The sequence below is a fragment of the Pseudoalteromonas sp. 31A1 genome (genome assembly GCF_011378815.1).
Taxonomy (GTDB): Bacteria; Pseudomonadota; Gammaproteobacteria; order Enterobacterales; family Alteromonadaceae; genus Pseudoalteromonas; species Pseudoalteromonas arctica.
Genome location: NZ_WTKY01000003.1, coordinates 115,344 through 230,686 on the forward strand (window position 1 = coordinate 115,344; position 115,343 = coordinate 230,686).

A 115,343-nucleotide genomic window follows, 5' to 3' on the forward strand; every position below is an offset into this window, starting at 1 on the left:
CCCGACTTAGAAAGTGTATTTTTAACACCCGCAGAGCGAAATTCATTTATTTCATCAACACTCGTTAAAGAAGTAGCTCGCCACAATGGTGATGTAAGCGAGTTTGTAGACCCTGTAATTGTTAAAGCGCTAAAAACTAAATTGGGTTGTGGTAGCAGTTAATAATAAATAAGGCCTGTTAGCACTGAAATCCATTACTAATAGGCCCTTTTATTAAACACTTTATTTAGCTTTCCTTCTAACCAAGTAAGTTTTAAAACATCTTTACCTATAAAGAAAACTAAAACCATGGTCAAATCTGTAAAATTTATACCTACTATGTACACCCACCAGAACCACCAAAAATCATAATGGTGCATAACATCATTATCTATATACATTGCAAAAAATAGTAAGGTGTTTATACCTAAACCAAATAATAAATAAATGTATATGCTGCTAATCTTTATAAAAAAACCAGATAAAATAATAACAAATAGAGTAATAATATCGAATAAGAAAAAATCGAAGTAAGTTATTGCGTCCATATCAATAAACATACTAGAAGAGTAAGAAAGTGCCATGATGAAAGATAGCCAAACAATGCTTTTATCTGCGCTATTTATAGAGCTTACTAAAGAATATAAAAAAGCCATCAAAAAGCCCCACTGTACAAAAACACCTATATAAAACGAGATATTTGTATTTAAAAGTAGCTCAACCATTTTACTCCAACACTAGATAAAAAATTATTATACCGCTTTACATATTACGGCAACATCAAATAAAGGCACAAAATCACTCTTCTTTTAAGTTGAGCTTTACCGCCTCAGCGATCTAAACTTAACTTTCTAACACATCTTAAAAGCTTGTTTAAGCCTAAAAAATCCTTATTGATGATTAATACCAATGCCATGGTAAAATCGACAAAATACATCCCGAATGTGTAAATGGTCCAAAACCACCAATAGTAAAGAGTGCCAACGATTACAATGTCGTAATGCATACCCAGGAACAGACACGCATTAATAAATAGACCAACAATTACATAGACAAAAGCAATGGGGACAGGATTTTTACATACAGCTCGCCAAAGTAATAAAGTACCTATGGTAGCAAAATCAAAATAAAAGTAATTTAAGTGAGAAGTCGAAGTTCGAGGATCCATAAAAAGACTTGAAGTATAAGAAACCAGCATAATGAATGATAACTGTAGCAGGCTTTTATCTGCCTTATTTATACTTGCTGATAGATTATATAAAAATGAAATTAAAAAGAACCAAGTAAATAATAGCCCTATATTATCGCCTAAATCGACAAGACTCCAGAGTAGGTCAGCCATCAACTGTCCTTTTCAAACTAGTAATCAAACCATTTCTAAATTTCATCAAGTATAAAAAATCTTTGTTTATAAAAAATATAGCTACCATTATAAAATCAGCAGCGTTGACCCCTATCGCGTAAGCATTCCAAAGCCACCAGTAGCTTGTATTATTTGATATATAGATGTCGTAATGCATGAGAAAATGCAGGGTTGAGTTTATAGCTAAACCAGTAATAATATATAGATAGGTAATACCATCATGCCAGAGCCGTCTAAGGAAAATAATAACTAGAAGAGTTAAAATATCAGAAAACAAAAAATCTAGATAAGTTACCGTATCCATATTTGTAAATATACTAAATGAATATGAAACACTCATAACCAAAGACAAATACACTCTTTCTTTATTAGGCTTATTAATCGAATGAGCAAGGGAGTACAAAAAGGCCATAAGGAATCCCCATTGTACAAATGCACCTATATACAAAGAAACTGTTGGACTAACTATGAGTTCACTCATTATTAAGCTTTTTTGGATTTAAGGTAAAAACTTTTAATGGCAATATTTGTATAAGGCTTTTATTGAATATCAGCGAGAGGATCATAAGAATATCTATAGCATTTACCCCTATTGAATAAACACTCCAATACCACCAGGGCTCATAGTTATATAAAACATATAGGTCATAGTGCAGTATCAAGGTAAGTACTGCATTTATCGTTAATGAAATTATGATGAAGTAAAAAGCTGAAGAGCGCTGGAGTACTTTAAAATACTGTAAAATAAACAGAGCTAAAATTGTAATAAAATCGTAGAGCGCCCAGTTTAAATATAAGCTTTCAATTAAGTTTATATAGCCACTAGAAACATATGAGCAGAGCATAAGCGCAGATAAATAAACCGAGGATTTATTTTCTTTATTTATACTAGAGGCTAAACAGTACAAGAACGCCATTAAAAAGCCCCATTGAGAAAAAGCTTCTACATAATCCATTAGGGATTCAGTAACGTACATTTTAAGCTAAGTTGCTTTGTGGGTATCGTTTGATTTGAAGTAGTTTAGGATTTTGTTCTTTAATTTATGAAGACCGAGAAAGTCTCTATCGACGATAAGAGCTACAACCATTGTTAAATCAATAATGAAAACAGATATTGTATAAATATCCCAAAATATCCACGGTTCTTGATTGCCATAAATAAACATATCAATATGCATTGATAAGGTTAAAAGTAAGTTTACGCTCAGACCTATTATTAAATATAAAAAAGAATCTGAAGTTTTTCTAATGAAGGCAAAGGCTATAAATAAACATATAATTGTAGCCAAATCGTAAATAACCCAATCTAAATAAGTAATGTTATATATTGACAACCAAGTAAGAAAATAATCAGATGATGAGTATGAAGCCATCATAATGAATGAACTGAGCAATAAAGTCGTGCCTCTTTTAACATCTAAGCTGTAAACAAAAATATTAAAAAAGAAGGCCATTAGAAAAGCCCACATTATCAAAGCTGAAAGCGAGAAAAAACCAAATAACTCAGTTAAAAACATTAAAAACCTTAAAATTACTTAGGGCGGAGACCACCTGGCAATATGATAGAACCGCGCTGTAAGCTATCACTGCTTGCTGCAGAGATAGCCTCTTGAGAGATGCTTACTGTATCAGATTGCAGGGTTTTAGGGCTAGCAGTTTGTTCCATTGCAGGCTTTAATTGTTGTGTTTTGTTGTATGCTTGCATTTGTAATTGGCTATTAGCTGAAACTTGCATGTGATTGATCCTTGTAAAAGTTTTAATTATATTTGGTGCAACTTTTAACCACATTATTATGTAGATAAATGCATCACCTGTTTAAAGTAGTGATAGCTATTTTACTATTTTCTTTACCATCTACTTTGTTGTCTACTTTAACAAAGCAACCAATGTGCCAACTTTTTTTGACACCTTAAAACTCACTCAAAACATACTTATATAACCAACCCAAACAGATCCGACCAGTTTACAGTAAACATAAAAAAACGCACAGGGGTAACCGTACGTTTTTTATATCCAGGGATTTTAAGCTACGTATTTACACGGGATCTCCGCACGTGTACTTAACTTCAAAATATATTCCATTGCTACTTCGTCACAATTTTCTTTACGAAGGCAAAGTTCACAATCTTTCATTACTTTTTCAGGCAAAGAGTCTTTGCTACAAAAAGTAAAACGTTGTTGTTCAAAAAAATCTGGTACGCGTGTTAATACAATAACTCGGTTAAGTGCCAATTTTTTGGCTTTAGTAAGTAGATGATCTACAAGCTGTCTACCCTGCCCCGACACTTTACTTTTTGGGTCTATACCCAATGAGCGTATTTCAGCAAGGCCGGTATCGTAAATGTATAACGACGCACAGCCCGACACTTTTCCATTTATTTCTGTTACTGCAAACTCGTTAATAGAGTGCACCATATCGCTTTTTGCACGAGGCAGGTTTTCACCTACCGTTGCCCAATGCTGTATAAGCGTGGCAATTGCTTCTACATCATCTAAATTTGCATCACGTACCGTTATTTGCTGTTTTTTTTTGGCTTCTTTAACAGCATTCGTTACTTGTTCAATAGACGTCCCACCAAGGGCTTTACGTGCTTTTATACATGCATCAATTTCAAGTACTGGGTAAACATCGTCTTCAAATACAGTGTTTACTGATTTGTACTGCTCAAGCGATAGCTCTTCAAGCGTTTTACCTTCGCTAATCGCAAGCTGTACAAGTACACCTACAATGTGATGCCCTTCTCTAAATGGCACACCTTTAGCAACTAAGTAATCAGCAAGTTCGGTTGCATTTGCATGCCCTCCTTTTGCTGCAGCAAGTGTCTTATCGCCGTTTACTTTAACGCCTTTAATACATGCTTGCGCCATATGAATACATGCAAGCCATGTTGGCATAGCGTCGAATAGCCCTTCTTTATCCTCTTGCATATCTTTATTGTATGCAAGTGGCAGCGCCTTTAACGTCATCATCATCGCGCTAAACGCACCAAACACACGTCCGGTTTTACCGCGAATAAGCTCGAGTGCATCAGGATTTTTTTTCTGAGGCATGAGCGATGAGCCTGATGTTACGTTATCAGCAAGCTCTATAAATCCGGCTTCACCCGAATTATAAAAAATCAAATCCTCTGACATACGAGATAAGTGAATCATCGAAATAGACGCACAACTTAAAAGATCTAAAACAAAATCACGATCAGATACGCCATCAAGGCTGTTTTTTGTAGCCGCTGTAAAACCTAGCCCATGCGCTAATGCTTGGCGATCAATCGGATAAGCTGTACCTGCTAATGCACCACTGCCTAATGGGCAAAAATTCATGCGCGCTTTAGCATCTTGCAAGCGGCTTTCATCACGCTCTAGCATCTCTACATACGCCATACACCAGTGGCTAAATAATACTGGTTGTGCGCGCTGTAAGTGCGTGTAACCTGGTAATATTGTGCCAAGCTCTCGCTCTGCAAGCGCTACAAACTCGCCTTTAAGCTGTGCAATAGCATCTAGTAAATGGTCAGCCGTATCACGGCACCATAATCTAAAGTCGGTGGCAACTTGGTCATTACGGCTTCGGCCTGTATGTAATTTTTTAGCTAAATCACCTACTTTTTCAATTAGAGCTGCTTCAACATGTGAATGAATATCCTCTGCACCTGAAGTAGCTACCGCTTGTGGATCTGCTTTAACTTCTTCAAGCAGCTCATTTAATGCAGCCACTAATCTTGTGTGCTCGTCACTTGAAAGTACACTTACCTGTTCAAGTGCACCAGCCCATGCCACAGAGCCAATAATATCTTGCTCTGCTAACTGGTAGTCAAAGGGAAGAGAGTCGTTAAATTGCTTAAACGCCTCATCTGGACCCGTAGAAAAACGTCCGCCCCATAATGCCATGAAATCTCTCCAAACCCTGTAGTGCCCCTTTTATGAGGGGCGTAATAAATTACTTTTTAGCGAGTGCTGAAATTCTGCTTGAAAGCGAGAATAAACGAATAAAGCCTTCAGCGTGTGATTGGTCGTACACATCATCTTCGCCAAATGTAGCAAATGCTTCGCTGTATAAGCTATTTGGTGACTGCTTTTGAACTGCAGTTACTTGGCCTTTGTATAGCTTAAGTACCACTTCACCTGTTGCCACTTTAGAAAGTGCTTCAGCACCGGCTAAAATAGAATCTTTAAGAGGCGTAAACCAACGGCCGTCGTATACTAAATGTGAAAACTCACCACCGAGTACTTCTTTCCACTTACGGCTTGCTTTATCAAGCACTAGCTCGTCAATGGCTTGAAGCGCTGCCATAATGACTGTGCCGCCTGGCGTTTCATAACAACCGCGTGACTTCATGCCAACTAAACGGTTTTCTACAATATCAACACGTCCAACACCATGAGGCGATGCAATATCGTTTAATTTAACTAAACAATCGTAAGGTTTAAGCTCTACGCCATTTACAGCAACCACTTCGCCTTCAACAACTTTTAATGTTACTAGTTCTGATTTATCTGGTGCTTGCTCTGGAGAGTTAGTCCAAGTCCATACTTGTTCAGTTGGTTGACACCATGGGTCTTCAAGCTCACCACCTTCGTGCGAAATATGCCATGCGTTAGCATCACGGCTATAAATTTTTGTAGCAGATGCTGAACACGGAATGTCACGCTCTGCTAAGTAATCAAGTAATGATTCACGGCTCGATAAGTCCCACTCACGCCATGGCGCAATTACTTTTAAATCAGGGGCTAGTGCTGCAAAACATGATTCAAAACGAACTTGGTCATTACCTTTACCAGTACAACCATGAGAAAGTGCATCAGCACCTACTTTACGTGCAATTTCAACTTGTGCTTTAGCAATAATTGGGCGCGCCATAGAAGTACCTAATAAATAAGTACCTTCGTAAATTGAGCCCGTTTTAAGCGTTGGGTAAATGTAATCACTTACCATTTCATCTTTTAAGTCAACTACGTAACATTCAGATGCACCAGAGGCAATTGCTTTAGCTTCTACGCCTTCAAGTTCTTCAGCGCCTTGACCTACATCGGCAACAAACGCGATTACTTCACAGCCGTAGTTTTCTTTTAACCATGGCACGATAGCCGACGTATCAAGACCACCAGAATAGGCTAAAACGACTTTTTTAATTGAACTCATAGGTGTTCCTTAACAAAATTTGGATTTAGTAATGTAACTAGCAGAGCATTTTGCGCATGCATGCGATTCTCTGCTTGTTGAATGATTTTTGATGCTGGACCATCCATTACCTCAGAGGTAATTTCAAATTCACGGTGTGCCGGTTGGCAATGTAATACCGTAGTCGCACCTGTTTGATCTAGCAATGCCTGGTTTAATTGATAAGGCATGTATTTTTCTTTTACTTGCTCAAGCGGCGTTGTATCACCCATTGATACCCATGTATCTGCGTATACAACGTTTGCACCAACCGCAGCTTCAACTCTATCGCTCACCATGACTGATGCGCCATTCATTGCTGCAATTTGCTCTGCTTTTTTAAGTATTTGTGAATCTGGCGAACACCCTTTTGGTGTTACAGCAACAAAGTCAGTACCTAGCGTTGCGGCAAGTAACATCAATGAATGAGTCACGTTATTGCCCTCACCTAAGTAAGCTACTTTAAGCTGACTCACATCGCCATGTACTTCTTGAAGTGTTAAAAAATCAGCAAGTGCTTGGCAAGGGTGGTACAAGTCACACAAGCTATTAACTACCGGTACCGATGAATATTCACCTAACGTAGTTAATGTGCTGTGCTGATTCACACGCGCCACAATACCATCAGCCCAAGTAGAAATATTAAGTGCAAAATCTTTAATTGATTCACGTGCACCCATAGCGCCATTTTGCTGATCTAAATAAACAGCATGACCACCAAGGCGATTAATACCTATATCAAACGATAAACGTGTACGTAAACTTTGCTTTTCAAACAATGTTACGATTGATTTACCCGATAATACTTGGCTGTATTTTTCTGGCTTTGCTTTTATATCTTGCGCTAACTTTAATAAATTAAGTGCGCCTTTTTGGTCTAATTCTAAACCTGTTAAAAAATTCTCAAACATAATAAACCTATGGTGTAATCTTTGTTCCGACATGCTCACCTTGCAGCAGAGCAGTTAAATTTTCTGGCTTTTGCCAGCTGGAAATATACACACCGCGTCGTAAATGTTGGGCAGCGTGAAGGCTGGTCTTAACTTTGACCTCCATCCCGCCCACAATTACTCCATCTGTAATTAAAGTATCAATGTGTTTTGTGTCAAGTTGATGTAACGGTTGTTTATTTGCGTCAAGTACCGCTTCTACATCCGTCATAAAAATTAGTTCTGCATTTAAATTACTGGCAATAGCCGCTGCAGCTTCATCTGCATTTACGTTGTACCACAAGCCTTGTTCATCAAAGCCGATAGAGCTAACAATAGGTAAACGAGAAATTCTAAGTAAATCATTGATGATAGAATCGTCGTTACTTGTGCATTTACCCACTAAGCAAAGCGCTTTTAATTTTTGGGTTGCAGTCACACCCGCCTCAAAAAGACTTAAGCCGACAGGCTTATGCCCTGCGCTTATAGCTTGAGTCATTAATTGTTTATTAGCGCAACCTGCAAGCGCACCTACTATATAAGGCATTTGCTCTGCTGGACTAATACGTAAACCTTGGTGTTTAGCACTAGCAAAACCCGCTTGCTTTAGCCATGTATCTACTAAAGAGCCACCGCCATGAACAATGACAAACTCATCATTTTTTTGCTCGCTTAGCACATCAAATAACGCTTTTGCTGCATTTTCTGTATTAAGTACTGCACCACCGAGTTTAATAACCCACGTTTTTTTACTCATTTAAAACGCTCCTTTTAAGCCCGTAGTGTGATCTAAATTCATAGAAATATTAATACACTGCAAAGCTTGTCCAGCAGCGCCTTTTAATAAGTTATCAATGGCAGACATTACAATTAACTGCGTGCCTTGTTGCTGCCAACCAATATCAACAAATGGTTGCTTAGCAACACCTTTAATTGAAGGTATTTTATCGCCTAACAAACGAATTAATGGTTCGTTAGCAAGCACTTGATAAGCCGATGCAACGTTTTCCTTGGTAACGCCAGGCTTAAGTTGTACATAAATAGTTTCTAAAATACCGCGCGCAAAGCTACCTAGATGCGGTGTAAATAATACTTTGTGGCCAAGGTGTTGTTCAATTTCAGGACCGTGGCGATGGTTAAACAAACCATAAGGTGCAAGCGATACCTCACAAAAATGTGTTCCTACACTCGCTTTACGCCCGGCACCCGTAACACCCGAAACGGCATTAATAATAATACTTTCGCTGCTCAATAAGCCTGCTTGTTTAAGCGGTTTAAGTGCATTGAGCGCCGCTGTTGGGTAACAGCCTGCAACAGCAATTAGCTTTGCGTTAGCGATAGCATCATGGTTCCACTCTGCTAAACCGTAAGCCGCTTCATTTAAAAGCTCTGGGTGTTGATGCTCAAAACCATAGTAAGTAACGTAATCATCATTATTTGCTAGGCGATAGCCACCAGATAAATCAAATACTTTTTTACCCATAGCTAAAAATTGAGGCGCTAAATCAACACTTACTTTGTGATCGGTACATAAGCATACATAATCAGCATCACTTTGAATGTCATCAAAAGCTGATGCACTAAGAGGAAGTAAAGGACAATCTAGTAAGCCAAGGTGCTCTGGGTATAAATCACTTAGTAATTTATTTTTATCTAAGCTACCCTCAGATACATAACAGCCTGTTAAGGTAAGGTTTGGATGATTAGCAACTAAGCTTGCTAACTCTGCGCCGCTATAACCGCTTGCGCCAATAATAACTACATTCATTGATTACTCGTTATTTTTAAATTTACTGCTAAATATATATGTTGTTCGCTTAAACTAGCTAAGACGCTAAATTAAGACTTAATTTAATGAATTTGTAGATTATCGTCGCATTATTTTCATAGCTTTACTTTAATATATTTATGCTTAAAAAGTGAATTGATATTCATCATAAATACTTTTATATTGTTATGCAATTAAATTGAATAATAATTTTGGATTTTTTTATGCCTTTGCCTTCGTTTATTTCTATGTATCAACAATTGATTGCAGCCCCTTCTATTAGTGCAATTGAAGACAACCTGTGTATGAGCAATAAAAACGTAATTGAACTCCTTGCTAGGTGGTGCGAAACACTCGGTTTTACGTGTGAAATTATTGAATTAGAAGGAGGTAAAGGCCGCTTTAATTTATTAGCAAAGCGTGGAAAAGGCGATGGCGGGTTAATGCTTGCGGGCCACACAGATACAGTGCCTTTTGATGACAGCTGCTGGAACCACAATCCGTTTAAACTTACCGAACTAGACAATAAATTGTATGGGCTGGGAAGCATTGATATGAAAGGATTTTTTGCTTTTGTATTACAAGCGATTAGTGAACTTGATGAAAAGCAGCAAACTCAACCTATTTTAATACTCGCCACTGCCGATGAAGAAACAACTATGGCAGGTGCACAGCAAATATGTAAGCACCCTAATTTAAAACCTGCACGCTGTATAATTGGCGAACCTACTGATATGACGCCAGTATTTATGCACAAGGGCCATATGAGTACAGCAATAAGAGTGGTTGGTCGCTCTGGGCATAGCTCAGATCCCGAACGTGGCCTTAACGCCATTGAAGTAATGCATAAAGTGATTACAAAATTGATGATCTTAAAAGAGCAATTAAAGCATAAGTATTCAATAAATCACTTTGAAATTCCTTATCCAACATTAAACTTAGGTAATATTCATGGTGGCGATAATGCGAATAGAATTTGTGGTTGCTGTGAAATGCATATAGATATGCGCCCATTACCAGGTTTAAGTGTACAAGAACTACAAGCATTAGTGCTTGATGCAACAAAAGAGATAAATCAGCAATACCCAAATGCGGTGAGCGTTATTGATTTACATGAACCAATCCCGGCATTTAGTGGTAGCACCGACAGTGCTTTAGTTAAAATGGCTGAAAAAATAGCGGGGCAGAAAGCGGTCGCGGTAAATTATTGCACTGAAGCGCCGTTTATCCAACAACTCGGTTGTGAAACAATCGTAATGGGCCCTGGCTCAATTAACCAAGCGCATCAACCTGACGAGTTTTTAGCAATGGAAAAAATAAAACCATCACAACAAATAATCACCGATATTATTAAAGCCAATTGCTTTAGCTATCAGAGTTATTAACTGCTTATAACAACACAAAATAATAAAGGCGCCAATTGGCGCCTTTATTAATACAAAACTAAGGCTTAATCACCTTTAACTTCTAAGTTAATAAACTTAACTAGCTCTTCAGGTTGCCCTACTAGCATCATAACTTGTTGGTTAATTTCCATCATAGTTTTGCCTTCAGGCAGCTTTGCAGACACACTGAATGAATTTAAACCTTTAGCAAAGCTAGTTAAAGCCTCTGCAATATTTTCAGTTACAGGAGCCTGTTGTAACTGCTGCTCTAACATCATTTCCATTTGCTCTAGCGTCATGCCTTGCTTTTCAAGCTCACTTGATAGTAAGTCTTTTAACTTACCTTGGTTATTTAAGGCAAAGCTAACATTGCGCGGCTCTAACTTACTCATTGCTTGCATAACAAGTGTTTGCTGCTGTAACTCTTGCTCATAAGTAAGTGGCTGGTTACCCGCTTCTTGCTGCGCTTTACTAATCGCTAATGAAGCATCCATTAATGCTTTTGAATTAGCCAAGCCCATATCCATATTAAAACTAACAATGTCTTTTGCATCAAGCTTAACTACTACATCACTATTGCCAGACTCTTCATCGTAATCAAGTGATGAATGTAAGTCGTAACTTGCCGACGCGAGCATTTCATTTGTATCAGCAGGTAATTTTGAAACAAAGTCTTTATCAAACTGAAAGCTTTTTACATCAAATGATGTATGAGGTGATATTTTATCTGGCTCGTAACCTGTTATTTCAATGCTTTGAATATTAGCAACATTGTCGCCCTCTGGGCTTATTACTTCCATGTTTGTTATTTCTACGCTTTTTGAAATAACACTTGCCGATAAACCAGCGTATTTAAATGTAGCGCCAGTTTGCTCGCTTACTAAAGCAAGTTGCTTATCTACTTCTGCACGCACTTCTTGTGTAGCTACATAATTTGCATAGCTCACGCCACCAACGCCCGCAGCTACAATCGCTGCAACTATTACTAACTTTTTCATGTTATTTCCTTATTCTATTCTTTGTGTAAACCGAGTTTTATTAAGAGTAACATTACACATTAACACCCGTAAGTATTAATTAATTAAACTAAGCAACTCATGTACTGTTTTAACTGGGGTAATTTTAGCGCCCAGCCCTTCCATCGACTTATGGTAATTACGAAATGGAATATATATTTCTGTAAAACCATGTTGTGCTGCTTCTTTAACACGTGGCACACCACTATCAATTGGGCGTACATCGCCGTTTAAGCTGAGTTCGCCCATAATACACGTGGTACGTGGCACAACAAATTCATTTAAGCTGCTAAGTAACGCGGTTACTAATGCTAAATCAATACAAGTTTCCGTTTCATCAATTCTTAGGCCACCCACAATATTAAAAAACGTATCGTGGAATATTTTGGTTTTAGTGTGTTTTCGTAATATGCCAGTCAGCATTTTTATGCGGTTCATGTTTAAACCTACGCACACACGCTGCGGAAATTCCGCCTCGGTTTCGGTCGTTAAACACTGAATTTCCAGCAATAAATTACGATTGCCTTTACGAATACAGGTAATTGTAGAGCCTGGCGAGTCAGTGGTTGAACCCGACAAGAAAATTTCGCTCGGGTTATCAACGCTTAACATCCCACGTTCGCACATTTTAAAAATGCCAACGGTATCTATATCACCAAAGCGGTTTTTATTTGCCCTAAGGGTTCGAATTTGCCCATCGTTGGTGTCTATGTGTAAAAGCGCATCGACAATATGTACAAGTGTTTGAGGACCTGCTATTTCGTTATTTTTATTTACATGAGCAATAATAAACATGGTTACATCATTTTGCTTACAGTATTGAGTCAATGCTTGGGCGGCACTTTTTACTTGCGAAGGCGAACCTGGGCTACCATTTGCCGTTTCGGTTACAACCGCTTGAATAGAGTCAATAACAGCAAACTTAATTTTATTTTTCTCGAGCTCTTCAATGATGGTTTCAACACTGGTTTCTGAAAGTAAATAAAGCTCGTCAGGGTTATAGTTTAACTTTAAACGATTTACCCTGTTTTTAAACTGCGATAATGACTCCTCGGCCGTACAGTAAAGTGACGGCATACGTTGTGACATTCTCGCCACTAGATCAGATAGCAAGGTTGTTTTACCAGCACCTGGATCACCCGAAATTATATTAACAGAGCCGGTAGTTACACCACCGCTTAGCACACGATCGAGCTCGCCTATTTCAGTTAGCTGTTTTTCTGCCTCTGACGTAGCAATATCATTAATTTTTTTAGAGCCGCCACCAGCACCGCCAGCATAACCACCTACATTTGCTCGAACTGACGCTTTTTTACTCTGCCCTGCTGAAGGTTTAAATTCTGCTAATGTGTTCCACGCACCGCAGCGGCATTGACCCTGCCAACGTGGGTAGTTCATGCCACACTCTGTACACACAAACTCTATTTTTGCCGCTTTAGTCATTTATAACCTTATCTACGATTCTCTAATTTTAAAAACATTTACTTCTAATAACTTATTTTGCCACTTCAAGCATTTACTTAGCAACAAACTCTTGCCTGCGTAAAAATCTAGCGTCACAATCATTAAATACACATGGTGTTTCTTTTTAGCTATAATTTAGGGCATACTTTTTGCTTTGAAATAGTTTAAAGTAACTTGCCAACAAAATGGCATATAACACATAATAACAAGAGCTAAACAGTAGTAACTAAAATAATTGTACCTATATTAATAACATAGCGCGATTTAACGTTTATTGAACTTCTAATAAATGGACTTAACAGTATACCTACTTTTTCAATTAGACGGTGATGGTTTTATAAATGGCTGATGACATAATGCTCAAACACGAAGACCTCGTGAATGAGTTAAAAACATATTTAGGCAATGCTAAATTTGACCTAATTTTCAAATCAAAAACCGCTGGGTTAACCAAACCTGAGCAATTTTTGATGAAAATGGAAATGTCACGCTTATCTCAGCCAGTGGCACGCTTTGTTGATCTTCGTGGATTAGTGACGGGCCAAGTAAAACCGTATGAGCATAACGGCAAACAGCACTTTATGGATGACACAGCCATTGAAGTGTTTGAAAAAGCACTTAAACAGCATGGTGAATATACCCTAGCCGTTTACGAAGCCGTAATGAATACAGAAAATAACCACCGCGTATTACAAAAACAAGCCGCCGAAAAATCAGAACTACAAGAATCAGAAAGTAACTTAAGCACTGAAGTCATTAAGTTTGCCTCTTACGAGAGCCGCCGTGAAGAACGGATGAATTACTCAATAAAAGTAACTATTGATTACAAAGATAAAAAGAACATTGCTGCTAGCACCTCAGATATATCTTTAAGCGGTTGTAAAGTTAAGCTTGCAACGCGCTACTCTATAAAAAAAGGTGAACTAATAGCAATGCGCTTGGTAGGCCTTGAACAAGACTTTGAACTTGGCCTAAAAAACGGTATTCAATACGAGGTTGTTGCCGTTGAAAATATCTCTCGTGAATACAACCACATTCGCTTAAAACGCACTTATATCGAAAATAACGACGCCTTTAATGACTTTTTAGAAAGCTTTATTCACGGTAATAAACGTCGTTATAAAGTAAATTTAGATAACACGCTCGATGCTGTAGTATCAAAGGGGTATGAGCAATACTACATCCCTCGTGTAACGTCTTTATATGTATTTTTAAGCAAAAAAGATGAACAGTATTACCCAAGCCTTAGCCTTACTACTGAAAATAATATTTTTATCCAGCGCTATTTTACCGATGAAAGAAAAACACCGTGTTTGTACAATATACTCAATCATCAGCGCATTACACAATTACTAACCCAAATTACCGCGGTCAAAGAAGATTACCTCTATACATTTACACATATATCATCGGGTAAAATTTACTATTACTCTGCGACACGAACTGAGCTAAATAATAACCCTAAATTACGTGATCTATTTTTAGGTTTTGGTAGCCAAAAAGAAAGTTGGCAGTGCTTTAAAATACAAATAATGCCAAGTCATCCAGATGATTCTTTTATACCGCTTTCATTACCTAATAGTGCTGGCGCTAATATTGAAAAACTCAACAAGCCGCCTTCCCCTCGAGTTAAAGGCCTTATAAAAGACGTTAAATATATTGTTGTACTTACAAGTATTGGCAATAAAACAGAGCAAGCAGATTATAAACAACTTACTTTTGATAAAGCGTTAGTAAATCAGCTTAAACATTTTGGCCACGCAAAACATAAAACGCCACCTTATTTAGATATTGTGCCACTTGAATACGTAAATTTACGCTCGCATAAGCGCTACCTTTATAAAACACCGGTTAGCGTCACTATTAATGATGAAGTATTTAACGGTTATACACGTGACTTTTCTGTAATGGGTTTGCAATTAGAGTGCGAGCAACCAGTCACATTTAAAAAAGGTGATATAGTACTTTTAACATTTCCTGAGCTTCAAAAAATAACTAAAAAGCATAAGCTTAGCGAACTAAAGTACGAAATAATGGCTATAAGTAAGTCATTCACTACTATCAACCTAAAAGCGAATCGTATTGCTGATTTACCCCATGCTGGCGTGACCTTTTTCACTCAGTTAATAGAAGGGAATAAAGACAAACTTAAAGTATCTGAAGAAGCGCCAAAAGTAGAAGGCTTATCTACCGCACTTAGAAATATGGTCACAAAAAGTGTATGCCAATTTCCGCTGTATTTACACAAAGAAGCTGCACACTTTAAAACAGGTGCAATTGGTTATGGCTTATACGCCAGTCCTATGCATGTTATTTTGCAAAACTTTGGCTTATTAGGTAGCAAAACTGACTTTTCGAGTATTCTTACCGAAGAGCAAATTATTAATGTAATAACGCCTAATATTAAAGATCGCAGTCGCCAAGATGCACCGCTCGCTTTTACACTCGCTATTAATTTCGACCCTCGTAAGGGCAAAATTGAAGAGGCTATTGTTAGCCAATGCGCTTTAGGTGAAGACTATTCCAGCTTTTATAAACAAATTAGTAAAGGCATTACATCACAACTTATATTTGTGATGCGTTTGTATATTTCGCGCACAGGTCGCCCCGATACTGACTATCTATCAAACGAGCTTAAATACGTAAGCCAATATGCAATGCATAAAGCAAAAGATTTAGAAGAAGCATTATGGGCTGTTGCAGGCGTGGGGGACGTAGTAGATATAACTGAAGAAGCTCTAAGCCATTTAGAGCTTAAAAAAGAGCAAGTTGAACAAATGGGCCGCCGTAAACTAATTTGGTTAAACCGCTTACGCTAAGCGGTTTAACTTAAACAACTTTAAAGAGCGGGCTCTTTATCTAACGGAATGGCCAACATATACAACAATTGTAATAATGACCCTTCACAAATAGCCGCTTGTGCTTGCTCAACTACTTTAGGTTTGCCATGCACTGCTACACCTAGGCCAGCTTTTGCCATCATGACTAAATCGTTTGCGCCATCGCCAATAGCAACTGTTTGCGACTTCTCAAGCCCTAGTTTATGTTGTAACGACTCTAGAATAATTGCTTTTTGTTGTGCATCTACAATTGTACCCAGTACTTTACCTGTTAGTTTATCGTCTTTAAATTCGAGTACATTAGCGTGCACTTCATCTAAATTAATAAGCTCTTGAACGCGCTCTGCAAACGGTACAAAACCACCTGATGCAATTGCTAAATACCAGTCATGCTGTTTTAGAATTTGACACAGCACTTTAATGCCCGGCATGAGTGGCAATGCACTTTTTAGCTCTTCAATTAAGCTTTTTTCAATACCAGCCAGTTTAGCTACGCGCTGATTTAAACTCTCGCTAAAATCAAGTTTACCCGCCATTGCAAGTGCGGTTACAGAGGCAACTTCGTCGTAAACATCCGCAAGGCGTGCTATTTCGTCTATGCACTCAATAGTTATTGCAGTTGAATCCATATCCATAACCAATAAACCAGGCTCATATAAATTAGGCGCAGTAGCAACTTGCACTAATTGACAATCTAGAGTGCTTGAAAACTCTTGTAGTACTAACGGGTTTATAGCTTGATCGGAGTTTTTCGCGTAAAAACACAGTGCTGGAGCTAACCCTAAATCTGGTTGATATTGACATATAGCACTGACTGTTTGGTTATGCGTAGCTAAAAAATCAATAATGCTAACAATGTGTTTTTCTTCAAAATCACCCGCAAATGCGATGCTAAATAACCCTAATGCTTTGTTTGGTATATAATCAAGAGGTGTAAATGCACCACCACTATAGCTAAACCATTTATTTAGAGTTAAGTGTTGTAATGGTTGCTCAGCAGCTTGCTGTGCCATGTTGATTTGCGACATGGGATCTCCGTGTTTATTTTTATTTTCCTGATAATTGGCATATCATAACTGGTATTCTCAACACTAAATTCGCCATCAGGTGGGGTTTAAGGTTATAGTTAGTGTAGTTGTAACATCAAATCAAAATGCTGTCAGTAGCATAAACGGTGACTATGAAAAATAACCATATTAAAAACCCTATTACTGCTTCTCAAAGAAAACGACTTGTTCGCTTAATACTAGCGGCTGGTTGTTTTGTATTACTAAGCTGGGTAGGTGTTAATAGTAGTTTTCAGAGTCATCAGTTACTTTATGATAGTGCCGATAGCACGGCAAAAAGCCTCACTCAGTTTATGGCTTTAAATGTTAAAACACCGCTTATTGAAAAAAACAAACCACAGCTCAACGCCATTTGTAACGATATAAGTAAAGATGAATTTGTACTTTCTGCGACTATTTATGATCAACAAGGCATTTTAATTGCTAGCAGTGACAATTGGCAGTCACATCATATTTATGGACAACTCCCTGACTCTACACCGGGTATTAGTAAACTAAAAACACCTTTTATGGAACCCGTGATAAGCGATGATGACCGCCCTATAGGCTTTGTGTCTGTTACTTATTTAACTCGCGCCGCAATATCCGACAGCCATAATCATTTTCATGACTTAGGTCGACAGGTACTATTAATGCTAGTGATTGCATGTATTTTTACGTGGCAGTTAGGGCGTGGATTAAAACGTTGGCAGGTAAATCGCTATATGCAAAAAACATCTGAACAAGAATCGTAAAGCTGCTTTGCAAGCGTCCCTCTTTCACTATGTGGCTTTAAATCACATAACGCGTTAAATACATCAGGTATATGCAGTGGCGTGTTAACTTCACCTTGATGACCGCTTAACGGCATTGAAGGTGAGTCGGTTTCAAGTACTAAGTGCTCTGGCTCAATAGCAGCAATAACAGCGCGTGTTTTAACTGCGCGATCATAGGTAATAACACCGCCTATGCCAAGCTTAAAACCCTGCTTAATATAGTACTGCGCTTGTTGAAGTGAGCCCGAAAAGGCATGAATCACTCCCCCGTTTTTTGGCTTACACCGCTTAAACGATTGCGCAATTAAATCATGGCTTTGCCTATGATGCACAATGAGCGGTAAGTTAAGCTCATTAGAAAGCCCTATTTGCTGCTCAAATAAATAAGTTTGTTTAGGAAGGTTTTCAATACTTCGATCAAGCCCGCACTCCCCAATAGCAACCAGCTGATGTTTATTTGTAGTCGCGAATTCAAATAACGCTTCTATGTGCGATTCTTTATGTTGCTCTAAAAAGTAAGGATGTAGCCCTGCGGCTATTTTTATACTTGGGTTAGTTGCTTTGAATTTTATGAGAGCATGCGATTGAGCAAGCGTAATACCCGGTACAACAAACTGATTAACTCCCTTTGCTACACACTCGTTTATGAGCGATTCACGATTCGAATCAAACTCGCTAAAGTCGAGGTGGCAATGAGAGTCAATAAATTGCACGGTTACTTACTCATCTATTTATTAAGGGTTTAAGCGTGTAATTTGCCAGCTGTTATCTGCTTGGCGCTGATACATAAAGCGATCATGCAAACGATGCGCTCCACCTTGCCAAAACTCAATTTTAGTGGGTACTACACAATATCCGCCCCAAAAATCAGGGAGTGGAATTTCACCTTTAGCAAACTTACTTTTCATGTTGGCGAAGGTTTCCATGAGTACTTTACGTGATGACACCGGACGGCTTTGCGCTGACGCCCACGCCGCTAATTGGCTTTCTTTAGGGCGTGATAAAAAGTACTTTGCCACAGCAGAGGTAGGTAATGGTTTAGCCTCGCCATATACAATAACTTGGCGTTCCATGTGGTGCCACGGAAAGTGCAAGGAAATTTTATTATTACCTTTAAGCTCTTGCGCTTTACGCGAACCTGTATTGGTAAAAAATACAAAACCGTTATCATCCAGATGCTTTAAAAGCACAATGCGCTGTGAAGGTTGACCGGTTTCATCAACAGTTGCTACAACCATCGCAGTTGGATCGGGTAACTGGCTTGCCACTGCATGCTCAAGCCATGTTTCAAACTGCTTGAATGGATCATCTTGCAAGTTATCTTCGCTTAACGCGTCTTGCAGGTATTCACGGCGGATATCTTCGAGTTTCATAACAAGTCCTTTAAATAAAGCCTTAGAAAAGAGCTTAGAGTAGCGAGCTTAAAACAATGGATGTTGAGTAGTAACAAATATTAAGATTCAGGTGCATGCGATAGCAATAAACACAGAGCCTCAGGTGCATTCGATAGCAATAAACATAGAGTCTCAGGCGTATCGTTGGGTTTCGTTTCACTCAACCCAACCTACAACGTAAACTACACAACTCAGATATCTGCAAGTGTAGAAGTGCACGACAACACAGTCAAAGCGAACTACACGCAGCAGACGGTTCACCTAAGTAGTTTAGCCTAAGACAAGGCGTCCAACCTGACTTATCCCTATGAGCATACGGTTTGTATGTGATTAGGGTAAGTCGGATTGGATAACGCAGTATTAGGTTAAAATACGACGGTGATTACATTTGCTCCATAACTTCAATGCCTAGCAAATCTAATCCCGTTTCTAGTGTTTTAGAAACCAAATTACACAGCACTAAGCGGCTATCGCGCACGCTTGGCTCTACGCCCTCTTTAAGTACTGGGCAGGCTTCGTAAAATGTCATGTATAAGCTTGCTAGCTCATATAAGTAACCACATAGTACGTGCGGTGTTGCTTCGCTGATCATTAAATCAAGTACTTCTTCAAGCTGTAGTAGCTTAAGTGCTAGTGCTTTTTCTTGAGGCTCAATAATTGCAACATCTGAATTTAATGTAGCTGCATCAACGCCTGACTTACGGAAAATACTGCGTATACGTGTATAAGCATATTGTAAATAAGGAGCGGTTGCGCCTTCAAAGCTTAGCATGCTGTCCCAGTTAAAAATGTAATCGCTGGTACGGTGCTTAGAAAGGTCGGCGTATTTAACTGCGCCAATACCTACTTTACGTGCAATCTCGCTGCGATCGCTATCACTTAAATCCGATTCACGTTCAGCTAGTTTTGCAGCTGCACGGTTAATTGATTCTTCTAATAAGTCAGCAAGTTTTACTGTGCCGCCAGTACGTGTTTTAAATGGTTTGTTATCGGCGCCCATCATGGTGCCAAACGGGCAAAACTCGTAACTTGTTTCGTCTCGTAATAAACCGGCTTTACGCGCTGTAAGCTCTACTTGATTAAAGTGTAGATTTTGACGTGCATCTACAAAAATTAAGATACGATCAGCACCTAATTTATTTGAACGGTAATCACATGCCGCTAAATCTGTTGTTGCATATAAAAAACCACCGCCAGATTTTTGTACGATAAACGCAGATGGTTCACCATCTTTGTTGGCAAGTTCATCTAAAAACACAACTTGCGCGCCTTGCGACTCTACTGCAATATTTTTATCTTTAAGTAGGCTAATAATATCGTTAAGTTCTGCGTTGTATGCGCTTTCAGCCATAATATCAGCTTGAGTAAGTGTTACATTTAAACGCTTGTATACTTCTTCAGAGTGCTTAACTGAGGTAGCTATAAACAGTTTCCAAAGTTTTTCACAGTGCGCATCGCCGCCTTGTAATTTAACAACGTAATTACGTGCTTTATCAGCAAAGCCTTCTTCGTCGTCAAAGCGTTTTTTAGCATCGCGGTAAAAGGTTTCTAAATCAGCAAGCGCTACAGAATCTAAATCAACACCTTGGCTAATTTGATCTTCTAAATGCGCGATTAACATACCAAATTGCGTGCCCCAATCACCCATGTGATTTTGACGTACAACCGTATCACCTCTAAATTCAAGCGCACGTACAATTGAGTCACCAATAATGGTTGAACGTAAATGGCCTACGTGCATTTCTTTAGCAAGGTTTGGTGATGAATAGTCAACAACCACTTTTTGCGGGTTAGCATGCTCGTTTACAGCAAGCTTTGCATCACTGTTAGCGGCTTGTACGCTTTGAGCTAAAAACTCAGGCTTTAAATGAATATTAATAAAACCTGGGCCAGCAATTTCAGTCTTTTGAGCAATATCGCTTACATCAAGATTATCTATAATTTTTTGCGCAAGCTCACGTGGATTGCTTTTCATTTTTTTAGCCGCGCCCATTGCTGCATTAATTTGGTAATCACCAAATTGTGGACGTGTGCTTTGTGTTACTGCTGGGTTTGTATCTTCAGGTAAGCCTGCGCCCGCCATAGCGGCAATGGCTTTTTCGATTAAAATAGTACGAATATTCATATTTTTTACCTTTGTAAGCCCGCCAAAGCAGGCTTTCAGTTAACTGTAGTCAGTCGATTCTAGTTTTCGCGAGTGTGGTTAAATGTCACTTCTGGGTAACGCTCTACCGATAAGTTAAGATTTACACGGCTCGGCGCAATGTAAGTTAAGTTATCGCCACCATCGAGTGCTAAATTACTTTCGCACTTGCGCTTAAAGTCTTCAAACTTTTTAACATCGTCGCTGCTTACCCAACGCGCTGTATTTACGTTTACACCTTCGTAAATAGCATCTACGTTATATTCGGCTTTTAAGCGCGCTACAACTACATCAAACTGAAGTACACCTACCGCGCCCACAATTAAATCGTTGTTTATAAGCGGTCTAAATACCTGCACAGCACCTTCTTCAGAAAGCTGTACTAAGCCTTTTAATAATTGCTTTTGCTTAAGCGGATCGCGAAGACGAATACGGCGGAATAATTCAGGCGCAAAGTTAGGGATACCACTAAATTTAAGCTTTTCGCCTTGTGTGAACGTATCACCAATTTGAATGGTACCGTGGTTATGCAAACCAATAATATCGCCCGCGTAAGCGTCAGCTGCGCGCTCACGATCGCCCGCCATAAAGGTTACCGCATCAGAAATGCTCACTTGCTTGCCAATTCGCACGTGATTCATTTTCATGCCTTGGCTATACTTACCCGATACAATACGCATAAATGCAATACGGTCACGGTGTTTAGGGTCCATGTTGGCCTGAATTTTAAATACAAAACCAGTAAAGTTTTCTTCAGTTGCAACAATAAGTCTGTCTTCGGTTTCACGAGGCAGTGGCGTTGGTGCCCATTTAGTTAAACCATCTAAAACGTGGTCAACACCAAAGTTACCAAGTGCGGTACCGTAATAAACTGGCGAAAGCTCACCTGCTAAAAACAGATCTAAATCAAATTCGTTTGATGCGCCAATAACAAGCTCAAGCTCATCGCGTAATTGCGCAGCTAAATCTTCACCAATGGCAATATCAAGTTCTGGGTTATCAAGACCTTTAATGGTACGAACTTCTTGAATTTTATGACCCTGACCTGTTTTGTATAAAACAGCTTCGTCATTATGAATGTGATAAACACCTTTGAACTCTTTACCACAGCCAATTGGCCAAGTAATGGGTGCACAGGCAATATTTAGCTCTGTTTCAACTTCGTCAAGCACTTCCATTGGGTCGCGAATTTCACGGTCACATTTATTCATAAACGTAACAATTGGCGTTGTACGCAGGCGTGTAACTTCCATTAGCTTACGGGTACGATCTTCTACACCCTTTGCCGCATCAATAACCATTAAACACGAATCTACCGCAGTTAATGTGCGGTAAGTATCTTCCGAGAAATCTTCATGTCCTGGAGTATCAAGTAAATTAACAAGTGCGTTGTTATATGGAAACTGCATTACAGAGGTAGTAACAGATATACCACGCTCTTTTTCCATTTCCATCCAGTCAGACTTTGCATGCTGGTTAGAGCCACGGCCTTTTACAGTGCCGGCTCGTTGAATAGCTTGTCCGAATAACAATACTTTTTCGGTAATGGTTGTTTTACCAGCATCTGGGTGAGAGATGATAGCAAAGGTTCGTCGTTTATTAATTTCGCTAAGGAGATTTTGATCTGCCATTAAAAAAGTTCTTTTAGTTTGTATACGGATATTATCCACTTTAAGTATGCTGAGCTTTCAAGGCTTAAATAATACCAATTGCATTAAATTAGCGTTCTATTATAGCGATAATAAAATAGCGCAATAACAAGGCGAAATTATCACATAGAGTTATTCTCTATGAATAATTTTTAACGTAGTTAGTGAGTTATTTAATACGCTAGAACGATCTTGTTTTTAATAAAATTGGTATAGAGCAACCTCGAAAGCTCAACACACCATCAGAAAAGCCCTAAATTGGCCCTTCACATGCGATCCGTTATGTTAATCGTAATTGAAGACTATTTTCGCTGATCTTGGCCTTATAAACAATCAATGGTTGGTTATTAGCTGATCTTTTTTATTAATATGGATTTTGGGAAGCCTAACTGCAAATGAGGTACAAAAAAATCAGTAATAAGCCAAATAAATAGGATCAGCACACAATACACCAAGCCTCTGCACACCATTAGAATTTTTAAGCCTTGCTTGAGAATATAACCTAGTGGCCCGGCTAACAGCCCTGCGTTAACCCACTGGTATTTATAACTAAGAGTAAATTAGAAAATTTAATTTTAAGTGATAGCATTTATCTTTAAAAAAATGACTTTAAAAGATGTAAATTTATGTAAACTTTTTTGAACAATAAAATAACAGTTATAAGCATGTAACTTATTAAATTAAAATAACTTAATAAAATAAAAAAACACCAATACAGAGCTAAATACCATGTAACTACTGATTGTAATTTAGCCACCAAGACCGCCACAAGCTTGTGTAATAAAGTCGTAACGCATATTATTGATAGATTGCATGGAGGATAAGTCGTTTGGTCATGAAAACCAGTAAGTTAAGTATTAGATTATTATGGTATATAACACCCCTTGTTATTCTACCGCTGCTATTTTTAGGTGGCTTTACGCTCACTAATGTAACTAATTCAACACAAAAACAAGCTGATTTAATAATGAGCCGTTTTGTTGAGCAACAACAGCAAAAAATATTTAATTATATCGACTCTTTTCACTCTACAGCAAAACTACTTTCAACCTCGCCAGTACTTAGTGATTTTTTAGCAAACGACATTCGTGCCAACGGTAATTACACCCGAAAACTTGGCGCGCTTATGGATGTATTTGCCAGTTACAGTGAGGCTTATCCCGATATAATTAGCATTAATTTAGTTTCAGCCAGTGGTAAAAGCGATGCCTACTACTCTAACAACCTAACAACAGCGCCTAAAAGCTACCCATTTTTTAATCAAGTATTGCAAAGTAATTTAAGTAAACAGCAATTTATGATTCAAAAGGATGATGGCACCACTAGTTTGTATTTTATTCAACGAATTTATAGTGTTGATTACTATTTAAAACGACCACAGCAGCTTGGTTTTATTGTAATACATATAGAACCTTCAATACTAAACTCTAGTATTTTAGAAGCGCCATATAACAACACGCTTAATTTAATGTTGACTAAAGACGGGAAAATTTTATTTAGCTCCGATTATAATATGCGTGGCCAATACATAAGCGAGTACGAACTTAATCAAGTGCACGACCTCGCTGATATCGGCATGCTTTCAACTATTGAACTCTCAAGCATAGACAAAATAGAGCGAATGATTTTTGCAGTGCAAATGCCCGGCGGATATTATTACGTATCGACCATTCCCAAAGGGGTGCTTTATCAATCAGGTAAAGCCATAAGTTTAATAACAGGCTTAATTGTTATTATTTCGGTGATCACCCTGCCAATATTAATTTTTGTAGTGGTCCGCAATTTATTACTTAACCCAATTGAGTTACTCGGGGCTGCGAGTCATCGTGTTGGTGATGGCGATTTGTCGGTGCACTTACCAGCTCATACAAATGATGAAGTAGGTGTTTTATTTAACGACTTTAACCACATGGTTAATCAAATAAGGCACTACCAACAACAGCTTGAAGAATACAAACACCACCTTGAAGATAAAGTGGAAAGTCGTACCCAAGCACTTGAAGCTATGAACAGCCAACTTGAGTTAGCTATTGGCCAAGCTGAGCAAGCTAATCAACTTAAGAGTCGTTTTTTAGCTAACATGAGTCACGAAATACGCACGCCGCTCACGGCCATTATGGGCTTTACAGAGCAGTTACTACACAACGATAAAGTAGCGAATGACAAACAACACCTAAGCACTATTTTACGTAATTCAAAACACTTACTAGAGTTAATAAATAACATACTCGATTTATCTAAAATTGAAGCTGAAAAGCTGGCTGTTGATTTGTCAGCGTTAAATGTAGTGCAGCTTGTGCACGACATTGAATCAATTATTCAACCACTGGCACAAGAAAAACAATTAACCCTTAATATCGACTATCAACTGCCGCTACCTCGCACCATTTATAGTGATGTGACCCGCTTAAAACAAATACTTATAAACATTGCTAATAACGCTGTTAAATTTACCGAAAATGGCAGCGTGTCTATTTGTGTGCATTATTTACAAGCAAGTCAAAAGCTAGAGTTTGTAATTAAAGATACTGGTATTGGTATGTCTGAGCATCAAATAGAACGTGTATTTAAGCCGTTTGAACAAGCCGATGCCACAACTACACGTCGTTTTGGTGGTACAGGTCTTGGGTTGTGTATTTCTAAAAACTTAGCACTGTTACTTGGTGGCGATGTAAACCTTGAAAGTGAAGTGGGTGTAGGTAGCCGAGTTACAATTAGGGTGGCATGTCAGCTATCTGATGATCAACCCATGCTTGAATTTTTAACGCAAGACAGCCAGTTAATACCAGAGAAAGACCCTCTCTTATCGTTTGCAACCAATAGCTTCGACGCCAATATATTAGTGGCTGAGGATAACCCAGATAACCAACTATTAATTAAATTATTACTGCAAACCTGGGGTCTTGAACCCGATATTGCCAGTAATGGCGCACAAGCTGTAGAAATGGCGCTCGTAAACGACTACCAACTTATTATTATGGATATGCAAATGCCTGTAATGGGCGGATTAGAAGCGACTAAAATGCTTCGTCATGCAGCGTATGATGGCCCTATCATTGCCCTTACTGCCAATGTAATGAACCATGATATAGGCACTTATCTAGAAGCTGGTTGCGACAAAGCACTGGCTAAACCCATTGATAAAGATGCTCTTGAAAATGTACTCGTAAGCTACCTGCATCTTGAAAAAGATAATCAAAATAAATGGGATAGCCTATTAAAGAGCGAAAAGTTTCAGCAAATTGCCGATAATTACTTAGCTAACTTACCTACATATTTAGAAGAAGTTAAAGCTTTGCAGCATTGTGATGATTGGGAAGCATTAAGAGGTATAGCGCACAGTGTTAAAGGCAGTTCTGGATGCTTTAACTTTGATGAAATTTACCATAGCGCTGCGGCACTTGAAGAGAACTTAAAAAGTAACAATAAAGTACCAAGAGACGAGCTGGTAAATGATTTAATAGCAGCCATTGAGCAAGCAATTAGCGACAAAGTAACCTAAAAAGTAAACTTACAAAACGGTACAAATGCAGTACTTTAGCGGCTCTATATTTTAAATGCTAATTACCGACTTTAATTATGAAAAGTTTAAACCTAGCGCCATACCCATTAAAATAGCGTCTTCAAAGCCATTTTTAGCAGGGTTATCGCTTGGGTAGTAGTTTTTACGCACTGACATCTCAGCAAAGCCTGCGCGCTCGTACAGCGCAATAGCACGCGTATTTGATTCGCGTACTTCTAAAAAGAGGTTTTCAGCATTTTGCTGCTCACCATATTCAATAAACTGCGCTAACAACTGCCTTGCAATACCCTTACTCTGGTGACTTGGTGTTACACAAATATCCATAAGTGTAAAATCAGGCCCTGCTTTTTCACCAATATAAAAACCAATCATGCTCGCCTCATCAAATGCGGCAACATTAAAATAGCGCCCGCCTATACATGAACCCATTGTATTTAAAGTCCACGGATGGCTATGACACGCTGTTTCGATGGCCATTAATTGAGGTATTGCAGTTTCATCTACTGATTTAAAGTTTATCAAGGTGTTCACTCATTAAAGCCCATAAAGCACGCTTCTCAGAGGCGTTGAGCTGTGGGGTTGGCAATGTAAGCTTATTGTCGTTTAATTGAATCTCACTGCCCTGTACAACGCTATTTATAATAATAGGTTCTGCACTGAGTTTAATGTCTGCAAGTAGTTGCTCATTTAGCGTTAAAGAACTAGCTATCGCGCTTTGCGATAAAGTATTAGCTTGATCATTTGCTTGAGGACAATAATGTTGATTGAGTTCAAGATTTTCTATATCAAAAATAGCTGCGTAACGTGGATGCATAACAACTCAGTAGATTAGACATTTGAACAATATAAGAAGTAATAAAAACGATGTAAAGAAGAAATGGCAGGGGCGGAGAGATTCGAACTCCCAACCATCGGTTTTGGAGACCGCTGTTCTACCAATTGGAACTACGCCCCTGCAATGACGACGAATTATAGAGAAGTTTCGCCAAAGGTAAAGAGAAAAATCACTCTTTTAGTTTAACTGCTTTTTAAATAAACAAAACGGCGAATTAGCATGCTAATTCGCCGTTTTTTAATCACTTAAAATTAGTTAATTAAAACTAAAATTAATTATTCCCATTCGATAGTTGCAGGTGGTTTACCTGAAATATCGTAAACAACACGAGAAATACCGTCTATTTCATTAATGATACGGTTTGATACCACACCTAAAAACTCATAAGGTAAATGTGACCAGCGCGCTGTCATAAAGTCGATTGTTTCCACACAACGAAGTGATACAACCCAATCGTACTTACGTGCATCGCCCATAACCCCTACCGATTTAACAGGTAAGAATACAGTAAACGCTTGGCTTACTTTATGGTAAAGCTCAGCTTTGTGAAGCTCTTCGATGAAAATCGCATCAGCGCGGCGTAATAAATCACAGTATTCTTTTTTGATTTCGCCAAGTACACGAACACCTAAACCAGGTCCAGGGAAAGGATGACGATAAAGCATGTCGTACGGTAAACCTAGCTCTAGGCCAATTTTACGTACTTCGTCTTTAAATAACTCACGTAATGGCTCAACAAGACCCATTTTCATGTCATCTGGTAACCCGCCCACATTGTGGTGAGATTTAATAACATGCGCTTTACCAGTTGCAGATGCCGCTGATTCAATTACGTCTGGGTAGATTGTACCTTGCGCTAACCATTTTGCATTTTTAAGCTTTTTAGCTTGTTCATCAAATACATTAATAAACGTGTGGCCAATGGCTTTACGCTTATCTTCTGGGTCTGACTTACCTGCAAGGTCATTTAAAAACTGCTCTTCAGCTTCAACTTTAACAATGTTTAAACCAAATTTATTACCAAACATGTCCATTACTTGCTGGCCTTCGTTTAAACGAAGTAAACCATTATCAACAAATACACATGTTAGCCTTTCGCCAATTGCACGGTGAATAAGCATAGCCACTACCGATGAATCAACACCGCCAGAAAGACCTAAAATAACTTCGTCATCGCCAACGGTTTCTTTAATACGCTCGATAGCATCATCGATAATTTTTGCTGCAGTCCACAATTTTTCACAGCCACAAATATCAATAGCAAAACGCTCTAATAAGCGCTGACCTTGATGCGTGTGCGTTACTTCCGGGTGAAACTGTACGCCATAAAAACGTTTTTCTTCGTTAGACATTGCAGCATGTGGACAAGTAGATGTTTTAGCTGTTGTTGCAAAACCAGCTGGAATATCCATTACTTTGTCGCCATGACTCATCCATACGTCGAGTATGCCGTTGCCACCATCGGTAATATGATCTTCAATTGCATCAAACAATGCACAATTACCTACTTTTTCAACTTGTGCGTAACCAAACTCTTTTTTATCAGAGCTGTGTACACTACCACCTAGTTGAGCAGCCATTGTTTGCATGCCATAACAAATGCCTAACACAGGCACGCCTGCATTAAATACGTACTCTGGAGCGCGCGGGCTGTTTTCAAGTGTTGTTGATTCTGGGCCACCAGAAAGAATAATACCTTGTGGGTTGAACTCGCGGATTTGCTCTTCAGTCACATCCCATGCCCATAGCTCACAGTAAACACCAATTTCGCGGATACGGCGCGCGATTAATTGCGTGTATTGTGAACCAAAGTCTAAAATGAGAATTCGTGAATCGTGAATATCTTTGCTCATGGAGTATCTCGTAAAGTCTGATGCTAAATGTCATTTGTTAATGTAAACGACTAAAAAGAGGGCTTGCAAAGCAAGCCCAGTATATTAAATTAATTACGCTGCTTAACCTAAGCGGTAATTTGGTGCTTCTTTAGTGATTTGCACATCGTGTACGTGCGATTCACCCATACCCGCTGAAGTAACGCGTACAAACTGTGGTTTTGTATTAAGCTCTTCAATTGTTGCACAACCCGTTAAACCCATAGCACTACGTAAGCCACCTACTTGCTGATGAATAATCGTTGCAATTGGACCTTTGTAAGCTACGCGACCTTCAATACCTTCAGGTACTAACTTGTCTGCTTCGTTTGATTTTTGGAAGTAACGATCTGATGAACCTTCTTTTTGATCCATCGCGCCCAATGAGCCCATACCACGGTAAGACTTGTAGTAACGACCTTGGTATAATTCAACTTCACCTGGTGCTTCTTCTGTACCAGCGAGAAGAGAACCCACCATTACACACGATGCACCAGCAACAAGTGCCTTAACAATATCGCCAGAAAAACGAATGCCGCCATCAGCAATTACAGGAATGTCGCGACCTTTTAAGCCTTCAACAGCATCTGAAATAGCTGTAATTTGTGGAACGCCACAACCGGTAACAATACGTGTAGTACAGATAGAACCTGGGCCTATACCTACTTTAACTGCGTCGGCGCCAGCGTCTGCAAGTGCAATCGCACCTTCTGCTGTAGCTATGTTACCGGCAATAATTTGTAAGTCTGGGTACTCTTTGCGAGTTTTAGTAACACGGTCAATAACACCTTGAGAATGACCATGCGATGTATCGATAAGTAAAACATCAATACCCGCTTCTACTAATGCAGCAATACGCTCATCAGTACCAGCACCAACACTTACAGCAGCACCTACACGTAAACGACCTTGGTCGTCTTTACATGCGTCTGGTTTGTCTTGGGCTTTTTGGTAATCTTTTACTGTTATCATGCCTTTAAGTTTAAAAGCGTCATCAACAACAAGGATTTTTTCAATGCGGTGTTCGTGCATTAAGCCTAAAATTTCTTCGCGAGCTGCGCCTTCTTTAACGGTAACAAGCTTTTCTTTTTTAGTCATAACGGTAGAAACAGGCTGTTCAAGCTTAGTTTCAAAACGCATGTCACGGCTAGTTACAATACCAACAAGTACATTGTCGCTATCGGTAACTGGAAAGCCTGAAAAACCTTTTTCGTGTGAAAGCTCAATAGCGTCTGCTATTGTTAAATCGGCAGTCACCGTTACAGGGTATGAAACAATACCTGCTTCGTAGGTTTTAACTTTACGTACGTTTTTCGCTTGTTCTTCAATAGTCATGTTTTTATGAATAAAACCAAGACCACCTTCTTGCGCAAGGGCAATAGCTAAACGAGCTTCTGTAACAGTATCCATAGATGCTGAAATAAGCGGCAAGTTAAGTTTGATACCACGCGTTAAGCGAGTTGAAATATTTGCCGTGTGTGGCAAAACAGTAGAATGACCAGGTACTAAAAGTACGTCATCAAAGGTAAGAGCTTCTTTAGCGATTCTAAGCATTTTGGCAACTTCTCACATGTGGATCTAAGATAAGGAATTGCGGCCAAATTTTAACAGCGTTGTTGCCATGAGTAAATAATATTTAGCAAATATTTATGATAAAGTAGTGCAATAAATAGTTTTAGGTTGTTTTTTATGTTTTCGAAGCCTTCGCAGGCGGTTTACACCGTTTCACGCCTTAATAGAGAAATTCGCACAATCCTTGAGCAAGGTTTTGCATCTTTAGTGCTCACGGGCGAAATTTCTAACTTTATTACCCCTGCATCTGGACATTGGTACTTTTCGTTAAAAGACGATAAAGCACAAATTAAAGCCGCAATGTGGCGAGGCAATAATCGCAACCAAAGCTACCGCCCTGTAAATGGCGCACAAGTTACAGTAAAAGCGCGTGTATCGCTTTATGAACCTCGCGGTGACTACCAGCTTATTGTCGAGCATATGGAACCCGCAGGCGAAGGTCAGCTAAAACAAGAATTTGATGCGCTTAAAATGCGTTTAGCCGCCGAAGGATTATTTAGCTCTGCTCACAAACAGCCATTACCCCAAAATATTAATCGCATTGGTGTTATTACCTCAGCAACCGGCGCTGCTATAAAAGATATTTTAACGGTACTCAAACGCCGTGCACCGCAGCTAGAAGTCATCATTTACCCTGCTATGGTACAAGGCAAAGAAGCGCACGTGCATTTAATTAACCAAATTGAATTAGCCAACACACGTGATGAAGTAGACGTACTTATTTTAGGGCGAGGCGGCGGATCACTTGAAGATTTATGGTGTTTTAATCACGAACAGCTCGCCCGCGCTATTTTCAAAAGTGAATTACCGATAGTAAGTGCGGTAGGCCACGAAATAGATACCACTATTAGCGATTACGTTGCTGATGTTCGTGCAGCGACTCCATCAGCCGCAGCTGAGCTTGTAAGCCCTAATACGCAAGAGTTACACAACAAAGTAACGCAATTAGTTAATCGTTTATCTAACGCGTTTAAGCACGGCATTGCCGACAAGCGCGCACTAGCAACGCAGTTACAACACCGCCTTAATTTATGTCATCCGCGTAATCAGCTTAATCAAAAATCACAACGTTTGGATGAGCTAAGCATTGCGCTGCAACAGGCGATGCGTAATCGTTTATACCAACAAGAACGCACACTCAATAACTTAACGCCGCGTTTAATGCGCCAATCACCCGATAAAAAACTCGCTACAGCAAGCCATCAACTTTCGCAATTACAAGCTAGGCTAAACCAAGCTATACAACATCAGTTACAGCAAGCGAATAATAGCTTAGCACTGCAAGCAAGCAGGTTAGATTCAGTAAGTCCGCTTAATGTTTTAGCGCGCGGCTATAGCATCACTAAAACACAACAAGGCAAAGTGGTTAAATCTGTGGGGCAAATTAAAACAGGCGATGTTTTGATTACAGAGCTCGTTGATGGCTCTATAGAATCACAGGTTATACCTGTTACATAAAGTTGGTATTACTTAAAACTCTGTACTTAGCAACAATTTAAGCTCGCTATCGCTTGATGTGGAGGTAGTGCTTTTAAATTGTTGCCAAAACTCTTGCTTCATCAACTTGTCGTTTAGCTCTCGCCATTGAGAATTATCAAATGTGTCGTTATCCGCGGGTGCGGCAAGTTCAAATTCACATATCGTCGTTTTACATTTTGCGCTAACAACATCGGGTATAATCGCTAAATCAGCTGTTAATAAAAAATCTTGTAATGCCATTTCAGTACGATAAGCCCATTCTTCGTCACGCGTTTGCTTTTCAAATTTATCACGTAAAATCTTCTCAAAATCTGAAGGACCTCTCATTTGCTTTAAAATGCTTTTAACTGTCGCTTTCTGCTCAGCAAGTTGCTGCTTAAGCTGAGTTACTTGCTCTTCTAAAGGTAGCTCATCAAGCATTTGGGTTTCTGAATAGGTTGGAGGCGTCTCTTCAGCGGGCTCTATACTAGCGACTTGCTCAGGTACTGCAGAGTCTGCATTACTTAATACCTCATTACTTTGTTGTCCAGTATGAAGCTTTTGCTGTTTTTCATAACTTGGCTGCGACTTAACAGATTCTGGATGACTTGAAGCTGCATTAAAGTAGCTCCAAGTTAAACCTACACCCGCAATAAACCCAATCCCTAGAGCCAATAAACTATTCTTGTTCATGTTAATTCCTTTTAAGTTTTATTATTTTTAATTACTTATAGCATTGCACTCGTGTGCGATTCGTTTTCAGGCTCAGGATTTGCTAAAAAGTTTTGGTTCATACTTTGCGCCGGACACTCACAATCCGGTCGACCAATAATTTTAGCGGGCACGCCAACAGCGGTTGTGTGTGGTGGAACATTGCTAAGTACAACTGAGCCCGCACCAATTCGTGCGCCCTCACCTACTTCAATATTACCAAGTACTTTAGCGCCGGCGCCAATTAATACGCCCGCTCTAATTTTGGGATGACGATCACCCTGCTCATTGCCTGTACCGCCAAGCGTTACAGATTGCAAAATTGATACATTATCTTCAATTACCGCTGTTTCACCAATAACAATACCGGTTGCGTGGTCAAACATAATGCCTTTACCCACTTTACATGCTGGGTGAATATCGACCCCAAACACTTCAGAGTTACGGCTTTGAATAAAGCGCGCTAGCTCTTTGCGGTTTTGTTGCCACAAGCAATTAGCCAAACGGTGCGCCTGAATAGCATGAAAACCTTTTAGATTTAATATAACCGTAAGATAGGTTTCTGATGCAGGGTCGCGGTCTTTTACCGCTTTAATATCCTCAGCAACAAAAGATAGCATACGGTCACATTTTACAAATGCTTGATCGAACAGCTCTCGGATAGTGAATGCCGATACCACCGCATCAGCCAACTTATTAGCAACAATAAAGCTCAATGCCGAACCTAAACAATCATGATTCAAAATGCATGAATAAACATGACTTGCTAATAATGGTTCACGTGTTACTACATCGTTAGCTTCTTCGCGAAGCTGTTGCCAAATTGCATGACGCATAATACTGCACTGCCTTAAGTTGATATAAAATAGCCTTTTCCCAAGTCTAACGGATTTAAAGCCTAAGGTGTTAATCCCTTAGTTATTTGTTCTGGTTATTAGATATAACTAGCACCCAGAAATGATATTTTAAATACGTACCCACTTTTTAGATTAAGCTATACGACAGTTGCTAAAATTTCCAATACATACTTAAAATATAATAAATTAATAAAAATCAAAAGCTAACAACATATGACAGTTCACCTGTCATATGCCAAAATACATACTGGCGTACAGCTGACGGCGTAAATAACAAAAACAAACGCTAAATTAGCATCATCAACTCAACAAGGATAACGATGATGAAAAACGATGTATTAAATACAAGAAAATTAGGTTACAAATTTTACTTTCAAGATGGCGATAATCAAATAGCGTGTTTTGGTAGCTACTTTACAGGGAAAGAAGAAGTATACGTAAATGATGAACTTATAAGTAATAAGCGTAACCAAAGGATTCACAGTGGCCATCAATTTAATATTGGTGACAATGATTTTAAAGTAATGTTTGAAATGCGTAATATTTTAACTGGCAGGTTAGAGTGCTCACTTTATAAAAATGGCCAATTTATAAAAAGTTATGAACAATCATCATTATTAAATAACCCAAAAACTTCGTTAAAAGTGCTTTTTGGCTGCTTTTTTGGAGGCCTAGTTGGTGGCTACTTGCTAATTATAATTTTAGAATTCTTGATTGGGAAATTTTAAAATGCAACTTAATCCTAAAACAATAAAAGAACTTAGGCAGCAATTTAATTGGACGCAACAGCAACTTGCCGATGCCTGCGATGTAAGCTTGAGAACAATCCAACGGGTAGAAAAAGAAGGCGCGGCATCAAAAGAAACCACAATGGCTTTATGCGCGGTTTTAGAAGTACGCCAGGGTAAATTAATTAAGCTTGATGAAGATACAACACCTCTCGGTGGTGCAACAACTTTAAACAAGCACACTATAACCACGGTGTTAGCATTGTCATCAGTAGTCAGCTTCATATTAGGCATGATAACTGTTTTTTTTATTATGAAATAAGGAGCTGCAGCAATGTCAAAATATGAGTCGAAAGAGCTACGTGGCCACATCACTTTAGTTGTAATAATAAGTGCAATGATACTTTTTGGGTTAGGTGTAAAAATTGGTTCAATACTATATCCAATACCATAAAAAATGCCCCAATATATGGGGCATTTTAATTATCTTAACTTATATAACTATTTAAACCTTCATTGAAATACTTTATCAACTTTCATCACTTCAATATTTTTTGCAGGAATTGCTAATTTGTAATCAGCAATTACTTTATCTTCAGCCACTAATTCGGCAGGTTTATCGGTATTGTAAACCATTGGTGATGTTTGCTCAGACGCTAAACGTTTTTGCATATCAGCGCCGTCTGCGGTTATAAACACATATTGAACGTTGTCTGTTTGTAGGTTTTCTTTAATAACGCGATTTACATCAGCAACGCTTAGCGTTTTAAGTTTGTTAGTGACGTAACTTACAAAGCTATCTGTGTTGTAAAATTCGCTATCAAGTGCGTAACCTAATTGGCGGTTTTGACTTGCAACCATTTGCGGTACAAAGTTAATTAAAAAGTTACGCGTGGCTTCAAAGTCATCTTCGCTCATACCATTTTTAATTAGCTTATCTAGCTCAAATAAAGCCGTACGAGTTGCAAAGTGCGCATCGTTATTAGAGCGAAGTGGGCGTAACCACACTTGAAATATTTGCTCAGAGCGCCCTAGGTTTGCATCAGGCTTGGTTTGAAACATACCACGTGGAAAGTATTCAATGTATGCGTAATCGCCGTAGTTCATGCCGCGGGTTTCACGAATGCGCTCATACAAAAAGCTGTTAGAACTACGGTGCTCACCAAAGTACGAACGCACAAGCCAAAGTGCTGTCCAGTCTTCGCTACTTCTTATTGTATCAATAGGAAAACCAAACGATACCGCAGTCGATTGCGCCGACTTTTCTACAATAGTTGCATGATGACCTTTAAGCGCTGGTGCATCAGGAATACTTAAACGGCTTTGATCACCTTTTGGTAGCGTTGCAAAATCGCTCATCATTTTAGCTTTAAGTTTTGCAGGCACAGCCCCAATTAAGCCAACCGTGAGTTTAGATTGCGTAAGCTCGCTGTTATAAAATGCTTTAACGTCATCCAGCGTCAACGCTTCTAAATCAGAAATATCACCGTAGTTGTAGCTTTCATAAGGATGATTTTTGTAAAGCGCGCTGTATAGCACTTCTTTGCCTAGCTCTTCATCGTTAGATGCTTTTAAGCCTGACTTAATACCGTCGATCATTTCTTTTTTGAGGCGTTTAAAGTCATCCTCTCTAAAGCCTGGGTTTAGTAATTGATCGCTCACAAGTGTATACCACTGCGACGCGTTATCTTTATGAATACGTCCTTGAAACGACAGCATTTCTTTATCTATTTGATAACCAAAGCTACCCGCAAGCGGATAAAGTGCTTTTTGAATATCTTTATAGCTTGTCGCCTCTGAGCCACCTTGTGCAAGCATAGCCGCAGTTAACGCAGCAACGCCTTTTTTGCCTTGAGGGTCGGCAGCCGCACCGGTATTGAATAAAAAGTTAACATCAATTAATGGCGAGCTATTGGTTTTATCAAGTACTTTAAATACAGGAGCCGCAGGTGCTTGTTTAAGCTTTGCAGTAAGCGCATTTAAATCAACTTCTTGCTCAAAACTTGGCGCTTCATCAAGTGCCGACATTGTTAATGTGGTACGTGCGTTATCAGTAAAGTATTTATTAGCAACGGCTTTAATATCTGCGCTGGTGATGTTATCTGCCGATTTATACAGCTGGTTTATAACCTCAGGATCGCGCTCAAAATGCATGTAGCTGGCAAGGGTTGATGCAATCGCTTGCGACGAATCTAAACCATTAATAAAGCTGTATTTAAGGTTCGATTTTAAATCACTCAGCTTTTGCTCATCAACAAGCTCAGTGCGTGCTTTTGCATAAGTTCGGTTAATGGCATCGCGTGCAGTGGCTAAATCGTCTGCGTTTTCTACTTTAACAAATACGTGTAATAAACCCGGATCTTTAGTCTCTGGGTTATAGGTAAACATTTGGCTGGCAATTTGTTTGTCGACCACTAGCTCTTGATATAAATCTGAATTACTTGAAAAATAAAGCTGTGAGATTAAATCAAGCGCCGCTCTGTCTTTTTTAGCAGGCTCCCACGCAGCGCCTTTGTACGATACAAGTAACCAATGCCCTGGTAGCGCTTCATCTTGCTGGTGCAAATATTTTGGTGCTTGTTGCACAGGCTCTGCCTTAATGTCAGCAACGTAGTTACCTTTTTTCCAGCTGCCCCAATGCTTTTTAACCATAGCCATTGTTGCTTGTGGCTCTACATCGCCCACAATTACAATCGATACATACTCAGGCTTATAAAATTTAGCAAAAAACTCTTTACCGTACGCCATTTGATCGGGCATCGCTTCTATGTCTTTAAAAAAGCCCATAGTGGTGTGTTTATACGTGTGCTTATCAAACGCTTCTTCGCGTACAGCGCTTAATAATTTACGAACTGGGCTCGCGTTGTTTTTTAAGTACTCACCTTTTACCGTTTGTGCTTCGGTTCTAAATTGCTCTTCGGTGTAGGTTAAGTTTTGAAAAATATCAGCTTCAAGCTCAAGTACTTTATCAAGATGCTGCTTTGAAAAGTTTAAATGGTAGTTGGTGTAATCGTTTGTTGTATACGCGCGGTTATCAACACCTGAATTTTTTAATATGTCTGAATACACATCTTCAGGGTATTTTTGTGAGCCTTTAAACATCATGTGTTCAAAAAAGTGAGCAAAGCCTGTTTTGCCCTCTTCAACTTCGTTACGCGACCCAACCGATACCGGAATTTGCAGCGACACTACATCAGGGTAATCAGTTTTAACAACCATGACACGTAAGCCGTTTTCTAGCTCTTCAATTAAATAATCTTGCGAAAAAACACGATCATCAGCTTTATTTACTTGTTCTTGTTGTGCTGTTGTTTGCGTGCTTTGGTTTTGTTGCATGGCGCAACCTGTTAACGCCAGCGATACCGCTAAGCTGGTTGCTAATAATTTAAATTTCATTGTTGTCCCTTTTTAAATTGAGCAAATTTGTTGTCAGATTTAACTCTTTAATTATGCCCCAAAGCCAATAAATATAAGAGCCCCAAGGGAATTTATTATGTAAACAACTGTGTCAATTATAAATAATGGGAACAAGCACTATGAATAAACATCATGTTAGTTGAAAAACTTTCACTAAACAAATCTATCTAGACGTCTAAATGGCTGCTATATTAAATCCATCAAAACAAACTTAGCTGGAATGAGGATTATGGCTTTATCACTAAAAGAGAAGATAGTGGACACCAACCAAGGTGTTTATCTTATTGGTACTACCCCGCCTAAAATTGGCACCGATAAAGCGCAATTAAAAACCATTGCAGAAAAGCTATTAGGTCGCTTACACGAAATTGAATACGACGGCGTAATAATTTACGACATTCAAGACGAAAGCAGCCGAACCAATCAAGACCGCCCATTTGCGTTTAAACAAACCGTTGATCCGCGTGAATACAGCCATTTACTTCGTAATTTATCTGCACAAGATGTGATTACTTATAAAAGTGTGGCGCAGCGTGGCGTAGGCGAATTTAAAGATTGGCTAAGTGAAACTAAAAACGACTACGATTTACAAAATGTTGTTTTAGTAGGTAGCCCATCATCGATAGGCGATATAAAGCTAAGCCTGCCAGATGCGTATAAAGCGATGGCTGAGCAATCAGATGATTTCTTTTTAGGTGGCGTTACGATTGCCGAGCGCCATTCAAGTAAACGAAATGAGCACGAACGATTAATAGAAAAAACAGCACAAGGTTGTCAATTTTTTATATCGCAAGCTGTTTACGACGCACAAGCTACTATAGAGCTAATTACTAGCTACGCACGTACGTGTAAAGCACAGGGTATTACACCTCAACGTATTATATTAACGTTTACCCCGTGCGGCGGCGAAAAAACCTTAGACTTTATGCAATGGTTGGGTATCTCAGTGCCAGAGGCAACTAAATGGCGCATGCTTGATGCAGACAATACATTAAGCGAATCAGTCCGTATTTGCCGTGAAAACCTCGACTTAATACTTAAAAGCTGTGCGCATTTAGATGTACCGCTGGGCCTAAATATTGAAAGCTTAACAAACCGTAAAGAAGAAATTGACGCGTCAATTAACTTATACCGTTTATTAAAAGCCATTATGGAATTGAACCTTGCGGAAAAGCTAATAGCTTAAAGGCTAGGTAAGAGCTAATTAACACCCTTCTTGGCAAGCCTCATGGCTTGCTTTTTTATGTCCGTACTTTGAAAAATGAATTAATAAATACAAGTAAAAATTTGCAGCTTAAGCTATTTATTGAAGCTGTTTTTGGTTATTACTCTCAAGCCTTTTTAAGGCAAACCCCATAGAGGAGCACATAACACCAAAAACTATTCCCTCATTAGATATAAATCTAATGCTAGTAAACGTTTCAAATAAGCTTATTATTGCTAAGGAAAAAATAAAACCTATCGCAGAAAAAACCAGCCAAGTTTGTGTGGCATGAGTCATGACGAACCTCCTTTTACTATTGTGCCTTTTTAGCGAGCTTATACGCTTGTTTATTTTTATACATTGCGTGGTCTGCATCATTTAATAGCGCTTCAAAGGGCTGCTTTTGTTTATTAGTAAAACTATAACCAATACTAAGCGATAAATCGCAAACGTCTTCTTTGAGTAAGGCTTTTGAATACTCAGTCGAAATTTTATCCATGATGTAGTTAATCTTGCTTTTATCGCTTACTTGCATTACTGCAACAAACTCATCGCCACCTAAGCGCCCTACTATATCAGCATCTCTTAAATGCGTTTTTAGCGTATCCGCCAATATAATTAAGGCTTTGTCGCCCACTTCATGTCCGTAGGTGTCGTTTAATTTTTTAAAGTCGTTTATATCGATAAACAAACAACACACGTCAAAGCCTAAACGTAGCGCTAAGTTAAGTTTTTGCTGGGCTAATAAGTTAAGTGCTCGGCGATTATAAATATTCGTTAATGAGTCTAACATGGCTATTTCGCGCATTTGCTCATAGCTATACACAAGCGCTAGGTCGTCTTCAATCAAATCACGTAGTTGTTCTATGAGTTCAAAATATTCATCGGTATAGCTTGTTTTCTGAGTGTCTTTTAAGCATAGCGTGCCAAATACTTCGCCTTCAGGCCAATGAATAGGTAAACCTAGGTAGGATTCAACACCATCTTCAACTACTTCTGGTAGGGTGTTCCATGCATCGTTATTACTTGCATCATTAACATATAAAATATTTTTAGTTTCAGCAACGTACCGACAAAACAGAGGTGTTTGAGGAGGAAGTATAGGATTGGTCTCAAAGTTAGAGCCACCTTCGTTACTTCTAATAACAACGCGATAGCCTTTGCTTGTTGCCTGAACTATATAACCAGACGGGGCTGAAAAAAGCCCCGTTATAAGGTCGATTGTTTTTTGCCATTTATGCAAAGATATTTGGCCATCAATACCAGAAAATGCCCATTGATCAATTTCAAACATTGCTTTACCTCGGCTATTTAGTAGCTCCAGTATAGGCAAAAAAGCAAAGTAAAAGCTATTATTTGCGACGTCTACTTGGCTCTCTTTTACCAGTGATGCGTTTTTTATCGCGATCTTTTCGCGACTTGTTAGTATTTTTACGATTATCTTTTGGTTTTTTATTAGGATCTGGCTCGTAACCTTCTAACCACTGCGGCGTTAAACGCGTATCGAGTAGTACTTCAATTTCTTCTAGCAGCCATTGCTCATCAAGACTTACCAGCGACATAGCAAGTCCTTGTTCACCAGCACGACCTGTACGGCCAATACGGTGCACGTAATCCTCGGCAATGTAAGGTAGTTCAAAGTTAATTACGTATCTAAGTGTAGAAATATCTAAACCACGCGCAGCTACATCGGTTGCAACAAGTACGCGTGTAATACCTTCTTTAAAGTTTTGCAATGCACGGTCGCGTGCGCCTTGCGATTTGTCGCCATGGATTGATTCGGTTTTTAAACCGTCTTTACACATTTCTTTAGCAAGCTGATCAGCCATTTGTTTTGTGCGAGTAAAAATAAGCACTTGGCGCCAGTTTTTCATGCCAATCATGTGCGATACAAGTTCGCGCTTACGATCCTCATCTACAGCGTAAATAACTTGCTCTACTTCAACCGCGGCTGAGTTACGTTTATCAACTTCAATTAGTTCTGGGTTTTTAAGTAACTTTTTACTGAGTTCAAACACGCTGTCATCAAACGTAGCTGAAAATAGTAAAGTTTGGCGATCGCCCGGGATATGTCGCAATATACGTCTAATTTCATCAATAAAGCCCATATCAAGCATGCGGTCAGCTTCGTCAAACACTAAGGAGTCTACACTTGAAAGTACCACACTGCCTTTAACTATATGATCAAGCAAACGCCCAGGTGTTGCCACTATAACTTGCGCTGTTTTAAGTGCTTTTATTTGAGGGCCAATACTTGCGCCACCATAGGCTAAAGCGCCATTGATATTAGTGCCTTGTGCGTACTTTTCAAAGCTTGCAAATACTTGCTGAGCAAGCTCACGGGTTGGCGTTAAAATGACTACACGTGCAAGGCCTTGCTCATCTTTTTTAGGGGTATTTAAAAGCTTATGTAATAAAGGTAAAACAAAGGCGGCAGTTTTACCCGTACCTGTTTGCGCGCTGCCCATTACATCACTTCCGGCTAAAATAGGCGGAATAGTTTTAATCTGAATTGCGGTTGGTTGAGTGTAATTATTTTGCTCAATCGCTGTTAATAATAACGGGTCGAGATTAAGTGATGAGAACGTAGTGGCAGACATAGGCTTAGCTTTAAAATAACAAAGAGCGCTATTGTACGCATATTACTGTACTGCGTAAATTAACCAGTCCAGAAAAGTATTTAATCGTGGTTGCTCACTTTCACTTTAGCGCTAAAACAATAAAAAAGGCGCTAAATAACAGCTGTATTTAGCGCCTTTTATAATTTGCTGTAGCTTTAAGCTGGCTTTAGTGTCGCTTTACGCTCGTTGTAAAACGCTATTAAATCGTCAACTGTTGCTTGGCAGTATTCGCGTATACCCGAAACTACCATATGCTTTTCACCACTACCCACTTTAACGCCGTTTTCTAACAGGTTAAAACGTAGTGTAATTTTTCCACGCTTACCGGCGTACTCAAAACTAGGCTCTGCAAACTCAAGTTCTGGTGCTGTAATATCAAGATTATCAAGGTTGATAAGCATTGATTCGTAAATAATCATTGGGCGAGCAGGGTTTATCATTACCTCTTGCTTGCCCATTAATGGAATAATTACATGCGGAAAAGTAGTACCAGAAAACTCAACATAATTTTTTATTAGGCTATTAGTCAGTGCTGGGCATTGGCTGGTTTTACCTTTGCGCTTTACCTTTAAAATAACTTTTTCGCCATTGGTTACATCAAACTCATCAGCCCCTTCAGGGAAGTTAAGTTTGGTGTTTTCATCAACCATACCGGCAAAAGTAAATTCCATTTGTTCACTAATACCGTAGCGGTCTAGTACCAATGAAAAAAGTAAGTCTCCTGGCGCGCAAAACTTTTTGGCATCTTTGTCGTGAAGTGGATTGTAATCGTCAGCAACGCATTTAGCGAATCGACAACCTTGCTCACGAGAGATAGAAACATAATCAGCATGCTGCTGAAAAAAAGGACTTAACATAGTTTGTTCACTGCTTAAACTGCTTATAACCTATCTATATTACCAGAAAAAAAATACTGAGAGGTCGAATCTGTTAGATTAGTTGCTAAATAAAACAGAGCAATAAAAAACAATGACCTTTTATTTATTAGCGCTATCAATTATATGTGTTTTTCCGTACTGCAAAATATCAATAATGCGGCAACCCCTTTGGCACTACTTACTAGCTTTAAGTGTTGTAAGTGCATATTTTCAAGGTTATATAAATTTATATGCCCTGCTGTTAACCGGGCTTTACGTTGTTTTATACTACTGTGCGCTAAATACAAAGCAGGCAATAATACGCGCTACTTTAAGTACTGTTTTTATAGTTTCCTCATTGGCATTAGCACTTCATTGGATGCCTGGTTTTAATAACCTCCCTATTGTTATAAACGAGCGTATTACAAGCGATGCGATTGCATTTACCCTTTATGCTAATTTTGATAAAGCTATGGCGGGTTTATTTCTTTGTGCTTACTTTTATTCGAATAAAAAAGCTTTAAAAGCAGACTCTAATAAAGCGGGCCCATTAAACGTTAAACAACCCATTTTAATAGTTATTGCTACTGTTTTAGCTACGCTCACTGCGGCTTTAATGCTTGGACTTGTAAGCTTCAACCCTAAGGTTCCTGGCTTTTGGTTAGCCTTTATTGCTATTAATCTTTTATTTACCTGTGTTGCCGAGGAAGCTTTATTTCGAGGTTTACTACAAACTAAGCTTAGCAAAATAATTACACCTACCCGTTTAGCAATACTTGCCCCTGTAATTACTGCAGGTATTTTTGCTTTGGCACATTTTGCTGGAGGAATTAACTATGTATTGGTTTCATTTATTGCCGGCTTGGGGTATGGCTATGTTTTTTATAAAACGCAGCGCTTAGAGTGGGCTATTTTATGCCATTGGTTGGTTAATGTTTGCCACTTCTTTTTGTTTACTTACCCGATGCTCAATAAAATCTAAATACATTTACAAATGCTAACAATTTACTTAGTAGTAAACATTGCCCGCATTTGATTTTGTTAGTAATTTACTATTTCAAATAATAAATTAAGGGACTAATAAATATGCTACGTTTTATAACGGCAATAACAGTGCTCGCCACAATAACGGGTTGTTCAAGCATGACTTATCATACAGATATAGACAACGGCGTTTTATCTCAAGAAATTGGCACCTACGTTAATAAAAGAGATTTACAGCAATTTTATAGCGACCAAGAAGCACACGAAAGTGGCGCTACACTCCTAAGGTGAAAGCTGTGATGGCGACGGTATGGGTAACAATAATGTAAGCTATAACCGCTCTAAATCAAACGCAATTGATTTACTTAAAGCTGATGCCATGCGCAGAGGCGGAAATGCTTTTACTATTAATTCTTGTAGTGAAACGTCTGTATCGTATTGCGACCTATCTGTTTTATGCACCGGACAGGCCTACGACTATTAATAAGTAAAAGTGCAAATTATATATTAAGCGCAAAGCTAAGTAGTACGCGCTTTCCAGACTCTATTTTAGATACGCTGTGTTCGTACTTATCGGGTCTGAATAAATACACGCGATTAAATAAATTTATAATGCATTTTGAGCATTTAAATACCCCACCCGCTTTAGGTTTTTCTAATACAAAGTTGAGCTTGTAATAGCGCCCTTGCTGCACAGGGTCAATATGGTTCATTACGCTGTGATTAGTTGGGTAAGTAACAAGGTTTATCGAAAATGTATTGCTGCTAAAAATAGCTTTGTTTTTAACGGTTGCAATCATACTGCCTCCTATGAGTTTATATGCCGTATTGTAGCATTGGACTAAGTCTCATTATGGTTTTAAACGAGACTAAAACACCATGACATATAGCCAATAAAACTAATATAAAATGATTAAACACAAAAAAGCCGAGCTTAATAAAGCTCGGCTTTTAAAAGTACGTTTAATAATTATGTACTTGGGTATTCGCGGTACGCACGCTCTATATTTTTAGCCTGCTTTTTAGAAATACCTAAATGGGCAAGTGCTACACGTAAACGAGCACGTGATAAGTCAGACCCTAATATTTCCATTGCATCAAGCACTGACGTACTTGATGTTTTGCCAGTAATTGCGACAAATATTGGCTCTAAAAAGTCTTTAATCTTAAGCTCGTGGAATGTAGCCACTTCTTTTGCAATTGCAAAAATAGCGGGCTTTTCAAAGCTACGTAAACCTTCAAGCTGCCATACAAAAAATTGTAGCGCTTGGCGAATCACGTTTTCGTCTGCTTTGCCGGCTGTTAATAGCGCAGGATCGTAAGTTGGAATACCACCTACAAAGTGCCCTGCAAGCTCAACCATATCCGACAGCGTATTAATACGTGTTTTAACTTCTGGTAATATTTTAGCTAACATTTCGCCGTTAAACTTCCAATCAACAAAGCGCTGAATTAACTGCTCGTCGGTTAGATTTTCACGGATCCACATGCCGTTTAACCAGCTTAATTTATCTACGTCGAATACTGGACCACCAAGCGATACGCGCTTCATGTCGAAGTTTTCAATCATTTCATTGAGTGTGAATTTTTCACGCTCATCAGGCATTGACCAACCCATACGGCCTAAATAGTTAAGCACGGCTTCTGGCAGGTAGCCCATTTCTTTATAGTAGTTAATAGACGTTGGGTTTTTACGCTTAGACAGCTTTGATTTATCTGGGTTACGTAATAACGGTAAGTGACCAAGTACTGGCGCTTCCCAACCAAAATCTTCATAAAGCTTTAATAGCTTAGGCGCTGAGTTAATCCATTCTTCACCACGGAAAATATGGCTAATTTCCATATGGTGGTCATCAACTACGTTCGCTAAAAAGTACGTTGGAAAACCATCTGCTTTTAAAAGTACTTGCATGTCTACGTTTTCCCACGGGATCTCAATTTCATCACGTAGGTAGTCGTTAAACTTAAATGTGCCTTCGCTTGGGATTTTCATACGTATAACGTAAGGTTTGCCTTCAGCTAAGTTTGCTTTAATTTCTTCATCTGTATGGTTTAAACCACGACCGTCATATTTAGGGCGTAGGCCTTCTGCCATTTGCTCTTCACGCATTTGATCAAGCTCTTCGCTTGTTGCAAAGCAGTAAAACGCTTTACCATCGTCAACTAACTGATGCGCGTATTTTTTATATAAATCGCTACGCTCAGATTGACGGTAAGGACCAAATTCGCCACCCACATCAGGACCATGATCCCACTCAAGCCCTAACCAACGTAGGCTATCCATAATCGCAAGTTCAGACTCTGGCGTGCTACGTACTTGGTCTGTATCTTCTATACGAAGTACAAATTCACCGCCTTGTTGTTTAGCAAAACAGTAGTTAAATAAGGCGATATAAGCGGTGCCAAGATGCGGGTCACCAGTTGGCGACGGGGCAACACGGGTGCGAATTGTCATGGTATATTCTCTTTAAATAAGTGAGATAGTAAAAGTGGTTTATGCAGCTACTTTGTTTAAGTAAGCAATAATATCGTTTGATTCGTACAGCCATTGTACTTGGCCGTTTTGCTCTATACGCAGGCAAGGCACTTTAACTTTGCCGCCTTGCTCTAGTAGCTCTTGACGATATTGCTCATTGTCTTTTGCATCACGCGTTTCTATGTTTAAGCCTTCGCGTTTAATAGCGCGACGTACTTTTACACAAAACGGGCATGCTTTAAATTGATACAGTTTAAATTGTGAGGTTTGCTGATCAAGCTGTGCTTGCTCGTCGCTTGCACGCTTTTTACTGCGAGGAGTAAATACAAAATTAAAGAATAAGATTATACAACCTAAAAACCAACGAACTAATTTCATGTTCTGTGCTCTGCTTACAACAATTTAAGGAGCCAGATTTTAGCACAAATTTACAATCAAAAAAGTGTAATACTGCGAGAATTACACTCAAGTAATTTAATTTACTAAAAGTGCTTCTATAGCAATACCATATCATCCCTATGAAGTACTTCTGCGCCACTATCGTAATCGAGTAATAGGCCTATTTGACTAGAGTGCGCACCCTTTATTTTATTTACCTCGGTACTACTAAAGCGCGTTAAGCCCCGTGCAATTACTTGATTTTTATTATCTATTAAATCAATTAAATCACCGCGTTCAAAACGTCCAAATGCATTAGTAACGCCTTTAGCAAGTAAGCTTGCGCCTTTATTTTGCAGCGCTGTAATAGCACCTGCATCTATAACAATTTGGCCGGTACTTTTAGGCCCGGCTAGTAACCATTTTTTACGGCCATCTTTTGGAGCGGTGAGTTTTAAAAAACGCGTGCCTGGTAACTCGTCACTCATGCATTTTAAAATAACGTTTTTACCTGCGCCTTTAGCAATAATAACTTCAACGCCTGCGCGCCTTGCAATGTCAGCGGCTTGCAGTTTAGTCGCCATGCCGCCAGTACCTAAGTTTGTACCACTGCCACCAGCAAGTTGGCGCAGCTCATCGTTTATATGTGTTACTTCGCCAATGAGGGTGGCATCGGCATTTGTGCGAGGATCGCTGGTAAATAACCCTTCTTGATCGGTAAGTAGCAATAATTTATTAGCATTAGCCAAAATAGCGACAAGTGCCGATAAATTATCGTTGTCGCCTACTTTTATTTCACTGGTAGCGACTGCGTCATTTTCGTTAATGATGGGCACAACGTCGTAATTTAATAATGCCGTGAGTGTATCGCGGGCATTAAGGTAGCGCTCTCTGTCGTCTACATCAGCGCGAGTAAGCAGCATTTGCCCTACATTTACCCCATATAAAGCAAACAAGCTCTGCCAAATATGAATAAGTTGACCTTGTCCAATTGCAGCAAGCATTTGTTTATCAATTAAGCTTCTGCCACAGGGTTTTAATAGTTGTTCGCGCCCAGCAGCTACCGCGCCGCTCGATACTAAAATAACCTGATGCCCCTGCTTTTTAAGCTCGCAGCATTGGCGTACTAATTCAACCATATGTGCTTTGTCTAGCTTATCGGTGCCACCAGTAAGAACGCTTGTACCAAGCTTTACAACTATTACCTGTTCCCTTTGCATGTGCTTTTTACTAATCATTAATTAAAGATGAATTAATTTATACCAGCTCGGTATTTTTGAACAAGTTAAAAATATTCATGCTAGGATCTGATTTTATTAAATTATGTAAATTACTCTCTATGCCTGCCAGTTTATGTTTAATTATTGCCACCTTTTTATGGGGCAGCTCTTTTATAGCGCTCAAATACGCCATTGCTATTTATGACCCTGCATTGGTAATATTTTTACGCATGCTCACCACGTTAGTTTTATCGCTTTGTTTATGGCGCTATGTTATTCGGTTTGAGTATTTAAAAGGTGACTGGAAGTATTTAGTGGGTATGTCGCTTGCTGAGCCTTGTTTGTACTTTTTATTTGAAGGCCATGCAATGGAATATACTTCGGCTTCGCAGGCCGGTGTTATTGTATCGTGCTTGCCTATAATTATTGCGCTACTTGCCTTTTTATTACTTAAAGAATACATAAGCAAAGCCATTGTTGTTGGTTTTACGCTGTGTATTGGCGGCAGTATTTTACTTACGCTTCTTTCACCAAGTTCTGAGCAGGCACCTAATCCGTTGTTGGGTAACTTTTTAGAGCTTATGGCTATGGTGTGCGCTGCATTTTATACCGTAAGTATTAAACATTTAGCTAATCGCTACTCGCCCCTGACTTTAATTGCGTTGCAAGGTATTAGTGGCAGCTTGTTTTTTGCGCCATTTTTATTTTTTATCGACCTACCAAGCGAAAACCAACACGACTTAACTGCGCTCATGAGCATTTTGTATTTAGGTTCGTGTGTAACCCTTGGCGGCTACGGCATGTACAACTATGCAATTAGCAAGGTATCGGTATTAACCGCTGCTGCGTACTCTAATTTAATTCCTATTTTTACACTTATTTTGTCAGCTATTATTTTGGGCGAAGTGCTCAACGTTTGGCAATGGCTGAGCATATTTGTGGTATTTATTGGCGTAATGATAAGCCAGCGCCATCAAGAGCTCGTGGTTGATATACCGCTTAGCGAATCGGGCGAAGACATTTGCGCAGATACAAGCAATCTTAAATCAGTACCCGAGGCAAGCGAATCAAAAGGATAACAGGTAAGCAAATACAGCCCAGGTGTTTGTAAAAATGAGTTTTGGGATTGATGAATAACCTCAATCCCCGTTACTTTATAATTTTGTATCACCCCACTTTGCAGCTGCAAAGTAAACGCTTCCCCCACTTTTGCGTTTTGTAAAAATGCAAAGTGGGTGTCGTTATGCCCTGCTATTAGCGCGCCTTTTTCGTTTCCAAATTCTTTTCCGCCAAGCTCCCCTGCGGGTAAAAATTGGCTAGGCGCAAATGCTAAATTACGACCACTCGCTCCAGCCAATACGCTTAATGTTTTATTATGGCTTGGCCAATCAAGCTTTGCAGTAACGTAGCTGTCGGCGTAATACCACGGCCTTACTTTAATCCCGGGTGATTTAAGTGCCTCTTGCCATGCCTGTTCAATTAATACTTGAGCAAGCCACGCTTTTGCCTGCATATAAGTACCGTGACCAAATAATCCAAGCCCAGCTATTAGTAAGCCCACGCTTAGCCACCTTTTCATTTTAAGTCTCTTTTCATTTAGGGATTCGCTCTGTGTTTAAATTTAAGAGCACCAAATCCTAATAATAAAATACAGCCTAATAATATGTGCAGCCTACTTTGCCCATCTGTTTGTGGTAAACGCATCGCCATACCTTGTGGTACTGCATTAGTAGCTTGCGCCGTTTGCTCTGCCACTTCTTTTATTTGAGTTTGTTCAATCGCTATAAAAGCAGTAAACGGGCTAAGTAATTGATGAGTAAGTGCAAGCTCCTGTACTTCATCTTTAACGGTATTTTGCTCGTTGTATAAAAGTAATGACTTAATTTTTTGGCGCGCCCACAGTTTTGCTATACCTTGAGCGCTTGAGCTATTTTGTGTACTTAATTTAATACTTAAAGGCCCTTGTGCTGTTTGCCCAGCAAGTACCACACTTTTAGCATTATTAAGTTTTATAGCGACCATGATAGGCTCGCCAAAATATAAATCAGGTAGTGGTGATGGCCAAAAATCTAAGTTGTTACCGCTTTCATCGCTTAGCGCCAAATTAGTAATAGCCGGATGTGCAAGTTTATCAAACAACTGCTGCATTTTAGGTTGCACCTCACTTGTGCTGCCTATAAACGTAAATGAGCCTTTGCCTATATCTGCCGCTCGGCGCATAAAAAAGCTGTTAGGTGCGCTGCCAATACCCACTGTAAATAAGCGGCTATCACCTAATTTACTTTGAATATTTTTGAACAATGCGTCTTCATTACTTACGCTACCATCAGTTAAAAATACAACTTGGCGTACAAAACCATCAAACTCGCTGCCATCAAGTACGGCATTAAGGGCACCTTGTATTTCAGTGCCGCCATCGGCTTCGAGGCTATAAATAAATCGCTCTGCACGGCGTAAATTAAAGTCGCTGGCTATAAGTGGTTTATCGCTCATTGGAGTCACTATGTTATCAAAACCAATAATGTTAAAACTGTCGTCGCTATCAAGTAATGACAGCGCATAAAACAACGCTTTTTTAGCTTGCTCCATAGATTGCCCGTGCATAGAGCCAGACGTATCAACTACAAATACCATTTCGCGAGGTAATCGCTGAGTTTGTGTAAAGTGATCCCCCGGTGGCATTAGCATAGCAAGCCCATATCGGTCACCATTTTCAAACTGCTGAGTAAAAAATGCGGCTTGAGCTTGCTCTTTTTGCAGCGGTTTAAACTCAAGTACAAAGTCGCGATTAACTGCATTTGTCTCATTTAACGCTATTTTATATTGCCCAAATGCTGTGTTTTGTACATCAACATTATGAAATTTAGAATTGATATCCACCAGTTCTAAGCCTACATCTATATCAATGTTTAAGCTAAATTTACTACTTGGTACGTTATCAGTTTGAGTACTATTTTGAGTGATGTTTTGAATGCTGTAAACAGGGCTTAACCACCCAGTTGGCAATGGGGTAACGTGCGTTTGGTGTTGAGTATTAACCTCAACCTCACCACTAATCGCGTGATAACGCGGTGTAATGGTAGTCGGAAATCTAATAGCAAATGTACCGCTGCTGTAGTCAATTATTTCTTGATACTCAAGCTCAATAATTACTTGCTCACCGGGGCCAATATTCGCCACATTCGTAATAAACATATTAGCGCGTTGCTGGCGTACAAGGGCCGCTTGCTTACCTGCTTTTTTAGCCTCTTCGTATTTTTTTTCGGCCTCCACTTTTTTATCAATTTGGCCTTTAATGACTCGCTCACCTATACGCATCGTCATGGCATGCACGGCGCTTTCATCAGGCAATGGAAAAACGTAGCGCGCATTAACTGCAAACGGGTTTTCGTTTTGATAGGTTTGCGTAGCTACAACATGATTAATTAGGCCAGTTAAGGTCATATTGGCGTCGCTTTTTAATATTATTGCTGGGCCTGCTGGCGCACCATTGCTATCAAAAAGCTCTAACTTGGGTGATTGCGCATGGCTTTTAAAGCTCACTAACAGCACAATCGCTATGAATATAAAAATGCTTACTTTAGTAAGCATTTTGGTTGGTTTACTCAACATAAAATCACTCCATCGAACGCTTTGTTTTAAATAGTTTTAGTTACTCGCCGTTTGGCCATTTGCTGGGTTCATTGAGCGAGTGGTAAGCGTTACGCGTCTATCAAAAAAGTTATCTTCCACCGTGTTGCTATTAGCCAATGTTTGCTGCTCGCCAAATGCCTGCGTGCTTAAACGTTTGTGGCTCACGCCGTGTTTTATTAAATAGCTTTGCACGGCATTTACACGCGCTTTAGAAAGTAAAAGGTTAGTTTGCTCATCGCCGCGTTGATCGGCAAAGCCACTTAAATCAAGTACGAGTTGTGGTTGGTTGTTTAACAAGGTAACCAGTTGATCTAACTGCAGTGCAAAATGCGAGGCAATAACACTTGAACCTGTTTTAAATTGTACCGTCATCGCCAATAAGTTATTAATTTGAACTTGAGTTAACTGCTCATTTTGATTGGCAAGCACTTCTAGCTGTTGCTCTAACATATTGTTGTGTTTAAGCACGTGTTGGTAATCGCTGGTTTTTTCTTTCATAACCGTAATTGCACGCTCTTGCTCTGCAATTTTGTTATCTGCTACTTTTGAATCACCTATTAAACCACCGGCAAATGCCCCAATAAACACACCTATTGGCCCGCCTACTACGCCGCCAATAATAGCGCCTGCACCTAGCCCAATAGCCGTTTCTTTATGGGCTTCTTTTGATGGCGTGTTAGATGTTGAGGCAATTGCTGGAGTACAAAAACTAGCAATCAGTGTTAACGCAATTAATGTCTTCTTCATGATTTGATCCTTAAACTTACTTTAAATTTGTGATGTTTTGTTTTGATGGCTCTATTAAAACAAGTTCAAGTGGCAACAAAGGGGAGCAAAAATGGCAAACTGCTGAGCAATTGTGGCAAAAAAATGGCAATTGCCTTTTTAAGCGTACTTAGCTTAAAAACTTCGTTATAGTGCACAACAGAGCCGATAGGATAATGATTAGAATGAAAAAAATAGCCATCGTTGAAGATGAACCCGCAATCCGCGAAAACTATATAGAAATGTTTACCGCACAGGGCTACCAAGTGAGTGGCTTTGCAGATCGCGCCAGCGCAGAAGCTGAATTTAAAAATGCCCTACCCGATTTGGCCATTGTTGATATTGGCCTAGGCCATGAAATAGATGGTGGTTTTTTACTGTGCCAAACATTGCGATCGCTTTCTAAAACACTGCCTATTATTTTTTTAACCGCCCGCGATAGCGAAATAGATACCGTATGCGGCCTGCGTATGGGTGCCGACGACTACCTAACAAAAGACATAAGCTTGGCTCACTTGGCTGCACGTATTGGTGCACTATTTCGCCGAATGGAAGCACTTGAACAACCCGCTGATGCAAACGCACTCATAACACGCGGACAGTTAACGCTCGACACGCAACGTATGCAGGTATTTTGGCAGCAACAACTCGTTGATTTAACCGTAACCGAATTTTGGATGCTGCATTCACTTGCCCAGCGACCCGGCCATGTTAAAAGCCGTAACGAATTAATGAGCGATGCAAAAATTTACGTAGACGACAGCACCATTACCTCGCACGTAAAACGTATTCGTAAAAAGTTTGTAGCACTCGATAGCGCCTTTGATTGCATAGATACCGTGTATGGCATGGGCTACAGGTGGGAACAACACTAATGCTACGATTTGGCCTGCGCAGTAAATTTATATTACTTTCATGTTTTTTGTTTTTGCTACCGTGGCTTGGCTACGAGTACGTATGGGAAATGGAAAAGTTTTTACGCCAAGGCCAAGAAAAAACCCTCGTAGGCACCACTCGAGCCCTTGCCACTGCATTACATGAGCGCCCCGCATTATTTGACGAGCAAACCAACTTTTTAGACCAAGTAGTAAAAGGCCGCGATTTATACGCTTATAATCTTAAAAACCCTATTCAATTAGACGGTAAACTCACCGATTGGGACAGCTACCAACCGTTATTTTGGCATTACGACAAGCGCTACTTACAAAAAACAGATAACAAACATCAAGCCAGTGACTTATCGTTTGATCACATGGTGGGAAAATTTGATAACTACTTATATGCCGTATTTAAAGTAACCGACAATACCCTTATTTATCGCGCTAAAAATAGCTTAAGCATTACCAATAACGATTATTTACAAATTGGCCTAAAAACCCCTGACGGCCAATTTAATACTTACATTATTGCGCCGCGCCAAGATGGCTGGGTTAATGCGTTTGATGCTAAAACCAAAATACCTTTTACAAAAATTCAGGGCTATTTTGAAAGTACCGAATCAGGTTATAACGTAGAGCTGCGCTTTCCTATTAACATGCTGGGCAACAAACTTGGCTTTGCTATTGTTGATGTAGATAATAAAGAGGCGTTGTTAGAACCAAAAATAATGTCGACCTCAAACTTAAATAACCCGAACGATTTAGGCTCGGTATTAGTCCCCTCTCCAGAAATTAGCCGTATTTTAAAAGGCATGGGCCACAGTGGCAGCCGTATTTGGGTAGTTGATAACCATCATCGTGTATTGGCACAAACAGGTACTATTCAAAATGCAGATGGCGTATGGGCTGATGGGTTTGCTAACCAGGCTCCCGAGACGTGGTGGCAGCGCTTTGAGCAAAATTACTTACACCCAATTTACTATAAAATATTAACGCGCCCCGAAAATGAATTTTTAGACACCTTGCACGATGTAGCTTCTATGCAAGGCACACATTTAGCGAAAGCATTGAAAGGACAACCAGCATCGTCTTGGCGCTTAACCCCTGATAGCAAAGCCGTTATTTTATCGGCCGCTTACCCTATTTGGATTCAAGACCAAGTAATTGGCGCGGTAATAGCAGAGGAAACCACAAACGGCGTACGTACGCTGCGTAATAAATCACTCGAAAAACTCTTTAACGTTATTTTAGCTGTGATGTTAATTGGTACTGTCACCTTGTTCTTTTTTGCCTCTCGTATATCGAACCGAATTAGGCGGCTGCGCGATACAGCTGAGCAAGCAATTGATGCACAAGGGCGTGTTACCGGCAGTATTAATTACAGCGACGCTAACGATGAAATTGGCGATCTGTCGCGTAGTTTTTCAAACATTGTTAGTCGACTTGGTGGCTATACCGATTACTTAGAGAATATGTCGTCGCGATTGTCACATGAGCTGCGCACGCCTGTTGCCGTAGTGCGCTCGTCACTCGAAAACTTACAAAGCTTGCCACAAAACGAGCTGAGTCAAAAATACCTCGATCGCGCCAGTGAAGGTGTTGAGCGCTTAGGTAAAATAATAACCACCATGAGCGAAGCCACTCGCCTTGAACAGAGTATTCAAAGCAACGAGCCTGAGCCTTTTGACTTACAAAAAGTAATAAATGGCTGCATGCAAGGCTATCAGCTTACTTACCCAAACCAGTTATTTACGCTTGCTGTATGCCAAAACAAATTACCCATGCAAGGTGCACCGGAGTTTATAGCTCAACTGCTTGATAAGCTTATTAATAACGCGCTGGAGTTTAGTGAGGCCAATACGGCGATTAATGTAAGCCTTAAGCAGAGCGAAAATAAAGCAACATTAACAGTGAGTAATACAGGTCCAGCGTTACCCGAAGGACTCACTGAGCATATTTTTGACTCTATGGTGTCGGTGCGTAGCCAGCAAATGCAGCAACAACCGCATTTGGGATTAGGACTTTATATTGTAAGACTGGTGTGCGATTACCATAAAGGCAGTGTAACAGCGCAAAACAACGAACAAGGTGATGGTGTCGTATTTACCGTAACACTGCCGTTAGTAAATGGTTAAGGCTGTATTTATACCGTTATATTTGTACCGTTATATTTATAGCCACAGCATTATATGCAAATAGTAAGTACGCAATAAGTTAAATTCAGCTGTATATTTTTAGTTAAAAAGAGTTACTTTAATTTACCTTAACTCCATATAAATTAACAAATAAACCCCTCTCACCCCTCAAAACCTGCCGGTTACAATTTAGTACAACTTCAAATGTAACTATTCACTTTTAATTCAGTCGAATGACCATACCCTACATCATATTAAAGTATTAAATTGAAGGAATACTCATGAAACCATCACTAGAGCGTGAAGAACTAGACTTTATTTTTGACTTATACAGGCCCTCTAAAAAACCTGAGTCTGAAAATGTAAAACCAAAAAGTACAAACTACAAAGAGCTAAGAAAGCACGACGCGACTAAAAACCAAGGCGTATCGCACTACTTAGTCTAATTTTATTACGCTTGGGACTTCTCATGTTCTAAAAATGCTTTAATGCAGTTTATTTCTGCAAGTTTTACTTCTTCGCCTATTTCAGGGCCTTTTTTGCCATTTTTAAGTGCATTTTGCACTACCAGCTTCTTATCCATTTTTTGCAGTTCAGTATGAATTGCTCGCAGCTTAGCTGATTGCGGGTATGGCTTATCAACAAGTGTTTCACCACGCCCTTGTGCATCGCATTGGCATACTTGGGTAAACGCTGTAAAACGTTCTGGGTGTACCAACGCATTTAAGTTAGTCACTATTAGCTTGTGAATGGTTTGCGGCCTTAACTGATCAATCGTGTGGCAAAGGGTGTGATTATCACTGGTGAGTACACCAACATCGCGAAAACGGTTAGGCACTTTTAAGCGCTCACAAAACGCCTCAATAACTGCAACACCTTCGCGTTCGTGCCCACGTAGGTTTCCATATTTTTTAAAACTAAGCGCTTTTCCAAAATCATGGGTTAGTGCAGCAAAACGTGTTTCTAAATTAAAATTTAAATCGGCTGCACGCCTAAGTACCAGCATAGTATGTACAAATACATCACCTTCAGGATGATGGTTTGCCGGTTGCGGTACATTAACCATGCGCTCAAGTTCTGGAAAAATACCTAAGCCTTGCAGTGCTTCAAAATAAAGCTCAGGGTGCTTTTCACCCAGTGCTTTTTCAGTTTCAAGCCACACGCGCTCAGGTACTAAATGATTTAGCTCACCTTTATTTTTAAGCTCGCGCATTAATGCATACGTACTTGGGTGAATACGCCAATCACTGCCATAGCGCGCTAAAAAACGGGCAATACGCAGTACTCGAACAGGGTCTTCTACAAATGCCTCAGTGGTGTGGCGCAGTGTTTTATTTTGTAAGTCAGCTTGGCCATTAAACGGGTCAATAATATTACCGTGTTCATCAAGCGCCATTGAATTTATGGTTAAATCGCGTCTTGCTAAATCTTCTTCGAGCGTTACCGTTGGGCTGGCATCAACCACAAAGCCAGTATAGCCTTTGCCGCTTTTACGCTCTGTGCGCCCAAGTGCATATTCTTCTTTTGTTTTTGGGTGCAAGTAAACCGGAAAGTCGCTACCTATTGGTACAAAACCAAGCGATTCCATCGTTTTTGGTGTTTCACCAATCACTACATAATCGTTATCTTTTGATTTTATATTTAGCAGTTTGTCGCGCACTGCACCACCAACGAGGTAGACTTGTTTTAAGTTACTTTTCACTTTATTCCCATAAACATTAATAAAATTGTTTGATACTAATCATAACATTAATTAAAAAATTCTGCGGTGTTTGCCAAGCTTAAGTAAGCTCATTACAATGGCGCATTATTTTCAGCTATAGCCTCACAATTAATGAAAAACCATTCATCAAAAAAAGAACTTATGTTACTACCCATTTTATTAGTGGTTATTTTAATGTGTGTGGCGGGTCACTTTTTACTACAAGCAAACTTTCAAGACAGTAATGTGGTTGAATACATGTTAGCAGCACTGCCGTTTGCTATGTTTGGATTGGTTATTGTGGCGTTTAAAATGGCGGCTAAAAGCGAAAAGGATGAACAAAACGAGCAGGACTCTTAATCCTACTCAGTTTTAGCTACTTATTATAATTTAAAGTATGTGATAGCCAAACCAGTCTGGCTTTATAGGCTGCGATATACCGCTGGGCGTGAACTTAATGTTTAGCTGGCTGTCGAGTAAATCAATGGCAAAGCAATCGTCTACGTCATGTAAATCATCTTTATGAATATGGCTAAGCCCTGCTAGCAAATCGCTTTTAGCCCGCTCTTTAGCTTCATGGCTACTGCTTGCAACATACAGTGCAAAGTCGTGTTGCTCAGCCATAGAATCACTTCTGTAAGCGCCTAAATTTACAAAATAGAGTTGTTTATTTTGTTCAACGTACGTATCAACAATCTCTACTTTAAAGCCATCAATATCATTAATTGCCATGTAGCTATCCATGTGAACACTACTTCTGTCGCCTACCCATTGGCTTTTTAACTTTGTATAAGTTTGCTCGATGTTTTGCCCTACAACAAAACGAATATCATGCATTTCAATGTGGCAACCTTGAATCCGGCCACCTAAATACACCATAAATAACTGCATGCTTTTCCTTAACCTAAATTATCAACATCAATATTATGCTTTTTAATCAACTTATAAAAATCTGAGCGATTGCGCTTGGCAAGCTTAGCGCCTTCGGCTACGTTACCACCTGCCATTTTTAAAGTGTTAATTACATAGTCGCGCTCAAACTCTTTTTTAGCGTCGTTCAGTGATAATGGTTCTACGTTTGTTTCGTTACTATTTAGCGCAGCTAATACTAAGTGCTCTGAAATAACATCGCTTGGCGTTAATGCTACAACCTGCTCTACTACGTTTTGTAGTTGGCGGATATTACCTGGCCAGTCGTAACGCACAAGCGCATGCATGGCATCGCTGGCAAAGTGTTTTTCAGTTTGCTTCATGCGCTTAGCAATACTTGCACTAAAGTGCTGTGCTAATAAGCTTATATCTTCGCGGCGTTCACACAGTGGCGGTAATTTTAAATTAACTACGTTTAAGCGATAGTATAAATCTTCTCTAAATTGCTGGTTTAAAATAGCTTCAGGAAGATTTTTATGTGTTGCCGATACAATACGTACATCAATTGCTATTTCTTCTTGAAAGCCTACGGGGCGAATTGTTTTTTCTTGTAATACGCGCAATAACTTAACCTGCAAGTTAAGTGGCATGTCGCCTATTTCATCTAAAAATAACGTGCCACCCTCAGCTTGTTGAAACAACCCTTGATGATCTTTAATTGCGCCCGTAAAAGAGCCTTTTTTATGGCCAAATAATTCGGATTCTAAAAGCTCGCCCGGTACAGCCCCACAGTTAATTGCAACAAAAGGTCCGTCGCTTACGTGGCTATGTTGATGGATAGCCTGTGCAAGTAACTCTTTACCTGTACCACTAGCCCCCGAAATCAATACATTAACCTGCGTTGGCCCAAGTAGTTTTACTTGCTCTAACAAGTGCAGCATTGCACCACTGCGCGTAACTATATTACTTTTAGGTGCTGCTTCATCTGCATTAACACCATGTATTTCTATCGCTTTAGCAAGGCTGTCAAATAGCTCATCTTTATCTACAGGTTTAGTTATAAATGCAAAAATGCCCTGCTTAGTTGCCTCTACGGCATCAGGAATTGAGCCATGCGCTGTCATCATAATGACAGGTAATGCAGGGTAGCGGCTTTGCAGCTGACGATGCAGTGCCATGCCATCCATTTCATCCATACGTAGGTCGGTTATTACGGCGTCAAACACTTGGCTTTTAAGTATTTGTAGTGCGGTTAAGCCGCTTTCACAGGTCGTTACTTCGTATCCTTTTGATTCGATACGAATAGCGAGCAGTTTTAATAAGCTAGCGTCGTCGTCAACGAGTAATACTTTTGCACCTTGCACTTTAGTTGCTGCCATAGTTACTGCTCCTTAGTTTCTTCTCGTAGTAAAAGCTGCTGCTCAATAGTTGCTAACGATGAGAGGGTTTCTTGCATTTTATTGTTAAGTGCTTGCTGCTCTTTTTTAGCATTTATTTGCATAGTCACTTGCTGCTTTTGAAGCCATAAATATTGCTTTATATCATCTGGCCAAAAGTAAGCTAAATCGAGTTTTAGCAACTTAGTCATTACCGTATTTGGATCATCATTTATGTTTAAGCACATAAATTTAAAAAAACGTTTAAGATCGTTTTCACCTGTAAAAATATCTTTTTTTGGCACCAATTTAAATCCGCCACACTGATTAGCGTGCCATGCAATAACTTGCTCTGCAGGCGGATAGCTAGGTTCTATTTTTGGTCTGGGTTTTGGACTAGGTTTACTGTTTTTGTCGTTCGTTATTTTGGTATCGACCACAGGTGCAGGTGTAATTGACACACGCTCTTCTTGCCCATTATTAATTTCACAACCTGATATAACCATGCTGCTACTGAGCACACATAAAATAGCGATTAAACGCAAGCGCATGTTAATTAACTCCTAGATTTTTTGTTATGGGAATTTTAATTGAAAACCGGCAACCATGCGGCTCGTTATGCTCAACAGTAAGTGTACCTCTTAGCTGTTCAACAGACTCTTTCACAATAGTTAAGCCAAGCCCACTGCCTTGCAGCGTAACATTTTTACTGTGTTTACCTTGATAAAATGCGCTGAAAATTTGAGTTTTTTCTTGCTCTTTAATACCGCACCCTTTATCAAGTACAGCAATGCAAAGTTGGTTTTGCTCAAGCGCTAAATTAATAGTAACGCTTTGCTTATCTTGTGAAAATTTTAAGCCATTTGAAATAAGCTGAATTAAAATCATCTCAATAAGCTCACTAGGTAAAGCAAGCGGTTTATTCGGTAAGTTATTTTGCCACTTTAAAGCCTGCTCACGCGCACTTAAACGATGCTCAAAATGGCTATTAATTTTATTAATAAGATAGCTAAACTCAACTTCGCTTAGGCTGTCTTTACTGGTGCGAATCGCATTATAACTCAGTAAGCTGTCAATCATTGTACGAAGGCGCACCATAGATTGGCTAATAAGCTCAAGCACTGCTTTTTGCTCACCTGTAATTGGGCCTACTATTTCATCAGTTAGTAAATCAGTGCCTTCGACCATTGAAGCAAGCGGCGTTTTTAGCTCGTGGGTAACATGGCGTAAAAAAGTATCTTTTTGCTGCTCAAGCATATGAAGTTGCTCTTGCACCCATTGGAGTTTTTCTCCTAGCTCAACTAGCTCAGCGGAGCCTTTAACTGATATTTTTTGCTGCCAATGTCCCTGCCCTAGCTTATCAATAACCGTAGTTAACCCTTTTAGTCGCCCACTTATGCGCCATAAAAAACCACCTCCTACAATTAAAGTAAGCGGAATAAGTGCCACCAGCCAGTTTATAAATGAAGCTTGCAAGCTTGTCAGCTCATTTTGGTTATTGGTAATTTGCGCTTCATTTTTATCACGTAACCATAAAGTAAGCTCAGCAACTAAATCGCTCACTGGCACAAATAGCTCCGCTTGCTGTTGTTTTTGCTCAACAAGCTCTACATGCGCTGTTTGTAAGGTGACATATAAGCGTTGCCATTGGTGGGTATAATCTTTATCCGTGTTTACAAATTTAAGTTCATCAATACTTTGCAGGGATGATTGCCATTTATCGACAATGAGCTTATCTAACGATTCGCTTTTTAATACCCAGTTTTGCCTAGTGGCGCGCTCAAGGCTGTTGAGTTCTTGTTTTAGAGTGTTAAACGATTTGGTAACTTGGTAGTTGTTACTCACGATACTTTGAGTCACTGCTAATTGCTTGTTAAGCGCATTTAAAAATACAATCACCACTATAGAAAGCGGGAGTAACGAAAGCAGCATACTCATTGCAAATTGCCCAATTAAATTAGGCCGCCAGTTAAGCATTGCATGGTATTTTTTAGCTATGGTTGCTGGCATTTCGTTTAGTCCTTTTAAATTAAGCGCTCTATTATTAAGTGCTTACCTTATACACTAGCTGAACCAGCAATTATATTTAATACGATTAACAGCCAGCGCTACAAAAACAATGTGTCGCAAAATAGAGACAACGTAAACCATTGATTTTTAAACCCTACCTTTAATCTCACTACATAGTGTTGCAAAAGGCACACAAAAATTACAATAAACCCCGTAAAAACTTCCCACCTCTTTCAAGTTAAAAATATAAACACTTGAAAATTAACAATAATTATTTTTGGCATCATTTTTGTAGTAGGAGTAATAACTTTAATCAATAAGGAAATAATTATGAACAAACGCATTTTAGTAATTTCATCATTACTGGCTTTAGGCTTTTTAGGCGCTAACGCACACGCAATGGACGTTCACGCGACTTTTAACGAGCTTGATAAAGACAGTAATGGCACATTAAGTGAAGCCGAAGCAGGTGAAGATGCCGTGTTACACGAGAATTTTTTACAAATTGATACTAATCAAGATGGGCAATTGTCGCTAGATGAATTCAAAAAATTTATTCAATAAACTCATTTAATAAGGAACGTGATTATGAAACAACTTATAGCCGCTTTTTCATTAATGTTTTTAGCAATTAGTGCCACCGTAATTGCATCGCCAACAAACGTGCGCTTTGCCCATTTAGATAAGGATATGGACGGGCAAATATCAATTGTAGAAGCTAAGGAAGACAAGGAAGTAATGAGACAATTTGCCGACTTAGATGAAGACGGTGATGAAAAAGTCTCAAAAAAAGAATTTGAAAGCTTTAAGCCTTAATGAGTAATTACTGATTAAGCTTTACTTAAGTTTGTTACAAGTAAACTGAATTTAAAAGCATTTGCCATAATCCCTGAGGGAGTGTGTAAAAGGATTTAATGTTGGGAGTTAAATTACGGCAAGTGCTTTTTTCCTTTTTATTTTATTTTAGCCACGAACTTTTAATACATCTTTTGGAAGGAAGACCATGAAGATACTTTCCCTTGTTATAAGCATTTTAATGCTATTAAGTTTTGATGCCGCGGCACTTGATGTAAAGCAACGCTTTGATCACCTAGATAGCGACAAAAGTGGCTATTTAACACACGACGAACTTGATCCCCAACCACAACTTTTAAACACCTTTGTAAAATGGGACAAAAACCAAGATAACCAAATTTCGCTAGTCGAATTTAAAAGTTATCTAACTAACAACCTTTACTAAGTGATTTGTATGAAAAGCATTAGCTATATAACGCTGCTGGCGTTTAGTATTTTTAGCACATTTAGTTTTGCCGCAAGTAACGACATTGCAAAGCAATTTAAAAAGCTAGATAGGAATAAAGACGGTTTTTTATCACGTTCAGAAACCGCTATAGACCCGGCTTTGTGGTCACGGTTTTCAAGCTACGACAGTGATAAAGACGGTAAATTAGCATTAAATGAATATGGCTTATATGCAAGTAAGTAGTTTTATAGCTAGGTAAAAAAACACCTAGCTTATTATATTTATATCTATTAATTACGTTCAGGTTTTACTTTTAGAACAATGCGCCAAATACTCTGCATCAGCAGGTTTTGGGCTTACCATAAAATCCATTTTGAGATAAGTTAGAACAGGTTGATTACTCGTATTTTCAGTTGTCGCTTTCCAGCGCCATAAACCCACAGCAGCTGCCGCATTATTATCAAACACGCCCTCTGGGTAAGACGAGATAACCTTATACCCTTGGGCTTTACCTTGTGAATTAATTAACGTAGCAAGCTCAACACAACCTGAAATACTTTTCTTTGCAGCTTCTATCGGATATCGCGGCTCTACTCTTTTAACAACATCCCAGTATTCACCTGCCTTACTTCGCAGTTCAGGACTCGATAAATCAATAAAACTCAGCATTTCATCGCTTACTTGTTTATCAGACGTTGAACTACAGGCTGTTAGCATCATACTCAAGGGGAGTAATAAATAGAGAGCTTTCATAGCATTTCCTTATTCTTGATGCTTATTTAGTTATTTGTAATATTCGTATTAAACTCATACCCATCAGATTTTATAAAGGTTCGATCCAAAATATTACACACACCGAAAGTAACTTTAAAGTGAGGTAAATAAGTACTTTTTTTTCAAACCTTGTAATTTTTCTCGTTACTTGAAATGTTTCATCAGTAGGAGATTTTTTTAATTTTACCTGTTACTTGAAATGTTTCGCCAGCCGGACAATTTTTTAGATATTTTTTACCTACAGGTATTGAATCAATCATGAAATCAATTCTGATATGCGTAAGTACAGGTTGTTTAACTACATTTACGTTAGTAGGCAGCCAGGCCCATGTATTTAAAGATTGAGCTGCTGCTTCATCAAATAACCCTTTAGGATATGAAGAAATTACTTTATATCCTTGCGCCTTACCCTCAGAATTAATAATAGTCATGAGTTCTACACAACCTGCAAGACCTTTTTTTGCAGCAGCTATTGGATATCGTGGTTCTGTTCTTGTGGAAATATTCCAATAGCCTTTCACCCTGTCGCGCAGTTCAACACTTGATAAATCTATATAATCGCGTATTTCAGCATTTGATACATCAGTATGGTTTAGCTTTTCTACACTTTTATCTGCAGTAGGTGTCGATCCACATGCCGCAAGTAATGAAGTTAATGGGAGTAATAAATAGAGGGCTTTCATAGCGTTTCCTTATGCTTTATTGATTATTTTACATACTAAATAATTACATCAATTACCTATTTTGTAAACAGTTAATATAGAGAAAAGCCTTAAAATGAGGTCTATCAATTCATTGGTATTATAAAATCAAGTTTGTTAATGTAAGTAAATTAACAATAAAAATTAAGTAACTATGCCACTCAAAAAAATAATCAAACCACTCATACTAGCCAGCCTTTGCGCTAGTTCTAGTTACACTCTCGCACAAACAAAAGTAATTTATAACGCCAATGGTTATACCCCTTTATACAAAGGTGAAGTACAGCAGTTTTCTACCCTCGTTATTAAAAATGGCAAGGTAGTTAAGCTCGGTAGCGAAACACTTAAAGATAGCTACCCAGATGCCAAGCTAATTGACGCGCACGGTAATACCTTATTACCTGGCTTAATTGATGCTCATGGGCACGTTATTGGCCTTGGCGACAATTTATCGCAACTTGACGTACGCGGCGCAACATCGGTTGATGAAGTAACAAATAAACTAAAAGTATTTGCCGATAACAAACAAGGTTGGATTATTGGGCGAGGTTGGAACCAAGAGCTTTGGGCTGATACACGCTTTCCTACAGCTAAAGATTTAGACAAAGTAGTGAGCGATCGACCTGTGGTTCTTTCGCGGGTTGATAGTCACGCCATTTGGGTTAATTCAAAAGCGCTCGAACTTGCTGGTATTAACGCCCAAACAAAAGCGCCTGAAGGAGGTGAAATAATTAAAGACGAATTTGGCAATCCTACGGGTATTTTTGTAGATAAAGCAGAATCGCTAATTACCCAGCATATGCCAGCCCCTTCAAAGCAAGATATAAGTGACTCACTAGATGCAGCAGGTAAGCATTTATTAAGTTTAGGCATTACCTCTACTCACGATGCAGGTATTGATAAAGCCACATGGGAGGTTTACAAAGAGCGCGGCGACCTTGGTAATTTACCGCTACGTATTGTGGCAATGTTAAGTGGTGCAAGCCCTGATTTAAATACAATGTTAAAGGCAGGCCGATACCACGACAAAAATGACTTTATGGAAATTCGCAGTGTTAAAGTTTACGCCGATGGCGCACTTGGCTCTCGCGGAGCCGCTCTGATTGAAGAATACGCAGACAGACCTGGTCACCATGGTTTAATGCTTGAAACACAAGAAAAACTCGAAGCGCTCTTTACACAAAGCTTTAAAAGCGGCTTTAGCGCAAATACCCACGCCATTGGCGATAAAGCAAATAAAGTAGTACTTGATGCTTATCAAAATGTGTTTAAAAAAACGGGCGGTATATTACTACGTAACCGAATAGAGCACGCACAAATTGTAACGCCTGTGGATATCCCTCGCTTTAAAGCGTTAAAAATAATCCCTTCAATGCAGCCAGTACATGCCACTTCTGATATGCATATGGCAGAGCAACGCTTAACTGAAAAACAATTAAGCGGTGCCTATGCTTGGCAAACATTTTTAAAGCAAGGATCGGTTGTTGCAGCAGGCTCTGATTACCCGGTAGAGCTTGCAAATCCATTTGATGGTTTGTATTCAGCCATTACACGCATGGATCATAACAAACTACCTGAAAACGGCTGGCGCGCAAGTGAAGTACTAAGCCGCGAAGATGCATTACGTGCATTTACTCTCGGTGGCGCTTATTCAGCTCATCAAGAATTTAAGGTGGGTAGTTTAGAAAAAGGTAAATGGGCCGACTTTATTTTAATTGATAAAGACTACTTTAAAGTGCCTGTTGACGAGATATACAAAACAAACGTGCTGCAAACATGGGTAGCAGGAATAAAACGATACGAAAAAACTAAAACAGAAAATACCACCGAAAAATAAAACTAAAAAAGGGTTAACGCAAGTTAACCCTTTTGGGTTGTGTAGGAAGGCACTTTTAGCTAAACATGTTTTTCACATCTTTTAGCATGTCGTTGTACTCATCACTTGTGAATAGCTGCATAGACGGTATAACGCCTTTGTCTATATACGTTTGCAGCGCTGCTGACTTATCAGAAACCTGTAATGTTCCCTCTAAAATAGCGCCTACTCGAATAAAGTCTACGTAACTAACTTTATCAGGTTTGTAACTTGGATCTGCCCAGCTTAGAGCTACATCAACAAACTCTTTAGGAAATTCCCACGCTTGCATAATCGACGAGCCAATTTTCCCACTCAGCTTTTGAATTGCGTGCGCTAAAAAGCTTGGGTTGGCAAACACTTCAGGGTGGCGCTCAGCTTCTGTTAAAATTGGTAATACACCAATATTGTAAACAAGCGCAGCTAATGTAATTGAATCACGATTTAATGAAGTGTGTTTATTGTTTTTTAAGTAAAACTCCATGAGTGTTATTGAATGGCTAGCAACGGTTAATGTTTTTTGCCAAGCCTTGCCCATGTAGCCTTTAATTAGCTCATTGTTTGATACAAATAATTGCTCCATAGCCATAGCCGTTGCAATATTTTTAATTTGGCGCAACCCAATGCGAGTCACTGCTTGTTGTAAATTAGATACTTTTACAGAACGTCCCATAATCGCACTATTAGCTACTTTTATCATACGAGCTGAAAGCGCTGGGTCTTGTGAGATTACATCTGACATTTGCATTAAATTCACATCAGGGTTATCTGCAGCTTGGCGAACCTTAATCGCTACTTCAGGTAGCGTTGGTAAAACCAACGTATCGTTATTTATTCTATCGACTAGAATCGTTAATAAAGCGTTTTCTGTAGACATAAAGCTGCCGTCCTTTTGTGTTCAGCCTGTAAAGTAACTGCAAACTCAGGCAGTTAATTTTCGTATTAGTAATATAATTAGTATTGTCTAACTTACCGATAAAGTTAAGAAAGTTATAGAAGTTTATTTTTATTTATAATGCTTTATCGCTCATGCTTGCCTTACAACGCCAAATACTTGCTATTTACTATTTAGTTTTGCTTTAATGCACTCACAATAAGGAAGCGTTTGTACATATTTAGTCTTTTAACTAAAGCAGTACAAATTATTAAACTTACTTTTTAACAGGCAATATAATGATCTTAAATAAAATTAGCCAAGCAATTATGCTCTCTGGTGTCGTTTTTCTTAGTGCATGTTCTGAACAAGCGCCGTCTTCTACCGACAACACAGCCACAGAGCTTGCTCAAAAAAGCAGTGCACAATCAGGCCCTGAGCTTATTAATGCAAATAACCAACGTTTAGATATTTACACCGACTTTAGCTTACAAAGTGATTTATCGCACTTAAGCGATAACCAACGAGCAATGGTTGCAAAGCTTATTGATGCTTCAAAAATAATGGACGAGTTATTTTGGAAACAATCTTTTGGCGAAAATAAAGACGCTTTTTTAGCAAAACTAAACGACGACAAAGTACGTAAATTTGCCGATATTAACTACGGTCCATGGGATCGTTTAAATGGCGATGAAGCGTTTTTATCCAGCTATAAAGAAAAACCTCTTGGCGCACAGTTTTACCCTGCCGATATAACCAAAGAAGAGTTAAACAATGCAGATGTTGAAGACAAAACAGGCCTTTACTCTGTAATTAAGCGTGATGAGCAAGGTAAGCTTTACAGCGTGCCATATTCAAAAGAATACGCTAATGAGCTTGCAAAAGCCGCTGACCTTTTACGTCAAGCTAGCAAACTTGCTGACGATAAAGAGTTTGCTAACTATCTAAACTTGCGTGCTGATGCTCTACAAAAAGATGACTTCCAAGTATCTGACTTTGCTTGGATGGATATGAAAAACAACCCAGTAGATGTGGTTATTGGTCCAATTGAGACCTATGAAGATCAATTATTTGGTTACCGCGCAGCTTATGAATCTTACGTGCTTATTAAGGATTTAAAATGGAGCGAACGCTTAGCTAAATTTGCCGCATTTTTACCTGAGCTTCAAAAAGGTTTACCTGTTGATGCTAAGTACAAGCAAGAAGTACCAGGCTCTGACGCCGATCTAAATGCCTATGATGTTGTTTACTACGCAGGGCATTCAAACGCTGGCAGCAAAACAATTGCAATTAACTTACCAAACGATGAGCAAGTACAGTTAGAAAAAGGGACTCGTCGCCTGCAACTTAAAAATGCAATGCGCGCCAAGTTTGATAAAATTTTAGTGCCAATTTCAGAGCAGTTAATTGTACCTGAGCAGCGTAAACACATTACTTTTGATGCCTTTTTTGCCAACACTATGTTCCATGAAGTAGCGCATGGTTTAGGTATTAAAAATACAATCACTGGTAAAGGAACTGTTCGTCAATCATTACAAGAGCACGCGAGTGCGCTTGAAGAAGGCAAAGCCGATATTTTAGGTTTGTACATGGTTGAGCAATTGCTTAAAAAAGGCGAGATCACTGAAGGTACACTTGAAGATTACTACACGACGTTTATGGCTGGCATATTCCGCTCAGTACGTTTTGGTGCATCAAGTGCGCATGGTCAAGCGAATATGATCCGCTTTAACTTTTTTGCACAAGAAGGCGCGTTTTCTAAAAATGAAGCGGGCTTATATAGTATAAACATGGAAAAAATGAGCACTGCTATTGCTGACCTATCTCGCTTAATTTTAACCTTACAAGGTGATGGCGATTACGAAAAAGTAGATCAACTAATCGCAACTCATGGTGATATTAAAGAAGAACTTGCTAAAGACTTAGAAAAACTAAGCAAAGCAAATATCCCTGTAGATGTAACATTTAAACAGGGTAAAGAAGTACTAGGGCTTAAATAAGTATAGTTAAACTTAGCTAAACCCTAAAAAAGCGTTGCAGCTTAAAACTGCAGCGCTTTTTTTAACTCTGTAATTTGTACATCTGTATACGGCACAACTGGATACTTACCCCAAATTGGCGCAGGCCATGCAGCATCAGTAGTAAAGCGTGCAATATGGTGAATATGTAATTGCGGCACCATATTACCCAAAGCCGCTATGTTTAACTTATCAGGGCTAAACACATCCATTAATAATTTACTTAGCTTGGCTGACTCTTTTAAATACACAATTTGATCATCCTCAGATAAATCAATTATCTCTTTTAAGTTAGCCTGCCTAGGCACTAATACAAACCACGGATATTGGCTGTCGTTCAATAAAAGTACTTTACACAGTGGCCAATCGGCAAGCTCTATACAGTCACGTTTAAGTTCTGGCGCTAGTTTAAATTCAGGGTTAGTCATTGTTATTTCCTACTTTGTCTTTAATAATCGCCACTTTATAGCATTTAGTTGCAGTTGCACACGCTTGGCTTTACCATCAAAGCAATATTTATAATAAGCTAAGGCAACCTTGTGCTAAAAAAAATAAAACACCTCTCACTAGCCCTCCCATTAATGGTTGGCGCTATTAGTGTTCAAGCAAAACCTTTATCGTTGGAGCGTATTTTTGACGATCCGAGCCTTTCAGGTAAATCACCTGTACAACTTAAATTTTCGCCTGACGGCAGCCGTGTAACTTATTTACAAGGCAAAAGCGATGACTACAACCGCTACGATTTATGGGAATACAATCTAAAAGATAACACCAACCGTGTGCTAGTTGATTCGGCAAAGTTATTTTCAGGCCCAGAAAACCTATCTGATGAAGAAAAAGCACGCCGCGAACGCCAACGTATTTTTGGTAAAGGCATATTAGAATACAAATGGTCTAAAGACGGTAAGGCACTTTTATTCCCACTTAACGGCGACCTTTACTATTACGATTTAGCCTCTGCTAAAAGTAAAAAACTAACCGACACTGAAACATTTGAAACCGACGCACGCTTTTCACCTAAAGGTAACTACGTATCATTTATTCGAGAGCAAAATCTTTATGCTTTAGAGCTTGATTCAGGTAAAGAGATTCAGCTTAGTAAAGATGGCGGTGGCGTAATTAAAAACGGTATGGCCGAGTTTGTTGCTCAAGAAGAAATGAGCCGCATGACGGGTTATTGGTGGTCAGGGGATGAAACTAAAATTGCCTATACCCGTGTTGACGAAACACCAGTAAAAGAAGCTATCCGTAACGAAATTTACGCTGATGAAGTTAAGTTATTTAACCAACGCTACCCGTTTACAGGTACCGACAACGTTAAAATTCAACTGGGTGTTGTTAAACTTAACGATCAAAAAGTAAATTGGATTGATTTAGGTAAAGATGAAGACATTTATATAGCGCGTGCTAAATGGCTGAAAGACGGCAATACATTGTCGTACCAATGGCAAAATCGCTCGCAACATAAATTAGAGCTGCGTTTTTATAACAGCGAAACTAAAGCACAAAAAGTAGCACTAACCGAAAACAGCGATACATGGATTAACCTACATTTTGACCTTGAGTTTTTAAAAGACAAAAAGCACTTTGTATGGGCATCTGAGCGCGACGGTTTTAAACACTTATATCTGTATCGCACAAACGGTCAACTTGTTCGCCAAATTACTTCTGGCGATTGGGCTGTTGATAGCTTAAAAGGCATTGATGAGAAAAAAGGCATTGTTTACTTTGCTGGTCGTAAAGACACTCCTCTTGAGAGCCATTTATACAGTGCGCCTTTATTTAAAAAAGGCGATGCCAAACGTATCACCGAAAAAGGTCAGTACCATAATGTTGTGCTAGCAAAAGACAGCAAAACCTTTATCGATAATAGCTCATCTGATAACACACCAAATTCAGCAGCGCTTCGCAAAATAAACGGCGAATTTATTACATGGCTTGAAGAAAATAAGCTTGATAGTAACCATCCGCTTACCCCTTATTTAAGCGATTTAACAAAACCAGAATACGGCACAATTAAAGCCGAAGATGGTCAAGTTATGCATTACCGTTTATTTAAGCCAAGTAACGTAACCGATGGCAAAAAGCATCCTGTTATTGTTAATGTGTACGGCGGCCCGCATGCTCAGCGAGTAACGAATAGCTGGCGCAGTAAAAACTTGTACTTTCAGTACATGGCACAACAAGGTTACGTAATTTTTCAACTAGATAACCGTGGTTCGTACAACCGTGGTAAAAAGTTTGAAGATGCTATTTATAAAAACCTAGGCGTGGTTGAAGTTGCCGATCAAATTAAAGGCGTAGAGTTTTTACGTACGCTTGATTACGTAGATCCACAACGCATCGGTGTTTATGGCCACAGCTACGGCGGCTACATGGCGCTTATGACTATGTTTAAAGCAGGCGATTACTTTCAAGCCGGTGTATCGGGCGCTCCAGTAACTGATTGGGCTCTATACGATACGCATTACACAGAGCGTTATTTAGGTCATCCTGATACAAATGCTAAAGGTTATGAGGACAGCGCAGTATTTCCATATGCAGATGGCTTAAAAGGCCCATTAATGATTTATCATGGAATGGCTGACGACAACGTATTGTTTACGCATTCAACTAAATTGTTTAAACAACTACAAGATAACGAAAAACAGTTTGAAATGATGACCTACCCAGGCTCTAAGCACAGCCTACGTGGTAAACAAGTGCAAACACACTTACATCAAACAATTACAAACTTCTTTAATCGTCATTTTGACGTTAAATAAGCAAGTAAAGTAATAACAGACTAAAGGCTGATTGATAAATCAGCCTTTTTTTTGCATTAATGGGCGTTAAGCCTAGATTAAACTCTTTTTTTAGCTACGCTTATTCTATGCGCTAAAGCGCACACTTTTTGAGGATAAATGTATGCCTAGTCTACGTAGTTTTAGTATATTCCAACGTTTCTCGCTGCTCATAGCTATTGTCGTATTTGGGCTTATAGCGCTTAGTGTAGCCAGCCTAACTCACCAATATAGCTCTCTTAAAAACGAGCAGTACCTTAAAACACAAAATGTAGTAGAAACTGCGTACAGTATAATCGAGCACTTTTATGACCTTGAGCAAAATAATACTCTCACTCAACAACAAGCTCAATCGCAAGCACTTAATGCAATAAGAGCTCTGCGCTACGACAAAACCAATTACTTTTGGATTAACAATTACCAGCCAAAAATGGTTATGCATCCTATAAAACCTGCGCTTGAAGGAAAAGATTTAACCAATAATAAAGACCCTGACGGCAAAGCATTGTTTGTTGATATGGTTAATATAGTTAAACGCTCTGGCGAAGGATTTATTCCTTATAAATGGCCAAAACCAGGTAAAGAAAAACCAGTTGAAAAAATCGCATTTGTTAAAGGTTTTAATCAATGGCAATGGATTATTGGCTCAGGTGTTTATCTTGATTCAATTGACGAAGCATTTAGCGAGCAACGTAATCTAATAGTCGTCAGTGCAACAATTATGATTATTGCTGTTATTTTACTTAGCTACTTTATAGGCAAGAGCATTTTAATACCTACTCGTTTAGCAGCCGATATGATGAAAGATATTTCACAAGGTGAAGGCGATTTAACTCGTACATTAAATGAATCCGGTAACGATGAAATATCTGAACTATCACACTCATTTAATTTATTTGTTTTAAAAATGCGAGAGTCTCTTGTTCATGTATCACAAAGTGCAAACGATGTAAGCGAACATGCGCATACAGTTGATGATTCAAGTAGAACAAGCCACTCGTTTATTGAGCTTCAAAACGATAGCTCAACCCAAGTTGCAGCTGCCATGGAGCAAATGACTCACCAAATACATGATGTAAGCCGTAACGCCGAAGCCGCAGAGCAAGCAGCTAAAGATGCAGCACAAAACGCATCAACGGGTAAAAATGTGGTTGCGCAAACAATTACAGCAATAGAAACACTCTCAAGCAACATAGAAACAGTCAGTCGTGTAACAGAAGATCTAGCCAACGAGAGCCATAATATAGGCTCTGTACTTGATGTAATAAGAAGCATCTCGGAGCAAACAAACTTACTGGCATTAAATGCTGCCATTGAGGCTGCTCGCGCAGGAGAGCATGGCCGAGGATTTGCTGTTGTTGCAGATGAAGTAAGAACACTGGCCAGTCGTACAGGCCAAAGTACCGACGAAATTCAAACCATGATCACTAAACTTCAAGAAGGTGCAAAAGCAGCAGTAGAAGCAGTTAAATCAAGCCAAGCACTTTCAGTTTCTACCGTAGATCAGGCGTCATCAGCCAATACTTCACTTAATGAAATAGAACGACTTGTTTCAATTATTACCGAAATGAACAGCCAAATAGCTCGCGCCACAGAGCAACAAACTCAAGCTGCCGACGAGGTTAATTTGCGTATTAATGAGCTATCTCAATCAACTGAGCAATCATTAAATAATACTAAACAGCTTACCGATGCCAGTGATAATCTTAAACAAAGTAGCCAAGAGCTTTCAAGCGTAGTTAATCGTTTTAAATTAGATTAACCCTAACCCATATAATTATCATAAAATGCAAAAGCCCTTAATTAACAGGGCTTTTTTATTGCATATAAGTTTTTAGCTTACAAACAGTAACGTGCAAACAAGCTCGTTACTGATGCAGCCGCTGGCTTGCCATGCTGCCAATCACCGCCTTCAACACCGCTTCCTGCAATGTCCATATGCACATAAGGCAAAGGTTGTGCAGAGTCGTTACCGTGTTTATCAAGCCCACCAACAATAGCCATAAACGCCATAGGGAACTGATGTCCACGAGCAGTAACTGCAGATGCCGCATTATTACTAGAGAGTACATCGTCTGCTAGCGTGCGTGGTTTAATAAAGTCGTAATCTTCACGGCGAGAGCGCGATACTTCTGCGCCATCGGCCCACAAATCTCCAAGGTCAGCTATTTGACGTGAAACACCAGCGCTACGAGCTGGACCGTTTTCAACATACGCACCGTAAGGACCCATTGCACGTGCCGCGTGACCCGTTAATGTAGCAACAGTAAACAACGTTGGGTTTATTTCGCCTTTAGCTAAATCTTTCATTTCGCTAAGCAGGTCGCCCATTGCTAAGCGCCCTTCTGCATCGGTATTACCAATGCGTACACGGATACCTTCGCGGCTAGTAATAATTTCATCTGGCACAAAACAATCCGAGCCAATAGAGTTACGAACAACAGCCAAGTACGATACTACTTTAACGCCTTTAGGCTGATAATCCGCAACGGCTTTCATAAAGCCCGCAACAGAAGCTGCGCCACCTTTATCGCGACTCATGCCTGCCATATGGCCACCTACTTTTAAATCTGCACCGCCTGTATCGTATACAAGACCCTTACCTACAAACATAAGTGTACGAGTAATTTCGCCCTCTGGTACATATTCAAGCTTAACAACACGTGGGTGATGGCGCTCAACTGCATACGATGCACGAGCAACAGTGCTTAGCATTGGGTAGTTTTTATCAATAGCTGCAATATCATCAATTACGTCAACTGCAATGCTTGAGCCTTTAAATAAATCAACGCAGTAATCAGCAAAACGTGGTGGAGCCATACGCTCAGGTTCGGTGCCACACAAGTCACGCGCGGCATATTGGCCTGCAGCAATTGCATTAACAGCTTTGATTGTTTGCTCGCTTGCGCCAACTAAACCAATTTGAGTAATAGGTTCAATACTTTCACCGTGATATTCACGCGCTTCTAATGGCTGCCATAAGGCTTGGCAAGCGCCTAAATAAGCAACTTCTAAAGCATGCTGATAACGGCTATCGCCATTTAAATTTGGTAAAAATAATGCAGGGTTAACACTACCCGACGCTTTTGCTTCGTTAATTGCTAATTTAGCAGCATCAAAATAACGGCGAACATCGTCGTAATCTCTATTTAACGGACCCGTTGGCGCAAGTACAACGCGTTTGTTTTCAATCACTAATAAAGTAACTTGTTTACCAATACGAGAATCAACTTTTGCTTGGTCTAAAATAGCATCACGTAATGAGTTATTTGGTAATAGAGAAAAGTCATCACTAATAATAATAAGCGCATCATGAGATGTGTATTCAAGGCTTGCACTAACCGCTTGAGGGTATGCCATAAATAAAGTCCTGTTAGAAAACATAAGCCCCTATTATCGTCGATTTAAATATTGAAGACCAGCAAGGTGCGATGAGCTAATTATACAACTTGCCAATAAATGGCAACTTGGGGTTACAGGCTTTACAGCTTAATCGAGAATACTCAGTTGGAAGTTTTGTTCTGGCTCGCTTTTAATGCCAACGCCTATGCCAAGTAATCTTACAGGTTGTTGTAGCCCTCGTTGATAGGCCTTAGTAAGGAGTTGAATAAATATTTCTGTGTTTAGCTCGTGGTATGCCTGATCGGCTGAGGTCACTACAAAATTTGCAAACTTCACTTTAACACTCAGCTTATTAATACGGTTTTGTAATTGCTGTTTATTAAGTCTTAAAACTAATTCGTCTAACAATTTTGGCAGCTCATCTAAGCACTCTTGCAAACTTGTTTTATTGTATTCGTAGGTATGCTCAACACTCAGCGACTTTCTGATGCGATCTGTTGATACTTTACCAACATATTCACCTGCACATTTTTGATAAAGCGACACACCAAAATTACCCACATGTTGCTGCATCCAGTTAACGCCTTTTTCACGTACATCCTTGCCGGTATATAAGCCTTTTAAATTTAGCTTTTCGAGCGTTACTTTACCCACCCCCGGAATTTTCCCCAGCGGTAATTGCGCTAAAAAGTCATCGACCTCATGAGGCAAAACGACAAATTGACCATTCGGTTTTTTTTCGTCGCTGGCTATTTTGGCAATAAATTTAATCGGTGCAATGCCTGCTGATGCAGTGAGCCCGGTGGCATTGTAAATATCTGCTCTTATTTGCTGTGCAATAAGTGTGGCACTGCCTTTACAAGCGGTGCTGTCTGTTACATCTAGGTAGGCTTCGTCTAAAGAAAGAGGTTCAACTAAATCTGTGTAGCGGCTAAATACTTCACGTATTTGATTTGAAGCTTCTTTGTATACAGCCATGCGCCCAGGAACAATAACTAAATCGGGGCATAATTGTTTAGCATGATAGTTCGACATAGCCGATCGCACGCCATATTCTCTCGCTATATAGTTAGCGGTTGAGAGCACGCCTCGTCGGCTATTGCCTCCAATAGCAAGCGGTACACATGCAAGTTTTGGATTATCTCGCATTTCTACTGCTGCATAAAAGCAATCCATGTCTATGTGAATAAACTTCTTCATCACCACAACAATAACTGGTTATTTATACAGTCATTATTATAGAATCAAATGTGATAAGCAAGCCTAGGGCCTGTTTATCTTTCGAGGTTAAATTTGCAGCAGTATGTTTGGTATTTAGGCAAGGCAGAGCCTATGTAGTGTGGTTATTCCCCATAAATAGGCGATAACGTAGCACAAATGCCAAACATACGCTGCCCGAAAGGTTCTGCCTAGGGGCAATTTACTCTTTGTTGCTCGGTTTTTACTTAGCCCACTAGGTCACAAACCTCGCGCCGCGATTAAATAGCCCCTAGATTGAACAAATTTTAATCCTGAAAGGTCAACAGGCCCTAGTTAACTATTAAAAAAAGCGCTTATTACCTTCTTGCTCTTTATAACCGCGCAACCAAAACATAACCTCGAAAAAAAACCCTGCTAACATCAAAATAATAGCGCCTGATTCGTTACCCATTGCGTAACAGGTAAAAGAGGCTATAAAAACCAAACAAGCTAAGGACCAATTAATTATGTTCTGCATATTTCTACCTCTGTGTGTTTTTGTGTTTGTCTGTGTAATTTAACTGTAGACCTAAAATTAAATAGGTACAATCATCTTATAAAAAAACATGCCATTAATTACCTTGAGCTCGTAACCCCATGTTGATAATCTAAGTACTTTAAAATTAAGGGCCAATAAATAATGCAAACGTTTAAAGATCAGCACCCTATCCATACCGACATCACCGTAGCGTGGGCTGATATGGATGCACTACAACACGTAAATAATGTAGTGTATTTACGTTACTTTGAAATAGCCCGAATCGACTTCTTAAATAAAATAAATCTGTTCGATACAATAAGCCCTAATGGCGTGGGCCCGGTAATAAGCGAAAATAACATTCGTTATAAACGCCCAGTTACATTCCCAGATACGCTTACAGTCGGTGTTACTATTTCTGATATAAAAACAGACCGGTTTGTTATGAATTACACCGTATTTAGTCACGCACAAAACGCTATAACAACCACAGGCACTTCAAAAGTGGTTATGTTTGATTTTGAAACAGGCCAAAAAGCCCTCATTGCAGAGCCTCTTTTATCGGCGTTAGTTAGCTACTCTCAAGACGAGCAATAAGGAATTCTCATGCAATACAGCCCACTTGGCAGCAGTGGTATTAACGTTTCAAGAGTATGTTTAGGCAGTATGACTTGGGGTAAACAAAATACTCAAAGCGATGCTGATGAACAAATAGCCTATGCGCTAGAGCAAGGCGTAAACTTTATTGATACAGCCGAAATGTATGCAGTACCGCCCTCTCCAGAGACCTATGGTAAAACTGAGGAAATTATTGGCGATTGGCTATCGCGTAATCAGCAAAAGCGCAGCGATGTGGTACTTGCTACAAAAATTGCAGGCAATGGATTATCGTGGGTACGTGATGGTGGCAATATTACGCGCCAAACGGTAATAGAAGCCGTAGACGATTCACTTAAGCGCCTTAAAACCGACTACATTGATATATATCAGCTGCATTGGCCAAACCGCTCTACCCCGCACTTTGGCAGACAATGGCCCGGCACTCTTAAATTTACCGACGTAAATACACAAGAGCAGCAAGCTAGTATGCTTGATATTCTAGAGGGCCTTAATGAATGTGTTAAAGCAGGTAAAATTAAGCACTGCGGTTTATCTGACGATACGCCATGGGGTATAAGCCAGTTTTTAAGTTTGGCCAAAGAGCATAACTTACCGCGTATGGTATCTATTCAAAATGAGTTTAGCCTAGCGCACGCTAAAGATTGGCCGTATTTAATAGAACAATGTGTACACGAAGATATTGCCTACTTACCGTGGTCGCCCTTAGCAGCCGGTTTATTAACGGGTAAATACCTAAACGGTGCTCGTCCTGAAGGATCTCGTTGGACCTTCATGCAGCGCAACGGTATTTTTAGAGATACACCCAATGCAGAGCAAGCCACTAAGCAGTATGTTGAGCTGGCTCATGCAAACAATATTACTCCAGCACAACTAGCACTCGCATGGTGTAACCAAGTAGATGGCGTAACCTCTTCAATTATTGGTGCAACAAGCATAGCCCAATTAAAAGAAGATATTGATGCATTTAACATCACGTTAAACGACGAAATTCTTAGTGAGATTAACACTATATTTAAAAACTATCCTATGCCTTACTAAGCATATACCAGTTAAAAGCAGCCTTGAACAAGGCTGCTTTTAACTAAAATATTTGACCCTACTACAACCAACACTATACTTTTATTAAGTTTTCTTAATTCAACGAACACTTATCAATGCTGAAAAACGGATACTATGCATTTTGCTTATTAATTGTATTTAACGCGCATGCTGTTGAACAAAAATTACAGCCTCTAGAAGAAATTATTTGGCTGCAAAGTTACACGCCCCCTTTTCATATAGCTAAAAGCGAAAGTGCACCACAAGGCGGTATTTGCGACAACCTAACCGAGCAACTCATTAGAACCATAACAGATGTAAAACATACCCGCTTAATTGTCCCTCAGCAGCGTATAAATAAATATTTAAGTGAAGGAAAAAGCGTATGCTTCCCGTGTGTTATTTATAAAAAACATAATAACCAACTACTTAACTACTCAAATCCAACAACGGTATATCCCCCATTTTCAATTATCACGACTAAAGAGCTAAAGCCCAAATTAGAAGAAAAGCACGGCTCGCCTATTCACCTTATTAATTTATTAACCGACCCGCAATACGTATACGGCCAAGCGGCTGCACGTAAATTTACAACTAAAATTAATACAATTATTGAAAACACAAAACAAGATAAAGAATCGTCGTTAAGTTGGAGTAGCGAAAATGAAAGTCAGGCTGTTATAGCACGCTTGAGTCATGGCTTTTTAGACTACTCAATTGATTACCCGTTTATGGCCGATTACTTTAATAAACAAGGGGAATATACGAATATAGAGAGTGTACCAATTGCAGAAAATGACATTCAATTTATACGAGGAGCAATAGGTTGTGCGGCTAACGCACCTAATAATTTTGCACAGCAAGCGCTTAAAAAAATTAACCGCGCACTAAAAAACAATGTACTACAATCGCCTGAGTATCAACAAAGTCAGCATAATTGGCTTAAAACTACCTTTGCCGACTTTGATCAACACTACCAACAGCAAGTTATTAATTTTTACTTACTTGCCACTGATGCTCAAGCAAGCACTGATCATTAGCATAAAGTGCCACAGCAAAAATACTTTTAGCTGTTACCTCGCCTACGCCCGACGGTGTGCCTGTCATTACTACATCACCATCTTCTAAGCTCATAAATTCACTAATTTCTTGTAAAATTGAGTCCGGATTATGCAGCATAAAATGAGTATCGCCTTGCTGAACTACTTTATTATTAATTTTAAGTTCAAAGGTAAAGTGCTTCATTGCATCAGTTAGCGCTACAAAATCAGTTAAAATTACAGAGCCGTCGAACGCTTTAGCGCGCTCCCATGGAAGCCCTTTATTTTTTAATTTACTTTGCACAGTACGCTTAGTTAAATCAAGGCCGAGTCCAACACCTACAAATTTTTTATTTTTAACTACAAAACATAGCTCGGTTTCATAATGCAACGTATCGCCGTTGTGAGCTGCAAATAACGTGTTAGTAATTGCGCTATTTGGTTTGTTAAATAAAACCATTTGATCTGGCGTTTCGTTATTTAGCTCTGCAATGTGTGCTGTATAATTACGGCCAACACACACTACTTTGGATGGTGTTAATTTCTCAGATACTAACTTTATTGAATGCATATAATAACATCTCAGTTATGAGCTAATAAGCGTTTCAAGCAAGCTCAAATTAATAGGTTTAAGTAAAACTCGGTCAATATTTAAATCTTTTATTTCTCTTGGGTCTGGCTCTGCGCCACTTACAATCACCAAGCGTAGCTCTGGATATCGCTCATTAATTTGCTGGCCTAAATCAATGCCACGCCCATCGGGTAAATGCATATCTAACAATACTTTATTAAATTGCTGGTCGTGATTAAGTATTTGCATACATTGTGCGCAGCTAGACGCAATGACGGTTTCAACGCCTAAACTTTCTAAAAGTAGCTGTGTAATTTGCGCTGCATCGTGATCGTCTTCAACAAGTAAAAAGCGCTGCTTTTTCTCGGTTAAGCCCTTACTACAATTTATATCTTTAGCTTGCGGTGCATGCTCTGGCGCTACCAAATAATCTTGCAAACATTGATACAAAGCAGTGCTATCAACCGGTTTTGGTATTACATCATTAAAGCCAAGCGCAGCAAGTTCTTCATGTATTCCTTTCATAGTAGCAGCAGTGAGCGCAATTATTGGGCCTTTGTAGCCCATTTTTCTAAGCTCTATGGTAGCTTCCTTGCCGCCCATTACAGGCATATGAATATCAATAAAAATAATATCATAAGGCGATTTATACGCATCTGCTATGCGTACTTTTTCAAGTGCTTGCTGGCCATGTTCAGCGTAGTCTACTCGCGCGCCACAGGTACTGATCATATGACCAACTAGCATGCGTAAGTCGCGCAAGTCATCAACAACCAATACTCTTCCGTGTACTTTACAAGGAGCCAGTTTACTTTGTAGTTGCGGCGCACTGCTAAAGTTAAGTACTTGGCGCTCTACTTCACTAATATCACCTGGGTAAACCGAAATAGTAAACGTAGAGCCTTTACCAACTTCAGAGTGCAAACTAATATCACCGTGCATACGCGCTAACAACTCAGCACATATTGCTAAGCCTAAGCCTGCACCACCTACAGAGCGCGATTCTACATCAGCTATTTGCTCAAACGGTTTAAATATCAGTTCTTGTTTTTCAGGGGCTATACCCATTCCTGAATCTTTAATACTAAAAAACAGCATTTCGGTGTCATCAACCCACTGCGTCCACGCATTAACAACAATTTCGCCTTTATCGGTAAACTTAACCGCATTATTTATTAAATTTATTAAAATTTGGCGAACTCTTGTTGCATCAAGTCGTGCAACTAAAGGCAATGGCTGATGTGATTCAAATCGCAGCGTAAGGCCCTTATCTAACACCGATACGCGCATTAACGTGTATACATCGGCAAGCATGCTATCAAGGTTAACTTCGCTCAAGGTAAGCTCTAGTTTATCGGCCGCTATTTTAGATAAGTCGAGCACATCGTTTAATAGGCTCAATAAGTGTTTACCGTTTCGATAAATTACACCTAACTCATTTTCTGCTTGCTGACTAAAGTCGCTCTGCATTAATAGCTCGGTATAACCTAAAATAGACGATAGAGGAGTTCGTAATTCGTGGCTCAAATGCGCTAAAAATCGGTCTTTAGAACGGTTTTCTGCTTCGGCTTTTAAACGCTCTACTCGCTCACCTTCAACATCTTTACGCGCCAAAGCATAGCGAATAGCACGCGCAAAGCGGCTAGAGCTCATTTCTGTTTTTATTAAATAATCTACCGCGCCAGCATCAAGTGCCGCCGAATCGAGTTCGTCGTTTGACTGCCCGGTAAGCATAATAATAGGGCCGCTAAAACCATTAGCAATGGCTTCTTTTAATACATCTAAACCATTAGATGCACCCAAGCGGTAATCAAGCAGGCAAATGTCATGCTCGTTTTTACTAAGCGTTTCAATTGCCTGCTCTGGGGAGCTTATCCATTGAATGTTAAATGTGTGTGAATCCAATTGGTCCAGATAGTCGCAGGTGAGTATGTAATCATCTTCATCATCTTCTACAAGCAGCAACTGAGTCACTTTATCTAACATACAATCTCCATTAATCGTTAAATGTTGTCGGTAGCTCTACAAATTCTACCCAGTATTTTCCAAGTGTTTTCATTAAATCAACTAGGCCATCAAACGTTACAGGTTTTGTAATGTAAGATGCTGCGCCTAGGTTATACCCTTTAACCATGTCTTCTTCTTGCTTAGACGTAGTTAAAATTACAACCGGAATACCCTTTAAGTTAGGGTTTGCTTTAATTGCTTCAAGCGCTTCACGACCATCCATTCTTGGCATATTTAAATCAAGCAATATAAGCCCTGGACGAGGCGATGTTGTCTTGTCTTCAAACTTACCTTTACGCTCTAAATATTCAAGTAACTCAACACCATCTTCAACAAAGTGAAGCTCGTTAAGTACACGGCTTTCGGCAAGGGCATCTTGTGTTAACAAACGATCATCTTCATCATCGTCTGCCATTAAAATAGTAATCGGTTTTACTTTTGTATAGGGCATTTAAGCCTCTCCTTGCAATGTGAAAAGCGCAGCTTCCACAGGTAGTTTTATGGTGAAAGTTGCACCTTCACCGTCTTTACTTTGGGCTGTAATTGTTCCGCCATGTCGCTCCACAATACGCCTACATACAGAAAGGCCAATACCCGTGCCTTTATACTCTGAGCGGCCATGTAAACGCTGAAACGGTACAAATATTTTATCGGCGTAGTCTTGTGAAAAACCAATGCCATTGTCTTCTATTGTAATAACTTGAAAACTTAATTCGGTATTGTGATCAGCACTAAATATATTTTCATGCTGGTAACTAATTTTAATATGAGGATTTGTATCTGGGCGTCTAAATTTCACCGCATTCGACAACAAATTTAAAAACAATTGCTGCATTTGGCTTTTATCAGCCTGAATAACCGGTAAGTCTTCTACATCTACTTGTGTATTAGACTCATCTATCGCAATTTCTAAATCACTTAATATATCAGCTACCACTTCGTTTAAATTTGTATCGTCAAAGTCTTTACCACGCGTTGCTATACGCGAAAACTCTAATAGGTCGTTTATTAAGTTAGACATACGTTGAGCTGCATTTTTCATACGGCCAATGTAATCAATCCCTTTTTCACCAAGTTCATCTTTAAACATTGTTTCAAGGCGATCGCTAAAGGCTTGAATTTTTCTAAGTGGTTCTTGTAAATCATGGCTCGCCACAAAAGCAAACTCTTCAAGCTCTCGGTTACTTCGGCTCAACTCGTCAGAATACAACGTTAATTCTTGCGTACGTTCAGACACTTTCGTTGCTAGTGTTTCGTTTTGTTTTTCAAGCTCAAAACGATACTGTGCTGAATTTCTTAAATTAAGACGCGTCATTACAAACATACCAATAATAAGTAGTGCGCTTGTTATTGCCGTTATAGCAAACGTAATTTTAGCCTCATTTTTTATCTTTGCTAACTTTGAAAAATGACTCACTTTGAAAAGTAATTCGCGGTCTTGTATTTCATTTACGTGTTCACGGATTTGCCTATAAAGATCTCGTCCTTTATGTGTATTTAACACATACAATGCACGTCTTTCTCTATCATCAAGTGCAAGGTTAACGGTTTTTTTAAGCTCGTTAATTTTACTATCTACAAGCACTAGTAACTGAGCAATACGATCTGCTTGGCCATCTATTTCAGAGTGGAGCGATTTAACATGATCTGTTTGTGCCTGTATTTGCCCAATCGCATCATAGTAAGGCGTTAAATAATCAGCCTCTTCAGTTAATAAATAACCACGTTGACCCGACTCAGCCTGCACTATAGATAAATGCAATTGCTCAATTGCCGTTGTCAGCATACTTGTGTTGTCTAAACTCTTTTGGGTTTGTGTTAAACCTTGAATAGTGTTCAATGCTAAAAATGCGTTACCTACAATAATACTCAACACAACAACTATAAAAGCTGCCCAAGTAATATTCGCTTTACTTTGATGTTTTTGCTTGTTCATTAGCTTCCCGAGTTAGTGTTTAAACAACACTGTATTTATTGAGAGTCTGATATTTTTTGTAAACTTTCGCTGCACTGTTGGCAATTATTAATAATTTTATCAAGTGCATCTAACGCTTTTTCTTTTGGCATATCGTTTTCAAGTACCAATTTAATAAGCTCGGCATTCATCGAAATACGATTTAGCGGCCCTCTTGCATCGTGTACTAACTTATTAAGCTGCTCTGTTTGGTTATCGGATGTCATGCCCTTCCTCAGATCTATTTATATTCGCCAATACCGCCATACGCATTAAGGCGGTTATAAAGTGTTTTTGTACTAATACCTAACATTTGCGCAGCAAGTGTTTTATTACCTTGCACTTTATCAAGCGTTGCATGAATAAGTTCTTTTTCAACTTCTTCAATTGTTTGCCCTGCCGATACTGGCTTTTCTGCAGTTTGATTATTAACACGCGAAAACGGCGATTCTAAATTGTCAGGCAAAATAATATCGCTAGTTTGCGGATCACTCATAATAAATGCACGGTGTATCGCATGGCGAATTTCGCGCACGTTACCCGGCCATTCATAGCTTTGCAACTCTTTAAGCTGCGCTGGCGTCCAGCTAAATGCTGTGCCATTTTCGTCATTAAGTTGATCTAAAAAGGCTTTAGCTAATAAAGGAATATCTTCTTTTCTATCGCGTAGTGGCGGTATATCAATAGGAAAAACCGCTAGCCTAAAGTAAATATCTTCACGAATAATATTATTTTGTGCTAAATCGGTAAGCGAGCGGTTAGTGGCTGAAATAACACGGCAATTTGTTGGTATTTCTCTGTTACCACCGACGCGCGTTACTTTTTTAGTTTCAAGCACTCGCAGTAAATTTGGCTGCATATCAATTGGCATTTCGGTTACTTCATCTAAAAATAAAGTACCGTTATTTGATTGCTCAAATACCCCTTCTTTACGCGCTATAGCACCGGTAAAAGCGCCTTTTTCATGACCAAATAATTCACTACCAATTAACTCTTTTGAAAGCGCACCACAGTTACTCGCCACTAACGGGCCTTCACACTGGCTGGCGTTATGGATAGCTTGAGCTACAACTTCTTTACCTGCACCACTTTCACCCATCAACATCACGTTAGCATTTGTTTTAGCAACGCGTTCAATCATATTGTAAAGCTTGTGCATTACCTCTGATTCGCCAATTAAGCCACCAAAGTGACGCGTTATACCACTCGACTTTGCTTTTTTAACTGCTTTTTTAGGGCCATTTAAAACCAGTTCTAAATCTTCGCGTTGTAATGGCTTTAATAAATGCCCAACATTTGGCTCACACATTTCAGCTAAAATACCCTTCACTGAAGGGTGGCCCGAAATAAGTGTAATTTTTGGAGATTGCCCAATCATTTTTAAATGATCGAGTAAATGCAGGCCGCTGCCATCTGGCAACATAAAATCTAACAGCACATGATCAAAGGTATTATTTTCAAACCATTGATGCGCTTCTTTTAAACTGGTTGCTGTGCTTATATTGTGGCCGAGGAATTCGACTATGTGGCATACAACGTCACTAAACTCGACGTCATCATCTACTAAAAGTATGTTTAACATGATAAATCCCTATGCTTTTTTCTTATTCTACGCATCATAAATACTAATTTAAAGGCGCGCTTAAAATCTAATGACTTAAATAATTAAGTGATTCAATACTATTTATGTTACCAACTTAATATTTACGTATGCTTAAAAAAATCGATCACAAAAAAATAATTAAAATCGTTCCTATTCACACAATGATAGCAACTGATAGTATGAACATCCCACAAAGGAGATGAAATGCAGCAATTAAAAACCCTGATTCATTCAGGTATTAATATCGACCAAGGCACTCAATTTACTCGTATAACAGGGCGTGCCATTGTAATTAAAAATAGTAAAATACTTTTAATGTACACAAACCGCTATGAAGATTACAGCTTGCCTGGTGGTGGCGTGGATGAAGGCGAAAGCATTGAGCAAGGCTTAATACGCGAACTAAATGAGGAAACAGGTGCACAGCAAATAAGTGTAGTAAAAGCCTTTGGACTCTACGAAGAGTATCGTCCTTGGTATAAAGACGATTTTGACATTATCCATATAAAATCGTATTGCTACGTATGTAATATTGCCGACGAACTTGGTAAAGCCCAGCTTGAACATTACGAGCAACAAAATGGCATGACTGCAAAATGGGTCAATATTAATGATGCAATTGCACATAACGAGCGCACGCTTGCCAACAGCGAAAAACAAGGGCTTTCTATTTTGCGAGAAACCTACTTACTTAAAAAGATTGCTGAACAGCTTTTTTAACGTCTACTTACCTGTTTAGAAAACGAAATATACCGACCCCTAAGCTAATTTTTTAGGGGTATAAAACCGATATAGCCCTACTAAATTACTGGCCATAAATAGGCTTTCCATTAATACCGCAACCGGCGAGCCTACTAATATATTATGACTTATCCAAAGCGATGTACCCACCACCATAATTAAGCGTAAATACAGATCATTTTTTTGAAACGAGGCAAAAGTCTGAATAAGTGTTGCAGCAAGTGCCAAACCACTTAGCCAGCTATACCAAGTAATATAAACGGCTAAGCAACTAAGTAACATAAACGCCAACATTACCCATGTTTTTCGAGCAAATACACAATATAAATAACGTATTGCAGCAATTAGCATTAAGCTGCCCGCACTAGCATGGCCAAGCATAAAAAAATGAACTGATGTAAGTAAAACAGAACTAAATAAACACATTAAAATAAGCGAACGAGACTTAAACTGAAAAGAAGCTAAATCTAATAAAGTAGCGATGGCTACCAAGCACTGAGCAAATAAAAACATAGTGACTCCTGAAAAAGCAGCAGTCTAACCAGCTTTACTATTTTTACCCTTAACTTAAGTTAAGTCGTTTACGAATTCGTGATAACGAAATAGCCGATATACCAATATACATAGCCACTTCGGTTAAGCTTAGCTGTGCAAGCCAGTGCGGCTTTTTTAGTAATAAATAACGATAACGCTGCTCAGGACTATTAAGTAGTAAAAAAGCCTCCTTTGCCTCTTTAAATATAAGCTGCTGAGCAACAAGCTGGTTTTTAATGTCGACCCATTCACTGTTATCAAATATATGTAATGGGACAACGATAACTGTGGCAGCCTTTATAACCTTTAACTGATAAAAAGCCTCTGTGTTTGTAAGCCAATTAGCAAACAATAGCGCAAATTCATCTTTAAAATAAAACTCCTTACACCTTTGCCCTCCATCAATTGTAGAGTGCAAAGCGCCAAGTACACCGTCAATAATTAAATAACCATAACGCTGCGTTTCGCCTTGTTGTAATAGCACTGTATCTCGGGAAAATTGCTTAACTGAGTATTGCCCCGCCAGCTTTTGTTTTAAAACGTGTGTAAGCTCGGCATAACTATCGCCCAGTTCAAATACATATGTTTGACTCATTTATTTGCCATTTTAATCATTTGCGAATTTTAGCTGCACTCGTATTAGCATATTGAGTAAACAACCTTATATTATCAGCGCTGCACTAAGCTTTATACGTACGCAGTAACCATCAGTAATCTATAAGTAGTAAGTGAAGATTAGAAAAACGTATCATTTTTATCTCTATGTAACTTTTTCTGCTAATTGCATTATTTACAGAACATATCAGAAAGCATTTTAAATAAAAATTATACTTTTATAAAAAGCTAAAATAAAAACTCAAATATTACATATAGTTATAAACAATTTATTGATAACTACTAACTGGCTTTTGTTTTGCACCCTTATAGATAATTAATTTGTAAGGAGATAGAAATGAGTAACACAGTTAAAACGATTAATCCGGCAACTGAGCAAACCATTAATACCTACACACTACTTTCTCAAAAGGAAGCTGAGCAGGTAATCGAAAAATCTCACGAAACATATTTAAAATGGCGCTTAACGTCGTTCACTGAACGTGCGAGATATCTTAATAAGTTAGCCTCACTTTTCGAAGAGCAAAAAGAAGCTATTGCAAAACTTATGACCGAAGAAATGGGCAAAGTTTACGAGCAAGGCTTTCAAGAGGTTGAGCTGTGTGCAGCTATTTGTCGTTACACCGCCGAAAACGGCCCACAAGTACTTGCCGACGAAGAACGTGATATGGAAGGTGGCCGCGCTATTATTAGCTACCAACCAACGGGCGTATTATTAGGTATTCAGCCTTGGAACTTCCCGCTTTATCAGGTAATTCGTTACAGTGCAGCCAATATTATGGCGGGTAACACAACCGTACTTAAACACGCGGGTAACGTATTTGGCATGGCTGAAAAAATTGAAGAGCTATTTAAACAAGCCGGTTTCCCAGAGTACTGTTTCAGCAACTTACTCATCGACGGTAAAACCGCCAGCTCACTCATTGCGCACAAAGCAATTAGCGGCGTAACCTTTACAGGTAGTGATGCTACAGGCAAAAAAGTAGCTGAAGAAGCTGGCAAGCATGCTAAAAAGACGGTACTTGAGCTTGGTAGTAACGATGCCTACTTAGTACTTGATGACGCAGACTTAGAGTTAGCAGTTAAAACCTGTGTAACAGGCCGTATGATTAATAACGGCGAAACCTGCGTTTCAGCTAAACGTTATGTAGTGGTTGAGTCTCTTTATGATGACTTTAAAGCGCAAATAAAAGAGCAATTTGAAGCCATGAAAATGGGCGACCCAATGGCAGATGATACAGACTTAGGTCCAATGGCACGTGAAGATTTACGTGACGGCATTCATGACCAAGTAATGGAATCAGTTAAAGCAGGTGCAAACATAGTAACGGGTGGCGAAATTCCATCGCAAACAGGTTACTACTACCCACCAACGCTATTAGATAACTTATCGCCTGGCATGCCTGCATACGATGACGAACTATTTGGCCCAGTAGCTTCGCTAATAAAAGCGAAAGACAACGACGATGCAATGCGCATCGCCAACGACTCTCGCTACGGTTTAGGCGGTGGTATTTTCTCTAAAGATGAAAAAAAAGCCATTGAGCTTGCTAAAAAGCACTTTGACACAGGTATGATCAACATTAACGGTTACGGTTTAGCACAGCCTAACTTACCGTTTGGTGGTGTTAAAGGCAGTGGCTATGGCCGAGAACATGGTGGCTTTGGTATGCGCGAATTTGTGAATGTTAAAAGCATTATGATCGCCAGCTAATTTAGTTTTAAAAGTAATACATAAAAAACCTAAAAGTGGGTAACCGCTTTTAGGTTTTTTTAACTTCAAAATTAGATTACAGAAGAGCCTACTAAGTCTAAACCGCAACGCAAGCGCACACTAATGTAAATGAGCATTTTGCTTTTTAGTCATTATCAACATAAAAGAATAATATAACAAATTCAGAAGCACTGATTGCAGCTAGCTGCATAATCAGCAAAAACATAATCCCAATTCCAGCTTGAGGGTCAGGCTCAATACCAAAAATGAGTACTGGCGCTAAAATAATAGTAAATAATGCAGCTAAAATTCGAATAAAAAAGAGACGTTTATTTTGGTAGTTATTAGCATTCGCTAAAAAATATAAAACCAAATAAGGTAATAGCATAAACGCAAAGCCAATTTCAGTTGGCATCCAGTACTTAATAGCGACAGCAACTAAAGATAAAGCAGCAAGCGCCTTAACTGGGTAGTACATTTTTTTATAATTCACATGCTTTCCTTTGCACGCAGTGCTTTATTAACACCTAATAAAATATTGCAGAACAATATAAAAACTTAAACTATACAATGCAATCTATTTCACTAGACTTAACCTGGCAGGCAACAATGAGCGAATAGCAGACGTTGATTGATATAGCTTTCATTGCTAATTTAACCGCTATGAGTGTAATAAATATTTTAGACACAATTTCTAATCTTCGCTTCAAGACCTTCAAACATAATTTTATAAAGCTCATCGTGAACGGCATGGAACTCTTCGTTGCTTTCCTTATCCCAATCGTTTAATACTTTATGATATTTTCCATGTGCTAAAAGATTACGAATCGAATGTTCATCCATAGTCCGACCAACTTTGGTAGATATATCTAGGAGCCTTTTATTAAATGCTTTTTTAGAGTCTCTTCTATCGTAAAAAACGTCTTCTAACAAAGACCTTAGAGATTTTTTCATATCTGTTTTCTTTGGGTCACCTGCCCACTCAATTTCAATAAATGACCAAAGACCTAAATATCCAAGAAATGGGTCTGTACACCTCAGTTCTTTCAAGTAACTCAGTTGGTGAAAACACTTATGGAATAGAGAGCGCTCAGCAATATCTTTTGCTAATAGGAAAGTGGCATCAGCATCTCCTAGTAAAAGCTGTCGTATCGTATAAGCGTTTTCGTGTAAATCAGGGCTTGGGGGCTGCCAGTTAACGTAAGCTCCACAACCATCGGTCGTAATAGTACCGTGACTACATAGTGCATTATCACTCTTAATTCTCATGAGCAAAACGAACAATTGGCCGACTTGATGCGAATGTTTATTGTCTAGAGGAGCTTTCGGAAATAGCCAAATTTTATCGTGGGGAGGGAAACCTCTTGAATAAAGCATATCGACAAATACTTTCCCATGTTCATTCAATGGAGATTCGCCATCACTTACGCTATTAGTATTGAAGAATGAAAGACAATCCGAATCCGAAAGATCATCTTGTAGCTTTGAATTAATAGTTAACCAGTATGGTATTTGAGGCATCAGGGTACTTAAATTGTTCTTTTTAAGCATAATAACAAAGTTTATTAGCACCGGTAAGCTACAACTCAATTGATTACTATATTTAGTAATTCATTAGGTAATTGGCAGACAAGAGTATTTCAAGTTAAAACACTTAGCATCATAGCGTCCGCTCATGGCACTCTCCAGCCACTCGACAACATAAAATATTGATTATAATTGGCAAGGTATTTTACTGTGTCAGATGGCGTTTCGCTTACCCGACCTACACTATCTAATAGTTATCATTCCTCGTCAAACCTTGGCACTTTTCGCTTATCAGCCTTGCTCATAGCTAGCTCTTGGATTTCTTCATGCTTTAGAACATCGGGTTTATCTTCTAGTGACTCCTGATTGGCATTCTCAAAAGAAAGCTCAGTGAGTAGCGCAAAGTGATCTGAGCCATATTTAGCTAAGCGCTTAATACGCTTTACTTTAAAGCCTTCGCTGTGAAATAAATGGTCAAGCGGCCAACGCATAAAAAAGTAACTTGCGTGAAAGGTATTATAAAAACCACGGCCTTTACGAGGGTCTAAAAAGCCACTTATTTGCATAAACAAACGGGTGCTGCGCGACCATGCTACGTCGTTTAAGTCACCAGCAACTATGGTAGGGCGAGTTGGGTTTTTAAGTGCTTTAGCCACCATTATTAGCTCTGAGTCGCGCGGGCGCGATGAATCTTCTTCAGTTGGACTTGGCGGTGCTGGGTGAATAAAGTGCCCTTGCATTTTAAGGCCTTCGTCGTTTTCAAACAGTATATGAATAGAAGGAATATCGTCCTCTATTAGCTCACATATTTGGGCGTCGAGTATTTTAAATTTGCTGTATAAGTGCATGCCGTAGCGGTTGTCTTTAGGGCATTCTATAAAATACGGATAGTGTTTTTTAATAACTGATAATTTATTTTCCCACCAGCTATCGCTTTCAAGCGTAATAAGTAAGTCGGGTTGGTGCTCGTTAACCAAGCTAATTAACTGCTCACTTTTATGATTCGACATAAGTACATTTGCCGACATAATTCGGACGCTATGATCTATATGCTTTGATGCGCTTTGCACTTCTTTTTTAGCAAGCCACGTATACGGGTAAATCCATTTGCCTTGTAAAATCATTATAAGTAACGAGGTTAACGCTATTAATACGTAGCTTATTTCACCGCTTTGCCATAATAAAATTAATGAGGCAACAGCTACAAAACTGGCAATATAGAATACCTGTAAACGCACAAAATCACAGCTACGCACTAAATAGTGTTGGCTGTACGACATAGGTAATAAGGTAACCAGTAAAAAAAAGCCAATAATTATAGCCAGCGTAATGAGCATTTTAATATCCTTATAAAGTTAATTTAACGACTTAAAATTGAAAGTATTTCTCGGGTGTCGTGCACCATATGGATAACTGTACGGTCTATTTCAATACTTACTGTACCATTATCTCTAGAGCGTTCAATTACTCTACCTCGTTTGTATAAATCGCGCTCTAAAAAGTCGCCTCGGTGGTAGCTTTTACTTAGCCCTGGTGGCGTCCAACCTGCGCGAATTAACTGCTTTGCCTCTTTTTTAGAAAGGTAGTCATTGTCGTTATGCTTATGCGAATGATGCTTTTTATGGCCGTGTTTATGACCATGCTTATCTTTATGCGGTTTTGCGTCTGCGCTTATTGAACATAAACCCAATGCTATTAGTGCTGTGTATATTACTGCTCTCATAAATAATCTCTAGCGTAATTAATAGCTAAAGATTAACAAACATGGATGAACATCGTATGAAACACCCACCCCTCGTTTAACGTTGTTTATATTGAGTTTTACAATGGCTGCGCATAATAGCGGGATCGCGTAATTTTAAGTGTTTTGTTTTACGCCCTGCATGGCGCTTGCGCCACACTTTAAAACTCCCTTTTGAAACATTGTCTCGCATAAATACCACCAGCTGCGGGTATTTTAATCCGTATAGCTGCTCTATTGCCTCATAAGGGGTTCTATCTTCCCACGCCATTTCGATAATACGTGACTGCTGCTCTGGGTTAAACATGGTGTTTCTCACAAAATTTAATTTATACGCTAGGCAAAAATACTTAGATCAATGCAATTTAAGCTCAGTAACTGTATAATTAGCATTCAGATTATGTATTTAAATGGTATCGAATTTATATTTATGCGCGCAACATTACTGTTTTTAGCTTTAACTTTACCTTCGTTATTACTTGCAGCGCCAAGTAAAACCCTGCGCTGCGTAACAACCCACTACCCGCCTTTTACTATTTACGATGAAAAAGCCGATACATTTACAGGTTTAGATATTGATTACATTAAGTTTATTGAAAAAAACTTAAACCTCAAAATTGACGTTGTTCATTTACCTTGGGCGCGTGTTAAAAAAGAGATGGAGCTGGGCTATTACGACTGCTATTTCTCATTGGCCAACTATAAAGAGCGTACAGAATATTTAGACTTTACTAGCGAGCCTTTGCATACCACTAAGTTTGGTTTATTCACGTTAAATGAAGATAATCTGCTTATTGATGATTTATCAAAAGCCGCTATAGCTATGTTACGCGGTGTTATTCTTCCCAAAATTATCGCTAAAAAGTACAGCCTTGATGAGAATAATCTGCTTCGTTCACTTTCAACTAAAGACACTTTTGAGCTACTTGAAAAAAAACGTGTTGAATACGCAATAACTAACTATCAAGCGGGTTTATGGTACTCAAAAGAATATAAAAACATTTATGCTCGGCAATTAAATGAGTTTACATTTCCTACTTATATTGCTTTTAAGCGTGGCGTAATTGATACAAAATTAGTTGATGAACAAATAAAGCGTTTTAAAGCACAAGCTCAATAATTAACTCTGCACATATTAAGAGATAACCAATGTTTACAAAACTACCAAAGTGGGTTGAATATGGCGCGTTTACACTGGCATTTATAGCGGGCATAGTTAACGCTGTTGGCTTATTAGGATTTGAACATCAGGCTATTTCGCACTTATCAGGCTCTGTCACTTTGTTGGGTATTAAACTAATGAGCAGTACTTCAGCCGCTTTACTGTTATTGAGCATACTAATAAGCTTTATGCTGGGCTCTGCGCTTTCTGGTTTTTTACTTGCAGGGCGTTCATTAAAACTTGGCCGGCATTACGACACGCTCTTATTTATTGAAGGCGCTTTACTGTTAGCAAGTGCCTACCTACTTGATCAATCTTATGTTTATGCAATTACGCTCGCATCAGCAGCATGTGGTTTACAAAACGCGTTAGCGACTAATTACAGTGGCGCAGTTGTTCGTACTACACACCTAACGGGTATTTTTACTGACCTTGGTTTAATGATGGGAAAAGCACTTAAAGGTGAGCAATTTGATACGCGTAAAGGCGTTATGTTTTTACTTATTATTGCGGGCTTTTTATTAGGTGGTATAACCGGTTTTGTTTTATTTGAGCATTACTTAGTGCTGGCTTTGGTGTTTCCTGCTGTGGCTTGTTTTGTTTTATCAATTACGTATCGGGTTTATAGGTTACGTACGCTTTAACGCAACAACTTTAAAAACATATAAAAACCACATACCATAAAAGCAATGCACTGCTATTTACTATAAAGGAATGTATGAAACCTTATTTTTTACCGCTGCTATTACCACTTAGCTACACTGCGCTTGCCAATAATCAAAATAACGATTCAATAGAAACCATAACAACCACTGCATCGCGCGTTGAAGCACTATCTACCCCACTGCCTCTTTCAATAAGTACACTAAGTGAAGCGCAGCTAAAAAGCATAGCGCCTACCCATATTGAGGAAGCACTACAACGAGTAGCAGGCGCTAATATTCAACGCGGAAACGGCCAAGAATATTTACCCGCCCTTCGCTCGCCAGTACTTTCGGGCGCAGGCGCGTGCGGTGGTATATTGACTTTGGAGGATGGAATACCACTAAGAGCCGCTGGGTTTTGTAACATAAACGAGCTATTTGAAGCCCACAGCGAAATGGCGCAGCGCATTGAAGTATTAAAAGGCCCTGGCTCTGCACTTTATGGCTCAAACGCTGTGCACGGTGTTATTAATGTAATAACGCCCGACACCACACAAGGCGGTGGCTTAGTTGGTTTAGATTATGGCTCGTACGGTTATGCTCGTTATAAATTACGCGCAGGGCAAGATTACGGCAACAGCGGTATAGGCATTAACGCAAGTATTACCGACAACAGCGGTTACCGCGACGACGAAAGCGTAGAGCAACAAAAAGTAAATATTCGCCACCGCTATTCAAATGATAATTTACTACTGACATCAGGGCTTACTTACACAAACCTCGATCAGCAAACTGCGGGCTTTATTACTGGTTTTGAAAGCTATAAAAACGAAGATCTCGCGCAAAAAAACTTTGACCCAGACGCATTTAGAAAAGCACGCGCGTTTAGAGCGTGGAGCAATGCAACATGGCAATTAAATAACGATGATGTGCTCTCGACTACGTTATATTTTCGCGACCAAAGCATGGACTTTTTTAAGCACTTTTTACCCGGCACACCGCTTGAAACAAACAGTCAAACAGGCTTTGGCGTGCAATCGCTTTATCAACATAACTTACAAAGTAATGTAAAAGTAAACCTAGGGCTTGATGGCGAATACACGCAAGCCGACTTTACTCAAAGTCAAAACGAGTCAACGCAGGGCTCTGCATTTTTAGTGGCCACCGTACCGCAAGGCAAGCATTACGACTATGATGTAAACGCCACGCTTTATGCGCCTTTTGCCTCTATTGATTGGCAATTACATAACTGGTTATTTACCGCAGGTGTTCGCTACGAGCATATGCAGTACGACTACACAAATAATATGCTTGCAGGCAGAACCAAAGACGATGGTACTGAATGCAGCTTTGGTGGCTGCCGATACAGCCGCCCTGAAAGTGGAAAAAATAGTTTTAGTAATCTATCGCCAAAGCTTGGGGTTAGTTATCAGTACAATACAAATAACACGCTTTATGCTAACTTTTCTCGCGGTTACAGAGCGCCACAAGCGGCTGAGCTCTACCAATTACAACGCGAGCAAACCACTGCAAATTTAAGCGCCGAAATAGCCAATAACGCAGAGCTGGGTATTAAAGGGATTTACGAAAAACTACGTTATGGCGTGTCACTTTACGCTATGAGTAAACACAATACGATTTACCGCGATAGTGACTTTTTTACGGTAAATAATGGCAGCTCTCGCCATCGTGGTATTGAGCTTGAACTTGACTACCAGCTAACGCAGTCGCTTGCGCTTAACTTTGCAGGCACTCACGCAAAGCATACTTATACTAACAACCAAATACTTAACGGTTTAAATATAAACGGCAACGACATAGATACCGCGCCGCGTAATATTGCTAATCTCGATTTAACATGGCAGGCATTAAACAACGCGCAATTTGCTTTGCAGTGGCATCGCGTTGGTAACTACTACACCGACCCAGAAAACTTAAATAAATACCAAGGGCATGATGTTTTAAGCCTGCGCGCTCAGTGGCAAGTTACTAATAACCTTGAAGTGCTTGCCCGCATTATTAATTTAACTAATGAGGCTTATGCAGAGCGCGCCGATTACACCAGTTTTACCGGCGACAGATACTTCCCGGGTAGACCTCGTAACGCGATGCTTTCGGCAACTTATACGTGGTAATGCCTATTTAAAGGCTAAGCTAATTTAACTGATTTAAATCGCTCATGTATTTCATGGGCGACTTTTTCATTACCTTTTTAAACATAGTAATAAATGCACTCACCGACTCATACCCTAATAACTCCGACACCTGCTGCACACTTTGCTTATCAGAAAGCGCCTTTAAGGCTGTAATTATATGCAATTGCGTACGCCACTTTCCAAATGTCATGCCGGTTTCTTTTTTAATTAACCGCGCTAATGTGCGCTCAGTTAATGCAAACTGCTTGGCCCAAAGTGGCAGTGTTTTTCGATTGTTTGGCTTGTTTATAAGCTGATCGCTCATAGTTTGAATTACCTCATTTTTAGATAATACAAAATCCAGGGGCTGTACGGGCATTTCAATAAGTTGATCAAATAATACCTGCGCTAAACGTGCTGTTTTACTATTTAAAGCATAGTGCTGATTATGCGCAGCTAGTTCGCACATTAGCTCTTTAACCAATGGCGTAATGGCTAACGTACAGGTATTTAGTGGCATACCGTTTTTACTACTACCAATAAATAAATGACAAAGCTTTGCGCTATCAGACGCCCTATTACTGTGAATCTTTTTTGCGGGGATCCAAATTGCACTGTGCGTAGGCACCATCCACATTTTTGCCGACACTTCACATGTTACATAACCATGCAGCGCTAAAATTAATTGCCCTTTTGGATGAGTATGCAGGGGGATTTCGTGACTTGCATGGGCGTGCTCTATTTTGGCTATTATGGGCTGCGTCATTGTTTCAAAGTTTTTAATGTCGTCCCAGCCAATTGCATCAAACATAGTTTTGTCTGTTTTTAGTTATTTAATGTCATTATCTCTAAATTATAGTTTTTACTAAGCCTTTATACTAGCGCCCATTAAGTATTAGTAACAACTCAACTTTAATGGCCTTCTCTTTTGTTAAATAACACACCTAAATCACGTTTTGCTGGCATATTACTTGTGCTTGGCATATTACTTATTGCCGCAAACTTACGCGCCACATTTACAGGTATTGCACCTGTGCTTGAACAAATTATTAATCACTTTGGGTTAAGTGCTTCGCAAGCTGGATTTTTAACAACATTGCCACTCATTGCCTTTGCGGTTGTATCGCCAATGGCGGCAATCCTTGCTAAAAAACAGGGTCTTGAGCGCACCTTATTTGTAGCTTTGCTATTTATACTTGCAGGCGTTGCGGCGCGAGTAATAAATACCTCAGCTATGTTGTTTGTAGGTACCGCTATTATTGGTGTGGGTATTGCTGTAGCAAACGTATTATTACCGAGCTTAATTAAACGCGACTTTCCGGGAAAAATTGCGTTAATGACCTCAGCCTACGTGCTTACTATGGGCGTGGTATCGGGTGGGTTTTCCACTTTGGTATTTCCGCTTAGTCAGTTAAACGGATTAGGATGGCAACTTGCGCTGGGCTCATCAGCCCTTATTACACTGGCGAGTATTATTGTATGGATGTCGCAATTAAGTAAACACACAAAACCTGCCAGTATTGCTCAGCACGCTGATACTTCAAAAAGTGTATGGCGTTATGTACTAGCGTGGCAAATTACCCTGCTGTTGGGTTTAAACTCTTTTTTAAATTATATAATTATTACGTGGTTGCCCAGCATATTAACCGAAGCAGGCCAAAGTGCTACGCAAGCGGGTGCTTATCATGGGGCTTTTCAAATTGCGACTGCATTACCGGGTTTAATATTAATCCCGCTATTGGCAAAATTAAAAGATCAAAGCGCGCTTAGCTTTATTTTAGCTATGCTCAGTGCACTTAGTGCATTAGGGCTGCTTTACATGCCTAACTATGCCTTTGTGTGGACCTTAATGCTGGGCTTTTGCTCTGGAGCATGTTTTATATTGGGGTTGTCGTTTATTAGTTTACGAACCGATGATTCGCAACAAGCAGCGTCGCTTTCAGGTATGTCGCAAAGCGTAGGTTATTTACTCGCGGCTATTGGTCCTATGCTAGCTGGTGCATTACACACGACTACAGGAAGTTGGGCTGCGCCATTATGGCTGTGCGCTATTGCAGGCGTATTATGCGCGCTATGTGGCTTAGGTAGTGGTAAAAACACCACGTTAGCTAAATCAGTTAACTAGCTGTTGTAACCACGAAAAAAAACCAGATGCAGGCTTACCGCTAGTATGCTTTTGCTCGTAGCGTTTATTAGTTGCTTCACGCTGTTCACGGCGCTCTTGCGCTAAATTAGCCTTTGCAGCAAAACGCAAGCGCTGCTCTTGAGTAAGCTCATCATTAAAACTAATGGCTGTTTTTTTAACTGCTCGGCTGCTTTTAGGTGAACTACACATGTTATTCTCCAAATGACTGACTTATAAGTAGACAGTCATTTGGTAAAATAAATTTCAAACCGCTTACTAAAAAAGTGATTTTTGATCAGTATTACTAATTTTGTGGGGTTGTATCAAACGCAGGTACTTCGTGTAAGCCGCTCAACCAGCTCAATGTTGATTTAGCCCAAATTTGTGCTGTTGGCGTAAACTGTTCACGCTGATCAACCGCACCAATACGCAAGCCATATACACGGTCAGTTTTAGCTTCGTTAGTTGCATAAAGTGTTGTACCACATGTACCACAAAAACCTTGCGCACGCTTGTTACCACTTTGCGCTGTTTTAACAAACTCTTTTGGCTCACCTTGGGTAAATACTACCGAATTTGGCTCTGCAATTATAACGGCTCTAAATGGGCCGCTCGACATACGTTGGCAATCGCTACAATGGCAAACAAGTGCATTATTATTTTGAGACTTTGCTTGGTATTTAATTTCACCACAGTAACAGCTTCCAGTAATTTCCATTATTTAAATCCTTAATGCTTATGAAGATTGAATCGAGATATAAGACCGGCAGTATCGATTCATTATTTTTAAAATATAAAAAATTGCTCGCCGGTTCATTTGTATATTCGGTTAGATTTTTAATTTTTGAGAGTCATTTTCAACGTTGAGCAAGTGCTACAAACATGATCCGATGTTTTAAATAAAACAGCAATACCACGTTAAGCTAATAGCGTAACGTGGTGCGTCTAAATTATTTTTTATATGTGTTTAGATCATAAAATAAGAATAGCAATGTAGAACTTCCCCTTATGTTGGGGGTAATTATTTAAATGCGTTAGCATTTTTTATGCTGTCAAAATCGTTAAAGCGCACGTTGTGTTGCGCCATTACTTTAAGTATTTTTTCACTTAGCATTTGACGTAAATAAAACGGCTGATTTGGCACAAAATGATGGATGGTATGCGTTTTACCAAAGTTAAAACAAAACAAGTGAAACGGCATAAATAAACGGCTCGTTAGTACATGAGTTTGCTCAAGCATGTTATTAACGCCGCCATAGTAATGCATGCTTGAGGTAACAAAATTAAGCGAGCTTGAGCGAATAATATTAGGAACAATGAGCACAACCATTAAAAATTCGAACACATTCATTGTACTTAACAACCAGCTAGGCGAATTTAGCGAAAGTGGTATAAATAAATCAACAATATGAAATACAATAACGCTGTATAAAACAGCAAAATACGCAGTCGCTATCGGAAATCCCGCATTAAAAACACTCGAAAAACTAAAGCCATTAATTTCTTTTCTAAAACGTTTAGTAGAAATAACTAACCCTAATAACCCATCCATAATAACTAACGCACGTAGGAATGGGTTTTTAATACCGTTGCCCACCAAGCGCTCTTCTAAGTCTTGTTGTGTGCCTGAGGTTTTGTGATGGTGTAAATGCATTTTACGTCGGTACCACGGGCTAATAGTATTTGGCCGCATTAACCATACTGTTAGCATCATAAAATTATGCATAAATGGCTGGTTACTAAAGTATTGTTTATGTATAAGGTCGTGTTCTAACTCATGGGAAATAGATGCAGCAATAGCCGCAAGTACTATGCATACCCAAGCAGGTATGATGGCTAAATAATATAAAACACCAACACCAATTAGTGCGCTAAGCGATAGCAATAAAATAATTAACCCTAAGGTATTTTGATGTGCAAGTAACGGGTGCTTTTGACGAAGTGATGCTTCCTCTGCCTTAATTGCTTTAACAATCGATTGAATGTTCTGTTTGGCACTTAATTGAGTCATATATAATGTCTTAAAAACCTTGTTGTACAAATAATACCTGAATTAAGCGCAAAATCGGCATAAAGCAGGAATAATTATTGTAATACGGCTAACTATTATCAATAGTTCAATTGCTTATTTATTCAATCGCATAACAGTTTAATAGCACTCATAACCCAAAATATTCGCTTTATATATTAGCCAAAAAGACTTAAAAAATTACCTATGGAGTATCCTTGCTATAAACGATTAATTATCAACCAGTTGTTTATGCAAATAAAAGAAAAGGCTTGCCGCCCCCTCTTTTATTTGTATAATGCGGATACAGAATAAGAGGTATATAAGTATCCTTTTTATTTTAAGTGGTTTTTCTTTATCTTTTTATGCTTAAAAGATTAAAGAAAAATTATGCCAGCGTGATGAAATTGGTAGACATGGGGGATTCAAAATCCCCTTCCGAAAGGAGTGCCGGTTCGAGTCCGGCCGCTGGTACCACTTTTTGAACCTCAGCTAATTATTGGCTGAGGTTTTTTTATACCTAAAACTTAACTAGTAATTTATACTAATTCGCTTAATTAAGTGAGCTACGTTTAGGCAGAAAACGGTTTCGATAACAAGATAAAACCTAGATGAGTTGAAGCAAAAGCTACAAACCTTTCATTAAAGCCGTCAACGTAATTAGGAAGGTACATAAATCTAATAAGCACGCTAGTTATGCGTCTTGCTCTTGATTTGTTATATCCCCAATTCGACTACTTAACTCTTCGTCACTAACATCTTCTTTGTGTGTACCAATGATCCATATATGACCAAATGGGTCTCGTAGTGTGCCGGTCCTATCACCATAAAACTGGTCATGTAAGGGTCTTATTAGTGTTGCACCTAGATCAATTGCTTTTTTAAATACGGTATCAACATCTTCAACATAAAGCATAAGGCTTAGCGCAGTACCACCGAGTTCTTTTGGGCTTTTTAAATGCTCTTCAGAACCATTATCTGAAAGCATAATATGCGAATCACCAATTATTATTTCTGCATGGGCTATTCCACCATCAGGTAAAGGCATTTGCATTACGTGTTCAGCACTAAATGTATCACAATAAAAATCTATCGCTTTTTGTGCGTCATTCATAATTAAATATGGTGTAACTGAATGAAACCCTTTTGGTATTGCTGAGACTGCCATAATATTCTCCTTTACTTACGCGGTGATTTTTAATATTTAATAAACTAAATATGCGTTTAATTGCCCCTAAATTTAAGCTTAGCTCATACAAAAAATTGCGTTACTTTTCGAGGTTTAAACGCTTATGCCAAGCAGCAATACTTTCATCAGGGTATTCTTCAAATTGCTTGTCACTTTCATTAATGGGCGCATTTACCCAATTTGCTTTACTACCAAGCATTAAATGAGTGCGCTCTGGCGGTATGGGTAACTCACTATCTATTGCACCAGCAAAGGGGTGAACTTGCTCAGGCCAACGTGCATCGTATAACCACAAGTTAGCACTACAATGCTTACAAAAATGACGCTCTGCAGGGCTGATTTTATCGCCTATTTTTGCATGATAAATAGTTATGTGTTCACGCCCTGTAACCTCAAGCGTGCTGTATTGCGCGTTTAAATTAATAACAAACCCGCCGCTCCCTGCGGTTTTACGGCATATAGAGCAGTAACATAAATTGTAAGGATAAGGGTGTTTTGAGTTGACCGTAAATACCACTTTGCCACAGTGACAAGCCCCATTAAGCTTCATAATATATCCAATTTTTTTATTGTTGGCTTGAACTAATACCTTAACTAGGTGAGCTTAAAAAAACCACAACAATTACATGCTGTGGTTTTTTAATTATTGAGCTTACTAACGTTTCCAATATCTTAAATTACGTAATGTATTTATAAATTTATCGGCAGAGTGTGCCTCTAAATCAATCCAACCATCATCTGCTTTGTCATCGAGCCCTGCGGCTTTAAATAAAGGCTTAGCCTCTTGTGTGTAGCCAATGTATTTCATATGTGCATACGCATCACTTACAAAGTCTTTAGCTTCTGCAATAGCAGCTAGTTTTTCGGCTCCCTCTTCAGTGGTGAGTACAAGTACCGCATCGTATAAAACCGATGGACCACCATTAATAACCTGATCAGCTTTAAAGTGCTTACCTTTACTGCATTTAGCACCGCCAACTTGTGGGGCAATAATTTCAGAGTTTGCGCCTTCACTTTTAAGTGCATTGGTAACCGATTCAAAGATGTCTGCATTAAAGCCATCACTTACTAAAATACCTAATTTACGGCCTTTGAAGGTGTTGGGCGCATTTTTCAAAATACTTAACGCATCAGATACAGGTAAGTCTTTACGTGTTGGCATAGCAGCTTCAGCTGGGTCTGGCATTTCTTGCAAGCCAAGTCCTTCGGCAACTTTATCTGAGAGGGTTTCGTCAATATTTAACAAGTGCGATACCAAACGTTCTCGTATTGGTAAATGCTCAACTTTAGACAGCTCAAACACGTACGCAGATTGAATATGCGCCTGCTCTACCTCTGTTTGACTTAAATAAAATTGACGGGCTTGACTGTAATGATCGCTGAATGTTTCTGAGCGATAACGCAGTTTATCACCGCCGCTTACTTCAGGTTCCTTTGAGCTTTTAAAGCCATGTACTGGGCATTCGCGCGGGTTGTTTTCGTCGCCGCTCCATGAGTTTGGCTCATAATTAACACGCCCTTTTGGATTGTGCATTGCCATGTGGCCATCTTGCTGAAAATGACGCATTGGACATTTAGGCGCATTGACCGGAATATGCGTAAAGTTAGGACCACCTAAACGCTTAGTTTGAGTATCTAAGTATGAAAAGTTACGACCTTGCAGTAGCGGGTCGGGTGTAAAGTCGAGCCCCGGTACAATGTTTTGAGTACAAAATGCCACTTGCTCTGTTTCTGCAAAAAAGTTGTCTACAACACGGTCAAGCACCATACGGCCAACAATTTGCACTGGTACTTGCTCTTCAGGTATAAGCTTAGTGGCATCGAATACATCAAATTCAAATTCATCAGCAAATTGCTGATCAAACACCTGTACACCTAGCTCCCACTCAGGGAAGTCGCCATTACCAATAGATTCCCACATATCTCTGCGATGAAAATCAGGGTCTGCGCCATTTAGCTTAAGTGCTTCGTTCCATACTACAGATTGCATGCCGCCTTTTGGTTTCCAATGAAATTTAACAAATTTCTCTTCACCTTTGGCATTAATAAATTTAAAGGTATGAACACCAAAACCTTCCATAAAGCGTAAAGAGCGCGGAATAGCTCTATCAGACATTGCCCACATAACCATGTGCATTGACTCAGGCGATAAGCTCACAAAATCCCAAAAGTTATCATGTGCTGTTTGCGCTTGCGGAAAACCTCGGTCGGGCTCGGCTTTAGCTGAATGAACTAAGTCTGGAAACTTCATCGCATCTTGAATAAAGAAAACCGGTATATTGTTTCCCACTAAATCCCAGTTTCCTTCTTGGGTATAAAATTTTACCGCAAAACCACGTACATCACGTGCTAAATCTGGAGACCCTTTATTACCTGCAACTGTAGAGAAACGAGTAAATACTGGGGTTTTTTCACCTTTTCGCTGAAAAATATCTGCACAGGTTAAATCTTCAAGCGTGTCGTAATTTTCAAAGTACCCATGTGCCCCGTAACCTCGTGCATGCACTACTCGCTCAGGAATGCGTTCGTGATCAAAGTGAAAGATCTTCTCGCGCATTATGTGATCTTCTAATAATCCTGGGCCACGCTTTCCTGCACGTAATGAGTTTTGATCGTCACTTACAGGGCAGCCCTGCGCGGTGGTCATGGTAGGGTGTTCATCCGACGCCTTTTGATGCAATTCGCCGCCATGCCCTTTATTACCTGAGTATTTAAATGATTCAGCCATGTTTAGTCCTTCATACAGTTTGATTTAATGGGTCAATAGTTTTTATGAGCTTAAAAGCTAAAAGCGACTATGCAAATGCAAAATAAAGACCAGCCATCCAACCTAGTAAAAAAGGGCTGTACAGATAACAATGTAGTATTTGAAGTGGTTTATAAAAGAAAAGGTTACACAGGTATGTAACTTTTTCACACAAAAAAAGAGCACTTAAAAGTGCCCTTAGGTTTAAATCGTTTTAAATTTAGTTAATCTTTGCTTTCGTTAACTAAAATAACTTTACGATGTGGGAAAGGTATTTCGATGTTGTTTTCATCCAGTGCTTTTTTAATTAACTCTGGCACCGTGTAAAGAATATCGAAGTAATGCTCGCCCTTACAAAAAGGTCTTACTAAAAAGTCTACTGAGCTGTTGTTAAGAGTTTCTACTTCAACAAAAGGAGCTGGATCTTTTAGTATGTGTGGGTGCGCTGCAAGTACGGCATCTATAACTTTACGTACAGCCGTTGTATCTTCACCGTAAGCAACACCAAAATGCATATCCACACCACGAATTGGATGATGTGAATGGTTTATAATTTGCGCGCCCCAAATTTGACTATTTGGAATAATAACCTGTTGGTTATCGAACGTTTGTAAAATAGTAGTAAACATATCTACTTCTGTTACTTTACCAAAACGCCCTGCGGCCTCAATAAAGTCATTCACTTTATAAGGTCTGAAAACAAGTAGCATAACGCCTGCGGCAAGGTTCGACATTGCACCTTGTAACGCCAAGCCTATAGCAAGTCCCGCAGCACCTAGCAAAGCAATAATAGAGGCCGTTTGTACACCAAAGCGATTTAACACAGCAATAATAACGAACGCTAATATGATGTAGCGAGCCATACTGCCTAAAAAGCGAAAAAGCGTATCATCAAGATGAGTGTATTTATGGCATAAGCCAATAATTAAATTGCGTACTTTGCCTGCCAGCCATAAGCCCGCAAGTAAGATTGCAATCGCTAGTAATATGTTGGTTGCCCACGTAATTGCAGCGGGTAAATATTGATTTATATCAATGTTGTTTATTATGTCTTCCATTGTTTTTCCTGTTTTAAAAACTTTTAACTGACTTCAATCCATACTAAGCGCAATAGTTTAACAAAAAATTAACTAAAGTACGACTATAGGAGTAATTTAAAACATAAAGAAAGAGCGTTCCCTCAAAACATGTCATCGCTCACGTAAATCTTTCAACGCATAATTTTGCTTTAACCCTTGGTTTATAGCTTAAATAATTAAACTTTAACTAGTTCATAAATAAAGTTAATGCCCGATATAAATCTCGGTTAGCTCTCTTAATTTTCTAATTACTACTGGCACTCATCTATAAATTTACCGATAATCTCACCTAAGCGCGCATATATTGGCGAGACAACACAATTGGATGAAATTAAAACAAAGGATTATTATGAAAAAGTACTCAATTTTACTTACAGCGGCAGCACTTACTGTACTTGCTGGTTGTTCAACATCTGTTGCAGTAAGAGACTTTGAACAAAACCCTATTCCACAAACATCAACAATTACCAACAGTGAAGCTGACGTAGAAAAAGGTATTCTAAAGGCATGTATTCAGCTTGGTTGGAAGTGTACGCCTATGAGTGAAGGTAAAATAAAAGGTGTACTGGATATTCGCACACACCAATTAACTGTCGATATTGCGTATGACAAAACGGCATACTCAATCAACTATAAAGACTCTATTAACTTAAACTACAACGGCAAAAAAATTCACCGCCAATATGTTAATTGGGTATCAAACCTAATACGCCATATAGATGCTGAAATGATTTAGCAGCGCGTTAACCTGCTTTACATATTATAAAAATCACTAAATATGAATAATAAAAGTGGAGAAGTTACCTATAGCTTCTCCATTTTTTAATTGAGATTTAAACAGTAATAATCACGCCAAAAATATTAATAAATTTCAACAAGTTACAAGCCAAAAAAGCACCAATCCTAACACTATTAGTAAAAGTACTCTCCCGTATTTTCACTCTTTAATGAATGAGTGATTTTTTACTTATCCCCCTTCGTAAAAACATATTTTATATCTTGCTATAACGCAGTTTCGCTCATATAGTCAGCAAATTATCACACCTTTATTTTGAACATCTTTGTTTATGAAATCTTCTGCTCCTGCTAGTGATTTTGGTACCTTATTAGGTTATGCACCTGGTAATGTTGCTGTGTACTCATCTGATTATGATACGGCTGACGAAAGCATTTATCCTAATCGTAGCGCCTATCGTAGTTACCTTGATGGCATTTACATGGGCTATAAATGGCAATGCGTTGAGTTTGCACGTCGATGGATGTATCTCAACCATAGCTATATTTTTGATGATATTGCTATGGCTTACGATATTTTTGAGCTGCGTTCAGTGCGCGATGTAAATAGCCAAAACAGATTGCCACTAAACGCGTTTAAAAATGGTGCAAAACATCATCCTCAAGTAGGTAGCTTACTTATATGGGAAGAAGGCGGCGAGTTTGAAGAAACAGGCCATGTTGCTGTCGTTGTTGAAGTGCACGAAGATAAAATACGCCTTGCTGAGCAAAATGTAGGACATCAAATATGGCCAACAAATCAAAACTGGTGCCGTGAACTAAAAGCAAAAGTAACTAAAGATGGCGACTATTGGATTGAGTGCTCTTACAGCGACGCCACTATTTTAGGCTGGATGACACAAACTGATGAAACAGAATATGCTGAGCCAACGTCTGAGCTAAACACTGATTTATTTATTATAGAAGCCCATAAAGCAGTAGATACAGGCCAAGCAAACAAGTCATGGTTAAATATTGCGAATGACGATGAAGCTGCCTACGTAGAAATGATGCAAGGCCATAAACTTACATCAGTAGCTGCGGATCAACATAATTACTTTGCGATATCTCAAACGGCGCAGCAAAGCATTGAGCATGCAACAAATGAGCTGCATGGCTTATTTATGCATGCAACCGACTATGTACTGCAGCACCCTGAGTTATTAAAAAAGTTTAATTTACCCGATGTTGTGATTAATAAAATTCGCCAATCGTGGGATAACCGCTTAAACCAATTAATTACCAGTCGGCTTGACTTTGCTTTAACAGCAGCCGGTTTAAAAGTTTACGAATACAATTGCGATTCGGCATCGTGTTACATGGAAAGCGGCAAAGTTCAGGGTAAATGGGCAAAACACTTTGGTGTTAAAACAGGTGTAGATGCAGGCCAAAATTTATTTAAAGATCTCGTAAAAGCATGGCGTAAAAGTGAGGTGAAAGGTCTTGTTCATATTCTGCAAGATGATGAACCAGAAGAGCATTACCACGCATTATTTATGAAAGAAGCCATTGAAGCCGCGGGCTTTGAGTGTAAGTTAGTAATTGGCTTAAGCACACTTCGCTGGAATGAATCAGGCAACATAGTAGATGAAGACGGCGCACAACTGAGTTACGTGTGGAAAACGTGGTCGTGGGAAACCGCACTTGATCAAATTCGTGAAGAATGTGAAGCCGACCAATCATTAGGTGATAACTTTGAACCACAATTCAAAATTGGTGAAACGCCACGCTTAGTCGATGTACTGCTGCGTAAAAACGTCATGGTATTTGAACCGCTGTGGACATTGATCCCAAGTAACAAGGCTATTTTACCAATACTGTGGAGTTTATTCCCTAATCATAAATATTTACTTAATACCGCGTTTGAACTTAACGACGAGTTATTACAAACCGGTTATGTAGTTAAACCAATAGTAGGACGTTGTGGTGCTAATATTCAACTTGTTGATGAACAGCAGCAAGTTATAGAAAAAACAATGGGGCACTTTGCCGAGCAAGACCAAATATACCAACAACTATTTGCACTGCCTAAAGTAGATGACTACTTTGTACAAATATGTAGTTTTACAGCCGCCGGAAAATACTCTGGTGGTGGCGTACGTGTTGATAAAAGCATGATCATAAACGGCCATAGCGATTGTATGGCACTGCGTATTAAATAAATAATACTAAGCCCGCAATTTTGCTGCGGGCTTAAGTTTGTGTAGACCCCCTTCCCTCTTTTAAGTTTTATAGCTATCTCAAGCGAGTTACTCCTGATAGAGTAAATTTATTAAACACCACAAATTAAGGTATTTCATGGCGAATCAATTTAATGTACTTGGCACACGTTTAAAACTATGTTGCGGTAATGGTGGCTACACACGTGAAGGATTTTGTTATGTACCAGAATCAGATCTTGGCAATCACAGTGTGTGTGCAATTATGACTGATGAGTTTTTACAGTTTTCAAAATCACAAGGTAACGATTTAATAAGCCCAAACCCTCTTTACGATTTCGAAGGTTTAAAAGCCGGTGATAAATGGTGCTTGTGTGCAGTAAGATGGCTTCATGCTATTGCAGCGAGCGTAGCGCCACCAGTGGTACTTGAAGCCACAAATAAAAAATCATTAGAAATAGTGCCGCTCGATGTTTTAAAAGCGCACGAATATATAGCCAAAGTTTAAATACACTTAAGCGTTATTAAATTAAAGTCTGCAGATTTTACAAATGTATGCAGGCTTTTCAAAAATTCAATCATCCCTCCAGCCTCTAAAATCTTAAATAAAAACATAACCCCATGTTTTTAAATCACTTTTGAAAGTAATCAACTTACGGCATAACAGTTGCTTCATTAAGTTTAAGTCATGCTCATAACGCAACATATTATATGAGCAACACATTACTTAATGTAGGAGAAATTATGAGTAACAATAACGAATCAAACAAAACAACTAAATTTACCGCGCCAGGTATGAGTGACGAATCAGCTCAAAAAACAATAGCTACGCTAGATAACCGCATGGTTGCATTGATAGATTTACAGCTTACTTTAAAGCATATTCACTGGAACGTAGTGGGACCTAACTTTATTGGCGTACACGAAATGATAGACCCACAAGTAGACATTGTGCGCGAAATGACAGATACAATTGCAGAGCGAATTGCGACTCTTGGTGGAGTGCCCGTTGGTACGCCTAAATCAATTGTAGATCGTCGTACATGGAACGAATACTCAGTAGGTAAAGGTTTAGTAACCGAGCATTTAGCCGCACTTGATAAAGTATACAACGGCGTTAATGGCGATCACCGCAAAGCAATTGAGACTCTTTCTGAATTAGATCCGGTGTCTGAAGATATGATCACCAGCCAACTAGCTGACCTAGAGCAATTTCAGTGGTTTATTAGAGCCCATTTAGAATCATCTACAGGCGAGTTAAAAAGCTAATATATTTAATCTAAGAAAGCCCAGCATTAATATGCTGGGCTTTTTTTTGCGTAAAAATCACTCTATTTATAATCATATATAGATATATATCAGTAAGCTCTAATACAAAATTCATATAAAAACAATGGAAAATTGGTATTACCAAAACAAATAACCAAAATAAAATTGAATGATTTTATACTCCTTACTATTTCGCAAATTTATAAGCCATACCCAACCTTTAATGAACATCTCATTATTTTAACATCACTTAAAAAACAAACTAAATACGTATAAAAGTACGGCATAAAATTTAAAAATAGCACTAAAAAATGTATTTAATAGTACAAATAATATAAAAAAACGCCTTTGGTAAACATACTTCAATAAAATTCACTCAAAATATAAAAAATAAAAATACACCATAAGCCATTAAATTTATTAAATATAAGCAAAATAAAAGAACACTTTGTAATACACCTTGTGAATTTTTGGTAAACAAAGGTTGTAATAAAAGCTGAATTGGACTAATTTCAACCATACCACCTGTATGACACGCTACAGGGAAATAGCAGTTAAATTGGTTAACCAAACCAAGTAACAACACACACAATGACGTAAGTCGTACCCAAACGGGAGAGATACATGAAACTCAATCAAATTACTTCAACATTAATTAATAAACATAAAAGAAGTAGCTCTACAACAATCAGTGCAGCAGCCCTTTTATTAATGGCTTCTTCTACTATTGCAGCGCAAGAGGCTCCGGCAGCTTCAGAAACGGCAGCTGCAGATATTGAAGTTATTGAAGTAAAAGGCATGCTAGGTAGTATGAAAGCCGCCGCTATGCTTAAGCGTACTGACGGACGTATTGTAGATGCGATTGTTGCTGAAGACATTGGTAAGTTACCTGATAATAATATTGCAGAAGCACTGCAACGTATTACTGGTGTATCTATTAATACCGATTTTGGTGTGGGTGACAGTGTTTCGATTCGTGGCTTACCTCAAAACCGTGTTGAATTAAACGGTCGCTCTACTATTGGCGACTCTCGTGACGGTATTAGCTTACAAGATTACCCATCAAGTTTCTTAAAAACAGTAGAAGTAGTTAAATCTCCTACTGCCGATATGATTGAAGGTGCGTTAGGCGGAACAGTTAGCTTAAAAACAGTTCGCCCATTAGAGTTAGATAAACTAACTGGCGCAGTTTCATTAGATGGTGAATATGCAGATAAAACAGAAAAAGTAGCACCTATTTTTAGTGGTTCACTTGGTAACAACTGGGACTTTGACGAAATGGGTACCTTTGGTGCTATTGCTATGTTTTCGTATCAAGATCGTGAAATTCGTCAAGATGAAACGTCTAGCCGTGTTAAACCTCAAGACATTGATATTAATGGCCAAGAAGGTAATACACCAAGTGGCAACGCTATCGTACGAGACGAGCACAGTGTTGAGCAATATGTAGAACAACGTAAACGTACTGCTGTAAATTTATCACTTCAGTGGGCACCGCAATCTGGTAATGGCATGGTGTATCTTGATTTAAGTGGCACTAAACGCTCTGGTGAGCAAAGTGGTAACTCTATATTAGGTGTTGCAGGTTCACTATCAACAGATGCAAATACAACTCAAGATGCTAACGGCGTAAATAATTACACGCTAACAAACGAATTTGGTATCCCTAAAACATACAGTGACTTTCGTGAAACTGACTCGTTTTCAAATGCACTTGGTGCAGAGTGGAACCTTACTGACAGTATAAAAATCTCTGGCGAAATTGCAGTAGCATCATCAGAAAGCGTAAGACCTGATTCTGAATTTACACTTCGCCCAATCGAAAAATCAACATTTGAAGCAAGTGGCGGAACTCAGCTAACAAATCATTTATATGATGGTGCATTTTCTCAAGACGGTAATAAATTACCAAGCATCATTCATTCAGATCCTAATGCATTTACTGACCCACAAAACTTAGCACTTCGTACGTTTAAAAGTGAAGATAGAAGAACAGACAATGACGAAACAGCTATTCGTTTTGATGTTGAAATGTTTGAACCTCTCAGCAGCTTAAGCTGGGTGTCTAAAGTAAAAGCAGGTGTACGTGTTACTAACCGCGATTACGAATATGAGCAATACAAAGTAGAAATTAAAGACATTTACAAAAATGCATTTAACGACTCAGATGGTTCATTAGCTACTTTATGGGTTGATGACTACAACGCTGCTTTTTCAAATAGCTTCACAACAGTTAGCCACGACAACTCTTTTGACCAATTAGGTAATTCTGGTCAAAACGACCTACTAACGTTTTTAAGCTACAACGGTTTATCTAACCCTGCAAATACTTACGCTCAACTTCAGCAGTTACTTGCAGGTACTAACCTAGCGTCAACGGGGAGTCTTTCAGATAACCAAGAGTTCCAAGAAAGCGCATACCGTAACGTAGTTGAAGATACAGCAGCTGTGTACATATCAGCGTACTTAGACTTTGATAACATCACTGCGATTGTGGGTGGTCGTTATGTGACTACAGATTTAGAATCAAGCGTATTTCTTAATGGCGAAAAAGTAACTGGCGACAATGACTACAGCGACTTTTTACCAAGCTTAAACGTTACGTATAACTACTCAGACGAAACATTATTCCGCTTTGCTGCTGCAAAAGTTATGCGCCGCGCTGACTTTAGCGAGCTAAGCCCTGCATTTGACGTTAATAACGATATTACGGGTGCAACGCAAGGATCTATTGATTTAGAACCATACCGTGCAACGCAGTACGACTTATCAGTAGAGCATTACTTTGATGAAGGTAACGTACTATCTTTCGCTGTATTTTATAAAGATGTTGAGTCTTTCTTAAGTAACGAAAGCAGCTGTCAGGCTTCTTCAAGCACTTCAACTGGTCAAAACGTAACGCAGTGGAACCAAGTATGTCAGCTTGACGTTGCAGGTGTATCTCAAGACAACCTAGTATACTCTGACGCAACTGATTTCCCTGTAGATGCAGATGGCTTTAACCATGTTGCAGGTCTGCGTGACGCAGGACTAACGGGTATCGATACAGTTAAAAATGTAAATGGTGAAAACGGCTCAGTACAAGGTTTTGAAGTGGGTTACCAACAGTTCTTTACAAGCTTACCTGGTGCATTTTCTGGCTTAGGTGTTAATGCAAACTACACGTATGCAGACAGCGAACAACCAAACGGCAACCCACTATTAGATATTTCTAAAAATACATATAACTTACAAGTATTTTGGGAATACGAAGGGTTCTCTACTCGTATCGCTTATAACTACCGTGACAGTTTCTTAGATACTGAAAACGAAAAACGCGTAGAAAATATTAACTCAGATGGCAGTATTTCAGCAGAAGGCACTGTTTACGGTAATAACTACCGTGACGACAGAGGCCAGTTAGATTTCTCTGCAAGCTGGGATATTAACGAAAATATTACGCTAGTAGGTAATGCGACTAACTTAACGGGTGAGCCTTCAATCTACCTATCTGAACTAGGTGGTGCTTGGAAGTACACTGAAGCGGATCGTCGTTACAGCTTTGGTATTCGCGCTAAATTTTAATTTTCCCTGGAAACTAAAGCCTGCTTTATGCAGGCTTTTTTACGTCTATAAAAAAGTGGCTTTATATTATACAACCTTATTAAAAACATGATTATTCTACCGAGTTAAATAACCCTCCATCGCTATAGTAAATAACTAATTCAATACAGTGGGTATTACGTAAAAATACTCTCCTCTAGCTATACTTATTTGAATATTAAATTTACTATCAAAGCGTTATTACTATTAACAGGAAAAGTTGAAGTGCTGTCGCGTTTATATAATTTTATGCCGGGTTTAGATACATTGCTGCACTATGAGCGACAATGGTTTGCTGATGATTTAAGAGCAGCGCTATCGGTAGCTGCCGTAGCTTTACCTGTTGCCATTGCTTACGCACAGCTAACCGGTGTTAATGCTGCCGTAGGGTTATATTCTTGCATATTGCCAATGATGTTATATGCACTTTTTGGCACTTCAAAACAGTTAATAGTAGGCCCTGATGCTGCTACCTGCGCCGTTATTGCAGCAGTAGTAACACCTCTTGCTGCAGGTGACAGTTTTAAACATTGGCAACTTGTTGTCACCATGACCGCTATGACCGGCTTTTGGTGCTTTATAGCCAGTAAATTTAAGCTAGGTGTATTAGCCGACTTTTTATCTAAACCTATTTTAATGGGATTACTAAACGGCGTAGCCATTACTATTATTGTTGGTCAATTTTCCAAAGTATTTGGCTTTACCTTTGACGAACGCTACCTACTTGAACGCTTAGGTGGTGTGCCCACATACCTAGCGCAAACACATGTCCCCACCTTATTAATGGCTTTGTTTACACTGGCGGTTTATTTTGTGATGAAACGCGTAAAACCCACGTGGCCTGCATCTATGTTCGCCATTGCCTTTGGTGCGCTTTTGGTGTGGATTTTTGATTTAAAACAGCTTGATATAAAAACCATTGGCACCGTAACAGGTGGACTTCCCGTTTTTAATACCCCTGTTTTTGATTTAGGGATTATTCGTGAGTTAGTGGTCCCCGCACTTAACTTAGCCATCGTGAGCTTTGTTAGTATGATGCTAACTGCCCGCAGCTTTGCTGCTAAAAATGGCTACGACATAGACGCCGATAAAGAATTTAGAGCGTTAGGTATTGCCAATATAGCGTCAGCTCTTTCGCAAGGTTTTGCAGTCAGTGGCGCCGACTCACGCACCGCTGTTAACGATGCAACAGGTGGTAAAACACAGTTAGTATCAATAATAGCAGCGGCCATTATTGCTGTCATAGCCGTATTTTTAACAGCCCCACTTGAATTTATTCCAAGCGCAGCGCTAGGTGTTGTACTCATTATTGCCTCTGTTCATTTACTCGATTTAAAAGCTGTTTGGCAATTAAAACGAAAAGATAAACAGGCATTTTATCTCGCATCAGCCACCTTACTTGCCGTGTTATTTATTGGCGTTATACCAGGGATCACACTTGCTGTATTACTGGGGTTATTTCAGTTTATTCGCACCGTAATGCGCCCAACCGATAATATACTCGGCGTAGATGTTAACGGTGTAGTAAGAAGTTTAGACGCCACAGATAAAGCAAAAGCGGTGCAAGGCGTGTTTATTTACCGCTTTAATTCACCTTTAACTTACTTTAATGCCAGCTACTTTAAACGCAGATTACTTGAGCAATACGCAAGACAAAAAGACGATACACAATGTGTAATAATTGACGCTGTGCCCTGCTTTACTCACTTAGATTTAAGTGTAATGGCCATGCTTGCCGATCTCGACGTTATATTTAAAAAGCGCGATATAAGGCTTGAACTTGCAGGCAGAAAACGCCAGCTGCTCTCATGGTTTGATATTGCAGGAATGAAGTCAGGAACAGAGGGTATATACATTCACTCAGACCTATACATCGCCCTAAAAAGAAATAGCGTAAGCCAGCACACCGAGGAAGTTAATTTATTCGTGGCAGATGAAAATAAAGAGGCGTTAACACAGCCATAAAATACTAAACAGCAGATCAGCTAACTGCTCTGCTGTTTATATTAAGTACTTTTTATACTTTTGGGTAGTTTGAAGGAAAAAATGCTTTTTTAGCGTCTTCATCAAACTCTTTTTTAAAGGCTACATCAGTACCAATTACGCGTGCACGTGCAACCGCTGGGCGGCTATCAATGCTTTCAAACCAACGCTTAAGATTTGGATACGGTGCTAAGCCCTCTTCACCTAATACAACCGGTGCTTTATCAATCCAGCCCCATGCAGATACATCAGCAATTGTGTATGTATCACCCACAATAAAGTCACGACCCTCAAGGTGCGTATCAAGCACTTCGTAATGGCGCTGCGCTTCACGTAAATAACGATTAACCGCGTAATCAAGCCCTTCTGGTGCCATATGTCTAAAGTGAACACTTTGCCCTGAATACGGACCTAAACCAGATGCGATAAACATTAACCACGACAGCATTTCAGCGCGATCGTCGGCCTTACCTTCAAGCTTTC

106 protein-coding genes, 2 tRNA genes and 1 pseudogene (2 of these 109 cut by a window edge) are annotated in these 115,343 nt (G+C 39.2%); 40 read left to right on the forward strand and 69 right to left on the reverse strand.

What is annotated here, in order from left to right; genetic code table 11:
- On the forward strand, positions 1 to 162 hold the 3' end of the coding sequence (coaD, locus tag GQR52_RS04360) for a pantetheine-phosphate adenylyltransferase (RefSeq protein WP_165727579.1). It extends 330 nt beyond the left edge of the window; the window shows 162 of its 492 coding nt (coding positions 331–492); its start codon lies off the left edge, out of view; the stop codon is at positions 160 to 162.
- A gap of 35 nt (positions 163 to 197) precedes the next feature.
- Here the strand turns inward: coaD and GQR52_RS04365 are convergent, their stop codons facing one another.
- From GQR52_RS04365 to argC, 10 genes are all read right to left on the reverse strand, one after another.
- A complete protein-coding gene (locus GQR52_RS04365; RefSeq protein WP_165727580.1) occupies positions 198 to 704 on the reverse strand; it encodes a hypothetical protein in 507 nt (168 codons plus the stop codon).
- A gap of 104 nt (positions 705 to 808) precedes the next feature.
- Positions 809 to 1,321, reverse strand: coding sequence for a hypothetical protein (locus tag GQR52_RS04370; RefSeq protein ID WP_165727581.1), 513 nt, complete (start codon positions 1,319 to 1,321; stop codon positions 809 to 811).
- A complete protein-coding gene (locus GQR52_RS04375) occupies positions 1,314 to 1,823 on the reverse strand; it encodes a hypothetical protein (RefSeq protein WP_165727582.1) in 510 nt (169 codons plus the stop codon). Before GQR52_RS04375 ends, GQR52_RS04370 begins: the two co-directional genes overlap by 8 nt.
- A gap of 502 nt (positions 1,824 to 2,325) precedes the next feature.
- Positions 2,326 to 2,859, reverse strand: a complete 534-nt coding sequence (locus tag GQR52_RS04380) for a hypothetical protein (RefSeq protein ID WP_165727583.1) — start codon at positions 2,857 to 2,859, stop codon at positions 2,326 to 2,328.
- Positions 2,860 to 2,873: 14 nt separating this feature from the next.
- Positions 2,874 to 3,077 (reverse strand): hypothetical protein, encoded by a 204-nt coding sequence (locus GQR52_RS04385; RefSeq protein ID WP_165727584.1) that lies wholly within the window; start codon positions 3,075 to 3,077, stop codon positions 2,874 to 2,876.
- Between the two features lie 288 nt (positions 3,078 to 3,365).
- The gene (argH, locus tag GQR52_RS04390) at positions 3,366 to 5,231 is read right to left on the reverse strand and encodes an argininosuccinate lyase (RefSeq protein WP_007581654.1); all 1,866 of its coding nucleotides are present in this window, start codon (positions 5,229 to 5,231) and stop codon (positions 3,366 to 3,368) included.
- A gap of 49 nt (positions 5,232 to 5,280) precedes the next feature.
- Positions 5,281 to 6,483: an argininosuccinate synthase gene (locus GQR52_RS04395; protein ID WP_007581653.1), complete on the reverse strand. Its 1,203-nt coding sequence runs from the start codon at positions 6,481 to 6,483 to the stop codon at positions 5,281 to 5,283.
- Entirely contained in the window at positions 6,480 to 7,412 is a 933-nt protein-coding gene (locus GQR52_RS04400) for an ornithine carbamoyltransferase (protein WP_165727585.1), read from the reverse strand. Before GQR52_RS04400 ends, GQR52_RS04395 begins: the two co-directional genes overlap by 4 nt.
- A 7-nt stretch (positions 7,413 to 7,419) precedes the next feature.
- Positions 7,420 to 8,187, reverse strand: a complete 768-nt coding sequence (gene argB / locus GQR52_RS04405; protein WP_165727586.1) for an acetylglutamate kinase — start codon at positions 8,185 to 8,187, stop codon at positions 7,420 to 7,422.
- Entirely contained in the window at positions 8,188 to 9,198 is a 1,011-nt protein-coding gene (gene argC, locus GQR52_RS04410) for an N-acetyl-gamma-glutamyl-phosphate reductase (RefSeq protein WP_007581649.1), read from the reverse strand.
- 224 nt (positions 9,199 to 9,422) lie between these two features.
- Here argC and argE point away from each other — a divergent pair, with 224 nt between their 5' ends.
- Positions 9,423 to 10,583: an acetylornithine deacetylase gene (argE, locus tag GQR52_RS04415; protein WP_165727587.1), complete on the forward strand. Its 1,161-nt coding sequence runs from the start codon at positions 9,423 to 9,425 to the stop codon at positions 10,581 to 10,583.
- 65 nt (positions 10,584 to 10,648) lie between these two features.
- On the opposite strand, the gene GQR52_RS04420 is transcribed toward argE, so the two are convergent.
- The gene (locus GQR52_RS04420; RefSeq protein WP_024608998.1) at positions 10,649 to 11,581 is read right to left on the reverse strand and encodes a hypothetical protein; all 933 of its coding nucleotides are present in this window, start codon (positions 11,579 to 11,581) and stop codon (positions 10,649 to 10,651) included.
- 75 nt (positions 11,582 to 11,656) lie between these two features.
- On the reverse strand, positions 11,657 to 13,042 hold the full coding sequence (gene radA / locus GQR52_RS04425; RefSeq protein ID WP_024590039.1) for a DNA repair protein RadA: 1,386 nt from the start codon (positions 13,040 to 13,042) through the stop codon (positions 11,657 to 11,659).
- A 362-nt stretch (positions 13,043 to 13,404) separates the two neighbouring features.
- Here radA and GQR52_RS04430 point away from each other — a divergent pair, with 362 nt between their 5' ends.
- Entirely contained in the window at positions 13,405 to 15,882 is a 2,478-nt protein-coding gene (locus tag GQR52_RS04430; protein WP_165727588.1) for a PilZ domain-containing protein, read from the forward strand.
- 20 nt (positions 15,883 to 15,902) lie between these two features.
- Here GQR52_RS04430 and serB read toward each other — a convergent pair whose 3' ends face one another.
- Positions 15,903 to 16,931 (reverse strand): phosphoserine phosphatase SerB, encoded by a 1,029-nt coding sequence (gene serB, locus GQR52_RS04435; protein WP_165727589.1) that lies wholly within the window; start codon positions 16,929 to 16,931, stop codon positions 15,903 to 15,905.
- Between the two features lie 152 nt (positions 16,932 to 17,083).
- On the opposite strand from serB, the gene GQR52_RS04440 reads away from it, so the two are divergent.
- The gene (locus GQR52_RS04440; protein ID WP_007581635.1) at positions 17,084 to 17,704 is read left to right on the forward strand and encodes an AhpA/YtjB family protein; all 621 of its coding nucleotides are present in this window, start codon (positions 17,084 to 17,086) and stop codon (positions 17,702 to 17,704) included.
- Here the strand turns inward: GQR52_RS04440 and GQR52_RS04445 are convergent.
- The 4 genes from GQR52_RS04445 to prfC form a co-directional block, all read right to left on the reverse strand.
- A complete protein-coding gene (locus GQR52_RS04445) occupies positions 17,671 to 18,438 on the reverse strand; it encodes a TatD family hydrolase (protein WP_165727590.1) in 768 nt (255 codons plus the stop codon). The genes GQR52_RS04440 and GQR52_RS04445 overlap by 34 nt on opposite strands.
- Positions 18,439 to 18,459: 21 nt before the next feature.
- A complete protein-coding gene (pdxH, locus tag GQR52_RS04450) occupies positions 18,460 to 19,098 on the reverse strand; it encodes a pyridoxamine 5'-phosphate oxidase (protein ID WP_165727591.1) in 639 nt (212 codons plus the stop codon).
- A 403-nt stretch (positions 19,099 to 19,501) separates the two neighbouring features.
- Positions 19,502 to 21,244: an arginine--tRNA ligase gene (gene argS, locus GQR52_RS04455; RefSeq protein ID WP_007581630.1), complete on the reverse strand. Its 1,743-nt coding sequence runs from the start codon at positions 21,242 to 21,244 to the stop codon at positions 19,502 to 19,504.
- Between the two features lie 59 nt (positions 21,245 to 21,303).
- Entirely contained in the window at positions 21,304 to 22,893 is a 1,590-nt protein-coding gene (gene prfC / locus GQR52_RS04460) for a peptide chain release factor 3 (protein ID WP_007581628.1), read from the reverse strand.
- An 853-nt stretch (positions 22,894 to 23,746) separates the two neighbouring features.
- On the opposite strand from prfC, the gene GQR52_RS04465 reads away from it, so the two are divergent.
- The gene (locus GQR52_RS04465; RefSeq protein ID WP_007581624.1) at positions 23,747 to 26,413 is read left to right on the forward strand and encodes an ATP-binding protein; all 2,667 of its coding nucleotides are present in this window, start codon (positions 23,747 to 23,749) and stop codon (positions 26,411 to 26,413) included.
- A gap of 75 nt (positions 26,414 to 26,488) precedes the next feature.
- Here the strand turns inward: GQR52_RS04465 and rimI are convergent, their stop codons facing one another.
- The 5 genes from rimI to guaB all read right to left on the reverse strand — a co-directional run bounded on the left by rimI (position 26,489) and on the right by guaB (position 30,694).
- Positions 26,489 to 26,956, reverse strand: coding sequence for a ribosomal protein S18-alanine N-acetyltransferase (rimI, locus tag GQR52_RS04470; RefSeq protein ID WP_165727697.1), 468 nt, complete (start codon positions 26,954 to 26,956; stop codon positions 26,489 to 26,491).
- Positions 26,943 to 27,248 carry a hypothetical protein gene (locus GQR52_RS04475; protein WP_165727592.1) on the reverse strand — a complete coding sequence of 102 codons (306 nt, stop codon included), beginning with the start codon at positions 27,246 to 27,248 and terminating at the stop codon, positions 26,943 to 26,945. The genes rimI and GQR52_RS04475 overlap by 14 nt, the downstream gene beginning before the upstream one ends.
- A 64-nt stretch (positions 27,249 to 27,312) precedes the next feature.
- A tRNA-Trp gene (locus tag GQR52_RS04480) sits at positions 27,313 to 27,389 on the reverse strand.
- Between the two features lie 155 nt (positions 27,390 to 27,544).
- Positions 27,545 to 29,122, reverse strand: a complete 1,578-nt coding sequence (gene guaA / locus GQR52_RS04485; protein WP_165727593.1) for a glutamine-hydrolyzing GMP synthase — start codon at positions 29,120 to 29,122, stop codon at positions 27,545 to 27,547.
- A 102-nt stretch (positions 29,123 to 29,224) separates the two neighbouring features.
- A complete protein-coding gene (gene guaB / locus GQR52_RS04490; RefSeq protein WP_165727594.1) occupies positions 29,225 to 30,694 on the reverse strand; it encodes an IMP dehydrogenase in 1,470 nt (489 codons plus the stop codon).
- 135 nt (positions 30,695 to 30,829) lie between these two features.
- On the opposite strand from guaB, the gene xseA reads away from it, so the two are divergent.
- Positions 30,830 to 32,170, forward strand: a complete 1,341-nt coding sequence (gene xseA, locus GQR52_RS04495; protein WP_165721065.1) for an exodeoxyribonuclease VII large subunit — start codon at positions 30,830 to 30,832, stop codon at positions 32,168 to 32,170.
- Between the two features lie 12 nt (positions 32,171 to 32,182).
- On the opposite strand, the gene GQR52_RS04500 is transcribed toward xseA, so the two are convergent.
- Together GQR52_RS04500 and cysE are read right to left on the reverse strand one after the other, a co-directional pair.
- On the reverse strand, positions 32,183 to 32,863 hold the full coding sequence (locus GQR52_RS04500) for a hypothetical protein (RefSeq protein WP_165727595.1): 681 nt from the start codon (positions 32,861 to 32,863) through the stop codon (positions 32,183 to 32,185).
- Between the two features lie 35 nt (positions 32,864 to 32,898).
- The gene (gene cysE, locus GQR52_RS04505) at positions 32,899 to 33,717 is read right to left on the reverse strand and encodes a serine O-acetyltransferase (RefSeq protein ID WP_165727596.1); all 819 of its coding nucleotides are present in this window, start codon (positions 33,715 to 33,717) and stop codon (positions 32,899 to 32,901) included.
- Positions 33,718 to 34,061: 344 nt separating this feature from the next.
- Here cysE and GQR52_RS04510 point away from each other — a divergent pair, with 344 nt between their 5' ends.
- Both GQR52_RS04510 and GQR52_RS04515 read left to right on the forward strand, forming a co-directional pair.
- A complete protein-coding gene (locus GQR52_RS04510) occupies positions 34,062 to 34,466 on the forward strand; it encodes a hypothetical protein (protein WP_197139946.1) in 405 nt (134 codons plus the stop codon).
- A 1-nt stretch (position 34,467) separates the two neighbouring features.
- Complete coding sequence (locus GQR52_RS04515) at positions 34,468 to 34,788, forward strand: helix-turn-helix transcriptional regulator (RefSeq protein ID WP_024598636.1); 321 nt, start codon at positions 34,468 to 34,470, stop codon at positions 34,786 to 34,788.
- Between the two features lie 191 nt (positions 34,789 to 34,979).
- On the opposite strand, the gene GQR52_RS04520 is transcribed toward GQR52_RS04515, so the two are convergent.
- Positions 34,980 to 37,862 (reverse strand): M16 family metallopeptidase, encoded by a 2,883-nt coding sequence (locus GQR52_RS04520; protein ID WP_165727598.1) that lies wholly within the window; start codon positions 37,860 to 37,862, stop codon positions 34,980 to 34,982.
- A 250-nt stretch (positions 37,863 to 38,112) separates the two neighbouring features.
- On the opposite strand from GQR52_RS04520, the gene GQR52_RS04525 reads away from it, so the two are divergent.
- Positions 38,113 to 39,069 (forward strand): methylenetetrahydrofolate reductase, encoded by a 957-nt coding sequence (locus GQR52_RS04525; RefSeq protein ID WP_024593278.1) that lies wholly within the window; start codon positions 38,113 to 38,115, stop codon positions 39,067 to 39,069.
- A gap of 117 nt (positions 39,070 to 39,186) precedes the next feature.
- Here the strand turns inward: GQR52_RS04525 and GQR52_RS04530 are convergent, their stop codons facing one another.
- The 4 genes from GQR52_RS04530 to GQR52_RS04545 all read right to left on the reverse strand — a co-directional run bounded on the left by GQR52_RS04530 (position 39,187) and on the right by GQR52_RS04545 (position 42,565).
- The gene (locus tag GQR52_RS04530) at positions 39,187 to 39,384 is read right to left on the reverse strand and encodes a hypothetical protein (RefSeq protein WP_165727599.1); all 198 of its coding nucleotides are present in this window, start codon (positions 39,382 to 39,384) and stop codon (positions 39,187 to 39,189) included.
- 16 nt (positions 39,385 to 39,400) lie between these two features.
- The gene (locus GQR52_RS04535; RefSeq protein WP_165727600.1) at positions 39,401 to 40,381 is read right to left on the reverse strand and encodes a sensor domain-containing diguanylate cyclase; all 981 of its coding nucleotides are present in this window, start codon (positions 40,379 to 40,381) and stop codon (positions 39,401 to 39,403) included.
- A 58-nt stretch (positions 40,382 to 40,439) separates the two neighbouring features.
- Positions 40,440 to 41,687 carry a DEAD/DEAH box helicase gene (locus GQR52_RS04540; protein WP_024593280.1) on the reverse strand — a complete coding sequence of 416 codons (1,248 nt, stop codon included), beginning with the start codon at positions 41,685 to 41,687 and terminating at the stop codon, positions 40,440 to 40,442.
- A gap of 176 nt (positions 41,688 to 41,863) precedes the next feature.
- A complete protein-coding gene (locus tag GQR52_RS04545; RefSeq protein ID WP_007581602.1) occupies positions 41,864 to 42,565 on the reverse strand; it encodes a DUF3581 domain-containing protein in 702 nt (233 codons plus the stop codon).
- Positions 42,566 to 42,923: 358 nt separating this feature from the next.
- On the opposite strand from GQR52_RS04545, the gene GQR52_RS04550 reads away from it, so the two are divergent.
- Both GQR52_RS04550 and GQR52_RS20675 read left to right on the forward strand, forming a co-directional pair.
- Positions 42,924 to 43,547, forward strand: coding sequence for a CPBP family intramembrane glutamic endopeptidase (locus GQR52_RS04550; RefSeq protein ID WP_231609597.1), 624 nt, complete (start codon positions 42,924 to 42,926; stop codon positions 43,545 to 43,547).
- A 104-nt stretch (positions 43,548 to 43,651) separates the two neighbouring features.
- Positions 43,652 to 44,033, forward strand: a pseudogene (locus GQR52_RS20675) (hypothetical protein).
- A gap of 16 nt (positions 44,034 to 44,049) precedes the next feature.
- Here the strand turns inward: GQR52_RS20675 and GQR52_RS04560 are convergent.
- From GQR52_RS04560 to proB, 4 genes are all read right to left on the reverse strand, one after another.
- Complete coding sequence (locus tag GQR52_RS04560; RefSeq protein WP_021032137.1) at positions 44,050 to 44,349, reverse strand: hypothetical protein; 300 nt, start codon at positions 44,347 to 44,349, stop codon at positions 44,050 to 44,052.
- A gap of 170 nt (positions 44,350 to 44,519) precedes the next feature.
- Complete coding sequence (gene gltX, locus GQR52_RS04565) at positions 44,520 to 46,004, reverse strand: glutamate--tRNA ligase (RefSeq protein ID WP_165727602.1); 1,485 nt, start codon at positions 46,002 to 46,004, stop codon at positions 44,520 to 44,522.
- 39 nt (positions 46,005 to 46,043) lie between these two features.
- Complete coding sequence (locus tag GQR52_RS04570) at positions 46,044 to 46,403, reverse strand: glutaredoxin domain-containing protein (protein WP_007581591.1); 360 nt, start codon at positions 46,401 to 46,403, stop codon at positions 46,044 to 46,046.
- 116 nt (positions 46,404 to 46,519) lie between these two features.
- Positions 46,520 to 47,623: a glutamate 5-kinase gene (proB, locus tag GQR52_RS04575; protein ID WP_165727603.1), complete on the reverse strand. Its 1,104-nt coding sequence runs from the start codon at positions 47,621 to 47,623 to the stop codon at positions 46,520 to 46,522.
- Between the two features lie 119 nt (positions 47,624 to 47,742).
- On the opposite strand from proB, the gene GQR52_RS04580 reads away from it, so the two are divergent.
- Positions 47,743 to 48,702, forward strand: coding sequence for a DMT family transporter (locus tag GQR52_RS04580; protein ID WP_165727698.1), 960 nt, complete (start codon positions 47,743 to 47,745; stop codon positions 48,700 to 48,702).
- On the opposite strand, the gene GQR52_RS04585 is transcribed toward GQR52_RS04580, so the two are convergent.
- Genes GQR52_RS04585 through pdsO form a run of 3 tightly spaced genes read right to left on the reverse strand, consistent with a single transcriptional unit; the run spans position 48,597 to position 52,003 of the window.
- Positions 48,597 to 49,202: a class GN sortase gene (locus GQR52_RS04585; protein ID WP_165727604.1), complete on the reverse strand. Its 606-nt coding sequence runs from the start codon at positions 49,200 to 49,202 to the stop codon at positions 48,597 to 48,599. The two genes, GQR52_RS04580 and GQR52_RS04585, sit on opposite strands and share 106 nt — an antisense overlap.
- Before the next feature lie 17 nt (positions 49,203 to 49,219).
- The gene (locus GQR52_RS04590; RefSeq protein WP_165727605.1) at positions 49,220 to 51,235 is read right to left on the reverse strand and encodes a marine proteobacterial sortase target protein; all 2,016 of its coding nucleotides are present in this window, start codon (positions 51,233 to 51,235) and stop codon (positions 49,220 to 49,222) included.
- Between the two features lie 36 nt (positions 51,236 to 51,271).
- On the reverse strand, positions 51,272 to 52,003 hold the full coding sequence (pdsO, locus tag GQR52_RS04595; RefSeq protein ID WP_165727606.1) for a sortase-associated OmpA-like protein PdsO: 732 nt from the start codon (positions 52,001 to 52,003) through the stop codon (positions 51,272 to 51,274).
- Positions 52,004 to 52,206: 203 nt separating this feature from the next.
- Between pdsO and pdsR the strand changes: the two genes are divergently transcribed.
- From pdsR to GQR52_RS04610, 3 genes are all read left to right on the forward strand, one after another.
- Positions 52,207 to 52,896: a proteobacterial dedicated sortase system response regulator gene (gene pdsR / locus GQR52_RS04600; protein WP_165727607.1), complete on the forward strand. Its 690-nt coding sequence runs from the start codon at positions 52,207 to 52,209 to the stop codon at positions 52,894 to 52,896.
- Positions 52,896 to 55,034 (forward strand): proteobacterial dedicated sortase system histidine kinase, encoded by a 2,139-nt coding sequence (gene pdsS / locus GQR52_RS04605; protein ID WP_165727608.1) that lies wholly within the window; start codon positions 52,896 to 52,898, stop codon positions 55,032 to 55,034. Before pdsR ends, pdsS begins: the two co-directional genes overlap by 1 nt.
- Positions 55,035 to 55,315: 281 nt before the next feature.
- Positions 55,316 to 55,480 carry a hypothetical protein gene (locus GQR52_RS04610; RefSeq protein ID WP_007581574.1) on the forward strand — a complete coding sequence of 55 codons (165 nt, stop codon included), beginning with the start codon at positions 55,316 to 55,318 and terminating at the stop codon, positions 55,478 to 55,480.
- Positions 55,481 to 55,485: 5 nt separating this feature from the next.
- Here GQR52_RS04610 and GQR52_RS04615 read toward each other — a convergent pair whose 3' ends face one another.
- A complete protein-coding gene (locus GQR52_RS04615; RefSeq protein ID WP_165727609.1) occupies positions 55,486 to 56,736 on the reverse strand; it encodes a multifunctional CCA addition/repair protein in 1,251 nt (416 codons plus the stop codon).
- Positions 56,737 to 56,868: 132 nt separating this feature from the next.
- On the opposite strand from GQR52_RS04615, the gene GQR52_RS04620 reads away from it, so the two are divergent.
- A complete protein-coding gene (locus tag GQR52_RS04620) occupies positions 56,869 to 57,096 on the forward strand; it encodes a hypothetical protein (RefSeq protein ID WP_007581571.1) in 228 nt (75 codons plus the stop codon).
- A gap of 30 nt (positions 57,097 to 57,126) precedes the next feature.
- Here GQR52_RS04620 and GQR52_RS04625 read toward each other — a convergent pair whose 3' ends face one another.
- The 4 genes from GQR52_RS04625 to GQR52_RS04640 are packed head-to-tail and all read right to left on the reverse strand — an operon-like array spanning position 57,127 to position 60,992.
- Positions 57,127 to 57,627 (reverse strand): DUF1543 domain-containing protein, encoded by a 501-nt coding sequence (locus GQR52_RS04625; protein ID WP_165727610.1) that lies wholly within the window; start codon positions 57,625 to 57,627, stop codon positions 57,127 to 57,129.
- A gap of 8 nt (positions 57,628 to 57,635) precedes the next feature.
- On the reverse strand, positions 57,636 to 58,985 hold the full coding sequence (locus tag GQR52_RS04630) for a sigma 54-interacting transcriptional regulator (protein ID WP_165727611.1): 1,350 nt from the start codon (positions 58,983 to 58,985) through the stop codon (positions 57,636 to 57,638).
- A 2-nt stretch (positions 58,986 to 58,987) separates the two neighbouring features.
- Entirely contained in the window at positions 58,988 to 59,533 is a 546-nt protein-coding gene (locus GQR52_RS04635) for a hypothetical protein (RefSeq protein WP_024607489.1), read from the reverse strand.
- Between the two features lies 1 nt (position 59,534).
- Positions 59,535 to 60,992: a HAMP domain-containing sensor histidine kinase gene (locus GQR52_RS04640; protein WP_165727612.1), complete on the reverse strand. Its 1,458-nt coding sequence runs from the start codon at positions 60,990 to 60,992 to the stop codon at positions 59,535 to 59,537.
- Positions 60,993 to 61,322: 330 nt separating this feature from the next.
- Here GQR52_RS04640 and GQR52_RS04645 point away from each other — a divergent pair, with 330 nt between their 5' ends.
- The 4 genes from GQR52_RS04645 (at position 61,323) to GQR52_RS04660 (ending at position 62,478) form a co-directional block, all read left to right on the forward strand.
- Positions 61,323 to 61,556 carry a cag pathogenicity island protein Cag25 gene (locus tag GQR52_RS04645; RefSeq protein ID WP_007581561.1) on the forward strand — a complete coding sequence of 78 codons (234 nt, stop codon included), beginning with the start codon at positions 61,323 to 61,325 and terminating at the stop codon, positions 61,554 to 61,556.
- A 24-nt stretch (positions 61,557 to 61,580) separates the two neighbouring features.
- Complete coding sequence (locus tag GQR52_RS04650; RefSeq protein WP_007581559.1) at positions 61,581 to 61,808, forward strand: hypothetical protein; 228 nt, start codon at positions 61,581 to 61,583, stop codon at positions 61,806 to 61,808.
- A 187-nt stretch (positions 61,809 to 61,995) separates the two neighbouring features.
- Positions 61,996 to 62,232, forward strand: coding sequence for a hypothetical protein (locus GQR52_RS04655; RefSeq protein ID WP_007581558.1), 237 nt, complete (start codon positions 61,996 to 61,998; stop codon positions 62,230 to 62,232).
- Positions 62,233 to 62,241: 9 nt separating this feature from the next.
- The gene (locus GQR52_RS04660; RefSeq protein WP_024598659.1) at positions 62,242 to 62,478 is read left to right on the forward strand and encodes a calcium-binding protein; all 237 of its coding nucleotides are present in this window, start codon (positions 62,242 to 62,244) and stop codon (positions 62,476 to 62,478) included.
- A 57-nt stretch (positions 62,479 to 62,535) separates the two neighbouring features.
- On the opposite strand, the gene GQR52_RS04665 is transcribed toward GQR52_RS04660, so the two are convergent.
- Entirely contained in the window at positions 62,536 to 62,988 is a 453-nt protein-coding gene (locus tag GQR52_RS04665; RefSeq protein WP_165727613.1) for an energy transducer TonB, read from the reverse strand.
- A 182-nt stretch (positions 62,989 to 63,170) separates the two neighbouring features.
- Positions 63,171 to 63,692 carry an energy transducer TonB gene (locus GQR52_RS04670; RefSeq protein WP_165727614.1) on the reverse strand — a complete coding sequence of 174 codons (522 nt, stop codon included), beginning with the start codon at positions 63,690 to 63,692 and terminating at the stop codon, positions 63,171 to 63,173.
- Between the two features lie 172 nt (positions 63,693 to 63,864).
- Between GQR52_RS04670 and GQR52_RS04675 the strand changes: the two genes are divergently transcribed.
- Entirely contained in the window at positions 63,865 to 65,547 is a 1,683-nt protein-coding gene (locus GQR52_RS04675) for an amidohydrolase (protein ID WP_165727615.1), read from the forward strand.
- Between the two features lie 55 nt (positions 65,548 to 65,602).
- Here GQR52_RS04675 and GQR52_RS04680 read toward each other — a convergent pair whose 3' ends face one another.
- Complete coding sequence (locus tag GQR52_RS04680; protein WP_024590070.1) at positions 65,603 to 66,442, reverse strand: HDOD domain-containing protein; 840 nt, start codon at positions 66,440 to 66,442, stop codon at positions 65,603 to 65,605.
- Positions 66,443 to 66,738: 296 nt separating this feature from the next.
- Between GQR52_RS04680 and GQR52_RS04685 the strand changes: the two genes are divergently transcribed.
- Positions 66,739 to 68,439 (forward strand): Zn-dependent hydrolase, encoded by a 1,701-nt coding sequence (locus GQR52_RS04685; protein ID WP_165727616.1) that lies wholly within the window; start codon positions 66,739 to 66,741, stop codon positions 68,437 to 68,439.
- Between the two features lie 41 nt (positions 68,440 to 68,480).
- Here GQR52_RS04685 and GQR52_RS04690 read toward each other — a convergent pair whose 3' ends face one another.
- Positions 68,481 to 68,885: an HIT family protein gene (locus GQR52_RS04690; protein WP_101217522.1), complete on the reverse strand. Its 405-nt coding sequence runs from the start codon at positions 68,883 to 68,885 to the stop codon at positions 68,481 to 68,483.
- Positions 68,886 to 68,996: 111 nt separating this feature from the next.
- Between GQR52_RS04690 and GQR52_RS04695 the strand changes: the two genes are divergently transcribed.
- On the forward strand, positions 68,997 to 71,222 hold the full coding sequence (locus tag GQR52_RS04695; protein ID WP_165727617.1) for a S9 family peptidase: 2,226 nt from the start codon (positions 68,997 to 68,999) through the stop codon (positions 71,220 to 71,222).
- A 142-nt stretch (positions 71,223 to 71,364) separates the two neighbouring features.
- Positions 71,365 to 73,002 carry a methyl-accepting chemotaxis protein gene (locus GQR52_RS04700; protein ID WP_007581540.1) on the forward strand — a complete coding sequence of 546 codons (1,638 nt, stop codon included), beginning with the start codon at positions 71,365 to 71,367 and terminating at the stop codon, positions 73,000 to 73,002.
- 77 nt (positions 73,003 to 73,079) lie between these two features.
- Here GQR52_RS04700 and GQR52_RS04705 read toward each other — a convergent pair whose 3' ends face one another.
- A complete protein-coding gene (locus GQR52_RS04705; RefSeq protein ID WP_165727618.1) occupies positions 73,080 to 74,600 on the reverse strand; it encodes a leucyl aminopeptidase family protein in 1,521 nt (506 codons plus the stop codon).
- Between the two features lie 129 nt (positions 74,601 to 74,729).
- Positions 74,730 to 75,782, reverse strand: a complete 1,053-nt coding sequence (gene dinB / locus GQR52_RS04710) for a DNA polymerase IV (RefSeq protein ID WP_024590076.1) — start codon at positions 75,780 to 75,782, stop codon at positions 74,730 to 74,732.
- Positions 75,783 to 76,461: 679 nt separating this feature from the next.
- Between dinB and GQR52_RS04715 the strand changes: the two genes are divergently transcribed.
- The 3 genes from GQR52_RS04715 to GQR52_RS04725 all read left to right on the forward strand — a co-directional run bounded on the left by GQR52_RS04715 (position 76,462) and on the right by GQR52_RS04725 (position 78,998).
- On the forward strand, positions 76,462 to 76,896 hold the full coding sequence (locus GQR52_RS04715; protein ID WP_010553137.1) for a thioesterase family protein: 435 nt from the start codon (positions 76,462 to 76,464) through the stop codon (positions 76,894 to 76,896).
- 9 nt (positions 76,897 to 76,905) lie between these two features.
- Positions 76,906 to 77,958, forward strand: a complete 1,053-nt coding sequence (locus tag GQR52_RS04720; RefSeq protein ID WP_165727619.1) for an aldo/keto reductase — start codon at positions 76,906 to 76,908, stop codon at positions 77,956 to 77,958.
- 116 nt (positions 77,959 to 78,074) lie between these two features.
- A complete protein-coding gene (locus GQR52_RS04725) occupies positions 78,075 to 78,998 on the forward strand; it encodes an ABC transporter substrate-binding protein (protein WP_165727620.1) in 924 nt (307 codons plus the stop codon).
- Here GQR52_RS04725 and GQR52_RS04730 read toward each other — a convergent pair.
- Genes GQR52_RS04730 through GQR52_RS04755 form a run of 6 tightly spaced genes read right to left on the reverse strand, consistent with a single transcriptional unit; the run spans position 78,949 to position 85,112 of the window.
- Positions 78,949 to 79,569: a fumarylacetoacetate hydrolase family protein gene (locus tag GQR52_RS04730; RefSeq protein WP_165727621.1), complete on the reverse strand. Its 621-nt coding sequence runs from the start codon at positions 79,567 to 79,569 to the stop codon at positions 78,949 to 78,951. The two genes, GQR52_RS04725 and GQR52_RS04730, sit on opposite strands and share 50 nt — an antisense overlap.
- Before the next feature lie 15 nt (positions 79,570 to 79,584).
- Entirely contained in the window at positions 79,585 to 81,555 is a 1,971-nt protein-coding gene (locus GQR52_RS04735) for a hybrid sensor histidine kinase/response regulator (protein ID WP_165727622.1), read from the reverse strand.
- Positions 81,556 to 81,565: 10 nt separating this feature from the next.
- Positions 81,566 to 82,027 (reverse strand): response regulator, encoded by a 462-nt coding sequence (locus GQR52_RS04740; protein ID WP_165727623.1) that lies wholly within the window; start codon positions 82,025 to 82,027, stop codon positions 81,566 to 81,568.
- On the reverse strand, positions 82,028 to 83,512 hold the full coding sequence (locus GQR52_RS04745; RefSeq protein ID WP_165727624.1) for a sensor histidine kinase: 1,485 nt from the start codon (positions 83,510 to 83,512) through the stop codon (positions 82,028 to 82,030).
- Between the two features lie 35 nt (positions 83,513 to 83,547).
- The gene (locus tag GQR52_RS04750) at positions 83,548 to 83,757 is read right to left on the reverse strand and encodes a histidine kinase (RefSeq protein WP_039485081.1); all 210 of its coding nucleotides are present in this window, start codon (positions 83,755 to 83,757) and stop codon (positions 83,548 to 83,550) included.
- 14 nt (positions 83,758 to 83,771) lie between these two features.
- Positions 83,772 to 85,112, reverse strand: a complete 1,341-nt coding sequence (locus GQR52_RS04755; RefSeq protein WP_165727625.1) for a sigma-54 dependent transcriptional regulator — start codon at positions 85,110 to 85,112, stop codon at positions 83,772 to 83,774.
- A gap of 225 nt (positions 85,113 to 85,337) precedes the next feature.
- Between GQR52_RS04755 and GQR52_RS04760 the strand changes: the two genes are divergently transcribed.
- Positions 85,338 to 85,853 carry an NUDIX hydrolase gene (locus GQR52_RS04760; protein ID WP_165727626.1) on the forward strand — a complete coding sequence of 172 codons (516 nt, stop codon included), beginning with the start codon at positions 85,338 to 85,340 and terminating at the stop codon, positions 85,851 to 85,853.
- A 39-nt stretch (positions 85,854 to 85,892) separates the two neighbouring features.
- On the opposite strand, the gene GQR52_RS04765 is transcribed toward GQR52_RS04760, so the two are convergent.
- Positions 85,893 to 86,387 carry a YgjV family protein gene (locus GQR52_RS04765; protein ID WP_165727627.1) on the reverse strand — a complete coding sequence of 165 codons (495 nt, stop codon included), beginning with the start codon at positions 86,385 to 86,387 and terminating at the stop codon, positions 85,893 to 85,895.
- A 49-nt stretch (positions 86,388 to 86,436) separates the two neighbouring features.
- Positions 86,437 to 87,003, reverse strand: coding sequence for a Crp/Fnr family transcriptional regulator (locus tag GQR52_RS04770; RefSeq protein WP_165727628.1), 567 nt, complete (start codon positions 87,001 to 87,003; stop codon positions 86,437 to 86,439).
- Positions 87,004 to 87,360: 357 nt separating this feature from the next.
- On the opposite strand from GQR52_RS04770, the gene GQR52_RS04775 reads away from it, so the two are divergent.
- Positions 87,361 to 88,737, forward strand: a complete 1,377-nt coding sequence (locus GQR52_RS04775) for an NAD-dependent succinate-semialdehyde dehydrogenase (protein ID WP_165727629.1) — start codon at positions 87,361 to 87,363, stop codon at positions 88,735 to 88,737.
- 145 nt (positions 88,738 to 88,882) lie between these two features.
- On the opposite strand, the gene GQR52_RS04780 is transcribed toward GQR52_RS04775, so the two are convergent.
- From GQR52_RS04780 to GQR52_RS04800, 5 genes are all read right to left on the reverse strand, one after another.
- Positions 88,883 to 89,230 carry a hypothetical protein gene (locus tag GQR52_RS04780; protein WP_165727630.1) on the reverse strand — a complete coding sequence of 116 codons (348 nt, stop codon included), beginning with the start codon at positions 89,228 to 89,230 and terminating at the stop codon, positions 88,883 to 88,885.
- Between the two features lie 188 nt (positions 89,231 to 89,418).
- Positions 89,419 to 90,288, reverse strand: coding sequence for a hypothetical protein (locus GQR52_RS04785; protein WP_165727631.1), 870 nt, complete (start codon positions 90,286 to 90,288; stop codon positions 89,419 to 89,421).
- 233 nt (positions 90,289 to 90,521) lie between these two features.
- Positions 90,522 to 91,601: an endonuclease/exonuclease/phosphatase family protein gene (locus GQR52_RS04790; protein ID WP_165727632.1), complete on the reverse strand. Its 1,080-nt coding sequence runs from the start codon at positions 91,599 to 91,601 to the stop codon at positions 90,522 to 90,524.
- Positions 91,602 to 91,624: 23 nt separating this feature from the next.
- Positions 91,625 to 91,987: a hypothetical protein gene (locus tag GQR52_RS04795; RefSeq protein ID WP_165727633.1), complete on the reverse strand. Its 363-nt coding sequence runs from the start codon at positions 91,985 to 91,987 to the stop codon at positions 91,625 to 91,627.
- A gap of 76 nt (positions 91,988 to 92,063) precedes the next feature.
- The gene (locus tag GQR52_RS04800; protein WP_024612353.1) at positions 92,064 to 92,312 is read right to left on the reverse strand and encodes a TIGR03643 family protein; all 249 of its coding nucleotides are present in this window, start codon (positions 92,310 to 92,312) and stop codon (positions 92,064 to 92,066) included.
- 123 nt (positions 92,313 to 92,435) lie between these two features.
- On the opposite strand from GQR52_RS04800, the gene GQR52_RS04805 reads away from it, so the two are divergent.
- From GQR52_RS04805 to GQR52_RS04815, 3 genes are all read left to right on the forward strand, one after another.
- Complete coding sequence (locus GQR52_RS04805) at positions 92,436 to 93,125, forward strand: transporter substrate-binding domain-containing protein (RefSeq protein ID WP_165727699.1); 690 nt, start codon at positions 92,436 to 92,438, stop codon at positions 93,123 to 93,125.
- Between the two features lie 29 nt (positions 93,126 to 93,154).
- Positions 93,155 to 93,811, forward strand: coding sequence for a YoaK family protein (locus GQR52_RS04810; RefSeq protein WP_165727634.1), 657 nt, complete (start codon positions 93,155 to 93,157; stop codon positions 93,809 to 93,811).
- Positions 93,812 to 93,885: 74 nt separating this feature from the next.
- A complete protein-coding gene (locus tag GQR52_RS04815) occupies positions 93,886 to 95,946 on the forward strand; it encodes a TonB-dependent receptor (protein WP_165727635.1) in 2,061 nt (686 codons plus the stop codon).
- Positions 95,947 to 95,965: 19 nt separating this feature from the next.
- Here GQR52_RS04815 and GQR52_RS04820 read toward each other — a convergent pair whose 3' ends face one another.
- Positions 95,966 to 96,757, reverse strand: a complete 792-nt coding sequence (locus GQR52_RS04820) for a helix-turn-helix transcriptional regulator (protein ID WP_165727636.1) — start codon at positions 96,755 to 96,757, stop codon at positions 95,966 to 95,968.
- Positions 96,758 to 96,874: 117 nt separating this feature from the next.
- Here GQR52_RS04820 and GQR52_RS04825 point away from each other — a divergent pair, with 117 nt between their 5' ends.
- Positions 96,875 to 98,071 carry an MFS transporter gene (locus GQR52_RS04825; protein ID WP_165727637.1) on the forward strand — a complete coding sequence of 399 codons (1,197 nt, stop codon included), beginning with the start codon at positions 96,875 to 96,877 and terminating at the stop codon, positions 98,069 to 98,071.
- On the opposite strand, the gene GQR52_RS04830 is transcribed toward GQR52_RS04825, so the two are convergent.
- From GQR52_RS04830 to GQR52_RS04840, 3 genes are all read right to left on the reverse strand, one after another.
- A complete protein-coding gene (locus GQR52_RS04830; protein ID WP_165727638.1) occupies positions 98,060 to 98,281 on the reverse strand; it encodes a hypothetical protein in 222 nt (73 codons plus the stop codon). The two genes, GQR52_RS04825 and GQR52_RS04830, sit on opposite strands and share 12 nt — an antisense overlap.
- 94 nt (positions 98,282 to 98,375) lie before the next feature.
- On the reverse strand, positions 98,376 to 98,789 hold the full coding sequence (locus GQR52_RS04835; RefSeq protein ID WP_007581502.1) for a GFA family protein: 414 nt from the start codon (positions 98,787 to 98,789) through the stop codon (positions 98,376 to 98,378).
- A 303-nt stretch (positions 98,790 to 99,092) separates the two neighbouring features.
- On the reverse strand, positions 99,093 to 100,082 hold the full coding sequence (locus GQR52_RS04840) for a fatty acid desaturase (protein WP_165727639.1): 990 nt from the start codon (positions 100,080 to 100,082) through the stop codon (positions 99,093 to 99,095).
- A gap of 389 nt (positions 100,083 to 100,471) precedes the next feature.
- On the opposite strand from GQR52_RS04840, the gene GQR52_RS04845 reads away from it, so the two are divergent.
- Positions 100,472 to 100,556: transfer RNA gene (locus tag GQR52_RS04845), tRNA-Leu, on the forward strand.
- A gap of 217 nt (positions 100,557 to 100,773) precedes the next feature.
- Here the strand turns inward: GQR52_RS04845 and GQR52_RS04850 are convergent.
- From GQR52_RS04850 to GQR52_RS04865, 4 genes are all read right to left on the reverse strand, one after another.
- Positions 100,774 to 101,247, reverse strand: coding sequence for a VOC family protein (locus GQR52_RS04850; protein ID WP_165727640.1), 474 nt, complete (start codon positions 101,245 to 101,247; stop codon positions 100,774 to 100,776).
- A gap of 100 nt (positions 101,248 to 101,347) precedes the next feature.
- Positions 101,348 to 101,818: a GFA family protein gene (locus tag GQR52_RS04855; RefSeq protein ID WP_165727641.1), complete on the reverse strand. Its 471-nt coding sequence runs from the start codon at positions 101,816 to 101,818 to the stop codon at positions 101,348 to 101,350.
- A 105-nt stretch (positions 101,819 to 101,923) separates the two neighbouring features.
- A complete protein-coding gene (locus GQR52_RS04860) occupies positions 101,924 to 103,996 on the reverse strand; it encodes a catalase (protein WP_165727642.1) in 2,073 nt (690 codons plus the stop codon).
- A gap of 242 nt (positions 103,997 to 104,238) precedes the next feature.
- Positions 104,239 to 105,072 (reverse strand): mechanosensitive ion channel domain-containing protein, encoded by an 834-nt coding sequence (locus GQR52_RS04865; RefSeq protein ID WP_010553100.1) that lies wholly within the window; start codon positions 105,070 to 105,072, stop codon positions 104,239 to 104,241.
- A 370-nt stretch (positions 105,073 to 105,442) separates the two neighbouring features.
- Here GQR52_RS04865 and GQR52_RS04870 point away from each other — a divergent pair, with 370 nt between their 5' ends.
- From GQR52_RS04870 to GQR52_RS04895, 6 genes are all read left to right on the forward strand, one after another.
- A complete protein-coding gene (locus tag GQR52_RS04870) occupies positions 105,443 to 105,829 on the forward strand; it encodes a hypothetical protein (protein WP_007581468.1) in 387 nt (128 codons plus the stop codon).
- A gap of 331 nt (positions 105,830 to 106,160) precedes the next feature.
- The gene (gene gss, locus GQR52_RS04875) at positions 106,161 to 108,029 is read left to right on the forward strand and encodes a bifunctional glutathionylspermidine amidase/synthase (RefSeq protein WP_165727643.1); all 1,869 of its coding nucleotides are present in this window, start codon (positions 106,161 to 106,163) and stop codon (positions 108,027 to 108,029) included.
- A 136-nt stretch (positions 108,030 to 108,165) separates the two neighbouring features.
- The gene (locus GQR52_RS04880) at positions 108,166 to 108,534 is read left to right on the forward strand and encodes a DUF2237 domain-containing protein (RefSeq protein WP_165727644.1); all 369 of its coding nucleotides are present in this window, start codon (positions 108,166 to 108,168) and stop codon (positions 108,532 to 108,534) included.
- 236 nt (positions 108,535 to 108,770) lie between these two features.
- Complete coding sequence (dps, locus tag GQR52_RS04885; RefSeq protein ID WP_010553097.1) at positions 108,771 to 109,295, forward strand: DNA starvation/stationary phase protection protein Dps; 525 nt, start codon at positions 108,771 to 108,773, stop codon at positions 109,293 to 109,295.
- 624 nt (positions 109,296 to 109,919) lie between these two features.
- Positions 109,920 to 112,859: a TonB-dependent receptor gene (locus GQR52_RS04890; protein ID WP_165727645.1), complete on the forward strand. Its 2,940-nt coding sequence runs from the start codon at positions 109,920 to 109,922 to the stop codon at positions 112,857 to 112,859.
- 243 nt (positions 112,860 to 113,102) lie between these two features.
- Positions 113,103 to 114,842: a SulP family inorganic anion transporter gene (locus tag GQR52_RS04895; protein WP_165727700.1), complete on the forward strand. Its 1,740-nt coding sequence runs from the start codon at positions 113,103 to 113,105 to the stop codon at positions 114,840 to 114,842.
- Between the two features lie 52 nt (positions 114,843 to 114,894).
- Here the strand turns inward: GQR52_RS04895 and GQR52_RS04900 are convergent, their stop codons facing one another.
- Positions 114,895 to 115,343: the 3' portion of a glutathione S-transferase family protein gene (locus tag GQR52_RS04900; RefSeq protein ID WP_165721108.1), read on the reverse strand. The gene runs 229 nt beyond the window's last position; 449 of the gene's 678 nt are visible here — the last part of the coding sequence; the start codon falls outside the window, past its right edge; it ends in the stop codon at positions 114,895 to 114,897.

What these genes read in the sequence shown, in the direction of transcription:
- GQR52_RS04530 (WP_165727599.1), bottom strand. Translation starts at nt 39,384, where the DNA reads ATGACTCATGCCACACAAACTTGGCTGGTTTTTTCTGCGATAGGTTTT.
- dinB (WP_024590076.1), bottom strand. Translation starts at nt 75,782, where the DNA reads ATGAAGAAGTTTATTCACATAGACATGGATTGCTTTTATGCAGCAGTA.
- GQR52_RS04545 (WP_007581602.1), bottom strand. Translation starts at nt 42,565, where the DNA reads ATGTTAAGTCCTTTTTTTCAGCAGCATGCTGATTATGTTTCTATCTCT.
- GQR52_RS04465 (WP_007581624.1), top strand. Translation starts at nt 23,747, where the DNA reads ATGAAAACCAGTAAGTTAAGTATTAGATTATTATGGTATATAACACCC.
- GQR52_RS04795 (WP_165727633.1), bottom strand. Translation starts at nt 91,987, where the DNA reads ATGAGAGCAGTAATATACACAGCACTAATAGCATTGGGTTTATGTTCA.
- gltX (WP_165727602.1), bottom strand. Translation starts at nt 46,004, where the DNA reads ATGACAATTCGCACCCGTGTTGCCCCGTCGCCAACTGGTGACCCGCAT.
- GQR52_RS04700 (WP_007581540.1), top strand. Translation starts at nt 71,365, where the DNA reads ATGCCTAGTCTACGTAGTTTTAGTATATTCCAACGTTTCTCGCTGCTC.
- GQR52_RS04720 (WP_165727619.1), top strand. Translation starts at nt 76,906, where the DNA reads ATGCAATACAGCCCACTTGGCAGCAGTGGTATTAACGTTTCAAGAGTA.
- GQR52_RS04770 (WP_165727628.1), bottom strand. Translation starts at nt 87,003, where the DNA reads ATGAGTCAAACATATGTATTTGAACTGGGCGATAGTTATGCCGAGCTT.
- GQR52_RS04690 (WP_101217522.1), bottom strand. Translation starts at nt 68,885, where the DNA reads ATGACTAACCCTGAATTTAAACTAGCGCCAGAACTTAAACGTGACTGT.
- GQR52_RS04660 (WP_024598659.1), top strand. Translation starts at nt 62,242, where the DNA reads ATGAAAAGCATTAGCTATATAACGCTGCTGGCGTTTAGTATTTTTAGC.
- GQR52_RS04775 (WP_165727629.1), top strand. Translation starts at nt 87,361, where the DNA reads ATGAGTAACACAGTTAAAACGATTAATCCGGCAACTGAGCAAACCATT.
- GQR52_RS04755 (WP_165727625.1), bottom strand. Translation starts at nt 85,112, where the DNA reads ATGTTAAACATACTTTTAGTAGATGATGACGTCGAGTTTAGTGACGTT.
- GQR52_RS04715 (WP_010553137.1), top strand. Translation starts at nt 76,462, where the DNA reads ATGCAAACGTTTAAAGATCAGCACCCTATCCATACCGACATCACCGTA.
- dps (WP_010553097.1), top strand. Translation starts at nt 108,771, where the DNA reads ATGAGTAACAATAACGAATCAAACAAAACAACTAAATTTACCGCGCCA.
- GQR52_RS04440 (WP_007581635.1), top strand. Translation starts at nt 17,084, where the DNA reads ATGAAAAATAACCATATTAAAAACCCTATTACTGCTTCTCAAAGAAAA.
- GQR52_RS04855 (WP_165727641.1), bottom strand. Translation starts at nt 101,818, where the DNA reads ATGAAGCTTAATGGGGCTTGTCACTGTGGCAAAGTGGTATTTACGGTC.
- GQR52_RS04420 (WP_024608998.1), bottom strand. Translation starts at nt 11,581, where the DNA reads ATGAAAAAGTTAGTAATAGTTGCAGCGATTGTAGCTGCGGGCGTTGGT.
- GQR52_RS04560 (WP_021032137.1), bottom strand. Translation starts at nt 44,349, where the DNA reads ATGATTGCAACCGTTAAAAACAAAGCTATTTTTAGCAGCAATACATTT.
- GQR52_RS04365 (WP_165727580.1), bottom strand. Translation starts at nt 704, where the DNA reads ATGGTTGAGCTACTTTTAAATACAAATATCTCGTTTTATATAGGTGTT.
- GQR52_RS04680 (WP_024590070.1), bottom strand. Translation starts at nt 66,442, where the DNA reads ATGTCTACAGAAAACGCTTTATTAACGATTCTAGTCGATAGAATAAAT.
- GQR52_RS04870 (WP_007581468.1), top strand. Translation starts at nt 105,443, where the DNA reads ATGAAAAAGTACTCAATTTTACTTACAGCGGCAGCACTTACTGTACTT.
- pdsR (WP_165727607.1), top strand. Translation starts at nt 52,207, where the DNA reads ATGAAAAAAATAGCCATCGTTGAAGATGAACCCGCAATCCGCGAAAAC.
- GQR52_RS04820 (WP_165727636.1), bottom strand. Translation starts at nt 96,757, where the DNA reads ATGTTTGATGCAATTGGCTGGGACGACATTAAAAACTTTGAAACAATG.
- proB (WP_165727603.1), bottom strand. Translation starts at nt 47,623, where the DNA reads ATGCAAAGGGAACAGGTAATAGTTGTAAAGCTTGGTACAAGCGTTCTT.
- GQR52_RS04540 (WP_024593280.1), bottom strand. Translation starts at nt 41,687, where the DNA reads ATGTCTGCCACTACGTTCTCATCACTTAATCTCGACCCGTTATTATTA.
- GQR52_RS04500 (WP_165727595.1), bottom strand. Translation starts at nt 32,863, where the DNA reads ATGAACAAGAATAGTTTATTGGCTCTAGGGATTGGGTTTATTGCGGGT.
- GQR52_RS04760 (WP_165727626.1), top strand. Translation starts at nt 85,338, where the DNA reads ATGCAGCAATTAAAAACCCTGATTCATTCAGGTATTAATATCGACCAA.
- GQR52_RS04830 (WP_165727638.1), bottom strand. Translation starts at nt 98,281, where the DNA reads ATGTGTAGTTCACCTAAAAGCAGCCGAGCAGTTAAAAAAACAGCCATT.
- GQR52_RS04655 (WP_007581558.1), top strand. Translation starts at nt 61,996, where the DNA reads ATGAAGATACTTTCCCTTGTTATAAGCATTTTAATGCTATTAAGTTTT.
- guaB (WP_165727594.1), bottom strand. Translation starts at nt 30,694, where the DNA reads ATGCTTAGAATCGCTAAAGAAGCTCTTACCTTTGATGACGTACTTTTA.
- GQR52_RS04725 (WP_165727620.1), top strand. Translation starts at nt 78,075, where the DNA reads ATGCTGAAAAACGGATACTATGCATTTTGCTTATTAATTGTATTTAAC.
- argE (WP_165727587.1), top strand. Translation starts at nt 9,423, where the DNA reads ATGCCTTTGCCTTCGTTTATTTCTATGTATCAACAATTGATTGCAGCC.
- GQR52_RS04640 (WP_165727612.1), bottom strand. Translation starts at nt 60,992, where the DNA reads ATGCCAGCAACCATAGCTAAAAAATACCATGCAATGCTTAACTGGCGG.
- GQR52_RS04735 (WP_165727622.1), bottom strand. Translation starts at nt 81,555, where the DNA reads ATGTTAGATAAAGTGACTCAGTTGCTGCTTGTAGAAGATGATGAAGAT.
- GQR52_RS04665 (WP_165727613.1), bottom strand. Translation starts at nt 62,988, where the DNA reads ATGAAAGCTCTCTATTTATTACTCCCCTTGAGTATGATGCTAACAGCC.
- GQR52_RS04880 (WP_165727644.1), top strand. Translation starts at nt 108,166, where the DNA reads ATGGCGAATCAATTTAATGTACTTGGCACACGTTTAAAACTATGTTGC.
- GQR52_RS04785 (WP_165727631.1), bottom strand. Translation starts at nt 90,288, where the DNA reads ATGCTTAAAAAGAACAATTTAAGTACCCTGATGCCTCAAATACCATAC.
- GQR52_RS04860 (WP_165727642.1), bottom strand. Translation starts at nt 103,996, where the DNA reads ATGGCTGAATCATTTAAATACTCAGGTAATAAAGGGCATGGCGGCGAA.
- GQR52_RS04750 (WP_039485081.1), bottom strand. Translation starts at nt 83,757, where the DNA reads ATGACATCCGATAACCAAACAGAGCAGCTTAATAAGTTAGTACACGAT.
- GQR52_RS04570 (WP_007581591.1), bottom strand. Translation starts at nt 46,403, where the DNA reads ATGAAATTAGTTCGTTGGTTTTTAGGTTGTATAATCTTATTCTTTAAT.
- xseA (WP_165721065.1), top strand. Translation starts at nt 30,830, where the DNA reads ATGTTTTCGAAGCCTTCGCAGGCGGTTTACACCGTTTCACGCCTTAAT.
- argC (WP_007581649.1), bottom strand. Translation starts at nt 9,198, where the DNA reads ATGAATGTAGTTATTATTGGCGCAAGCGGTTATAGCGGCGCAGAGTTA.
- GQR52_RS04430 (WP_165727588.1), top strand. Translation starts at nt 13,405, where the DNA reads ATGGCTGATGACATAATGCTCAAACACGAAGACCTCGTGAATGAGTTA.
- GQR52_RS04510 (WP_197139946.1), top strand. Translation starts at nt 34,062, where the DNA reads ATGAAAAACGATGTATTAAATACAAGAAAATTAGGTTACAAATTTTAC.
- GQR52_RS04475 (WP_165727592.1), bottom strand. Translation starts at nt 27,248, where the DNA reads ATGCATCCACGTTACGCAGCTATTTTTGATATAGAAAATCTTGAACTC.
- GQR52_RS04890 (WP_165727645.1), top strand. Translation starts at nt 109,920, where the DNA reads ATGAAACTCAATCAAATTACTTCAACATTAATTAATAAACATAAAAGA.
- GQR52_RS04685 (WP_165727616.1), top strand. Translation starts at nt 66,739, where the DNA reads ATGATCTTAAATAAAATTAGCCAAGCAATTATGCTCTCTGGTGTCGTT.
- pdxH (WP_165727591.1), bottom strand. Translation starts at nt 19,098, where the DNA reads ATGAAACTCGAAGATATCCGCCGTGAATACCTGCAAGACGCGTTAAGC.
- GQR52_RS04610 (WP_007581574.1), top strand. Translation starts at nt 55,316, where the DNA reads ATGAAACCATCACTAGAGCGTGAAGAACTAGACTTTATTTTTGACTTA.
- GQR52_RS04705 (WP_165727618.1), bottom strand. Translation starts at nt 74,600, where the DNA reads ATGGCATACCCTCAAGCGGTTAGTGCAAGCCTTGAATACACATCTCAT.
- GQR52_RS04380 (WP_165727583.1), bottom strand. Translation starts at nt 2,859, where the DNA reads ATGTTTTTAACTGAGTTATTTGGTTTTTTCTCGCTTTCAGCTTTGATA.
- GQR52_RS04835 (WP_007581502.1), bottom strand. Translation starts at nt 98,789, where the DNA reads ATGGAAATTACTGGAAGCTGTTACTGTGGTGAAATTAAATACCAAGCA.
- argH (WP_007581654.1), bottom strand. Translation starts at nt 5,231, where the DNA reads ATGGCATTATGGGGCGGACGTTTTTCTACGGGTCCAGATGAGGCGTTT.
- GQR52_RS04580 (WP_165727698.1), top strand. Translation starts at nt 47,743, where the DNA reads ATGCCTGCCAGTTTATGTTTAATTATTGCCACCTTTTTATGGGGCAGC.
- GQR52_RS04645 (WP_007581561.1), top strand. Translation starts at nt 61,323, where the DNA reads ATGAACAAACGCATTTTAGTAATTTCATCATTACTGGCTTTAGGCTTT.
- GQR52_RS04730 (WP_165727621.1), bottom strand. Translation starts at nt 79,569, where the DNA reads ATGCATTCAATAAAGTTAGTATCTGAGAAATTAACACCATCCAAAGTA.
- guaA (WP_165727593.1), bottom strand. Translation starts at nt 29,122, where the DNA reads ATGAGCAAAGATATTCACGATTCACGAATTCTCATTTTAGACTTTGGT.
- gss (WP_165727643.1), top strand. Translation starts at nt 106,161, where the DNA reads ATGAAATCTTCTGCTCCTGCTAGTGATTTTGGTACCTTATTAGGTTAT.
- GQR52_RS04850 (WP_165727640.1), bottom strand. Translation starts at nt 101,247, where the DNA reads ATGGCAGTCTCAGCAATACCAAAAGGGTTTCATTCAGTTACACCATAT.
- pdsS (WP_165727608.1), top strand. Translation starts at nt 52,896, where the DNA reads ATGCTACGATTTGGCCTGCGCAGTAAATTTATATTACTTTCATGTTTT.
- GQR52_RS04515 (WP_024598636.1), top strand. Translation starts at nt 34,468, where the DNA reads ATGCAACTTAATCCTAAAACAATAAAAGAACTTAGGCAGCAATTTAAT.
- GQR52_RS04585 (WP_165727604.1), bottom strand. Translation starts at nt 49,202, where the DNA reads ATGAAAAGGTGGCTAAGCGTGGGCTTACTAATAGCTGGGCTTGGATTA.
- GQR52_RS04520 (WP_165727598.1), bottom strand. Translation starts at nt 37,862, where the DNA reads ATGAAATTTAAATTATTAGCAACCAGCTTAGCGGTATCGCTGGCGTTA.
- radA (WP_024590039.1), bottom strand. Translation starts at nt 13,042, where the DNA reads ATGACTAAAGCGGCAAAAATAGAGTTTGTGTGTACAGAGTGTGGCATG.
- GQR52_RS04375 (WP_165727582.1), bottom strand. Translation starts at nt 1,823, where the DNA reads ATGAGTGAACTCATAGTTAGTCCAACAGTTTCTTTGTATATAGGTGCA.
- GQR52_RS04525 (WP_024593278.1), top strand. Translation starts at nt 38,113, where the DNA reads ATGGCTTTATCACTAAAAGAGAAGATAGTGGACACCAACCAAGGTGTT.
- GQR52_RS04650 (WP_007581559.1), top strand. Translation starts at nt 61,581, where the DNA reads ATGAAACAACTTATAGCCGCTTTTTCATTAATGTTTTTAGCAATTAGT.
- GQR52_RS04800 (WP_024612353.1), bottom strand. Translation starts at nt 92,312, where the DNA reads ATGTTTAACCCAGAGCAGCAGTCACGTATTATCGAAATGGCGTGGGAA.
- argS (WP_007581630.1), bottom strand. Translation starts at nt 21,244, where the DNA reads ATGAATATTCGTACTATTTTAATCGAAAAAGCCATTGCCGCTATGGCG.
- cysE (WP_165727596.1), bottom strand. Translation starts at nt 33,717, where the DNA reads ATGCGTCATGCAATTTGGCAACAGCTTCGCGAAGAAGCTAACGATGTA.
- prfC (WP_007581628.1), bottom strand. Translation starts at nt 22,893, where the DNA reads ATGGCAGATCAAAATCTCCTTAGCGAAATTAATAAACGACGAACCTTT.
- serB (WP_165727589.1), bottom strand. Translation starts at nt 16,931, where the DNA reads ATGTCGCAAATCAACATGGCACAGCAAGCTGCTGAGCAACCATTACAA.
- GQR52_RS04385 (WP_165727584.1), bottom strand. Translation starts at nt 3,077, where the DNA reads ATGCAAGTTTCAGCTAATAGCCAATTACAAATGCAAGCATACAACAAA.
- GQR52_RS04400 (WP_165727585.1), bottom strand. Translation starts at nt 7,412, where the DNA reads ATGTTTGAGAATTTTTTAACAGGTTTAGAATTAGACCAAAAAGGCGCA.
- GQR52_RS04745 (WP_165727624.1), bottom strand. Translation starts at nt 83,512, where the DNA reads ATGAACAAGCAAAAACATCAAAGTAAAGCGAATATTACTTGGGCAGCT.
- GQR52_RS04675 (WP_165727615.1), top strand. Translation starts at nt 63,865, where the DNA reads ATGCCACTCAAAAAAATAATCAAACCACTCATACTAGCCAGCCTTTGC.
- pdsO (WP_165727606.1), bottom strand. Translation starts at nt 52,003, where the DNA reads ATGAAGAAGACATTAATTGCGTTAACACTGATTGCTAGTTTTTGTACT.
- GQR52_RS04370 (WP_165727581.1), bottom strand. Translation starts at nt 1,321, where the DNA reads ATGGCTGACCTACTCTGGAGTCTTGTCGATTTAGGCGATAATATAGGG.
- argB (WP_165727586.1), bottom strand. Translation starts at nt 8,187, where the DNA reads ATGAGTAAAAAAACGTGGGTTATTAAACTCGGTGGTGCAGTACTTAAT.
- GQR52_RS04630 (WP_165727611.1), bottom strand. Translation starts at nt 58,985, where the DNA reads ATGGCAGCAACTAAAGTGCAAGGTGCAAAAGTATTACTCGTTGACGAC.
- GQR52_RS04790 (WP_165727632.1), bottom strand. Translation starts at nt 91,601, where the DNA reads ATGCTCATTACGCTGGCTATAATTATTGGCTTTTTTTTACTGGTTACC.
- GQR52_RS04535 (WP_165727600.1), bottom strand. Translation starts at nt 40,381, where the DNA reads ATGTTTGAAATTGATCAATGGGCATTTTCTGGTATTGATGGCCAAATA.
- GQR52_RS04635 (WP_024607489.1), bottom strand. Translation starts at nt 59,533, where the DNA reads ATGCGCTTGCGTTTAATCGCTATTTTATGTGTGCTCAGTAGCAGCATG.
- GQR52_RS04395 (WP_007581653.1), bottom strand. Translation starts at nt 6,483, where the DNA reads ATGAGTTCAATTAAAAAAGTCGTTTTAGCCTATTCTGGTGGTCTTGAT.
- GQR52_RS04590 (WP_165727605.1), bottom strand. Translation starts at nt 51,235, where the DNA reads ATGTTGAGTAAACCAACCAAAATGCTTACTAAAGTAAGCATTTTTATA.
- GQR52_RS04625 (WP_165727610.1), bottom strand. Translation starts at nt 57,627, where the DNA reads ATGCAGTTATTTATGGTGTATTTAGGTGGCCGGATTCAAGGTTGCCAC.
- GQR52_RS04810 (WP_165727634.1), top strand. Translation starts at nt 93,155, where the DNA reads ATGTTTACAAAACTACCAAAGTGGGTTGAATATGGCGCGTTTACACTG.
- GQR52_RS04840 (WP_165727639.1), bottom strand. Translation starts at nt 100,082, where the DNA reads ATGACTCAATTAAGTGCCAAACAGAACATTCAATCGATTGTTAAAGCA.
- GQR52_RS04805 (WP_165727699.1), top strand. Translation starts at nt 92,436, where the DNA reads ATGCGCGCAACATTACTGTTTTTAGCTTTAACTTTACCTTCGTTATTA.
- GQR52_RS04765 (WP_165727627.1), bottom strand. Translation starts at nt 86,387, where the DNA reads ATGTTTTTATTTGCTCAGTGCTTGGTAGCCATCGCTACTTTATTAGAT.
- GQR52_RS04620 (WP_007581571.1), top strand. Translation starts at nt 56,869, where the DNA reads ATGAAAAACCATTCATCAAAAAAAGAACTTATGTTACTACCCATTTTA.
- GQR52_RS04815 (WP_165727635.1), top strand. Translation starts at nt 93,886, where the DNA reads ATGAAACCTTATTTTTTACCGCTGCTATTACCACTTAGCTACACTGCG.
- GQR52_RS04670 (WP_165727614.1), bottom strand. Translation starts at nt 63,692, where the DNA reads ATGAAAGCCCTCTATTTATTACTCCCATTAACTTCATTACTTGCGGCA.
- GQR52_RS04740 (WP_165727623.1), bottom strand. Translation starts at nt 82,027, where the DNA reads ATGCCCTATACAAAAGTAAAACCGATTACTATTTTAATGGCAGACGAT.
- GQR52_RS04865 (WP_010553100.1), bottom strand. Translation starts at nt 105,072, where the DNA reads ATGGAAGACATAATAAACAACATTGATATAAATCAATATTTACCCGCT.